Annotated in this window: 110 protein-coding genes and 1 tRNA gene (2 of these 111 cut by a window edge); 59 read left to right on the top strand and 52 right to left on the bottom strand. The window is 68.6% G+C overall.

Annotated elements, in window-relative coordinates:
• On the bottom strand, positions 1-888 hold the 5' portion of the coding sequence (gene trxB / locus G369_RS0112120) for a thioredoxin-disulfide reductase (RefSeq protein ID WP_019654269.1). It extends 72 nt beyond the left edge of the window; 888 of the gene's 960 nt are visible here — the first part of the coding sequence; its start codon is at positions 886-888; its stop codon lies off the left edge, out of view.
• Between the two features lie 183 nt (positions 889-1071).
• Here trxB and G369_RS0112115 point away from each other — a divergent pair, with 183 nt between their 5' ends.
• From G369_RS0112115 to G369_RS0112080, 8 genes are all read left to right on the top strand, one after another.
• Positions 1072-1746 (top strand): Crp/Fnr family transcriptional regulator, encoded by a 675-nt coding sequence (locus G369_RS0112115; protein ID WP_019654268.1) that lies wholly within the window; start codon positions 1072-1074, stop codon positions 1744-1746.
• A 100-nt stretch (positions 1747-1846) separates the two neighbouring features.
• Positions 1847-4297: a DNA translocase FtsK gene (locus tag G369_RS0112110; protein ID WP_019654267.1), complete on the top strand. Its 2451-nt coding sequence runs from the start codon at positions 1847-1849 to the stop codon at positions 4295-4297.
• 157 nt (positions 4298-4454) lie between these two features.
• Positions 4455-5087, top strand: a complete 633-nt coding sequence (gene lolA / locus G369_RS0112105) for an outer membrane lipoprotein periplasmic chaperone LolA (protein ID WP_019654266.1) — start codon at positions 4455-4457, stop codon at positions 5085-5087.
• A 26-nt stretch (positions 5088-5113) separates the two neighbouring features.
• The gene (locus G369_RS0112100; RefSeq protein WP_019654265.1) at positions 5114-6406 is read left to right on the top strand and encodes a replication-associated recombination protein A; all 1293 of its coding nucleotides are present in this window, start codon (positions 5114-5116) and stop codon (positions 6404-6406) included.
• Positions 6407-6657: 251 nt separating this feature from the next.
• The gene (locus G369_RS0112095) at positions 6658-7587 is read left to right on the top strand and encodes a branched-chain amino acid ABC transporter permease (RefSeq protein WP_019654264.1); all 930 of its coding nucleotides are present in this window, start codon (positions 6658-6660) and stop codon (positions 7585-7587) included.
• Positions 7588-7600: 13 nt separating this feature from the next.
• A complete protein-coding gene (locus tag G369_RS0112090) occupies positions 7601-8809 on the top strand; it encodes a branched-chain amino acid ABC transporter permease (RefSeq protein ID WP_019654263.1) in 1209 nt (402 codons plus the stop codon).
• A gap of 20 nt (positions 8810-8829) precedes the next feature.
• Positions 8830-9603, top strand: coding sequence for an ABC transporter ATP-binding protein (locus G369_RS0112085; protein ID WP_019654262.1), 774 nt, complete (start codon positions 8830-8832; stop codon positions 9601-9603).
• Position 9604: 1 nt separating this feature from the next.
• Positions 9605-10369, top strand: coding sequence for an ABC transporter ATP-binding protein (locus tag G369_RS0112080; RefSeq protein WP_240649914.1), 765 nt, complete (start codon positions 9605-9607; stop codon positions 10367-10369).
• Positions 10370-10454: 85 nt separating this feature from the next.
• Here the strand turns inward: G369_RS0112080 and G369_RS0112075 are convergent, their stop codons facing one another.
• Both G369_RS0112075 and G369_RS0112070 read right to left on the bottom strand, forming a co-directional pair.
• Positions 10455-10910: a (2Fe-2S)-binding protein gene (locus G369_RS0112075; RefSeq protein WP_019654260.1), complete on the bottom strand. Its 456-nt coding sequence runs from the start codon at positions 10908-10910 to the stop codon at positions 10455-10457.
• 11 nt (positions 10911-10921) lie between these two features.
• On the bottom strand, positions 10922-13117 hold the full coding sequence (locus tag G369_RS0112070; protein WP_019654259.1) for a xanthine dehydrogenase family protein molybdopterin-binding subunit: 2196 nt from the start codon (positions 13115-13117) through the stop codon (positions 10922-10924).
• A 144-nt stretch (positions 13118-13261) separates the two neighbouring features.
• Here G369_RS0112070 and G369_RS0112065 point away from each other — a divergent pair, with 144 nt between their 5' ends.
• The gene (locus tag G369_RS0112065) at positions 13262-14020 is read left to right on the top strand and encodes a Crp/Fnr family transcriptional regulator (RefSeq protein ID WP_019654258.1); all 759 of its coding nucleotides are present in this window, start codon (positions 13262-13264) and stop codon (positions 14018-14020) included.
• Here G369_RS0112065 and G369_RS0112060 read toward each other — a convergent pair.
• Both G369_RS0112060 and G369_RS0112055 read right to left on the bottom strand, forming a co-directional pair.
• Positions 13992-14972, bottom strand: a complete 981-nt coding sequence (locus G369_RS0112060; protein WP_019654257.1) for a Bug family tripartite tricarboxylate transporter substrate binding protein — start codon at positions 14970-14972, stop codon at positions 13992-13994. The two genes, G369_RS0112065 and G369_RS0112060, sit on opposite strands and share 29 nt — an antisense overlap.
• 48 nt (positions 14973-15020) lie before the next feature.
• The gene (locus G369_RS0112055) at positions 15021-16085 is read right to left on the bottom strand and encodes a CDP-6-deoxy-delta-3,4-glucoseen reductase (protein WP_019654256.1); all 1065 of its coding nucleotides are present in this window, start codon (positions 16083-16085) and stop codon (positions 15021-15023) included.
• 85 nt (positions 16086-16170) lie between these two features.
• Between G369_RS0112055 and G369_RS0112050 the strand changes: the two genes are divergently transcribed.
• Entirely contained in the window at positions 16171-17103 is a 933-nt protein-coding gene (locus G369_RS0112050; RefSeq protein WP_019654255.1) for an NAD-dependent epimerase/dehydratase family protein, read from the top strand.
• Between the two features lie 133 nt (positions 17104-17236).
• On the opposite strand, the gene G369_RS0112045 is transcribed toward G369_RS0112050, so the two are convergent.
• Positions 17237-17321, bottom strand: a tRNA-Leu gene (locus G369_RS0112045).
• A gap of 42 nt (positions 17322-17363) precedes the next feature.
• Between G369_RS0112045 and cysM the strand changes: the two genes are divergently transcribed.
• From cysM to G369_RS0112030, 3 genes are all read left to right on the top strand, one after another.
• The gene (gene cysM, locus G369_RS0112040) at positions 17364-18266 is read left to right on the top strand and encodes a cysteine synthase CysM (RefSeq protein ID WP_019654254.1); all 903 of its coding nucleotides are present in this window, start codon (positions 17364-17366) and stop codon (positions 18264-18266) included.
• A 140-nt stretch (positions 18267-18406) separates the two neighbouring features.
• Complete coding sequence (locus G369_RS0112035; protein WP_019654253.1) at positions 18407-18982, top strand: NUDIX domain-containing protein; 576 nt, start codon at positions 18407-18409, stop codon at positions 18980-18982.
• Positions 18972-19199: a sulfurtransferase TusA family protein gene (locus G369_RS0112030; protein WP_019654252.1), complete on the top strand. Its 228-nt coding sequence runs from the start codon at positions 18972-18974 to the stop codon at positions 19197-19199. The genes G369_RS0112035 and G369_RS0112030 overlap by 11 nt, the downstream gene beginning before the upstream one ends.
• A gap of 73 nt (positions 19200-19272) precedes the next feature.
• Here the strand turns inward: G369_RS0112030 and galU are convergent, their stop codons facing one another.
• Positions 19273-20163 carry a UTP--glucose-1-phosphate uridylyltransferase GalU gene (gene galU, locus G369_RS0112025; protein WP_019654251.1) on the bottom strand — a complete coding sequence of 297 codons (891 nt, stop codon included), beginning with the start codon at positions 20161-20163 and terminating at the stop codon, positions 19273-19275.
• Between the two features lie 99 nt (positions 20164-20262).
• Positions 20263-23142 (bottom strand): valine--tRNA ligase, encoded by a 2880-nt coding sequence (locus G369_RS0112020; RefSeq protein WP_019654250.1) that lies wholly within the window; start codon positions 23140-23142, stop codon positions 20263-20265.
• A 122-nt stretch (positions 23143-23264) separates the two neighbouring features.
• Here G369_RS0112020 and yaaA point away from each other — a divergent pair, with 122 nt between their 5' ends.
• From yaaA to G369_RS0111970, 10 genes are all read left to right on the top strand, one after another.
• The gene (gene yaaA, locus G369_RS0112015; protein WP_019654249.1) at positions 23265-24050 is read left to right on the top strand and encodes a peroxide stress protein YaaA; all 786 of its coding nucleotides are present in this window, start codon (positions 23265-23267) and stop codon (positions 24048-24050) included.
• A gap of 157 nt (positions 24051-24207) precedes the next feature.
• A complete protein-coding gene (locus G369_RS0112010) occupies positions 24208-25050 on the top strand; it encodes a 2OG-Fe(II) oxygenase (protein WP_019654248.1) in 843 nt (280 codons plus the stop codon).
• Positions 25051-25076: 26 nt separating this feature from the next.
• Complete coding sequence (locus G369_RS0112005; protein ID WP_019654247.1) at positions 25077-25982, top strand: alpha/beta fold hydrolase; 906 nt, start codon at positions 25077-25079, stop codon at positions 25980-25982.
• Complete coding sequence (gene queF / locus G369_RS0112000) at positions 25979-26845, top strand: NADPH-dependent 7-cyano-7-deazaguanine reductase QueF (RefSeq protein ID WP_019654246.1); 867 nt, start codon at positions 25979-25981, stop codon at positions 26843-26845. The genes G369_RS0112005 and queF overlap by 4 nt, the downstream gene beginning before the upstream one ends.
• Positions 26846-26963: 118 nt before the next feature.
• Entirely contained in the window at positions 26964-27869 is a 906-nt protein-coding gene (locus G369_RS0111995) for an SDR family NAD(P)-dependent oxidoreductase (RefSeq protein ID WP_019654245.1), read from the top strand.
• 79 nt (positions 27870-27948) lie between these two features.
• Positions 27949-28839 (top strand): LysR family transcriptional regulator, encoded by an 891-nt coding sequence (locus G369_RS0111990; protein WP_019654244.1) that lies wholly within the window; start codon positions 27949-27951, stop codon positions 28837-28839.
• 13 nt (positions 28840-28852) lie between these two features.
• Positions 28853-29740, top strand: coding sequence for a LysR family transcriptional regulator (locus G369_RS0111985; RefSeq protein ID WP_019654243.1), 888 nt, complete (start codon positions 28853-28855; stop codon positions 29738-29740).
• Positions 29741-29851: 111 nt separating this feature from the next.
• Positions 29852-31006 carry a mandelate racemase/muconate lactonizing enzyme family protein gene (locus tag G369_RS0111980; protein ID WP_019654242.1) on the top strand — a complete coding sequence of 385 codons (1155 nt, stop codon included), beginning with the start codon at positions 29852-29854 and terminating at the stop codon, positions 31004-31006.
• A 92-nt stretch (positions 31007-31098) separates the two neighbouring features.
• Positions 31099-32112: a Bug family tripartite tricarboxylate transporter substrate binding protein gene (locus tag G369_RS0111975; RefSeq protein ID WP_020723047.1), complete on the top strand. Its 1014-nt coding sequence runs from the start codon at positions 31099-31101 to the stop codon at positions 32110-32112.
• Positions 32113-32114: 2 nt separating this feature from the next.
• Positions 32115-32840: an arylmalonate decarboxylase gene (locus tag G369_RS0111970; RefSeq protein WP_019654240.1), complete on the top strand. Its 726-nt coding sequence runs from the start codon at positions 32115-32117 to the stop codon at positions 32838-32840.
• A gap of 6 nt (positions 32841-32846) precedes the next feature.
• Here G369_RS0111970 and G369_RS0111965 read toward each other — a convergent pair whose 3' ends face one another.
• The 3 genes from G369_RS0111965 to G369_RS0111955 all read right to left on the bottom strand — a co-directional run bounded on the left by G369_RS0111965 (position 32847) and on the right by G369_RS0111955 (position 36257).
• Complete coding sequence (locus tag G369_RS0111965) at positions 32847-34214, bottom strand: MmgE/PrpD family protein (protein ID WP_019654239.1); 1368 nt, start codon at positions 34212-34214, stop codon at positions 32847-32849.
• A gap of 74 nt (positions 34215-34288) precedes the next feature.
• The gene (locus G369_RS0111960; protein ID WP_019654238.1) at positions 34289-35452 is read right to left on the bottom strand and encodes an acyl-CoA dehydrogenase family protein; all 1164 of its coding nucleotides are present in this window, start codon (positions 35450-35452) and stop codon (positions 34289-34291) included.
• Positions 35453-35471: 19 nt separating this feature from the next.
• Complete coding sequence (locus G369_RS0111955) at positions 35472-36257, bottom strand: citryl-CoA lyase (RefSeq protein WP_019654237.1); 786 nt, start codon at positions 36255-36257, stop codon at positions 35472-35474.
• A 107-nt stretch (positions 36258-36364) separates the two neighbouring features.
• Here G369_RS0111955 and G369_RS0111950 point away from each other — a divergent pair, with 107 nt between their 5' ends.
• From G369_RS0111950 to G369_RS0111930, 5 genes are all read left to right on the top strand, one after another.
• Positions 36365-38686, top strand: coding sequence for an acyl-CoA dehydrogenase family protein (locus G369_RS0111950; protein ID WP_019654236.1), 2322 nt, complete (start codon positions 36365-36367; stop codon positions 38684-38686).
• A gap of 160 nt (positions 38687-38846) precedes the next feature.
• A complete protein-coding gene (locus tag G369_RS0111945; protein WP_019654235.1) occupies positions 38847-39833 on the top strand; it encodes a Bug family tripartite tricarboxylate transporter substrate binding protein in 987 nt (328 codons plus the stop codon).
• Positions 39834-39836: 3 nt separating this feature from the next.
• Entirely contained in the window at positions 39837-41339 is a 1503-nt protein-coding gene (locus tag G369_RS0111940; RefSeq protein WP_019654234.1) for a class I adenylate-forming enzyme family protein, read from the top strand.
• A 151-nt stretch (positions 41340-41490) separates the two neighbouring features.
• On the top strand, positions 41491-41670 hold the full coding sequence (locus tag G369_RS0111935; RefSeq protein WP_019654233.1) for a DUF3606 domain-containing protein: 180 nt from the start codon (positions 41491-41493) through the stop codon (positions 41668-41670).
• Between the two features lie 189 nt (positions 41671-41859).
• A complete protein-coding gene (locus tag G369_RS0111930) occupies positions 41860-42540 on the top strand; it encodes a hypothetical protein (RefSeq protein WP_019654232.1) in 681 nt (226 codons plus the stop codon).
• Here G369_RS0111930 and G369_RS0111925 read toward each other — a convergent pair.
• Positions 42483-43775, bottom strand: a complete 1293-nt coding sequence (locus G369_RS0111925) for a DNA topoisomerase IB (RefSeq protein ID WP_019654231.1) — start codon at positions 43773-43775, stop codon at positions 42483-42485. The genes G369_RS0111930 and G369_RS0111925 overlap by 58 nt on opposite strands.
• A 158-nt stretch (positions 43776-43933) precedes the next feature.
• Between G369_RS0111925 and G369_RS0111920 the strand changes: the two genes are divergently transcribed.
• On the top strand, positions 43934-44977 hold the full coding sequence (locus G369_RS0111920) for a purine-nucleoside phosphorylase (RefSeq protein WP_019654230.1): 1044 nt from the start codon (positions 43934-43936) through the stop codon (positions 44975-44977).
• Positions 44978-44995: 18 nt separating this feature from the next.
• Here the strand turns inward: G369_RS0111920 and G369_RS0111915 are convergent, their stop codons facing one another.
• The 6 genes from G369_RS0111915 to G369_RS35745 all read right to left on the bottom strand — a co-directional run bounded on the left by G369_RS0111915 (position 44996) and on the right by G369_RS35745 (position 49701).
• Positions 44996-45679 carry a TIGR02117 family protein gene (locus G369_RS0111915; protein ID WP_019654229.1) on the bottom strand — a complete coding sequence of 228 codons (684 nt, stop codon included), beginning with the start codon at positions 45677-45679 and terminating at the stop codon, positions 44996-44998.
• 7 nt (positions 45680-45686) lie between these two features.
• Positions 45687-46880 (bottom strand): DNA polymerase IV, encoded by a 1194-nt coding sequence (dinB, locus tag G369_RS0111910; RefSeq protein WP_418151365.1) that lies wholly within the window; start codon positions 46878-46880, stop codon positions 45687-45689.
• A gap of 115 nt (positions 46881-46995) precedes the next feature.
• Positions 46996-47613, bottom strand: a complete 618-nt coding sequence (locus G369_RS0111905) for a YiiX family permuted papain-like enzyme (RefSeq protein ID WP_019654227.1) — start codon at positions 47611-47613, stop codon at positions 46996-46998.
• Positions 47614-47644: 31 nt separating this feature from the next.
• Complete coding sequence (locus G369_RS0111900; RefSeq protein ID WP_019654226.1) at positions 47645-49129, bottom strand: TRAP transporter large permease subunit; 1485 nt, start codon at positions 49127-49129, stop codon at positions 47645-47647.
• Positions 49130-49318 carry a hypothetical protein gene (locus tag G369_RS39405; RefSeq protein WP_244164310.1) on the bottom strand — a complete coding sequence of 63 codons (189 nt, stop codon included), beginning with the start codon at positions 49316-49318 and terminating at the stop codon, positions 49130-49132. It abuts the gene before it with no gap.
• The gene (locus G369_RS35745; protein ID WP_244164309.1) at positions 49315-49701 is read right to left on the bottom strand and encodes a C4-dicarboxylate ABC transporter substrate-binding protein; all 387 of its coding nucleotides are present in this window, start codon (positions 49699-49701) and stop codon (positions 49315-49317) included. Before G369_RS35745 ends, G369_RS39405 begins: the two co-directional genes overlap by 4 nt.
• An 85-nt stretch (positions 49702-49786) precedes the next feature.
• On the opposite strand from G369_RS35745, the gene G369_RS0111890 reads away from it, so the two are divergent.
• A complete protein-coding gene (locus G369_RS0111890) occupies positions 49787-50359 on the top strand; it encodes a putative glycolipid-binding domain-containing protein (RefSeq protein WP_019654225.1) in 573 nt (190 codons plus the stop codon).
• A 17-nt stretch (positions 50360-50376) separates the two neighbouring features.
• Here G369_RS0111890 and G369_RS0111885 read toward each other — a convergent pair whose 3' ends face one another.
• Both G369_RS0111885 and G369_RS0111880 read right to left on the bottom strand, forming a co-directional pair.
• Positions 50377-51372 carry a Bug family tripartite tricarboxylate transporter substrate binding protein gene (locus G369_RS0111885; protein ID WP_019654224.1) on the bottom strand — a complete coding sequence of 332 codons (996 nt, stop codon included), beginning with the start codon at positions 51370-51372 and terminating at the stop codon, positions 50377-50379.
• Complete coding sequence (locus G369_RS0111880) at positions 51369-52289, bottom strand: LysR family transcriptional regulator (protein WP_019654223.1); 921 nt, start codon at positions 52287-52289, stop codon at positions 51369-51371. Before G369_RS0111880 ends, G369_RS0111885 begins: the two co-directional genes overlap by 4 nt.
• Positions 52290-52410: 121 nt before the next feature.
• Here G369_RS0111880 and G369_RS37110 point away from each other — a divergent pair, with 121 nt between their 5' ends.
• From G369_RS37110 to G369_RS0111865, 3 genes are read left to right on the top strand one after another with little or no spacing between them, the layout of a single operon-like run.
• Positions 52411-55143, top strand: a complete 2733-nt coding sequence (locus G369_RS37110; RefSeq protein WP_019654222.1) for a tannase/feruloyl esterase family alpha/beta hydrolase — start codon at positions 52411-52413, stop codon at positions 55141-55143.
• Positions 55140-56507 carry a hypothetical protein gene (locus G369_RS0111870; protein ID WP_019654221.1) on the top strand — a complete coding sequence of 456 codons (1368 nt, stop codon included), beginning with the start codon at positions 55140-55142 and terminating at the stop codon, positions 56505-56507. Before G369_RS37110 ends, G369_RS0111870 begins: the two co-directional genes overlap by 4 nt.
• A gap of 32 nt (positions 56508-56539) precedes the next feature.
• Positions 56540-57517, top strand: coding sequence for a tripartite tricarboxylate transporter substrate-binding protein (locus tag G369_RS0111865; protein WP_019654220.1), 978 nt, complete (start codon positions 56540-56542; stop codon positions 57515-57517).
• 7 nt (positions 57518-57524) lie between these two features.
• Here the strand turns inward: G369_RS0111865 and G369_RS0111860 are convergent, their stop codons facing one another.
• From G369_RS0111860 to G369_RS0111850, 3 genes are all read right to left on the bottom strand, one after another.
• Positions 57525-57941 carry a hypothetical protein gene (locus G369_RS0111860; protein ID WP_244164308.1) on the bottom strand — a complete coding sequence of 139 codons (417 nt, stop codon included), beginning with the start codon at positions 57939-57941 and terminating at the stop codon, positions 57525-57527.
• A gap of 69 nt (positions 57942-58010) precedes the next feature.
• The gene (locus G369_RS0111855) at positions 58011-58547 is read right to left on the bottom strand and encodes a GrpB family protein (protein ID WP_019654218.1); all 537 of its coding nucleotides are present in this window, start codon (positions 58545-58547) and stop codon (positions 58011-58013) included.
• Positions 58548-58594: 47 nt separating this feature from the next.
• On the bottom strand, positions 58595-59548 hold the full coding sequence (locus G369_RS0111850) for a GlxA family transcriptional regulator (protein WP_019654217.1): 954 nt from the start codon (positions 59546-59548) through the stop codon (positions 58595-58597).
• A gap of 108 nt (positions 59549-59656) precedes the next feature.
• Here G369_RS0111850 and G369_RS0111845 point away from each other — a divergent pair, with 108 nt between their 5' ends.
• Positions 59657-60670 (top strand): SLAC1 anion channel family protein, encoded by a 1014-nt coding sequence (locus G369_RS0111845; RefSeq protein ID WP_019654216.1) that lies wholly within the window; start codon positions 59657-59659, stop codon positions 60668-60670.
• 13 nt (positions 60671-60683) lie between these two features.
• Here the strand turns inward: G369_RS0111845 and G369_RS0111840 are convergent, their stop codons facing one another.
• Complete coding sequence (locus tag G369_RS0111840) at positions 60684-61472, bottom strand: IclR family transcriptional regulator (protein WP_019654215.1); 789 nt, start codon at positions 61470-61472, stop codon at positions 60684-60686.
• 186 nt (positions 61473-61658) lie between these two features.
• On the opposite strand from G369_RS0111840, the gene G369_RS0111835 reads away from it, so the two are divergent.
• From G369_RS0111835 to G369_RS0111800, 8 genes are all read left to right on the top strand, one after another.
• On the top strand, positions 61659-62534 hold the full coding sequence (locus tag G369_RS0111835) for an amidohydrolase family protein (RefSeq protein WP_019654214.1): 876 nt from the start codon (positions 61659-61661) through the stop codon (positions 62532-62534).
• A 6-nt stretch (positions 62535-62540) separates the two neighbouring features.
• On the top strand, positions 62541-64055 hold the full coding sequence (locus G369_RS0111830; RefSeq protein ID WP_019654213.1) for a sugar ABC transporter ATP-binding protein: 1515 nt from the start codon (positions 62541-62543) through the stop codon (positions 64053-64055).
• 19 nt (positions 64056-64074) lie between these two features.
• Positions 64075-65115: an ABC transporter permease gene (locus tag G369_RS0111825; RefSeq protein ID WP_019654212.1), complete on the top strand. Its 1041-nt coding sequence runs from the start codon at positions 64075-64077 to the stop codon at positions 65113-65115.
• Between the two features lie 64 nt (positions 65116-65179).
• A complete protein-coding gene (locus G369_RS0111820; protein WP_019654211.1) occupies positions 65180-66136 on the top strand; it encodes an ABC transporter substrate-binding protein in 957 nt (318 codons plus the stop codon).
• A 143-nt stretch (positions 66137-66279) separates the two neighbouring features.
• Complete coding sequence (locus G369_RS0111815; RefSeq protein WP_019654210.1) at positions 66280-67557, top strand: L-fuconate dehydratase; 1278 nt, start codon at positions 66280-66282, stop codon at positions 67555-67557.
• Between the two features lie 18 nt (positions 67558-67575).
• Entirely contained in the window at positions 67576-68352 is a 777-nt protein-coding gene (locus G369_RS0111810) for an SDR family oxidoreductase (RefSeq protein WP_019654209.1), read from the top strand.
• Positions 68353-68381: 29 nt separating this feature from the next.
• Complete coding sequence (locus G369_RS0111805) at positions 68382-68711, top strand: L-rhamnose mutarotase (protein WP_019654208.1); 330 nt, start codon at positions 68382-68384, stop codon at positions 68709-68711.
• Between the two features lie 71 nt (positions 68712-68782).
• Positions 68783-69226 (top strand): helix-turn-helix domain-containing protein, encoded by a 444-nt coding sequence (locus G369_RS0111800; RefSeq protein ID WP_020723045.1) that lies wholly within the window; start codon positions 68783-68785, stop codon positions 69224-69226.
• Between the two features lie 20 nt (positions 69227-69246).
• Here G369_RS0111800 and G369_RS0111795 read toward each other — a convergent pair whose 3' ends face one another.
• The 3 genes from G369_RS0111795 to G369_RS0111785 form a co-directional block, all read right to left on the bottom strand.
• On the bottom strand, positions 69247-70581 hold the full coding sequence (locus tag G369_RS0111795; protein WP_019654206.1) for an MFS family transporter: 1335 nt from the start codon (positions 70579-70581) through the stop codon (positions 69247-69249).
• Between the two features lie 134 nt (positions 70582-70715).
• Complete coding sequence (locus G369_RS0111790; protein WP_019654205.1) at positions 70716-71873, bottom strand: alpha-hydroxy acid oxidase; 1158 nt, start codon at positions 71871-71873, stop codon at positions 70716-70718.
• A gap of 129 nt (positions 71874-72002) precedes the next feature.
• Entirely contained in the window at positions 72003-72896 is an 894-nt protein-coding gene (locus G369_RS0111785; RefSeq protein ID WP_019654204.1) for a LysR substrate-binding domain-containing protein, read from the bottom strand.
• 107 nt (positions 72897-73003) lie between these two features.
• On the opposite strand from G369_RS0111785, the gene G369_RS0111780 reads away from it, so the two are divergent.
• Complete coding sequence (locus tag G369_RS0111780) at positions 73004-74665, top strand: L-lactate permease (RefSeq protein ID WP_019654203.1); 1662 nt, start codon at positions 73004-73006, stop codon at positions 74663-74665.
• Here G369_RS0111780 and G369_RS0111775 read toward each other — a convergent pair.
• On the bottom strand, positions 74643-75278 hold the full coding sequence (locus tag G369_RS0111775; RefSeq protein WP_019654202.1) for a TetR/AcrR family transcriptional regulator: 636 nt from the start codon (positions 75276-75278) through the stop codon (positions 74643-74645). The genes G369_RS0111780 and G369_RS0111775 overlap by 23 nt on opposite strands.
• A gap of 86 nt (positions 75279-75364) precedes the next feature.
• On the opposite strand from G369_RS0111775, the gene G369_RS0111770 reads away from it, so the two are divergent.
• The 7 genes from G369_RS0111770 (at position 75365) to cynS (ending at position 81526) form a co-directional block, all read left to right on the top strand.
• The gene (locus G369_RS0111770; protein ID WP_019654201.1) at positions 75365-75787 is read left to right on the top strand and encodes a nuclear transport factor 2 family protein; all 423 of its coding nucleotides are present in this window, start codon (positions 75365-75367) and stop codon (positions 75785-75787) included.
• Between the two features lie 112 nt (positions 75788-75899).
• On the top strand, positions 75900-77102 hold the full coding sequence (locus G369_RS0111765) for a sensor histidine kinase (protein ID WP_019654200.1): 1203 nt from the start codon (positions 75900-75902) through the stop codon (positions 77100-77102).
• Entirely contained in the window at positions 77099-77767 is a 669-nt protein-coding gene (locus G369_RS0111760; protein ID WP_019654199.1) for a response regulator transcription factor, read from the top strand. Before G369_RS0111765 ends, G369_RS0111760 begins: the two co-directional genes overlap by 4 nt.
• Positions 77768-77936: 169 nt before the next feature.
• The gene (locus G369_RS0111755; RefSeq protein WP_019654198.1) at positions 77937-79289 is read left to right on the top strand and encodes a CmpA/NrtA family ABC transporter substrate-binding protein; all 1353 of its coding nucleotides are present in this window, start codon (positions 77937-77939) and stop codon (positions 79287-79289) included.
• A gap of 3 nt (positions 79290-79292) precedes the next feature.
• Positions 79293-80162 (top strand): nitrate ABC transporter permease, encoded by an 870-nt coding sequence (ntrB, locus tag G369_RS0111750; protein WP_019654197.1) that lies wholly within the window; start codon positions 79293-79295, stop codon positions 80160-80162.
• 31 nt (positions 80163-80193) lie between these two features.
• Complete coding sequence (locus tag G369_RS0111745; RefSeq protein ID WP_019654196.1) at positions 80194-81033, top strand: ABC transporter ATP-binding protein; 840 nt, start codon at positions 80194-80196, stop codon at positions 81031-81033.
• Between the two features lie 49 nt (positions 81034-81082).
• Positions 81083-81526, top strand: a complete 444-nt coding sequence (gene cynS, locus G369_RS0111740) for a cyanase (RefSeq protein ID WP_019654195.1) — start codon at positions 81083-81085, stop codon at positions 81524-81526.
• Here cynS and G369_RS0111735 read toward each other — a convergent pair.
• Both G369_RS0111735 and G369_RS0111730 read right to left on the bottom strand, forming a co-directional pair.
• Complete coding sequence (locus G369_RS0111735) at positions 81520-82281, bottom strand: SDR family oxidoreductase (protein WP_019654194.1); 762 nt, start codon at positions 82279-82281, stop codon at positions 81520-81522. The genes cynS and G369_RS0111735 overlap by 7 nt on opposite strands.
• Before the next feature lie 173 nt (positions 82282-82454).
• Complete coding sequence (locus G369_RS0111730) at positions 82455-82808, bottom strand: Atu4866 domain-containing protein (protein WP_026346336.1); 354 nt, start codon at positions 82806-82808, stop codon at positions 82455-82457.
• A gap of 198 nt (positions 82809-83006) precedes the next feature.
• On the opposite strand from G369_RS0111730, the gene G369_RS0111725 reads away from it, so the two are divergent.
• Positions 83007-83555 (top strand): nucleoside 2-deoxyribosyltransferase, encoded by a 549-nt coding sequence (locus tag G369_RS0111725; RefSeq protein ID WP_019654192.1) that lies wholly within the window; start codon positions 83007-83009, stop codon positions 83553-83555.
• A gap of 8 nt (positions 83556-83563) precedes the next feature.
• Here G369_RS0111725 and G369_RS38150 read toward each other — a convergent pair whose 3' ends face one another.
• A complete protein-coding gene (locus tag G369_RS38150; RefSeq protein WP_099047477.1) occupies positions 83564-83887 on the bottom strand; it encodes a hypothetical protein in 324 nt (107 codons plus the stop codon).
• Positions 83888-84128: 241 nt separating this feature from the next.
• Between G369_RS38150 and G369_RS0111715 the strand changes: the two genes are divergently transcribed.
• Complete coding sequence (locus G369_RS0111715) at positions 84129-85007, top strand: alpha/beta hydrolase (protein ID WP_026346335.1); 879 nt, start codon at positions 84129-84131, stop codon at positions 85005-85007.
• A 73-nt stretch (positions 85008-85080) separates the two neighbouring features.
• Here the strand turns inward: G369_RS0111715 and G369_RS0111710 are convergent, their stop codons facing one another.
• The 3 genes from G369_RS0111710 to G369_RS0111700 all read right to left on the bottom strand — a co-directional run bounded on the left by G369_RS0111710 (position 85081) and on the right by G369_RS0111700 (position 88800).
• A complete protein-coding gene (locus tag G369_RS0111710) occupies positions 85081-85458 on the bottom strand; it encodes a DUF1161 domain-containing protein (protein WP_019654189.1) in 378 nt (125 codons plus the stop codon).
• Between the two features lie 32 nt (positions 85459-85490).
• Positions 85491-87722, bottom strand: coding sequence for an NADP-dependent isocitrate dehydrogenase (locus G369_RS0111705; RefSeq protein ID WP_019654188.1), 2232 nt, complete (start codon positions 87720-87722; stop codon positions 85491-85493).
• A gap of 148 nt (positions 87723-87870) precedes the next feature.
• Positions 87871-88800: a LysR family transcriptional regulator gene (locus tag G369_RS0111700; RefSeq protein WP_019654187.1), complete on the bottom strand. Its 930-nt coding sequence runs from the start codon at positions 88798-88800 to the stop codon at positions 87871-87873.
• 117 nt (positions 88801-88917) lie between these two features.
• On the opposite strand from G369_RS0111700, the gene G369_RS0111695 reads away from it, so the two are divergent.
• Complete coding sequence (locus G369_RS0111695; RefSeq protein WP_019654186.1) at positions 88918-89790, top strand: oxidoreductase; 873 nt, start codon at positions 88918-88920, stop codon at positions 89788-89790.
• 7 nt (positions 89791-89797) lie between these two features.
• On the opposite strand, the gene G369_RS0111690 is transcribed toward G369_RS0111695, so the two are convergent.
• On the bottom strand, positions 89798-90442 hold the full coding sequence (locus G369_RS0111690) for an ABC transporter ATP-binding protein (RefSeq protein ID WP_019654185.1): 645 nt from the start codon (positions 90440-90442) through the stop codon (positions 89798-89800).
• 55 nt (positions 90443-90497) lie between these two features.
• Between G369_RS0111690 and G369_RS0111685 the strand changes: the two genes are divergently transcribed.
• Positions 90498-91289: a hypothetical protein gene (locus G369_RS0111685; protein ID WP_019654184.1), complete on the top strand. Its 792-nt coding sequence runs from the start codon at positions 90498-90500 to the stop codon at positions 91287-91289.
• Between the two features lie 16 nt (positions 91290-91305).
• Here the strand turns inward: G369_RS0111685 and G369_RS0111680 are convergent, their stop codons facing one another.
• Both G369_RS0111680 and G369_RS0111675 read right to left on the bottom strand, forming a co-directional pair.
• The gene (locus G369_RS0111680) at positions 91306-92622 is read right to left on the bottom strand and encodes a CynX/NimT family MFS transporter (RefSeq protein WP_019654183.1); all 1317 of its coding nucleotides are present in this window, start codon (positions 92620-92622) and stop codon (positions 91306-91308) included.
• The gene (locus tag G369_RS0111675) at positions 92622-93299 is read right to left on the bottom strand and encodes a FadR/GntR family transcriptional regulator (protein ID WP_019654182.1); all 678 of its coding nucleotides are present in this window, start codon (positions 93297-93299) and stop codon (positions 92622-92624) included. The genes G369_RS0111680 and G369_RS0111675 overlap by 1 nt, the downstream gene beginning before the upstream one ends.
• A gap of 352 nt (positions 93300-93651) precedes the next feature.
• On the opposite strand from G369_RS0111675, the gene G369_RS0111670 reads away from it, so the two are divergent.
• Positions 93652-94545 (top strand): LysR family transcriptional regulator, encoded by an 894-nt coding sequence (locus G369_RS0111670; protein WP_019654181.1) that lies wholly within the window; start codon positions 93652-93654, stop codon positions 94543-94545.
• 1 nt (position 94546) lies between these two features.
• Here the strand turns inward: G369_RS0111670 and pbpC are convergent, their stop codons facing one another.
• Positions 94547-96823, bottom strand: a complete 2277-nt coding sequence (gene pbpC / locus G369_RS0111665) for a penicillin-binding protein 1C (RefSeq protein ID WP_019654180.1) — start codon at positions 96821-96823, stop codon at positions 94547-94549.
• A 289-nt stretch (positions 96824-97112) separates the two neighbouring features.
• Between pbpC and G369_RS0111660 the strand changes: the two genes are divergently transcribed.
• On the top strand, positions 97113-97319 hold the full coding sequence (locus G369_RS0111660; protein ID WP_019654179.1) for a hypothetical protein: 207 nt from the start codon (positions 97113-97115) through the stop codon (positions 97317-97319).
• 74 nt (positions 97320-97393) lie between these two features.
• Here G369_RS0111660 and G369_RS0111655 read toward each other — a convergent pair whose 3' ends face one another.
• From G369_RS0111655 to G369_RS0111640, 4 genes are all read right to left on the bottom strand, one after another.
• A complete protein-coding gene (locus G369_RS0111655) occupies positions 97394-98020 on the bottom strand; it encodes a LysE family translocator (protein ID WP_019654178.1) in 627 nt (208 codons plus the stop codon).
• Between the two features lie 50 nt (positions 98021-98070).
• Complete coding sequence (locus tag G369_RS0111650) at positions 98071-98472, bottom strand: GFA family protein (protein WP_019654177.1); 402 nt, start codon at positions 98470-98472, stop codon at positions 98071-98073.
• Positions 98473-98582: 110 nt separating this feature from the next.
• Positions 98583-98864: a DUF2277 domain-containing protein gene (locus G369_RS0111645; RefSeq protein WP_019654176.1), complete on the bottom strand. Its 282-nt coding sequence runs from the start codon at positions 98862-98864 to the stop codon at positions 98583-98585.
• 38 nt (positions 98865-98902) lie between these two features.
• Positions 98903-99415, bottom strand: a complete 513-nt coding sequence (locus tag G369_RS0111640) for a GNAT family N-acetyltransferase (protein WP_019654175.1) — start codon at positions 99413-99415, stop codon at positions 98903-98905.
• Between the two features lie 221 nt (positions 99416-99636).
• Between G369_RS0111640 and G369_RS35735 the strand changes: the two genes are divergently transcribed.
• The 3 genes from G369_RS35735 to G369_RS0111625 are packed head-to-tail and all read left to right on the top strand — an operon-like array spanning position 99637 to position 101884.
• Positions 99637-99933, top strand: coding sequence for a hypothetical protein (locus G369_RS35735; RefSeq protein WP_019654174.1), 297 nt, complete (start codon positions 99637-99639; stop codon positions 99931-99933).
• A gap of 24 nt (positions 99934-99957) precedes the next feature.
• Positions 99958-101124, top strand: a complete 1167-nt coding sequence (locus G369_RS0111630) for a DUF3182 family protein (protein WP_019654173.1) — start codon at positions 99958-99960, stop codon at positions 101122-101124.
• The gene (locus G369_RS0111625; protein WP_019654172.1) at positions 101108-101884 is read left to right on the top strand and encodes an alpha/beta hydrolase family protein; all 777 of its coding nucleotides are present in this window, start codon (positions 101108-101110) and stop codon (positions 101882-101884) included. Before G369_RS0111630 ends, G369_RS0111625 begins: the two co-directional genes overlap by 17 nt.
• A gap of 80 nt (positions 101885-101964) precedes the next feature.
• Here G369_RS0111625 and G369_RS0111620 read toward each other — a convergent pair whose 3' ends face one another.
• From G369_RS0111620 to G369_RS0111575, 10 genes are all read right to left on the bottom strand, one after another.
• Positions 101965-103323 carry an amidase gene (locus G369_RS0111620; RefSeq protein WP_019654171.1) on the bottom strand — a complete coding sequence of 453 codons (1359 nt, stop codon included), beginning with the start codon at positions 103321-103323 and terminating at the stop codon, positions 101965-101967.
• Complete coding sequence (locus G369_RS0111615; protein ID WP_244164307.1) at positions 103323-104042, bottom strand: DUF2848 domain-containing protein; 720 nt, start codon at positions 104040-104042, stop codon at positions 103323-103325. Before G369_RS0111615 ends, G369_RS0111620 begins: the two co-directional genes overlap by 1 nt.
• A 21-nt stretch (positions 104043-104063) precedes the next feature.
• A complete protein-coding gene (locus G369_RS0111610; RefSeq protein WP_019654169.1) occupies positions 104064-105407 on the bottom strand; it encodes an MFS transporter in 1344 nt (447 codons plus the stop codon).
• Positions 105408-105443: 36 nt separating this feature from the next.
• Complete coding sequence (locus tag G369_RS0111605) at positions 105444-106127, bottom strand: DUF4286 family protein (RefSeq protein WP_019654168.1); 684 nt, start codon at positions 106125-106127, stop codon at positions 105444-105446.
• Positions 106128-106270: 143 nt separating this feature from the next.
• Positions 106271-107188, bottom strand: a complete 918-nt coding sequence (locus G369_RS0111600; protein WP_019654167.1) for a LysR family transcriptional regulator — start codon at positions 107186-107188, stop codon at positions 106271-106273.
• Positions 107189-107283: 95 nt separating this feature from the next.
• Positions 107284-107649, bottom strand: coding sequence for a nuclear transport factor 2 family protein (locus G369_RS0111595; RefSeq protein WP_019654166.1), 366 nt, complete (start codon positions 107647-107649; stop codon positions 107284-107286).
• 158 nt (positions 107650-107807) lie between these two features.
• On the bottom strand, positions 107808-108215 hold the full coding sequence (locus tag G369_RS35730; RefSeq protein ID WP_019654165.1) for a 2OG-Fe(II) oxygenase family protein: 408 nt from the start codon (positions 108213-108215) through the stop codon (positions 107808-107810).
• 43 nt (positions 108216-108258) lie between these two features.
• Positions 108259-108945 (bottom strand): putative DNA-mimic protein, encoded by a 687-nt coding sequence (locus G369_RS0111585; protein WP_019654164.1) that lies wholly within the window; start codon positions 108943-108945, stop codon positions 108259-108261.
• Between the two features lie 149 nt (positions 108946-109094).
• On the bottom strand, positions 109095-109529 hold the full coding sequence (locus G369_RS0111580) for a hypothetical protein (protein ID WP_019654163.1): 435 nt from the start codon (positions 109527-109529) through the stop codon (positions 109095-109097).
• Positions 109530-109561: 32 nt separating this feature from the next.
• Positions 109562-109914, bottom strand: partial view of a putative DNA-mimic protein gene (locus G369_RS0111575; RefSeq protein ID WP_019654162.1) — the 3' portion only. It continues 289 nt past the right edge of the window; the window shows 353 of its 642 coding nt (coding positions 290-642); the start codon falls outside the window, past its right edge — the gene reads right to left on this strand; its stop codon occupies positions 109562-109564.

The raw sequence follows: 109914 nt of genomic DNA, 5'->3' as shown, positions 1-109914 counted from the left end.
GATGGCCTGGCGGTAGACGTTGTCCTGCACGTCGCCGGCGGCGAAGACGCCCGGAATGCTGGTCATCGTGGCGAAGCCCTGCAGGCCGGAGCGGGTCAGGATGTAGTTGTCCTTCATCTCCAGCTGGCCCTGGAAGATGTCGGTGTTCGGGTGGTGGCCGATCGCGATGAAGCAACCCTTCAGGTCGATCTGCTCCGTGGCGCCGGTCTGTGTGTTCTTGATGCGGATGCCCGTCACGCCCGAGTCGTCGCCCAGTACCTGGTCGAGCTCGTTGTGCAGCTTCAGCTCGATCTTGCCCTCGGCGACCTTCTCCATGACCTTGTCGATCAGGATCGGCTCGGCGCGGAACTTGTCGCGGCGGTGCACCAGGGTGACCTTGTTCGCGATGTTGGCGAGGTAGAGGGCTTCCTCCACAGCCGTGTTGCCGCCGCCGATCACGCACACTTCCTGCTCACGGTAGAAGAAGCCGTCGCAGGTCGCGCAGGCGGAGACGCCGCGGCCCATGAACTTCTGCTCGGAGTCGAGGCCCAGGTACTTCGCCGAAGCGCCGGTGGCGATGATCAGCGCGTCGCAGGTATAGGTGCCGCTGTCGCCGGTGAGGGTGAAGGGGCGCTTGCTCAGGTCGACCTTGTTGATGTGGTCGAAGACGATCTGCGTCTTGAAGCGCTCCGCATGCTCCAGGAAGCGCTGCATGAGGTCGGGTCCTTGCACGCCATGCACGTCGGCCGGCCAGTTGTCGACCTCGGTGGTGGTCATCAGCTGCCCGCCCTGGGCGATGCCGGTGATGAGCAGGGGCTGCAGATTTGCGCGTGCTGCATAGACGGCGGCCGTATAGCCGGCAGGGCCGGAGCCCAGAATCAAAACCTTGGCGTGTTGGGGAGCGGACATGAGTAGAAAACCTAGGATGGACGCTGCGTCAGCGTGTACATTTTCAGGGTGGTAGCGATATATATGGAGTATCACTGCCCGGTTCAACACCGGGTAAACGGTGTTTTCAATGCGCGCGATTGTAGTAATCCATCGGCTTGCTGCTTTCTGGATTGCTCCGCCCGCTATCTCAGGGATTGATAAATGTCGATGCTGTCCAACCTCGAATTGCTTCGGCGCGTTCCATTGTTCGCGTCGTTGACAGCCACGCAGTCCGCTAGCATCGCGGACGCGATCATCAAGAAGCGCTTCAAGCGCGCGGAGGTCGTCGTGGAGCAGGGCAAGAAGTCCGATGCGCTCTACATCATCCTGACCGGCCGCGCTCGCGTCACCAGCGCCGACAGCCGCGGACGAGAGGTCATCCTGGCAACGCTGCATCCTGGCGACTACCTCGGCGAGATGAGCCTGATCGACGACGAGCCCCATTCGGCCACCGTGCGCACCGAGATCCAGTGCGACGTGCTCATGCTGGGCCGCGACGCCTTCGCGCGCTGCCTGCCCGAGAACTCCTCCATGGCCTACAACATCATGCGCGGCCTGGTGCAGCGCCTGCGCCATGCCGACCGCAAGATCGAGTCGCTGGCGCTGATGGACGTCTACGGCCGCGTGGCCCGTTCGCTGCTCGAGTTCGCCATCGAGGACGGCGCCGGCAATCTCAAGGTGCGCGAGAAGATCTCCCGCCAGGATCTGGCCAAGATGGTCGGCGCCTCGCGCGAGATGGTGAGCCGGGTGATGAAGGATCTCGAGGAGCGCGGTTTCGTCCAGACGCAGGAAGACGGTTCGATGATCGTCAAGGAACGGCTCCTTTCGCTGGCCTGAGCCTCCAGGGCCGGGGCCGCCTGTAACGGCGGCCCCGGCCTTTTGTTGTAGTGTTCGTGCATCCGGCCCCAGTTTCCCGAGGCCGGGCGCCGTGTTTTTCATGACCTATTCGCTGAATACGCTTCAATCTTCTTCTGCCGCCGAGGGGCAACCCGTGCGCGTGCGCGCCATGCGCTTCGCGCACGAGATCACGCTGATCGCAGGATTCGCAGCGCTGCTGTTCTGGCTGCTCTCGATGCTGAGCTTCACGCCCTCCGACGCCGCCTGGTCCACTTCGGGCACCGGGGGCGAAATCAAGAACTGGGGCGGCCGCATCGGCGCCTGGCTGGCCGACGGCAGCTACTACGCCGCCGGCTATTCCGTCTGGTGGTGCCTTTTCGCCGGGCTGCGCGCCTGGCTGTCTTCGCTGGCCAACTGGCTGCGCGGCGGCGAACCCTCGGCCGCCGAACAGGCTGCGCCACGCGGGCGCTTCAACCGCAGCCGCCTTGCCTTCTGGCTCGGCCTCGTCCTGCTGCTCTGCGCGAGCACGGTGCTCGAATGGTCGCGCCTTTACCGGCTCGAAGCCCACCTTCCGGGCTCGGGCGGCGGCGCGCTCGGCTATCTGGTCGGTCCCGCCAGCGTGCGCTGGATGGGCTTCACCGGCTCGGCGCTGGTGGCCATCGCCGGGGGCGTGATCGGCTCCGCGCTGGTGTTCCGCTTCTCCTGGAGTCTGATCGCCGAGCGCATCGGCGCACGCTTCTATTCGCTGTTCGAGTCGCGCCGTGAAAAGCGCGAGATGGCTGCAGACATCGCCATGGGCAAGCAGGCTGCCCGCGAGCGTGCGGAAGCCGACGAGTCCGCCTACGCGCGCGACGACATCGATTCCGGCCGCTCCGAGCCCTCGCTGTCGCCATCGTCCGGTGCCTTTGCCGGCGGTGGCGGAGGCGACGACGAGATCCTCATCGAGCCGCGTCCCAAGCGCCGCCCGCCATCGCCACCGGTGCAGATCGAACCCGCGATGACCGAGGTGCCTCGCAGCGACCGCGTCGTCAAGGAGCGCCAGAAGCCTCTCTTCAAGGAACTGCCCGACAGCAAGCTGCCGCAGGTCGACCTGCTCGACCCCGCCCAGGCGCGCCAGGAGACGGTCTCGGCCGACACGCTCGAGATGACCTCGCGCATGATCGAGAAGAAGCTCAAGGACTTCGGCGTCGAGGTGCGCGTGGTGCTCGCTTCGCCGGGCCCCGTCATCACGCGATACGAGATCGAGCCGGCCACCGGCGTCAAGGGCTCGCAGATCGTCAACCTCGCGAAGGACCTGGCGCGTTCGCTCTCGCTGGTGTCGATCCGCGTGGTCGAGACCATTCCGGGCAAGAACTACATGGCGCTGGAGCTGCCGAACGCCAAGCGCCAGTCGATCAAGCTCAGCGAGATCCTGGGCTCGCAGGTCTACAACGAAGGCAAGTCGATGCTCACCATGGGCCTCGGCAAGGACATCATCGGCAACCCGGTGGTGGCCGACCTCGCGAAGATGCCGCACGTGCTGGTGGCCGGTACCACCGGCTCGGGCAAGTCGGTGGGCATCAACGCGATGATCCTTTCGCTGCTCTACAAGGCCGAGGCGCGCGACGTGCGCCTGCTCATGATCGACCCGAAGATGCTCGAAATGTCGGTCTACGAAGGCATCCCGCACCTGCTGGCGCCCGTGGTCACCGACATGCGCCAGGCCGCGCACGGCCTGAACTGGTGCGTGGCCGAGATGGAGCGCCGCTACAAGCTCATGAGCAAGCTGGGCGTGCGCAACCTGGCCGGCTACAACACCAAGATCGACGAAGCCAAGGCGCGCGAGGAGTTCATCTACAACCCCTTCAGCCTCACGCCCGACGATCCCGAGCCGCTCAAGCGCGAGCCGCACATCGTCGTGGTGATCGACGAGCTGGCCGACCTGATGATGGTGGTCGGCAAGAAGATCGAAGAGCTGATCGCCCGCCTCGCGCAGAAGGCGCGCGCCGCCGGCATCCACCTCATCCTTGCCACCCAGCGCCCCAGCGTGGACGTGATCACCGGCCTGATCAAGGCCAACATCCCGACCCGCATCGCCTTCCAGGTGTCGAGCAAGATCGACAGCCGCACCATCCTCGACCAGATGGGCGCCGAGGCACTGCTCGGCATGGGCGACATGCTCTACATGCCCAGCGGCACCGGCCTGCCGATCCGCGTGCACGGCGCCTTCGTCAGCGACGACGAAGTGCATCGCGTGGTGGCCTACCTCAAGAGCCAGGGCGAGCCCGACTACATCGAGGGCGTGCTCGAAGGCGGCACGGTCGATGGCGACGGTGACGGCGACCTGCTCGGCGGCGGTGGCGACGGCGAGAAGGACCCGATGTACGACCAGGCGGTCGAAGTGGTGCTCAAGAACCGCAAGGCCAGCATCTCGCTGGTGCAGCGCCACCTGAAGATCGGCTACAACCGCGCCGCGCGGCTCGTCGAGGACATGGAGAAGGCCGGCCTCGTGAGCGCCATGAGCGGCAGCGGCCAGCGCGAGATCCTGGTGCCCGCGCGTGCGGCCGAATGACGGGCCGCGAAACCCGGATCGCCCAGGTTACTTGCTGAAAGGCAATTTGCAAAAGCGCCTTTCGGCATTGCAAATCTTCATCAAGGCCTACACCTGCCGCAATTCGCGGCGGGTAGGGTCGAAAGCCTGGTGCCATAGCCATTCAGAGGAATCCAAATTGAAACTGCGTCACTGGCTGCTGATAGGCCTGCTGAGTTCCGTCAACGCCTGGGCAGGCGGGCTCGACAGCCTCGAAACCTTCGTGAAGACGGTGAAGTCCGGCCGCGCCGACTTCACCCAGACCGTCACCGCGCCCGCGCGTGAAGGCCAGCCGGGCCGTACCAAGACCTCGGCCGGCACCTTCGAATTCCAGCGCCCCGGCAAGTTCAAGTTCGACTACCAGAAGCCCTTCGCGCAAAGCATCGTGGCCGACGGCAGGACGCTGTGGCTCTACGACGCCGACCTGAACCAGGTCACGCAGCGTGCGCAGGCGCAGGCATTGGGCTCCACGCCCGCGGCGCTGATCGCGGCGGCGCCCGACCTCAAGGCCCTGCAGGCCGATTTCACGCTGGAGTCCGCGCCCGACCGCGACGGCCTGCAGTGGGTCAAGGCCACGCCGAAGAACAAGGACGGCCAGTTGCAGAGCGTGCAGGTCGGTTTCCAGGGCGATGCATTGGCGGCGCTCGAAATCCTCGACAGCTTCGGCCAGCGCTCGGTGCTCAAGTTCAGCAAGGTCGAGGTGAACCCGTCCCTGCCCGCCAGCGTGTTCGACTTCAAGCCGCCGGCTGGCGCGGACGTCGTCAAGCAGTAAGTAACCGCGCAAGCAAGCCCACCGGATTGGCCACCACCGCTCATCAACCCCTCGCTGAACGCCTGCGTCCCAAGACGCTGGGCGAGGTGATCGGCCAGCAGCACCTGCTCGGCCCCGGGATGCCGCTGCGCATCGCCTTCGAATCGGGCCAGCCGCATTCCTGCATCCTGTGGGGCCCGCCGGGCACGGGCAAGACCACCATCGCACGATTGATGGCCGACGCCTTCGACGCGCAGTTCCTGAGCATCAGCGCGGTGCTCGGCGGCGTGAAGGACATCCGCGAAGCGGTGGAGCGCGCCACCGCCGCGCGCGACGGGCTCACGCAGCAGCGCACCATCGTCTTCGTCGACGAGGTGCATCGCTTCAACAAGAGCCAGCAGGACGCCTTCCTGCCGCACGTGGAGTCGGGCCTGTTCACCTTCATCGGCGCGACCACCGAGAACCCCTCGTTCGAGGTCAATTCGGCGCTGCTGTCTCGTGCCGCCGTCTATGTGCTGCAGTCGCTCGATGAGAGCAATCTCAAGCAGATCGTGGCGCGGGCGCAGGCCATACAGGCCGTGCCCGCCATCGACGACGCCGCGGTCGACCGTCTCGTGGCCTATGCGGACGGCGATGCGCGCCGGCTGCTCAATACGCTCGAGACGCTCGCAGTCGCAGCGCGCGCCGAGAAGCTCGACCACATCACCGACGAGTGGCTGCTGCGCGTGCTCGGCGAGCGCATGCGGCGCTACGACAAGGGTGGCGAGCAGTTCTACGACACCATCAGCGCGCTGCACAAGTCGGTGCGCGGCAGCGACCCCGATGCCGCGCTCTACTGGTTCGTGCGCATGCTCGATGGCGGCGCCGATCCGCGCTACATGGCGCGCCGGCTGGTGCGCATGGCCAGCGAAGACATCGGCTTGGCCGACCCGCGCGCGCTGCGCCTCGCGCTCGACGCTGCCGAGGTGTATGAACGGCTGGGTACCCCCGAGGGCGAACTCGCGCTGGCCGAGTGCGTGGTCTACCTCGCGATCGCGCCCAAGTCGAATGCCGTCTACAAGGCCTACAACGCGGTACGCGCCCTCGTGAAGACCGACACCACGCGCCCGGTGCCCATGCACCTGCGCAATGCGCCGACCAAGCTCATGAAGCAGCTCGACTACGGCAAGGGCTACCGCTATGCGCACGACGAGGAGGGCGGTTTCGCCGCCGGCGAGCGCTACCTTCCCGACGGCCTGGAGGGCCAGGTCTTCTACGAACCGGTGGAGCGTGGACTCGAGATCCGCATCGCGGAAAAGCTGCGCGACCTGCGCCGGCGCAACGACGAAGCCAAGGGCTGATACGGCCGTCGATACCCTCTTGCAGCACGCGCGCAAAGCGTGCATGACCCCACGCGCATACAGCATGACGTGAGCGGGTAAACCCCGGTCCGCGCGCACCGAATCGGCGCTGGCGCGTGACTACAATCCCGCCCACAAATCCGCCGGCGACACATGTTGGCTGGTTTTTTGCTTGTCAAGCCAGGGGCGCCAAACCGGTGTCCCGGTGGGTGAATGGCACCCCAACGGTGCAACACATAGGAAATCGCGTTATGGACATTTTGCTGCAGCAGATCATCAACGGTCTGGTTCTCGGCAGCATGTATGCCTTGATAGCCCTGGGCTATACCATGGTGTACGGCATCATCAATCTGATCAACTTTGCGCACGGCGAGGTGCTGATGGTGGGGGCTCTCACGAGCTGGACCATCATCGGGCTCATGAAGGACGGCATGCCCAACACCCCGGGCTGGCTGATCCTCTTCATCGCGCTGATCATCGCCTGCGTCGTCGCGGCAACCCTCAACTTCGTGATCGAGAAGGTGGCCTACCGGCCGCTGCGCAACAGCCCCAAGCTCGCGCCGCTCATCACCGCCATCGGCATGTCGATCCTGCTGCAGACGCTGGCGATGATCATTTGGAAGCCGACCAACAAGGCCTATCCCACCCTCCTGCCTTCCGACCCCATCCACCTCGGCGGTGCGGTCATCTCCCCGACCCAGGTCATGATCCTCAGCGTCACGGCGTTCTCGCTCGTGGTGCTCATGTGGCTGGTCAACTACACCAAGCTCGGCCGCGCGATGCGCGCCACCGCCGAGAACCCGCGCGTCGCGGCGCTCATGGGCATCCGACCCGACATGGTCATCTCGGCCACCTTCATCATCGGTGCCGTGCTCGCGGCCATCGCCGGCGTCATGTACGCCTCCAACTACGGCATCGCGCAGCACGCGATGGGCTTCCTGCCCGGCCTCAAGGCCTTCACCGCGGCCGTGTTCGGCGGCATCGGCAACTTGGCAGGCGCGGTCGTCGGCGGCATCCTGCTGGGCCTCATCGAAGCGATCGGCTCGGGCTACATCGGAACGCTGACCGGCGGCGTGCTCGGCAGCAACTACAGCGACATCTTCGCGTTCATCGTGCTGATCGCCATGCTCACGCTGCGTCCTTCGGGCCTGCTGGGCGAACGCGTGGCCGACCGCGCCTGAGGAGCTTGCCATCATGAAGAACAGCAAGAACCTCGCCCTGTACGTCATCGGCGCCATCGCCGTGCTCGCGCTGCCGCTGCTGCTGCAGATGCAGGGCAATGCCTGGGTGCGCATCGCCGACATCGCACTGCTCTACGTGCTGCTGGCCCTGGGCCTGAACATCGTGGTCGGCTACGCCGGCCTGCTCGACCTGGGCTACGTGGCCTTCTTCGCGGTGGGGGCGTACCTCTTCGCGCTGATGGGCTCGTCGCACCTGTCCGAGACCTTCGAGTGGTTCAAGATCACCTTCCCGAACGGCATGCACACCTCGCTGCTGATCGTGATACCGCTGGCCTTCGTGCTCGCGGCGGTGCTCGGCGTGCTGCTGGGCGCGCCAACGCTCAAGCTGCGCGGCGACTACCTCGCCATCGTCACGCTCGGCTTCGGCGAAATCATCCGCGTGTTCCTGAACAACCTCGACCAGCCGGTGAACATCACCAACGGTCCGAAGGGCATCACCTCGATCGACTCGATCAAGTTCTGGGGGCTCGACCTCGGCAAGGCGCTGAAGTTCGACGGCTTCACCATCTCGTCGGTCACGCTCTACTACTACCTGTTCCTGGCGCTGGTGCTGGTCACCATCCTCATCTCGCACCGCCTGCAGCTCTCGCGCATCGGCCGCGCCTGGATGGCCATCCGCGAGGACGAGATCGCAGCCAAGGCCATGGGCATCAACACCCGCAACATGAAGCTGCTGGCCTTCGGCATGGGCGCGAGCTTCGGCGGCGTCTCCGGCGCGATGTTCGCGGCCTTCCAGGGCTTCGTGTCGCCCGAGTCCTTCAGCCTGATGGAGTCGGTGATGATCGTTGCGATGGTCGTGCTCGGCGGCATCGGCCACCTGCCCGGCGTGATCCTGGGCGCCATCCTGCTGGCCGCGCTGCCCGAGGTGCTGCGTTACGTGGCGGGCCCGCTGCAGTCGATGACCGACGGCCGCCTCGATGCTTCCATCCTGCGCCAGCTGTTCATCGCGCTGGCCATGATCGTCATCATGCTGGTGCGCCCGCGCGGCCTGTGGCCCTCGCCGGAGCATGGCAAGTCGCTGACCAGGAAGGGCGGAGCGCCCGTCGACCCGACCCATGCCGCAGTGGCCCCCGGCTCGCTGCAGACGCACGCACCGGGCATCGATACGCCCGCCGACGAGCTGCCTGGCGCCGCTTCCCGTCCCATGTCGATCAATCCCTGAACGCACGAGGAAGAATCAACATGACGACCGACACCATCCTCGACGTCCGGGGCATCTCCAAGCGCTTCGGCGGGCTGCAGGCCCTGTCCGACGTGGGCATCACCATCAAGCGCGGCCAGGTCTACGGCCTGATCGGCCCCAACGGCGCCGGCAAGACCACGTTCTTCAACGTGATCACCGGCCTGTATACGCCCGACAGCGGCACCTTCGAGCTCGCGGGCAAGCCCTACCAGCCGACGGCGGTGCACGAAGTGGCCAAGGCCGGCATCGCGCGCACCTTCCAGAACATCCGCCTCTTCGCCGAAATGACGGCGCTCGAGAACGTGATGGTCGGGCGCCACATCCGCACCCATTCGGGCGTGCTCGGCGCGATGTTCCGCACCGGCGGCTTCAAGGCCGAGGAGAAGGCCATCGCCGAGCGGGCGCACGAACTGCTCGACTACGTGGGCATCGGCAAGTTCGCCGACTACAAGGCGCGCACGCTGTCGTACGGCGACCAGCGCCGCCTCGAGATCGCACGCGCGTTGGCCACCGACCCGCAGCTCATCGCGCTGGACGAGCCCGCAGCCGGCATGAACTCCACCGAGAAGGTGGCGCTGCGCGAGCTGATCGACCGCATCCGCCGCGACAACCGCACCATCCTGATCATCGAGCACGACGTCAAGCTCATCATGGGCCTGTGCGACCGCGTCACCGTGCTGGACTACGGCAAGCAGATCGCCGAAGGCACCCCGGTGGACGTGCAGAAGAACGAGAAGGTGATCGAGGCCTACCTCGGCACTGGAGGACATTGAGATGAGCGCAGCAACGATGACGAGCGAACAAGACACCGCGACGAAGACGGCGGGCAAGGTGCTGCTGAAGGTCAACGGCCTGAAGGTGGGCTATGGCGGCATCCAGGCCGTCAAGGGCGTGGACTTCGAGGTGCGCGAGGGCGAGCTGGTCTCGCTGATCGGCTCCAACGGCGCCGGCAAGACCACCACCATGAAGGCCATCACCGGCACGCTGCCGGCAGGGGCTGGCAACATCGAGTTCCTGGGCCGCAGCATCAAGGGCCGCGGCGCCTGGGACCTGGTGGAAGAGGGCCTGGTGATGGTGCCGGAAGGCCGCGGCGTGTTCACGCGCATGACCATCACCGAGAACCTGCAGATCGGCGCCTACATCCGCAAGGACAAGGCCGGCATCGCGAGCGACATGGAGCGCGTGTTCGTCACCTTCCCGCGCCTGCGCGAACGCAAGGACCAGCTGGCCGGCACCATGTCGGGCGGCGAGCAGCAGATGCTGGCCATGGGTCGAGCGCTCATGGCACGCCCCAAGGTGCTGCTGCTGGACGAACCCACCATGGGCCTGTCGCCCATCATGTGCGACAAGATCTTCGAGGTGGTGCAGACCGTGGCCTCGCAGGGCGTGACCATCCTGCTGGTCGAGCAGAACGCCAATCGCGCACTGCAGCTGGCCGACCGCGGCTATGTGATGGAGTCGGGCCTCATCACCATGAGCGGCGATGCCAAGGGCCTGCTGAGCGACCCGCGCGTGCGGGCCGCGTACCTCGGCGAATAGGCGGGCGTTCCGTTCGCCACAGGCGGTGCGGGCCGCGCCCGGATGGCGCGGCGGCGCGCACCGCCTTTTTCTTTTTTCCTGCCGGCTACATCATCGCCGCGGCGGCCTTGATCGCCTCGCGGATGCGCCCGTAGGTGCCGCAGCGGCACACGTTCTCGATGGCGTCGATGTCGGCATCCGTCGGGTTGCGCGTGCGGCGCAGCAGGTCCACCGCCGCCATGATCTGCCCCGGCTGGCAGAAGCCGCATTGCGGCACGTCGAGGTTCAGCCAGGCCTGCTGCACCGGATGCAGCGTGTTGCCATTGGCCAGCCCCTCGATGGTCGTCACCTGGCGGCCGCGCACGTCGGACACGCGCACCGAGCACACCGTCACCGCCTTGCCGTCGACGTGGCAGGTGCAGGCCTTGCACACGTTGATGCCGCAGCCGTACTTCGGCCCGGTGATGCCGAGCTTGTCGCGCAGCACCCAGAGCAGGGCCATGTCGTCGGGCGCCTCGACGTCGACGTTCTGGCCGTTCACCTTGAAAGATTGCACGGGCATGGGGAGTCTCCTCAGGTCGGGATCTGGACGTTGACGGGCGTGGGCAGCTTGCCCGGCGGGATCGGCGTGAAGTCGACCGGGAAGTTCAGCGGGAAGCTGCGCGGCCTGGTGCCGGTGGCGCGCGCATAGGCGTTGGCGATGGCGCCGGAGCTGGCCGAGAGGCCGACCTCGCCCAGGCCGCCGATGGCCTCGGCGCTGGGCGGCATGATGATGATCTTCACGTCCTTCGGGTAGTTCTTCATGCGCGAGAAGTGGTACTGCGAATAGCTGCCTTCCAGCGGCAGGCCGTTCTGGATGTGCAGCCCCGCACTGAGCACCAGCGCGATCGACTCGCACAGGCCGCCCTGCAACTGCGCCTCGATGCCCGAGGGGTTGATCGGCGTGCCCACGTCGATCGCGATGGTGGCGCGAACCACCTGCGCGGCAGACGGCACCCGCGCGTCGATCTCGACGATGCAGGCCGTGAACGACTTCGTCTCCTGGTGCACGCCCACGCCCTGCGCGAAGCCCGCGGGCATCGCCTTGCCCCATTGCGCCGCCTCGGCCACGGCCTTGAGCACCGCGCGGGCGCGCGGCAGCCGCAGGTACTCGAGCCGGAAGGCGACCGGGTCCTTGCCCGCCGCCTTGGCCATCTCGTCGACCAGGATCTCCTCCACCAGCCGCGAGGGCTGGATGTGCACCGAGCGGTACGAGCAGGTGTTCATGTCGATCGGCACCGGCGTCAGCAGCTTGGTCGTGACGCCGAAGTTGTAGGGCGAGGAGACCATGGTCTTGAACATGGTCTGCTCGATCGCGAAGTTGCCCACCGTCTGCGGAAAGGCGTTAGGCAGCGCGATGGCTGCGGCCTCCAGCATGTTGCCGAAGCCGTGGCGCGTGTCGAGCCGCACGCCGGCGACGCGCTGCTCGAAGGCGATCACCTGGCCCAGCAGCATGGTGGCGCGCGCCTTGTGGAACATCGGCGGGCGCATGCGCGTGTGGCGCATGTCGTCGGTGCGGTGGTACATCAGGCGGCAGGGGCGCCCGAGCGCCTTCGATACCTGGATCGCCTGCAGCACCGGGTCCCAGAAGAGCCGCCGGCCGAAGGAGCCGCCCGAGGGCACCACGTGCACGGTCACCCTGTTCAGGGGCAGGCCGAGTTCGGCCGCGACCGCCTGCTGGGTGACGATGGGGCTTTGCAGGCCGGCCCAGATCTCGGCCCGGTCCGGACGCACGTCGGCGATCGCGCATTCCACTTCCATCGGGCAGTGCGAGACCGGTGCGAACTCGAATTCGCCCTCCACGGTCAGCGCGCCCAGCGGCGGCAGCGCGAAGGGCAGCAGCGCCGACTTCAGCTTGCGCATGATGGTGGCGTTCGACTCGCCGTCGATCGGCCCGGCGGCCCAGGTCACGTCGAGCGCGTTCACCGCGGCCCATGCCTGCCCGAAGGTCTCGGCCATCACGGCCACGCCGGGCGGCGTCGGCGTGATGCCGTTGGTCGACGGAATCGGCACCACGCCGATCACGCCCGGCATGGCCATCACCGTGTTCATGTTGTTGATGCTCACGAACTTGCCGTTGATGGTCGGCGGGCGCCGCACCATGGTCGGCATCGCGCCGGGCACAGCCTGGTCGAGCGTGAACTTCTTGCGCCCAGTGACGATGTCCAGCGCATCGAGCCGCGTGACGCGCTGCCCGACCACCGAGGGCGTGGAGCCCGAGAGCACGCCGCCCAGGCCGCCCAGAAGCGGCATCCCGGCATGCAGCGAGCGCACGCTCGACGAGCCGCCGGTGAGCTGGTTCCAGATCAGCTCGGGGCTGGCGTCGGCCGAGGTCACCTCGATGGCGCTCAGCGGCAGGCGCAGCTTGTCGGCCAGCATCATCGCGGTGGCCGTGGCGATGCCCTGGCCCACCTCCAGGCGCGGCAGCGCGAGCCGCACGCGTCCGTTCTCGCCGTTGGTCACTTTCACGAGGGGCATGGTCGGCAGCGCGGTCAGTGTCACCGCATCGCCGATGTCGAACAGGTCGGTGGTGTCCGGAGGCGTCATCGGCAGCAGCGCGGCGGCTGCCGTGGAGGGCGCCGCGAGGCCTGCAAGTCCGGCGACCCCGGCCGTGGCCGAGACCAGCGGTGCGGCCGTCGCGTAGCCCAGGACCTCGCGCCGGCGCAGGCCCGGCGCGTCACCGCCGTCCGGCCCGCGCGAGGGACGCGGGCTCTCGTTCGAACGCTTCATCGTTGTCTCCTTGTTGTGGTGGCGAACGCGAGCGACTGTGGCATCATCGCCGCGCCCGGGATGTCGTTGGAACGACATTCCTTACGGCCCGCGATGGACCGGCTCTTGCGACGAGCCGGCCGTGTCCTGGGAGGAGACCCGACGATGTCGACGAGCGCGCTGGAGAACATGCTCCGCGAGAGCCTGTGGGCACGAGCCCTCACGAGCGAGGAGCTCGATCGCGTCGTGCAGGAGTCCCACGAGCGCACCATTCCTGCTGGCGGTTTCGTCGTGCGGCGCGGCGAGCCCGCCGATCACTGGGTCGGCGTGATGGACGGCCTGCTGAAGATGTCCGTATCGCTGCCCGACGGCCGCGTTTCCACCTTCACCGGCGTCACCGCCGGCGGCTGGAGCGGCGAGGGCTCTTTGCTCACCCCCGGACCCTGGCGCTACGACGGCGTGGCGCTGCGGCCCACCCGCGTCGCATGCATCCCGAAGCACAGCTTCGAGCGCCTCCTGGCCTCGAACATCGAATTCAATCGGTTTCTGTTGTTACACATCAATGCGCGACTGAGCCTGTTCATCGGGCTCATGGAGTTCGATCGCCTGCTGGGGCCCGACGCGCGCGTGGCGCGCTGCCTCGCCAGCCTGTTCGATCCGATCCTCTATCCGCGCGCCGACCGTTTCGTGCGGCTGAGCCAGGACGAGATCGGCCTGCTGTCGGCGGTGTCGCGCCAGCGCGCGAACCGGGCGCTGCACGCCCTGCAGCGCGACGGCCTGCTGCGCGTGGAGCACGGCGGTGTCGAGGTGCTCGACCTCGCGGGGCTGCGCAGCTATTCGGGCGATGCCTCCTCGGTGGCGCTGCGCCGCGAGGAGGCCCTGCCCGAGGACCTCGTCAGTCCACCTTCGCGCCGGTGGCCTTGACGACCTTCTCGTACTTGGCGAGCTCGCTCTTCATGAAGGCGCCGAACTGCTCGGGCGAGCTGCCCACCGGCTCGGCCAGCAGCGAGGCGAAGCGGGTCTTCGTCTCCGGCGCGTTCAGCGCCGCGACGAAGGCCTGGTTGAGCTTCACGACCACGTCGTGCGGCGTGCCGGCCGGGGCGACCAGGCCCCACCAGGTGTCGATCGAGAAGCCCTTGAGCGTGTCGGCCACGGGCGGCACCTCGGGCAGCGAACTGCTGCGCTGCAGCGTCGTCACCGCCAGCGCCTTGAGCTTGCCCGAGCGGATGTTCGGCGCGGCGGTGGCGAGGTTGTCGAAGTTGAAGTCGACCTGGCCCGAGATCAGCGCCAGCTGCGCCGGATTGCCACCGTTGTACGGAATGTGCAGCGCGAAGATGCCCGCTTCCTTCTTGAAAAGCTCGCCCGCGAGGTGCCCCGCGCTGCCGTTGCCGCCGCTGCCGTAGTTGAGCTTGGCGGGGTTGGCCTTGGCGTAGCGGATCAGGTCGGCCACGCTGTTGATGTTCAGGCGCCTGGCCGTATCGGCGTTCATCACCAGCACGTTGGGCACGCGGACCATCTGCGTGATCGGCGCGAAGTCGGTTGCGGCGTTGAACGGCATCTTGCTGTAGAGCCACGGGTTCACCGCGTTGGTGGCGGTGGCCGCGATGCCGATCGTCAGGCCGTCGGCAGGCGCCTTCGCCACCGCGTCGGCGCCGATGTTGCCGCCCGCGCCGGGCTTGTTGTCGATGATGACCGTGCCCAGCGAGTCCTTCACGCGCTCTGCCAGGATGCGCGCGGTGTTGTCGATGGGGCCGCCCGCTGCGTAGGGGACGATCAGGCGGATGGGCCGCTGCGACTGCTGCGCCATGGCCTGTCCGGTGCCCAGCAGGGCGGCGGCGCTTGCGATGAGGGTGAGGAGGAAGTGTCTCGTCTTCATTTGTTCTTGGGTCTGTCGTTCTCGGGGAACCGGTGGAACCGGGGAGTCTCAGGGCAGGGCCTTGTCCGCCTCCGTGGTGAATGCGTCGGCGAAGAATTCTTCCTCGGGCAGGCCGGCCAGCGCCACGTAGTCGCGCTTGGCCGAGTCGACCACGATGGGAGCGCCGCAGGCATACACCTGGTGGCCCGACAGGTCGGCGAAGTCCTCGAGCACGGCCTTGTGGACGAAGCCGGTGCGGCCGGTCCAGTTGTCCTCGGGCGTTGCGTTGGAAACCACCGGCACGTAGCGCAGGTTTGGCATCTTCGCCATCTGCTCGCGCAGCCAGCCGTCCATGTACAGGTCTTCGGGCCGGCGGCCGCCCCAGTACAGCGTGGCGGGGCGGTCGATGCCCTTGAACTGCATGTGCTCCAGCAGCGCCTTGATGGGCGCGAAGCCGGTGCCGGAGGCCAGCAGGATCATCGGCTTGTCGGAATCCTCGCGCAGGAAGAAGCTGCCGAAGGGGCCTTCGATGCGAAGGATTTCCTTTTCCTTCATCGTGCCGAAGACGTGGTCGGTGAACTTGCCGCCGGGCAGGTGCCGCAGGTGCAGCTCGATGCCCGTGCCGGGCTGCGCCAGCGTGTGCGGCGCGTTGGCCATCGAGTAGCTGCGGCGCGAGCCGTCGCGCAGGATGAACTCGACGTACTGGCCAGCGTAGAACTGCAGTGGCTCCCCGGCCGGCAGCTGCAGGCGCACCAGCATCACGTCATGCGACTGGCGTGTGAGGGCCATCACGCGCACCGGCATCTTGCGGATCGGCAGCGCGCCGGCCTCGGTGACCTGGCGCGATTCGAGCACCACGTCGCTCGTGGGATGGGCGCAGCAGGTGAGCACGTAGCCGGCCAGCTGCTCCTCGGCGCTCAGGGCCTTGCTCTGGTGCGGGCCGAGGGTGACTTCGCCCGAGAGCTTCTTGCACTTGCACGAGCCGCAGGCGCCGTCCTTGCAGCCGTAGGGCAGGCCGATGCCCTGGCGGATGCCTGCGGCCAGGATGGTTTCGTCGCCCTGGACCACGAAATTGCGCCCGCTGGGCTCGACGGTGATGGAAAAGCCCGCTTCGTGCGGCGCTGTGGCAGTCATCGGTATTCTTCGAGGGGTAACGCTCCCTCCGGGCCGCTGGCGGCCAGGGGAGCTGGAACTGAATTGGGAAGACGGGAACAGGATTTTGCCTTCAATCAATAGCCCCTCCGGCGCGCTGCCAGCGCGGTTCCGGCGAGAACGCCTGCTGATCGTCGGTTGCGGCGACGTGGGCCAGCGCGTGGCGCGCGACCTGCGCGGGCGCATGCAGCTGGTGGCGCTCACTTCGTCGATGGGGCGGGTGGACGCCCTGCGCACTGCCGGAATACGCCCGCTGGTGGGTAATCTCGACGATCCGCGCACCCTGCGCCGGCTCGCCGGCATCGCCACCCGGGTACTGCACCTGGCCCCCCCTGCGCGCGACGGCGGCCCCGCCTGGTGGCGCGACCAGCGCACCACCACGCTGGCGCGGGCCCTGCGACTGCGTTCGATGCCCTCGGCCTTCGTCTACGGCTCGACCAGCGGCGTCTACGGCGACTGCGGCGGCGCGCGCATCGACGAAACCCGCGCCCTGCGCCCCGACACCCCGCGCTCGCACCGCCGCGTCGACGCCGAACGCGCCGTGCGCTGGCTCGGCCGCAGCGCAGGCGTGCGCGCCAGCATCCTGCGCATCCCCGGCATCTATGCTCCCGACCGCGAGAACGGCACCCCCCGCGCCCGCCTCCAGCGCGGCACGCCCGTGCTGCGGCGCGAGGACGACGTCTACACCAGCCACATCCATGCCGACGACCTCGCCCGCGCCTGCATCGCCGCGCTCTTCCGCGGCAAGCCGCAGCGCGTCGTGCACGCCGCGGACGACACCGAACTGCGCATGGGCGACTACATGGACCTCGCCGCCGACCTCTACGGCATGCCCCGCCCGCCCCGCGTGGCCCGGGGCGAGGCCGAGCGGCAGCTTCCACTGCAGCTGCTGAGCTTCATGGGGGAATCGCGCCGGCTGGACAACACGCGGCTGAAGCGCGAGCTGCGGGTGCGTCTGGCGCATCCGACGGTACACACCGGCCTGCGCGAAACGGCGTAAGAAGAAAGGGAAGGAGAAGGCCCAATTCCAGGGACACCGTGGAACCGGCTTCGCCGGGCCACCGGTGTCACCCCCGGGAAGGGGTTGGCGTAGCGACACGAAGTGCGCGAAGACTGGGGCGAGCCAGAACCTGTGGTGCCCGGGGCCGGAATCGAACCGGCACGCCTTGCGGCGGGGGATTTTGAGTCCCCTGCGTCTACCAATTTCACCACCCGGGCAGGGTTCTGAACGAAGCCCAAAATTATGGCACAGTGGCTGGCATGAACTATCCGACGATCGAAGACGCCATCGGCAAGACCCCTCTGGTCGCACTGCAACGCATCAATGCCGCAGAAAATGCCCGGCGCGGCAACGTGATTCTCGGCAAGCTCGAAGGCAACAATCCCGCCGGCTCCGTGAAGGACCGGCCCGCTCTCTCGATGATCCGGCGCGCCGAGGAGCGCGGCGAGATCAAGCCCGGCGACACCCTGATCGAAGCCACCTCCGGCAACACCGGCATCGCGCTCGCGATGGCCGCCGCCATCAAGGGCTACCGCATGCTGCTCATCATGCCGGAGGACCTCTCCGTGGAGCGTGCGCAGACCATGAAGGCCTTCGGCGCCGAGCTCGTGCTCACGCCCAAGAGCGGCGGCATGGAGTATGCCCGCGACCTCGCCGAACAGATGGTGGCCCAGGGCAAGGGCCGTGTGCTCGACCAGTTCGCCAACCCCGACAACCCGCGCATCCACTACGAGACCACCGGCCCCGAGATCTGGGCCGACACCAAGGGCAAGGTCACGCACTTCGTGAGCGCGATGGGCACGACCGGCACCATCACCGGCGTGTCGCGCTTCCTCAAGGAGAAGAACCCCGCGGTGCGCATCATCGGCGCGCAGCCGGCAGAGGGCTCGCGCATCCCAGGCATCCGCAAGTGGCCGGCCGAATACCTGCCGAAGATCTTCGATCCGAGCCGCGTCGACGAGGAGATCAGTGTGAGCCAGAGCGATGCCGAAGAGATGTGCCGCCGCCTCGCGCGCGAGGAGGGCATCTTCGGCGGCATTTCGGCCGCAGGCGCGCTGTGGGCTGCGCTCGAAGTGTCGAAGACGGTCGAGAACGCCACCATCGTCTTCGTGGTCTGCGACCGGGGCGACCGCTACCTCTCCACCGGCGTCTTCCCCGCCTGACAAGGCCCGCCCCCAGGCCATGCGAACTTCGTGTCGCTTCGCCAACCCCCTCCGGGGGCAACACCTGCAGCGCGGCAAAGCCGGCTCTGCGGTGTTCCCGGAAGGGGCCACGACTCAACAACAAGAAGGCTGAGAACCCCATGCCCCATCCCAAGTTCTGCCAGGTCTGCGCCACGCCGCTCGAGTGGATCGCATTGATGGAAGACGGCGGCCCCAAGGAGCGGCTGCGCTGCCCCAACTGCGGCCACACGCACTGGAACAACCCGACGCCCGTGCTCGCGGCCATCGTCGAGTACCGCGGCCAGGTGCTGCTGGCGCGCAATGCCGCGTGGCCGGGCAAGATGTTCGCGCTCATCACCGGCTTCATGGAGGCCGGCGAGACGCCCGAGGAGGGCATCGCACGCGAGGTGAAGGAAGAGACCAACCTCGACGTGAGCGCCACGAAGATCGTCGGCGCCTACGACTTCCAGCGAATGAACCAGGTCATCATCGCCTACCACGTGGTGGCCGACGGCGAGGTGAAGCTCTCGCCCGAGCTGGTCGACTACCGCCTCTACGACCTGCCCGATCTCAAGTGCTGGCCCGCCGGCACCGGCTATGCGCTGGCCGACTGGCTGCGCACGCGCGGGCACGAGCCCGTGTTCTTCACCGCCGCGGAAAACGAGGAGCGCCGCCGCGGCCTGAACCTGCCGCCGGAGCCGGGCAATGCAAGTTGATCGCGAACTCGACACGCGCGGGCTGAACTGCCCGCTGCCCATCCTCAAGGCGAAGAAGTCGCTCAACGACATGGCGAGCGGCCAGTTGCTGAAGGTGGTGTCGACCGACCCCGGATCGATCCGCGACTTCCAGGCCTTCGCGCGCCAGACCGGCAACGAGCTGATGGAGCAGGAAACCGTCGGTACCGACTTCATCCACGTGCTGAAGCGCCGTTGACGGAACGCAGGCATTACAAAAAAGAAAAAGGGCCGCAACAGCGGCCCTTTCTGCATGTGCTCGAAGCGAAGGATTACAGCTTCAGGCTCTTGAGGTACTCGCGGAAATCCGCGCCCACCTCGGGGTGCGCCAGCGCCAGTTCCACCGACGCCTGCAGGAAGCCTTCCTTGCTGCCGCAGTCGTAGCGGGTGCCCTTGTACGAGTACGCGTAGACCGATTCCTTCTTCATCAGCGCCGCGATGCCGTCGGTCAGCTGGATCTCGCCGCCCGCGCCCTTGGGCTGGTTGCGGATCTCGGCGAACACGCCCGGCGTGAGGATGTAGCGGCCGGCCACGCCCAGGCGCGAGGGCGCTTCTTCGGGCTTCGGCTTCTCGATCATGCGGCTGACCTTCACCAGGCCTTCCTCGACCGTGTCGCCGGCCACGATGCCGTAGCGCTTGACGTGCTCGAGCGGCACTTCCTGCACCGCGAGCAGCGAGCCGCCGAGGCGGCCGAAGGCTTCGGTCATCTGAGCCAGCACCGGCTGGCCGCCGTCGGGGCCGACCATCAGGTCGTCCGCCAGCAGCACGGCGAAGGGCTCGTTGCCGACCAGGTGCTCGGCGCACAGCACCGCGTGACCCAGGCCCAGCATGCGCGGCTGGCGCACGTAGGAGCAGGTCATGTCGTCGGGCATGACCGAGCGGGCGATGTTCAGCAGGGCGGTCTTGCCGCTGGCTTCGAGCTGGCTCTCGAGCTCGTAGGCGGTGTCGTAGTGGTCTTCGATGGCGCGCTTGTTGCGGCCGGTCACGAAGATCATGTCGCGGATGCCGGCTGCGTACGCCTCTTCGACGGCGTACTGGATCAGCGGCTTGTCGACCACGGGCAGCATTTCCTTGGGTTGCGCCTTCGTGGCCGGCAGGAAACGGGTGCCGAAGCCTGCAACGGGGAATACGGCCTTGCGGATGCGGGTCGCGGTAGTGGACATGGGCGGTTCAGCGTCTTTCGTCAAAGAGGGGGATGGCAGGATGCGAAACGGCGCGCAGCCGCTCCTGGCATCCTATACGTCTTCGAAGCCCCCGGTCTGTCAGCCGAGGCGTACAAGCTGGTCGCGCAGGCGCTCCAGCATGGCGGTGAAGTCAGTCAGACGTTTACGTTCCTGCTCGATCACGGCCGGCGGAGCCTTCGCGACGAAGGCTTCGTTGCCCAGCTTGGAGTGCACCTTGGCGATCTCGCCTTCGACGCGGGCGACTTCCTTGCCGATGCGGACCTTCTCCGCGGCCTTGTCGATCTCCATGTGCAGGCACAGGCGTGCGGCACCCACCACGGCCACGGGCGCAGCCTCGGCGGCAGCCGACCAGGAGGCCTCGTCGTCGAAGACCTTCACTTCCTTGAGCTTGGCCAGCGCCTGCAGCACCGGCGCCGATTCGCGCAGGAAGGCCGCGCCTTCTGCGTCGTCGGCCACGGCGTAGAGCGGCAGGCGCGTGGCGGGCGACACGTTCATCTCGCCGCGCAGCGTCCGGCACGCATCCACCAGCGCCTTCAGGCGCGCGACATACGCCTCGGCCGCCTCGTCGATCTTCTCCGGCTGGCTCTTCGGATAGGCGGCGATCATGATCGACTCGCCCTCACGTCCTGCAACCTTCGAAACCTTCTGCCACAGCTCTTCGGTGATGAACGGGATCACCGGGTGCGCGAGGCGCAGCAGGGTCTCGAGCACGCGGATCAGCGTGCGGCGCGTGGCGCGCTTCTGCGCGTCGTCGCCGGTCTGGATCTGCACCTTGGCGATCTCGAGGTACCAGTCGCAGAACTCGTCCCAGGCGAACTGGTAGATCGCGGTGGCCACGTTGTCGAGGCGGTATTCCTCGAAGCCCTGGGCCACCTCGGCTTCCACGCGCTGGAGCTTGGACACGATCCAGTAGTCGGCGCGGCTGAACTTCAGGTAGCCATGGGCCTTGCCGCCGACCTGGCATTCTTCCTTGGTGTGCTCCAGCAGGCCGCAGTCCTGGCCCTCGCAGTTCATCAGCACGAAGCGCGTGGCATTCCACAGCTTGTTGCAGAAGTTGCGGTAGCCCTCGCAGCGCTTGGAGTCGAAGTTGATGCTGCGGCCGAGCGACGCGAGCGAGGCGAAGGTGAAGCGCAGTGCGTCGGCGCCGAAGGCGGGGATGCCCTCCGGGAATTCCTTCTGGGTGTTCTTGCGAACGGCGGGCGCCGTCTCGGGCTTGCGCAGGCCCTGCGTGCGCTTGTCGAGCAGCGCGGGCAGCTCGATGCCGTCGATCAGGTCCACCGGGTCGAGCACGTTGCCTTCCGACTTGCTCATCTTCTTGCCCTGCGCGTCGCGCACCAGGCCGTGGATGTACACGTGCTTGAAGGGCACCTTGCCGATGAAGTGCTTGGTCATCATGATCATCCGGGCGACCCAGAAGAAGATGATGTCGTAGCCGGTCACCAGCACGGTGGAGGGCAGGTACAGGTCGAGATCCTGCGTCTTCTCGGGCCAGCCGAGCGACGAGAAGGGCACCAGCGCCGACGAATACCAGGTGTCGAGCACGTCCTCGTCGCGCGTCAGTTTCTTGCCGGGCGCCTTGGCCTGGGCGGCGGCTTCGTCCTCCGCCACGTACACGTTGCCTTCCTCGTCGTACCAGGCCGGAATCTGGTGGCCCCACCAGAGCTGTCGCGAGATGGTCCAGTCCTGGATGTTCTCCATCCAGTGGTTGTAGGTGTTGACCCAGTTCTCGGGCACGAAGCGCACCTCGCCCGACTTCACCACGTCGATGGCCTTCTGCGCGATCGACTGGCCGTCGGCGCCGGGGCGCGTCATGGCCACGTACCACTGGTCGGTGAGCATCGGCTCGACGATGGCGCCCGAGCGCGCGCAGCGCGGCACCATCAGCCTGTGCTTCTTCACCTCGACCAGCAGGCCCAGCGCGTCGAGGTCGGCCACGATGGCCTTGCGCGCCACGAAGCGGTCGAGGCCGCGGTACTTCTCGGGGGCGTTGTCGTTGATGGTGGCGTCGAGCGTGAGCACGCCGATCATCTCGAGCTTGTGGCGCTGGCCGACCGCATAGTCGTTGTAGTCGTGCGCGGGCGTGACCTTCACGACGCCGGTGCCGAATTCCTTGTCGACGTAGTCGTCGGCAATGATCGGGATCAGGCGGTCCACCAGCGGCAGCTTCACGCGCTTGCCGACGAGGTGCCTGTAGCGCTCGTCCTCGGGGTGGACCATCACGGCCGTGTCGCCGAGCATGGTCTCGGGCCGGGTGGTGGCCACGGTCAGCGTGCCGCTGCCGTCTTCGAGCGGGTAGGCGATGTGCCAGAGCGAGCCGTCTTCCTCCTCGCTCTCGACCTCGAGGTCGCTCACCGAGGTCTTGAGCACCGGGTCCCAGTTGCCCAGGCGCTTGCCGCGGTAGATCAGGCCTTCTTCGTACAGCTTCACGAAGGTGTGGGTCACGACCTTGGAGAGGTCGTCGTCCATGGTGAAGTACTCGCGGCTCCAGTCCACCGTGTCGCCCAGGCGGCGCATCTGCTGGGTGATGGTGTTGCCCGACTTCTCCTTCCATTCCCACACGCGCGCCACGAAGTTCTTGCGGCCCAGGTCGTGGCGGCTGACCTTCTGCTCCTGCAACTGGCGCTCCACCACGATCTGCGTGGCGATGCCGGCGTGGTCGGTGCCGGGCACCCACAGCGTGTTGTCGCCCTTCATGCGGTGGTAGCGCGTGAGGCTGTCCATGATCGTCTGGTTGAACGCATGGCCCATGTGCAGCGTGCCCGTGACGTTGGGCGGCGGCAGCTGGATCGCGAACGACTCGGCGCCTTCCTTGGGTTGCTGCGTGCCTCGGAAGCCGGCCTTGGCATAGCCGCGCTTCTCCCATTCGGGGCCCCAGTGCGCCTCGATGGCGGCGGGCTCGAACGATTTGGAAAGGCTGTCCAGACCAGGCTGGGCGGGAGGGGTGGTGGGTTCGCTCATGGGAAATGCAGAACGGAAATGCAGAACGGCCCTCTCGGGGCGCCGTCTGGGGGGACACAGGTGGGTAGCCGGCGATTTTACCGGGGCGGCTCCCCGTCACGGCCGCCACTGATAATTCCGGGATGCTGTTCCTGCTTTCCCCTGCCAAGTCGCTCGACTACGAAACCCCCGTCCCCGCCGAAATCCCCGCCACCCAGCCCCATTTCGAATCGCCCCGCGGCCCCTCGGTCGAGCTCATCAAGCTGCTGCGCGAGAAGTCGCCCCAGCAGATCTCCGAGCTCATGAGCCTGTCGGACAAGCTCTCGGCCCTGAACGTGGCCCGCTACGAGGCCTGGTCCAGCAAGAGCACGCCGAAGAACGCCCGTCAGGCGGCCTTCGCCTTCGACGGCGACGTCTACGGCGGCCTCGATGCCCGCAGCCTCACGAAGGCCCAACTGGCCTGGGCGCAGGAGCACGTGTGCATCCTCAGCGGCCTCTACGGCCTGCTGCGCCCGCTCGACCTGCTGCAGCCCTACCGCCTGGAGATGGGCACCCAGCTGGCCAACCGCCACGGCAAGGACCTCTACGCCTTCTGGGGGCCGCGCATCGCCGAGCACCTGAACGAGCGCCTCGCGGCCGACCGCACTCCCGTGGTGGTCAATGTGGCGTCGCAGGAATACTTCAAGTCGGTCGACCTGAAGGTGCTCAAGGCCCGCGTGGTCGAGTGCGTCTTCGAGGAGTGGAAGGGCGACCGGTACAAGATCGTGAGCTTCTTCGCCAAGCGCGCCCGCGGCCTGCTGGCGCGCTGGGCCGTGCAGCACAAGGCGGCCACGCCCAAGGCACTGGAAAAGTTCGACCTCGAAGGTTATGGTTTCGATGCATCCGTATCCAGGCCCGACAGGCTGGTGTTCAGGAGAAGGCTGGGCTGACCCCCAGTCTTCGCGCACCTCGTGTCGCTTCGCCAACCCCCTTGCAGGGGGCAACACCGGCGGCCCGGCAAAGCCGGTTCCGCGGTGTTCCTGGAATGGGGCGTGGCTGTTTTTTCATGCGTTGCGGGGCTTGCCGCAGCGTGGAGGAGTAATTGATATGTCGCAAGCGATCAGTCCGGAACTGCGCGAGTGGCTGGTAGCCCAGCTCGCCGCCGGGCATTCGGTGCCGGCGCTGCGCGCTTCCATGCGCGCGGCCGGCTGGCACGACGCCGCCGCCGACACGGCGCTGGCGCAGCTCGAAGCCGGATTTCCCAACGTGGAAGTCGCGCTGCCGGCCGTGCAGGCGAAGATGCCCGGGCCCGACCTCGACGGCGCGCCGCTGTACATCGACGCGGGCGACCGCCGCGTGCAGGTGCTGCAGACCATGCGGCATCCGCGCGTGGTGGTCTTCGGCAACCTGCTGTCGGCGGAGGAATGCGAAGGACTGATCGCCGCCGCGCGCGTGCGGCTCGCGCGCTCGCTCACGGTGGAGACGCGCACCGGCGGCGAGGTGCTCAACGTCGACCGCACCAGCGACGGCATGTTCTTCGAACGCGGCGAGAACGAGATCGTCGCCCGCGTCGAGCAGCGCATCGCCGAGCTGCTGCGCTGGCCGCTCGAGTTCGGCGAGGGCCTGCAGATCCTGCGCTACGCACCCGGCGCGCAGTACCGCCCGCACTACGACTACTTCGACCCCAACGAGCCCGGCACGCCCACCATCCTCAAGCGCGGCGGCCAGCGCGTGGCTACCCTGGTGATGTACCTGCAGGAGCCCGAGGGCGGCGGCGCCACCACCTTCCCCGACGTGGGCCTCGAAGTGGCCCCGGCGCGCGGCTGCGGCGTGTTCTTCAGCTACGACCGGCCCGACCCCGTCACCCGCACCCTGCACGGCGGCGCGCCGGTGCTCGCGGGCGAGAAGTGGGTCGCCACCAAGTGGCTGCGCGAGCGCGAGTTCAAGTAAGAAGCGCCGGCACGACGAAGCAATCGATGAAAGTCACCGCCAACGGGCTGCAGATCGAGGTCGACGACACGGGGGGCGAGGGTCGCCCCGTCATCCTGCTCATCATGGGCCTGGGCATGCAGCTCGTTGCATGGCCGACGGCCTTCGTGCAGCAGCTGGTGGACGCGGGCTTCCGCGTGGTGCGCCACGACAACCGCGACATCGGCCTGAGCCAGGGCTTCGACCACGCGGGCGTGGGCAACATCGTGTGGGAGACCATCCGCCACCGCCTCGGCCTGAAGGTGCGCTCGCCCTACACGCTGCAGGACATGGCCCTCGATTCGCTCGGCGTGCTCGACGCGCTCGGCATCGAAAGGGCCCACATCGTCGGCGCCTCCATGGGCGGCATGATCGCCCAGCGCATCGCTGCCGCCGCGCCGCAGCGCACGGCCAGCCTCGTGAGCATCATGAGCTCCAGCGGGGCGCGCGGCCTGCCCGGTCCGCGCCGCGAGGTCGCCGCCATGCTCATGCGCCGACCGATGGGCCGCGACGAGGCCGCGCTGGTCGCGCACAGCATCCGGCTGCTGCGGCTCATCCAGAGCCCGGCCTATCCGCAGACCGACGAGGAGCTCTCCGAGCGGCTCGTCTTCAGCATGCGCCGCTCCTACCACCCGGCCGGCCTGATGCGGCAGATGCTCGCCATCGGCGCCGACGACGAGCGCCCCGCGCTGCTGCCGCGCATCCAGTCGCCCACGCTGGTGCTGCACGGCGAGGCCGACGCGCTCGTGCCCATCGCCTGCGGCGAAGACACGGCCCGGCGCATCCCGGGCTCGAAGTTCGTTTCCGTTCCCGGCATGGGCCACGACCTGCCGCCCGAGGTGTGCGACATCCTCGCCAACCACATCGCGCCTTTCGCGCACGCGGCGGATGCCGCCCAGACAAGACCATCATGAGCCAAGACCCGAACCCCAACACCCCCGAGCAATCCCAGCTGGGCCGCGCGTCCGCCTACGCCGACCACTACGACCCGACGCTGCTCTTTCCCATTCCGCGCGCCACGCAGCGCGAGGCCATGGGCATCAGGACAGGCGCGCTGCCCTTCTTCGGCGCCGACCTCTGGACCGCCTTCGAGGTGAGCTGGCTCAACCTGCGCGGCAAGCCGCAGCTGGCCATCGCGCACTTCACCATCCCCTGCGAGACGCCCAACATCATCGAGAGCAAGAGCTTCAAGCTCTACCTCAACAGCTTCAACAACAGCCAGTTCGCGAGCGTCGACGCGGTGCGCGAGCGCCTGCGCGCCGACCTGTCGGAGGCAGCATGGCGCGGCAGCGACCAGCAGGCCACCATCGGCGTGACCCTGCTGGCGCCCGACATGTTCGACCGCGAGCCGGTGCACGAACTCGACGGCCTCGACCTCGACCGCCTCGACATCGAGTGCAGCCACTACCAGCCCACGCCCGAGCTGCTGAGCAGCGATGCCACGCAGGCGCCCGTCAACGAAACCCTCACCAGCCGGCTGCTCAAGAGCAACTGCCTCGTCACCGGCCAGCCCGACTGGGGCAGCGTGCAGATCCGCTACAGCGGCCCGCCCATCGACCAGGCCGGCCTGCTCGCGTACATCGTCAGTTTCCGCAACCACAACGAGTTCCACGAGCCCTGCGCCGAGCGCATGTTCACGGACATCTGGACGCGCTGCAAGCCGAACAAGCTCGCGGTGTACGCGCGCTACACGCGCCGCGGCGGTCTCGACATCAACCCCTTCCGCACGAGCTGGCCGCAGGCGCTGCCGCCGAACATCCGCACGGCGAGGCAGTAGTCGGGGGCGTTGCCGAAGCCCCTCTTCGGAAACCCGAAACCCGCTGTCGCCCTCCCTGTGGCATTCTGGATTTCGCCCGCGACCTGCGGGCGAACGGACATCTACAGCAGAGGCAAGCATGGTTGAAGGAAAAGTGGTCGTCGTCACCGGCGCGGGCGGCGGCATCGGGCGCGACATCGCGCTGGCGATGGCGGCGCATGGCGCGAAGGTGGTGGTCAACGACATCGGCGCGGCGCTCGACGGAGCAGGGGGCAGCGCCGGCCCCGCGCAGCAGGTGGTCGACGAGATCCGCGCGGCCGGCGGGCAGGCGGTGCCCAGCACCGACAGCGTGGCCGACGCCGCGAGCGCGGCGCGCATCGTGCAGTGCGCCATCGACGGCTTCGGGCGCATCGACGCGGTGGTCAACAACGCGGGCATCCTGCGCGACCGCTTCTTCCACAAGATGTCGGTCGACGAATGGGACTCGGTGCTCAAGGTGCACCTGTACGGCGCCTACTACGTGAGCCGCGCCGCCGCCACGCACTTCAAGGAGCAGGAGTCGGGCGCGCTGGTGCACATGACCTCCACGTCGGGCCTGATCGGCAACTTCGGCCAGGCCAACTATGCGGCGGCCAAGCTGGGCATCGTGGCGCTGTCGAAGTCGATCGCGCTGGACATGCAGAAATTCAACGTGCGCTCCAACTGCATCGCACCCTTCGCCTGGAGCCGCATGATCGGCGCCATTCCCACCGATACCGACGAGCAGCGCGCCCGCGTCGACAAGATCAAGCAGATGACGCCCGCCAAGGTCGCGCCGCTGGCCGTGTACCTTGCGAGCGATGCCGCGGCGGCGGTCAACGGCCAGATCTTCTCGGTGCGCAACAACGAGATCTCGCTCATCAGCCAGCCGCGGCCGGTGCGCTCCATCCACCGCTCGGAGGGCTGGACGCCGCAGAGCATCGCCGAGCACGCCATGCCCGCGATGCGCGCCAGCTTCTTCGAGCTCGACCGCTCGGCGGACGTGTTCAGCTGGGACCCGGTCTGAGGACAAACCCGCATCAGGCCGTTCGGGAGGCCATTCGCCGGACAATGCGCGTTCCGCTTCCCCTTGATTCCGGCGCCCGGTGAACCTGCACTTCGACCTGTTCGACCTGAAACTGTTCGTCTACGTGGCGGACGCGCACAGCCTCACGCGCGGCGCGGAGAAGGCCTGCATCTCGCTGGCCGCCGCCTCCACGCGCATCAAGCAGATGGAGGAGGCCGTGGGCGGCAAGCTGCTGCACCGCAGTGCGCAGGGCGTGAGCCTCACGGCGGCGGGCCAGGCAGTGCTCTACCACGCCAAGCGCGTGATGCAGCAGATGGAGCACCTGCGCTGCGACATGCAGGACTTCGGCAAGGGCATCAAGGGCCATGTGCGGGTGTTCGCCAACACCACTTCCATCACCGAATACCTGCCGCAGAAGCTGGCGGGCTTTCTCACGCAGCATCCGGCCGTGCAGGTCGACCTGCGCGAATACCTCAGCGAGGAGATCGTGCGCGCGGTGGCCGACGGCGAGGCCGACATCGGCATCCTCGCAGGCGACGTGCACACGGGCGACTTCGACTCGCGGCCCTTCGGCAGCAACCAGCTCGTGCTGGTGGTGCCGGTCACGCATCGCCTTGCCGGAGCGCCCTCGGTGGCCTTTGCCGACACGCTCGACGAACAGCACGTGGGCCTGCACCACGGCAGCGCCATCCACCGCTTCCTGCAGCGCCGGGCCGAGCTTGCAGGGCGCGGCTTCAATCCGCGCATCCAGGTCAGCAGCTTCGAGGCCATCTGCCTGATGATCGAGGCGGGCGTGGGCATCGGCGTGCTGCCGGCGTCGTCGGCGCAGCGGCTGTCGATGGCGATGCGCATCTCGACGGTGGCGCTCAGCGACACCTGGGCCGAGCGCGAGCTGAAGCTGATCGCGCGCAGCCGCGAGCAGCTGCCCGCCCTGGCGCGCGAGTTGTTCGACCACCTCGCGACGCGCTGAGGAGGCCGCAGCCATGTCGGCCGACCTGAAGTCGCTGCGCCTGTTCGTCGCCGTTGCCGACAACGGCAGCATCAGCGAAGGCGCCAAGCGCTGCCACATCGCGCTGGCTGCGGCCAGCAAGCGCATCTCCGACCTCGAGGCCCGCGCGCGGCTGCCGCTGCTGGTGCGGCATGCGCGCGGCGTCACGCTCACCTCGGCGGGCCACGGCCTGCTGCTGCATGCGCGCGCCGTGCTGTCTGCCATGGACCGTCTCGGCGCGGAACTCGACGACTTCCAGAACGGCGTGGCGGGCGTGGTGAGCATCACGGCCAACGCATCGACCATCGCGCAGTTCCTTCCGTCGCAGATCGGCTCCTTCCTGCGCCTGCATCCGGTGCTGAAGATCGACCTGCAGGAACGTGCCAGCACCGAGGTGGTGAAGGCGGTGCAGGCCGGCCTGGCCGACATCGGCGTGATCGAGGGCAACACGCCCGCCGAGGGGCTCGAATGCCTGCCGTATCGCAACGACGAACTGGCGGTGGTGGTGGCGCGCGACCATCCGCTCGCGCGGCGCCGGCGCATCGGCGTCGACGAGGTACTGAGCCACGACCACATCGTGGTGCGCGAAGGCACGGCGCTGCACCGCGTGCTGCTGTCCGCGGCGCTGGAGGCCGGCGTGCCGCTGAAGGTACGCATGCAGGTGGGCAGCTTCGACATGGTCTGCCGCATGGTGGAGCAGGGCGCGGGCATCGGCGTGCTGCCCTATGCGGCCATCCTGCCGCAGCTGCAGATACTGAAGCTGCGCTGCCTGAAGCTCGATGCGCCCTGGGCCCACAGGCGCCACCTGCTGTGCGTGCGCAGGCAGCAGGAGCTGACGGTGGCTGCGCGCTCGGTGCTGGAGCACCTGGGCCGGCCCGACTGAGCCTGCCCGCAGGCCAGCCTTCGTGGCGCGCGAAGGCTCGGACTCGCCAAAAACGAATTGTTCTCCCGCGGTTCGCACGCAAAGATGCGTGCATCAACGAAGGAGACACACTTGAAGATCGTTCGCGTCAGCGCCACGCCGCTGAACATTCCCGTCACCATCGACGTGGTCGGCATGAACAAGCAGACCTCGCTGTCGTTGTGCCTCACCGAGATCGAGACCGACACCGGCCTGGTCGGCCACGGCATGACGGCCATCACGGAAGAAGAAGTCATCGCCGCCGCCGTGCGCGAGGTGGCGGGCCCCGCGCTGGTCGGCGAGGACCCGATGGCCACCGAGCGCCTGTGGGAGAAGCTCTACTGGCTGCTCTCGCCGCGCGGCCAGACCGGCTACGCCAGCCACGCCATCGCCGCGCTCGACATCGCGCTGTGGGACATCAAGGCCCGTGCGCTGGGCCAGCCGCTGTGGCGCCTGCTCGGCGGCGCGCGCGCGAAGGTGCCGGTGTACGCCACCTTCGGCTTCGGCTTCTTCGAGCGCGACCAGCTCGCCGCCGCCGCCAAACTGTGGGTGTCGCAGGGCTTCCAGCGGCTGAAGATGACGGTCGGCAACCATGCGCTCGCGCGCCGCGACGAGCCGCGCCCGCTCGACGAGGTCATTGCGGAAGACGTGCGCCGCGTCGCCGCCGTGCGCGAGGCCGTGGGCCCCGACGTGAAGCTCTACGTCGACGCCAACTGCGGCCTCGACCTGTTCCACGCCACCGAGCTCGCGCACCGCATCGAGCCCTACGGCATCAGCTTCTTCGAGGAACCGCTCACGCAGAACGACGTGCGCCAGATGGCCCAGCTGCGCGCGCGCACCCGCATCCCGCTGGCCTGCGGGCAGAACGAGGGCCTGGCCTTCCGCTTCCGCGACCTGCTGGTGAACCAGGCGGCCGACGTGCTGCAGCCCAACGTGACCATCTCGGGCGGCTACTCGCAGGTGCTGAAGATCGCCGGCATGGCGCAGGCCTTCAACGTGCCCATCGACAACGGCGGCGCCTGGCCCTTCCACAACATGCACCTGCATGCGGGCGTGTCGAACGGCGGGCTGGTCGAGTACCACTACGTGGCGGTGCAGATGCTCAAGCAGATCTTCGACGGCCTGCCGGTGCCCGAGCAGGGCTGGCTCACGCTGCCGGAGACGCCGGGCCTGGGCTTTGCGCCGAACGCCGAGCGCGTGCGCGAGCTGGCGAAGCTGCCGACCTCGCACGGCAAGGGCAAGGCCTGAGCGGCCGGCGCCACCCCTCGCGCGACACTTTCTTCCTTCACGACCAGGCCGCGACAGACGGCCGGCGTCCGATCAAAGACAACGGAGACATGATGAAAGCCACACAAGCGATTCGACCACCCGCGCGCCGCCATGCGTTGCGCGCGATGGCCGCCCTGGGCCTCGCTGCAGCCCTCTCGGCGCCCGCGGCCTGGGCCCAGGCCCAGAAGTACCCCGACAAGCCCATCCGGCTCATCGTCGGCTACTCCGCCGGCGGCGGCGTCGATGCGGTGGCGCGGCTGCTCGGCACGCGCCTGTCGAACGTGCTGGGCCAGCAGGTGCTGGTGGAGAACCGCACCGGCGCGACCGGGCTCATCGCGGCCGACTTCGTCGCCAAGGCGCCGCCCGACGGCTACACGCTGATGATGGGCGACAGCGCCTTGCTCGCCGCCAAGCTGCTGCAGCCGAAGATCGCGATCGACCCGCTCACCAGCTTCAAGCCGGTGGCGGGGGCTTTCATCTCGCCGCTGATGATCGTCGTCGGCAACGACTTCCCCGCGAAGACTCCGGCGGAGCTGGTGAAGGAGCTCAAGGCCAACGCCTCGCGCTACTCGTACGCGACCTCGGGCGTGGGCACGGTGCAGCACCTGGGCTTCGAGATGCTCAAGCAGGCCACCGGCAGCCCGGTGGTGCACGTGCCCTATCGCGGCGCAGCGCAGATCGTTCCCGACGTGATCGGCGGCCAGATTCCGATCGGCGTGGTAAGCGCCACCGCCGGCATGGCGCAGGCCAAGGCGGGCAAGCTGCGCGCGCTCGCGATGATGAACACCGCCAAGCTCGAAGGCGCCGAGAGCGTGCCGCCGCTGGCCGATGCCCTGCCGGGCTTCGACGTGGCGCCGCGCATCTTCGTGCTGGCGCCGGCCGGCACGCCCAACGAGATCGTCGACAAGCTCTCTGCCGCCGTGAAGGCAGTGCTCGACACGCCCGAGGCCGGCACCGCCGCGGCGGCGCAGGGCACGCTGCGCGCGTACGCCGCGCCGGCCCAGCTCGGCAAGGACATGGCCGCCGAGACCGCGCGATGGAAGAAGATCATCGCGGAGCAGCACATCGTGGCCGAGGGGAGCTGAGCATGGCGCAGCCTCACCTGGGACTGATCGTGCCGCCCGCCGCGGGCGCGGTGCCGGTGGACGGCCCGCTGCTGTACGGCGAGCGCATCCGCTTCAGCGCGCGCGGCCTGGGCCTGGGGGAAATCTCCACGCGCGGCTATCTCGACGTGATCGACTCGGTGGTCGAGAAGGCGGTGGCACTGAAGAAGGAAGAGGGCGTTTCCGCTATCTCGCTCATGGGCACCTCCCTGAGCTTCTTCCGCGGCGCGGCCTTCAACCGCCAGCTCGAGGTCGAGATGGCGCATGCCACCGGCCTGCCCTGCACGACCATGAGCAACGCCATCGTCAACGGGCTGCGCCACCTGAAGGTGCGGCGCGTGGCGGTGGCCACGGCCTACATCGACGAGGTCAACGAGCAGCTGCGTGGCTACCTGGAGCAGAGCGACTTCGAGCCATTGGCGCTCGAAGGCCTGTCGATCTCCGACGTGCAGGCCGTCGGCAAGGTGCCGACCCAGGCGCTGGTGGACCTGTGCGTGAAGGTGTTCGAGGCGCAGCCGGGAGCCGACGGCATCCTGATCTCCTGCGGCGGGCTGGTCACGCTCGACGCGGTGCGCGAGGTGGAGGAGCGCCTGCAGGTGCCCGTGGTGTCCAGCTCGCCAGCCGGCTTCTGGGACCTGGTGCGCACCGCGGGGCTCGATGCGCGCTCGCCGGGCTGCGGCCGGCTCTTCGCCTGGACCGCGCCAGCCTGAACGGGCTCAAGCCAGCCAGCGTCCCACGCGCGGCGTGTCGGCCAGTTGCCAGACGCGCCGGCACAGCGCCTTCGCCTCCTCGGCCGTGGCGCCTTCGCCGTAGTGCGCGAGGCGCTGCATCTTGTCCTCGATCTCGGCGCGGCTCAGGCTGTTGCCGGGGTCGCCCTTGGGCTCGTCCACGCGGCCCTGCAGCGTGCGGCCGTCGGCGGTCTGCACGCTGACCTTGCCGATCCAGCGTGCCGGGTAGGCCGTGTCGACTTCCTCGTCGAGCTGCATCGTCACCTTCTCGCGGAAGGCCGAGACCTCGGGCGCGAGGAAGTCGCGGTCGAACTCGCCCAGGCCCGCGCGGCCGTGCACGGCGATCAGGCCCAGCACCGTGCCCATCGAGAACTTGCCCTGGTGCACCGTGGCGGGCACATCGACGCGGCCCAGCACGTCGATGGCGCCCTGGTGCACATGCGTGGTCACGCGCGACACGTCGGCCGGCTTCAGCCTGTTCTGCTGCATCACCTGCAGCAGCGCGTCCGCCGCGGGGTGGGTGTGGCGGCAGGAGGCGTGGTACTTGAAGGAGGTCTCGGCCAGCGTCCAGCGCGTGCCCAGGCCGTCGGTGAGCTTCGCCGGGTCGGCATCGCTCGACATGCCCACGCCCAGGCCCTGCGCGCCTTCGAGGATCTTCGCGGCCCCGGTGAAGCCGTCCTGCGCGAGGTAGGCCGACATCAGCCCGCTGGCGGCGGCGTGCGCACAGTGCAGCTGCTTGGAATCCGCCGCGTCGCGCAGGAACTCCCACACGCCGGCCGACTGCGTGCCTGCCGAGCCGAAGGCGTGCAGCATCTGCTGCGGCGAGAGCTCCAGCAGCCGGCCCACCGCCGCGGCCGACGCGAGGGTGCCCGCCGTCGCGGTCGTGTGGAAGGTCTTGTAGTGCGAGCGGCCGAGGAATTCACCCACGCGGATGCCGACCTCGTAGCCCGCGACGACGGCCGTGAGCAACTGCGCACCGCTCGCGCCGATGCTCTGCGCCACGGCCAGGGCAGGCGCGATGACGACAGCGGCCGGGTGGAACACCGAGCCGTTGTGCACGTCGTCCTGCTCCACGAAATGCGAGGCCGCCGCGTTGACCAGCGCGGCGAACACCGGCGAAGTGGTGCACCGCGAGGTCAGCAGTTCGCTGGGGCCTTCGGCGGGCCCCATCATCTGCGCGAAGCGCTCGATGCTGCGCACCGGCCGCGCCGTGCGCGCGGCGAGCACGGAGCCCAGCCAGTCGAGCATCAGGTCCTCGGTGCGGCGAAGCACGGGGGCGGGGATGGCGTCGAACTTCAGGTCGGCGGCGAACGTGGCGAGCACCTTGCTCGGATGGTCGACAGCGGCGGACGTCATGGATGATCCTTTCGTGGAATGCCGCGGAACCGGCCTTGCCGGGCCGCAGGCGTTGCCCCCAGCAAGGGGGTTAGTCAAAACGAACGGGGGAGGCCGAGCATGTGTTCGGCAACGTAGCTCAGGATGAGGTTGGTCGAGATCGGCGCCACCTGGTACAGCCGCGTCTCCCTGAACTTGCGCTCGATGTCGTATTCGCAGGCGAAGCCGAAGCCGCCATGGAACTGCAGGCAGGCATTGGCCGCCTCCCAGCTCGCCTTGGCCGCAAGGTACTTCGCCATGTTGGCCTGCGCACCGCAGGGCTGGTGGGCGTCGAAGAGGCGGCAGGCCTCGTAGCGCATGAGGTTGGCCGCCTCCACCTCGATGAACGACTCGGCAATGGGGAACTGCACGCCCTGGTTCTGGCCGATGGGCCTGCCGAACACCACGCGCTCCTTCGTGTACTTCGTGACCCGGTCGATGAACCAGTAGCCGTCGCCGATGCACTCGGCCGCGATCAGCGTGCGCTCTGCGTTGAGCCCGTCGAGGATGTACTTGAAGCCCTGGCCTTCCTCGCCGATGAGGTTCTCGGCCGGGATCTCCAGGTTCTCGAAGAACAGTTCGTTGGTCTCGTGGTTCACCATGTTGAGGATGGGCCGCACTTCCAGCCCCTTGCCGATGGCCTCGCGCAGGTCGACGATGAAGATCGACATGCCTTCCGACTTCTTCTTCACCTCCGAAAGCGGCGTGGTGCGCGCCAGCAGGATCATCAGGTCGGAGTGCTGGATGCGCGAGATCCACACCTTCTGGCCATTGATGACGTAGCGGTCGCCCTTCCTCACGGCGGTCGTCTTGATCTTGGTCGTGTCGGTGCCGGTGGTGGGCTCGGTCACGCCCATGGACTGCAGGCGCAGTTCGCCGTTGGCGATCTTCGGCAGGTAGGCGCGCTTCTGCGCCTCGCTGCCGTGGCGCAGCAGCGTGCCCATGTTGTACATCTGGCCGTGGCAGGCGCCCGAGTTGCCGCCGCAGCGGTTGATCTCTTCCATGATGACCGAGGCCTCGGTCAGACCCAGGCCCGAGCCGCCGTACTCCTGCGGAATCAGCGCGGCCATCCAGCCGGCCCTGGTGAGCGCGTCGACGAATTCGGCGGGGTAGCCGCGCGCCTCGTCGATCCTGCGGAAGTAGGCGTCGGGAAACTGCGCGCACAGGTCGCGCACGGCATCGCGGATGTCGGGAAAGTTCTTGTCGTTGGCGTTGTTCATCGGTTCTTGCTGCTGCTGTTCAGTCCTGGCGCGGCTCGCCCGCTTCCTTCTCCACGCGCTGCCAGATCTCGACGGCCATCGGGTCGTCGATCTCTTCCAGGATGTGGCCCACCAGCCCGATGGCCCGCGCCATCACGCCGAAGCCGCGGATGATCTTCCAGGGAAAGCCGAACTCGGCCGCGATCGCGCCGATGGCGCCGGTCGCGTTGATCGGCAGCGACTTGCCCGACACGCGCTCGGCTTCCTCCTGCACCGCCTGCATCAGCGCGACGTAGTGCGTGGAAAGCCCGTTCTCCGCCGCGATCTGGAAGAGCCGCGGCGTGCGCGGGTCGATGGGCTTGTGCAGCGGATGGCCCAGCCCCGGCACGATCAGCTTGCGCGCTCGGTGGTCGGCCACGATGTCCTTGGCCATGTCTGCCAGCGGGCGGGAGGGTGTCTCGCCGAAGGGAATCGCCTCGTAGAGCATCTTCGCGGCGCCCTCGGTGCTGCCGACGAACACCGTGCCCAGCCCGCACAGACCCGCCGCCACGGCCGCCTGCAGCGCCTCGGGTGCGCCTGCATAGGTGAGGCGCGCCGCCAGCGCGCTGGGCGTGACGCCGTGCTCCACCAGCGTGACGACGATGGCGTTGAAGGTCACCGACTCCTGCGGCGTGGGAATGCGCCCGGTCAGCTCCAGGAAAGCCATGTCGCCCAGGTTGAGGTGGCCGAGGATCTCCGAAGGCAGGTCGCGCCCGCGCACGGTGATCCGGTCGGGCGTGCTGCGGCCCAGCTCCGTGTGCAGGGATTTCTTGATCTTGGTGGTCATGGGGCCGAATCTAGCCCGCACGCGCGCGCAGCGGCTCTCTGATTGCGAAACCCTCCCTTCGGCAAATGCAAATGCCGCTTTGCGGGGCCTTCTGTCACGCTGCGGCGATGGACCTCGAATCACTTGCTGCAGTGCGCGAATCGGCACTGGACTACTTCGAACGCAGCCGTGCCCTGCAGCGCCGGCGCGAGCGCATGGAGCGCCCCGGCGGCGACGAGGCCGAGGGCTGGCAGGACATCGCCGCACTCGGCTGGACCGGCATGCTGGCACCCGAGTCGGCCGCAGGGCTGGCGCTGGGGCTCGACGGAGCTGCCGAGATCTTCCGCGCGGCGGGCGAGCATGCGGCACCCGAGCCGCTCTTGGCCGTGGCAGGCCTCGGCGCGCTGCTGCTGGCGCGGCTGGGCACGCCCGGCGCGAACGCGCTGCTCGCCGAGCTCGTCGCAGGCCGCAGCCTGCCTGCGCTCGCATGGCAGGAGAGCGCGGGCGACCTGAGCGCGGTGCCGCTGGCCTGCGGCTGCGAGGCCCGACCCGGGGGCGGCGTGCTGCTTCAGGGCGAGAAGCTGATGGTGCTGCCCGGCGCGGCCGCCAGCGGCTGGCTGGTGTCGGCGCGCGGTGACGACGACGCCGTGCTGCTGTGGGTGCCGCGCGGCACCGCAGGCGTGATCGAAACGCCGGTACCGCTGGTCGATGGCAGCCAGGCTTCGAACCTGCGCTTCGAGCAGGTCGTGCTGCCGGCCGATGCGGTGCTCGCCGATGGCCCGGCCGCGCAGGAGGCGCTGCGCCATGCGCTCGCGGCCGGCCAGATCCTGCAGTCGGCGGAACTGCTGGGCGCGGGGCAGGCGATGCTGGCGCAGACGCTGGCCTACCTGCGCACCCGCTCGCAGTTCGGCAAGCCCATCGGCAGCTTCCAGGCGCTGCAGCACCGATGCGTCGACATGTTCATCCACCTCGAAGTGGCGAAGGCCACGCTGGACGAAGTGCTGGCGCTCTCGGCGCAGGGCCTGCCGGCGCAGCGGCTCGAGGCCGAGGCCAGCCGCGTCAATGCGCGCTGCACCGCCGCCGCGCTGCAGGCCTCGCGAGCGTCCGTGCAGCTGCACGGCGCCATCGGCTACACGCAGGAGTGCGACCTGAGCCTGTTCTACAAGCGCGTGCTGTGCCTCTCGGCATGGCTGGGCAACGCGAGCGCGCATCAGCGCAGGCATGCCGTGCTGTCGGGCGATGTGGAGGCCGCGCCCGGCGTGGCCGGGTGGAACGGCGAGTTTCCGCGCACCGCCGACTGGTCCGCCATGCCCGAGGCCGACTTCCGCCGCATGGTGCGCGCCTTCCTGCAGCAGCGATATCCGCAGCAGCTGCGCTACCTCTCGCACCGTGCGCGCTGGAGCGAGATGCGCGAGTGGTACCTCACGCTCTCGGCACAGGGCTGGATCGCACCGGCATGGCCGCAGTCGCACGGCGGCATGGGGCTGCCCGCGGACAAGCTCATCGCATGGATCGAGGAGCTGGAGCAGTACGGCGTGGCGCGCGCGCCCGACCAGGGCATCGTGATGATCGGGCCTCTGCTGATCCAGCACGGCACGCCGCAGCAGCAGCAACGCTTCCTGCCGCGCATCCTCAGCGGCGAGCATGTGTGGTGCCAGGGTTATTCGGAGCCCAATGCCGGCTCCGACCTCGCGGGCCTGCGCACCGAGGCGATGCCGGCGCGCGACGCGCAGGGCGAGCACTTCATCGTCAACGGCCAGAAGATATGGACCACGCTCGCGCAGGACGCCAACCACATCTTCATGCTGGTGCGCACCGACAAGGACGCGCGCAAGCAGGAGGGCATCAGCTTCCTGCTGTGCGACCTGCGCACGCCGGGCATCACCGTCCGGCCGATCCACACGCTGGCGGGCGAGCCGGAATTCTGCGAGGTGTTCTTCGACAACGTGCGCGTGCCGGCCGAGAACCTCGTGGGCAGGCTGCACGGCGGCTGGAGCATCGCGAAGGCGCTGCTGGGCTTCGAGCGCATCTTCCTGGGCAGCCCCAAGCAGTCGCAGTACGCACTGGGCCAGCTCGCGCGGCTGGCGCAGGCGCGGCGTCTCTTCGCCGACCCGGTGTTCGCGCAGCGCTTCGCGGCATTGCGGCTCGACGTGCTCGACCTCTCGGCCGCCTACACCGGCTTCGCGAACATCGTGCGCGCGGGCAAGCCGCTGCCGGCCTCGGTGTCGCTGCTGAAGATCTGGGCGAGCGAGACCTACCACCGCATCGGCGCGCTGCTGGTCGAGGCCGGCGAGGAGCAGGGCGCCGTGGCCGGCGACCAGGTGCTCGACGGGCAGACCTTCAACGTGCTCTCGCCGCTCATCGGCTCCACCGCCGCAATGATCTACGGCGGCACCAACGAGATACAGCGCAACATCCTCGCGCGGCAGGTTCTGGACTTGCCCGCATGAGGCTCGCCCCCGGTCTTCGCGCACTTCGTGTCGCCGCGCCAACCCCCTGCCGGGGGCGACACCTGCGGCCTGGCAAAGCCGGTTCCGCGGTGTTCCACGAAAGAACGGTCCTGCCTGGCTTTCGAGCCTGACTTGTAGATCAAAAAAGGAGACAACGCTCATGACTTCCATCGACCTCTCGCGCCGCCACATCGTGTCGGCGCTGGCGGGCAGCGCGGCGCTGGCCGCTCTGCCTTCGCGCGTGTTCGCGCAGCAGCCATTGCCACCGCTCGTCAAGCTCGTGGTCGGCTATTCGGCCGGCGGTCCCGTGGACGGTGCCGCGCGCCTGCTCGCGCCCGCACTGAGCCAGGAGCTGGGCACGCAGGTGATCGTGGACAACCGGCCCGGCGCCAGCGGCTCGCTCGGCGGCGACGCAGTGGCCAAGGCCGCGCCCGACGGTGCCACGCTGTTCTTCGGTGCGAGCCCGACGATCACCATCAACCCCAACGTGCAGCGCCACATGGCCTTCGACCCGATGAAGGACCTCGCGCCCATCGCGCCGCTGGTGGACTACACCAACGTGCTGGTCGTCAACAACGAGGTGCCGGTGCGCAGCGTGGCCGAGCTGCTGGCCTATGCGAAGGCGCGGCCGGGCAAGGTGTTCTACGGATCGGCCGGCGTGGGCGCCTCCAACCACCTGAGCGGCGCGCTGCTGGAGAAGATGGCTGGCGTGCAGCTCACCCACGTACCGTACAAGGGCAGCGCGCCCGCGCTCGCCGACGTGATGGCCGGCAACGTGACCATGATGTTCGACATCATCGCCACCTCCAGGCCCTTCATCCAGACGGGCAAGGTGCGTGCGCTGGCCGTCACCTCGCGCCAGCGCAACCGCATGCTGCCCGATGTGCCCACCATGGTCGAGTCGGGCCTGCCGGGCTACGACGTGGGCGGCTGGTTCGGCCTGTACGGGCCGGCGCGCATCGACCCGGCGCTGGTCGCGCGCATCAACGCCGCCGCTCAGAAGATGCTGGCGCGCGAGGACATCGCCGGCCGGCTGCGCGAGCAGGGCTACGACGTGTGGTCGGGTGCGGCGGAGGTGCTGGCGACCAAGGGCAGGTCCGACCGGCAGCTGTGGGCGACCGCTTCCAAGGGCATCGAGGCGGAATAGGCGATGCGGCGGATCCATCACCTGCTCGAAGAGCGTGCGGCGAGCACGCCCGATGCTGTCTTTCTCTTCGAGCCATACGGCACGACGACCTACGCGCAGCTCCAGTCCATGGTCGACGTCGCCACGCAAGACCTCCTGGCCGCCGGCGTGCGGCCGACCGATCGCGTGCTGCTGGTGGCGGAGAACTGCGCCGCGCACATCGCGCTCATCATGGCCTGCAGCCGCGTGGGCGCGTGGTCTTGCGGCGTGAACGCGCGCATGTCGCCGGGCGAGATCGCGGCGATTGCCGAGCGGGCGGATGCGCGGCTGTGCTGCTACACGACGGGAGCCTCCGAAGCTGCCGCGCAGCATGCGGGCAGGGCCGGTGCCAAGCCGGTTTCGCTGGAAGGCGTGATGCGCTCGGGCACTCGCGAAGACGCACGCACCGAGCCCGACGCGGCGCTGGCCGACACGGCCGCCATCATCTTCACCTCCGGCACCTCGGGTACGCCCAAGGGCGTGATGGTGTCGCATCGCGGCCTGCTGCACTTCGGACGCGTGTCGGCGCGGATCCGCGCGCTGGGCGGGCACGACCGCGTCTATGCCTTCCTGCCGATGACGCACATCTTCGGCATCGGCACCGTGCTGATGGCCGCGCTCAGCGGAGGCGCTTCGCTGGTGCTGCGCGGCAGCTTCTCGCCGGCCGACGTGCTGCACGCGCTGGCCAACGAGCAGGTGTCGAACCTGCTCGGTCCGCCGACGATGTACGCGCGCTTGCTGGCCCACATCGAGGCCGAGCATGCGGCGCCGTGCTTTCCGCACCTGCGCTACGTCTACACCGGCTCGGCGCCGCTCGATCCGGCGCTCAAGCAGCGTGTCGAGCGGCTCTTCGGCCAGCCGCTGCACTACGGCTACGGGCTGTCGGAATACGCAGGCTCGGTGTTTCTCACGCGCACCGAGTCGCCACGCGCCGATACGTCTGCCGGACATGCGGTGGAAGGCGGCGAGGCGCGCATCGTCGACCCCGAAGGCAACGACGTGGCGCTGGGCGACACGGGCGAGATCTGGCTGCGCGGCCCCGGCCTGATGCTGGGCTACTTCCGCGACGCGGCGGCCACCGCGCAGGTGATGCGACCCGGCGGCTGGTACGCCAGCGGCGACCTGGGGCGCTTCGGCGACGACGGCGCGCTGTTCGTGGTCGGGCGGCTGAAGGAAATGATCATCCGCTCGGGCTTCAACGTGTACCCGGCGGAGATCGAGGCGGTCATCGGCCGCTTCGAGGGCGTGCATCTGTGCGCGGTGATCGGTGTGCCCGAGGCCGACGGCAACGAGCAGGTGGTTGCCTTCATCGAGCTGAAGCCGGGTGCGACGCTCGACGAGGCCGGGCTGCGCACGCACCTGGCCGGGAACCTGTCGCCCTACAAGCGCCCCGCGCGCATCGAGCTGATCGATGCGATGCCCACCACGGCCAACGGCAAGCTGCTCAAGCGCGAGCTGAAGGCGCGCTGCGTGCCGGCGGCCGGCTGAACGGGCGCGAGCGTCTTCGCCGAGGCCGCCGCGTGCCTCGGCCCTGACACCCGGCTCGTACGGACTTCTCCTGCAAGCGGGTGCGCCGCCGTCTGCCAGAAGGCTCTCGATGCGGCTCGCAAGGTAAGGCCTTCTGCAAAGGAAAAACACCATGGCCGATGACCTGAACAAGCGCGGGCCGCAGGATGGCGCCCGCATCAACGTGAACGAGGCGCACGAGGTGCGCTACTGGACCCAGACGCTCGGTGTGACCGAGGCGCAGCTGCGCTCGGCCATCGCGGCGGCGGGTGTGCAGGTGAAGGACGTGCGCGCGTACCTCGGCAAGCCCTGAATCCGGTTCCGGAGGCTTCGGAGCTCCGGCAAGGGCCGGCAGGGGCCTGGGCGGAGGCGGCATCACGGTAGGCACCCTCCTACACCTGTGGGAGGGCCTGATACTTCATACTTGTTACCAGAACGTTTCTGGAGGCAAGCTGCTCTTGACCCTGCCGATGATCAACCCGACGCCCGTGTCCGCCGCCCGATGAAATCCTCGCCGAGTGCGCGCAGCTGGATCGCGGCCGGCGTGCGTCACGAACTCCTCACGCGCGCGCTGCCCGCCCTGCGCCACGACATGGCCGCCCCGGTCTCGGTGATCCGCATGGCGCTGCTCATGCTCAAGCGGCAGATCAGCGCGCCGACCGTCGACACCACGGCCTGCGAAGAGCGGGTGGGGCTGATCGACACCCAGGTTTCCGAACTGGTGGAGGCGATCCGCTCGCTGCGCGACTGGGAGCTCGCGACCGTCGACGACGGCATCACCCGCAGCGCGCTGGTGTCCCAGTGCGTGACCCTGATGCGCGCCGCCTTCGACCTGCACGGCGTGACGCTCGAGAAGGACGAGTCCCTGAACCCGTCCGACGACGAGCAGCGCTGGCCTGCAGCGGCCGCGCTGCGCTACCTCTTCCTGGGTGCGATGGGCTACCTGCACGACGGCGCCGAAGAGGCCGGCACCATCCGCATCGAGGCCGACGGCGCGAATGCGCTGCGCCTCGTGGCGCTGCCGCGCGAAGCGGACGCTTCCGAAGCCGTGCTCGACGCACATCGCGCGCCGCGCGCCCTGGCCATCGACGCGGTTGCGCTGCAGAACCTGGCGGAAGACCTGGGCTACGCCGTGGCGCTCGATGCGACCAGCGTGCGCCTGGTGCTCGCCACCCGCAACTGAGGCTTTTGCTTTCCGGCCACGGGCCGCGCGGCGCGACGCTGCTCGCGCCGTGTCCGTCCGTTCTTCTCGCGAGCGGCCTCGCGCGTCTGCCGGGCCTGGTCGCGCCGGTGCGCCTTCAGGAACGACAGCAGCCGGCGTTCCGCCGCATGCAGCCCTCGCGAGGGCCTTGCGGTGCGGCTGCCGCCGATCTTCTCGAACAGTGCGGCGGTGGCCTCATCGCCGTCCGACAGCGCGCTGCCCAGCGCCAGCACCGCAGGGTGCACGTAGGCCTTCCTGCAGACGGCGGGTGTGTTGCCCAGCTGCTTGGCCACCGCACCGAGGATGTCCTTGGCGCTGTAGCGGCTGCCGTCGGCGGCGGTGCGGCCGGGCTCGCAGGCCAGCCGGGTGAGCTCCAGCGCCTGCACCGTGCCGTGCCAGGTGCGGAAGTCCTTCGCGGTGAAGCGTTCGCCGCCGGCGGCTTCGGCCAGGTAGTCGTTCACGTCGGTCGACGAGACGCCGCGCAGCTCGCCGGTCTTGCCGTTGCCTTCCTCATCCTCGTCGACGTACTGGAAAAGTGCCTGCCCCGGCAGCTGCTGGCATTGCCGCACCACCTTGGCGACGCGCGGATCGTCGAGCTGCGCCTCGTGCATCACGCCGCTCTTGCCGCGGAAGCGCAGCTTGAGCGCCTGGCCCTTCACCGTCGCATGCCGGTTGCGCAGCGTGGTGAGGCCGAAGGAGCCGTTGCTGCTCGCGTATTCCTCGTTGCCCACGCGCATCAGCGTGGTGTCGAGCAGCCGCACCAGCGCCGCGAGCACCTGGGCGCGGCCGGGCACCTTGCGGCCCGGGGGCAGCCGCAGGTCGCGCGCCACGCGGGCACGGATGCCCGGCAGCGCGAGCGCGAAGGCTTCGAGCCGTTCGAACTTGGTCTCGTCCTTCATCGAGCGCCAGTCGGCGTGGTAGCGGTACTGCTTGCGGCCGCGCGCGTCGATGCCGGTGGCCTGCAGGTGGCCGTTGGGCAGCGGGCAGATCCACACCTGGGTGTAGGCCGGCGGAATGGCCAGCATGCGGATGCGCGAGAGCTCGTCGGCGTCGCGCACCCACATGCCGCGGGCGTCGCGGTAGCGGAAGCGGTCGCCGTGCTTCAGGCGGCGGATGCCGGGCATGTCGGGGTTCACGTAGACCAGGCCGTTGGCGATGGGCGTCGGCCTGGACGGGGGCCTGGCGGTCGAGGAGGAAGAAGAGGAAGGTGCCGGCATGGGGCTTGCGTGGTGGCGTTACACCTTGCTTTTGCCAGCACCGACAATCCACGGGTGTAGGACGCCGCAGGCGCCGGCGGTGCGCCGGGTGCGCTTGCGGCGCCGGTGCCTCCGTTCTTCTCCGCAGTTTTTTTTTCTCTCTCTTACCGGGTTCCAGAATGAGTTCGTCCAAGTCTTCCCTTTTCGCCGTCCGCTGGCTGGCCGTGCCGGCAGCGGCGCTGCTGCTCACCGCCTGCGCCTCCACGTCCACGACCACGGCTCCTGCTGCGGCCGCGCCCGTGAAGGTCAAGGTCTTCGTCGCCGCCATGTTCGAGATCGGCAAGAACACCGGCGACCGCGCCGGCGAGTTCCAGCACTGGTACGAGCGCTACTGGAAGGACGCCCAGGCCATCACGGTGCCCGGCGCGCTGCAGCCCGTGTACTGCAACGCCGACGGCGTGTGCGGCTCGGTGCTCGGCATGGGCAAGGTGAACTCGTCGTCGTCGATGCAGGCCATCCTGCTGAACCCGCAGTTCGACTTCTCGCAGAGCTACTACGTCATCTCGGGCGTGGCCGGCACGCCGCCCTCGCGCGGCACCATCGGCGAGGTCAGCTGGGCCACATGGCTGGTCGACTACGACCTGGGCCACCGCTGGGCGCCCGAGGAGAACAAGCCCGGCGAGCCCACCTTCATGCCGCGCAAGGGCTACGAGGAATATCGCCGCTTCAAGCTCAACCCCGATCTCGTGAGCTGGGCCATGAAGCTCTCGGCCGACACGCCCCTGAAGGACTCCGAATCGGCCCGCAAGTACCGCCTGCGCTACCCCGACGCGGCCGCGCGCCGCGCACCCTTCGTCGGCACCGGCACCCACATGACCGGCGACACCTTCTTCCACGGTCCCGGCATGTCGAAGCAGGCGCAGTACATCGCCAAGCTCTACGGCGCCGACGACTACGTCATCACCGAGATGGAGGCCGCCGCCATCACCCTCGTCATCAAGCGCACCCACGGCACCGACCGCGTGATGAGCCTGCGCGGCGCCGTCAACTTCGACCAGGGCAACCCGAAGGAAACCACGCTGCAGCACCTCGACCCCGCACCGGGCGAGACGGCCGGCGGCTTCGCCCAGACGGTGGAGAACATCGAGCTGGTGGGCAGCCGCGTGGTCGATCACATCGTCGCGAACTGGTCGAAGTGGTCGGGCGGAGTGCCGAAGCCCTGAGCTCGAATGCCGGCCCGTTCAGGGCCGCACCGGCTCAAGGTGCCACGTCACCGTGAAGTCGAACGGCGTCCAGCGGCTCGCGGTGACGCCTGCCTGCCGCAGGCCGCGGCCGGTCCAGGTGTTGCAGGTCTCGAAGAGGTTGTAGCCGCCTTCGGCCTCGTAGAAGGCGTCCTGGTTGTCGTAGTGCGCGCCCGCGATGGGGGTGGCGCGGCCCGATGGCAGTGCGGCGCGCACGTAGGCTTCGAGCTGCGCGTACTGCGTCTGCGTGAGCGGCAGCGCGAAGGCGCCTTGCCCCATCTGGCCGCGCCGCAGGTAGCTCACGTGAAGCAGCGCGCGGTTGCCGCCGGCCAGGGCTGCGAGCGCGCGCGATGCGGTCAGGTCGGACCAGGTGGGTGTGTTCAGGTAGAACTCGCGGTCGCCCCAGCCGATGGCGATGAATTCGGCGTCGGGTGGTGGTGCCCTGAAGTCCTTCAGCGGAAAGAGCTGCAGCCAGTCGACGGTGGCCGAGCGGATCGGGAACACGTAGTCGGTGTGCACGCCGTTGCTCAGCACCCAGGCCTGCACTTCGGCGACCGCATTCTTCGGCGCTTCGGCGTTGGCGGGCCAGAGCACCAGTGCGCAGGCCGTGGCCACGTACAGGCCCACGAGTGCGACGAAGCCCAGCAGGGTGAAGACGATGCGCCGCAGCCAGCGTCCGGCCATCGCGCCCTCAGAAGAGCGACGCGGTGGTCGCCACCGGCTCGGCCGCCGCGCGGTGCGTGCCGGTGGCGGCGGGCGCCAGGGCCTCGGGGCTGCCGGCCTTCGCCAGCGTGCCCACGCGCACGCCCAGCAGGCGCAGGGGGCGCTCCAGCGGCACGCGCTTCAGGCACAGGCCGCCGATCTGGCGGATGGTCTTGGCGTCGTCGGTGAAGCGGTCGATGGTCTGGTCGCGCGTGGCGATCCTGAAATCGTCGTAGCGCAGCTTGATGCCGATGGTCTTGCCCACGTAGCCCTTGCGCTGCAGGTCGGCGGCCAGCTGCTCGCACAGCCTGGTGAAGATCGCGCCCAGTTCGGCGCGGTCGCGCACCGCGTGCAGGTCGCGGTCGAAGGTGGTCTCTCGGCTCATAGACACCGGCTCGCTTTCGGTCACCACGGGGCGGTCGTCGCGACCCCATGACACCTCGTGCATCCACGCGCCGGTGGCCTTGCCGAAGTTGGCGATGAGCCAGTCGCGGTCGCGCGCCGCGAGCTGGCCCACGGTCTCGATGCCGAAGCGCTTGAGCTTCTCGTCGGCCTTGGGGCCGATGCCGTTCACCTTGCGGCAGGGCAGCGGCCAGATCAGCTTTTCCAGGTCGTCCTCGTAGACGATCGAGATGCCGTTGGGCTTGTTGAACTCGCTCGCCATCTTGGCGATGAGCTTGTTGGGCGCCACGCCGATGGAGCAGGTGAGCCCGGTGGCGTCGAAGATGGCCTTCTGCAGCAGCCGGGCCAGCGAGCGCCCGCCCTCGCGCTGGCCGCCGGGCACGTCGGTGAAGTCGATGTAGACCTCGTCCACGCCCCGGTCTTCCATGAGCGGCGCGACCTCCAGGATGATCTTCTTGAAGGCGCGCGAGTAGCGGCGGTACTCGTCGAAGTCCACCGGCAGGATGATCGCCTGCGGGCACAGCTTGGCCGCCTTCATGAGCCCCATTGCCGAGCCCACGCCGAACTGCCGCGCGGGGTAGGTGGCGGTGGTGATCACGCCGCGGCCGGTGTAGTCCTTGAGCAGCGGAAAGTCTTCGACCGGAATGTCGGCCAGCGTGCCGCCTTCGGGCAGGTTGCGGATGGCCTCGTCCACGCGCCTGCGCCCGCCGCCGATCACCACCGCCTTGCCCTTGAGCTGCGGGTAGCGCAGCAGCTCGACGGACGCGTAGAAGGCGTCCATGTCGAGGTGCGCGATGCGGCGGATCTTCGGTGCCGATGGGGTCTGGGAGCTCACGGAAACAATTGTCTCGCGGCTGGGCGCTGCTTGCGCGTGCGGGGCGATTCGCCCGACCCGGTCAGCGCGTCTCCACCGTCACCAGCAGCGGCGAGTCGAACATCGCCGCGGGGGAGATCACGGGCTCGTCCATCGGCACCCTGTCGCCGTAGCGCTCGCGCATCTTGGCGCGAACGGCCGGGTCCTTCAGGTTGAATTCGCGGATCTTCTGCAGCTCGCCGATGCGCACGCCCAGCGCGCGCTGGTAGAGCTTCCACACGAGTTCGGAGCAATAGATGCGCTGGTCGGACCATTCGAAGGTCAGGTCGTAGGGGCGGCCTTCGAAGTCGGCCGTGCCGGCGCGCAGCCTTGCAACGGCACCCGGCGTGAGCAGCGTGTCGGCCTTGCGCAGCCGCTTGACCACGTAGTGCCCGCCGTTCCCGCGCGCCGTCCATTGCGCGAGCGGCGTGTAGCGCACGGTGGAGACCGCCTCGAACACGTAGGGCTTGCCGTCTCTCGTCAGCACGATGCCCATGTGGCTGTAGCGCGAGCCGGTCGCGCGCTGCACCGCGAGGCTCTGGGCCGAGCGCGAGGTGTGGAAGACGATGTCGCCGTCCTTCAGCTGCGTCGACGCGCGGGCGGCGCCGGCCAGGAGCAGAGACAGGGCGAGGGCGATGACTGCTGGGAGCCGGAAGGTCATGGACGCGCATTGTGCGGCACGCCATGCGCGGCTATTTCTCCTCTGGCGGCGGGGCGCTGTCGCCCGTATCGGGCGGCGCCATCTCGCGCATCAGGCGCTCCACCGCCTCGTCGTTCATCGGCCCGGCGGGCATGAGCGCGGTGGGCGAGGTGCGCAGCCAGCGCGTGGTCTGGGGCAGCGCCATCACCAGCGCGGTGACAGTGGCGAGCACCGCGAGATACGGCGCCAGCACCCGCGCGAGGGCGCCGGCCGGCGGTCGCGGCTTCACCTGCCCGCGCGCCAGCACCAGCGCGTAGCCGAAGGGCGGCAGCAGGAAGCCGGCCTGCAGCACCAGCAGCGTGAGCGTGGCGATCCAGGCCGCGTCGTCGAGCTGTGCGAGCACAGGCGGCATGACGATGGGCACGATGAGGAAGATCAGCTCGAAGGCGTCGAGCACGAAGGCAAAGGCGAGCAGCACCGCCAGCACCACCGCGAGCCCGATCATCGGATGCTGCTGCAGCGACAGCATCAGCCGCGCGATCAGCCCGTCGGTGCCGAAGCCGCGCAGCAGCAGCGAGAAGGTGGTGGCCGCCACCAGCAGCGCGTAGAGCGCGCCGGTGAGCGCCATCGCGTCGTCGAGCACCTGCCACAGCACCGCACGCGTGAGCTGGCGCGACAGCAGGCCCCACGCCAGCAGCAGCACGCAGGCGGCAGCCGCGCCTTCCACCGCGCGCACCCTGCCGAGCGTGACCAGCACCAGCAGCGCGCCGATCAGCAGCGGCACCAGCAGCAAGGTCCAGCCCTCGCCGCGGCTCAGCGGTTCGCGCGGCACGGCGTCCCGTGGCTTGCGGCGCGCGCCTAGCCATGCCACGGCGAGCCAGCCGACCAGCAGCGCGGCGGCCGGCACCAGCGCGGCCTGCAGGATGTCCTGCGTGTTGACGACGCGGCTGGCCGTGCTCGCCGAAGGCAGCGCCAGTTCGCGTGCCATGTTCATGCCCTCGGTGTGCGCGCGCAGCATTGCGTCGCCGAGCAGCAGAAGCACCAGCGAGGGTGGCACGATCACGCCCAGCGTGCTGGTCACGGCCACGAGTGCAGTTCGCCGCGCCGGGGGCAGTCCCTCGCGCGTCCAGCCCTGGCCGGCGGTGCGGGCGAGCGTCAGCAGGCTGGCGCCCACCGAACCGTTCATCGGCGCGAGCAGCAGCCCCAGCACCATGCCGGCGATCTCGGGGGCCGCGCGCGGCGCGACCAGGGCCAGCACCTTGCGCAGGCCGTGGTACAGGTGGCCGGCCAGCGCCAGCCGGTTGAGGAGTGCGCCCACCAGCGCATAGAGCGCGAGCGCCTGCAGCAGGTCGTGCTCCAGCAGCCCGACGATGCGCCATGGCAGGTTCTGCAGCAGCGCGAGGTCGAAGGCACCCAGTGCCAGGCCGGCGAGCGCGCCGATCGTGCATGTGCCCAGCAGCACGGCGTAGGTCGGCCAGCCGGTGGTCATCATCAGCGCCAGGGCCAGCGCGAGCAGGGCGAGTCCGAGCCAGGGCATCTACGGGCCGGGCTGTCCGGGTTGGCCGGTGTCTTCTGGCGGGTTCGCCGGGCGCAGCTCCTGCCGGAGGTCGAGCGCGCTCTGCACCGCCAGCAGCGCGGCGAGCAGCAGCAAGGCCACCTTGATCATGAAATAGCCGGGGTTGAAGGTGTCGGGAAAGAGTTCGAGCGCCTCCACCGAGCGCATCACCGGCGCAGCGCGGTGAAGACCAGGAACAGCGACCAGGGCAGCACGCACAGCGCCGCGCCGATGCGGCGCAGCCGCGCATGGCGCCCGGCGGTGTCGGCCGCCAGGTCGGGCCGGGCCACCAGGTGCGCGCCGCGCCGCCCGGCATGCCTCAGCGACACCGCCACATACAGCGCGAACAGCCACTGCGCGAGGTCGTTGGCCTGCGTCGGGCCGTTGCCGGAGCCGGCGAGGTCGCGCAGCGGCCACTGCGCGAAGAGCAGCAGCGCGATGGCGACGGCGAAGGTCATCGCGACGCGGTCGATCCAGTCGAGCCAGCGCGGCGCCGGCGGACCGGAGGGCTGCGCGGAGTCCGCGGGGGGAGGGGTGTCTGCCGGTGGCGTCATGCACGGAAATCGTCTCCCCCGAACCTGACTGGCACCTGCGGGGCGGCGGGTCATTGCTTGCGCCGCGCTGCATGCCGGTGCCATCATGCGCGCCATGCAAACGGTCGCCTCCATCCTCTGGCGCAGGCTCGACGTACCGGGCCACGATGCCTGCCGCCTCGAACGCAATGCCTCGGCCTGGCAACTCGACGGTGCAGCCGTGTTCCGGCTGGAAGACGGCCGCATCGGCCAGCTGCACTACCGCGTGCGCTGCGACCTGCTATGGCACACCCAGTGGGGCACGGTGCGCGGATGGCTCGGCGACTCGGCGGTCGACCTCTCGATCGCCCGCGACGCGCGCGGCCACTGGAAGCTCAACGACGAGCCCGTGTCCGACCTCTCGCACTGCATCGACCTCGACCTGGGCTTCACGCCCGCCACCAACCTGCTGCAGCTGCGCCGCCTGGGCCTCGCGAAGGGCGAGGGCGCCGACGCCCCCGCCGCGTGGCTCGACATCGACGGCGGCGGCGTGCTCAGCGAACTGATGCAACGCTACGAGCGGCGCAGCGAGACCGAGTACGCCTACGAGGCGAAGCGCTTCGACTACGCGGCCACGCTGAGCGTGACGGCCGACAGCTTCGTCGCCGACTACCCTCGGCTCTGGGTGGCCGAGAAGTAGTCGGCAAGCCATCGCGTTCAGTCGAACTGCGACCGATCCCCCGTCACCAGCTCCCGGTTGCGCCGCCTGTCCAGCGCGATCTCGTGCGCGAAGGCGTCACTGCCGCCGCCCGCTGGCAGGTTGTAGGCCGCGCGCAACCGGGAGCGCACCGCGTCGCTTTCAAGCACGCGGTTGATCTCGGCGTTGAGCATCTGCACCACCGCGCCCGGCGTGCGGGCCGGCGCGAAGATGCCGAAGAGCGAATCGCGGTTGGCCTTCTCGAATCCCAGTTCCGCGAGGGTCGGCACCGTGGGCAGTGCATCGATGCGTGCCGGAGCGCCCACGGCCAGCGCCTGGAAGCGGCCGCCTTCGATGTACTGCAGCTGCTGCGCGGCGACGTTGGTGGAGAGCACCTCGAACTGGCCGCTGAGCGCATCGTTGAGCTGCGGGCCGCCGCCCTGGTAGGGGATGTGCGTGATCTCGGTGCCGCTTTGCACGCGCACCTGCGCGAGCACGAGGTGGCCGATGGTGGCCACGCCCGAGGTGGCCCATCGCACCTCGCCGGGCTGCCTGCGCGCCCGCGCGATCAGCTCGCCGAAGCCGCGGCCGGTGAAGGCGGGGGTGCCCACCACCAGCACCGGCGTGCGCATCACGCTGGCCACGGGCATGAAGGCGCGCATCGGGTCGTAGGGAACGCGTGCGAGCAGCGGGTGCAGCGTGAGCGGGCTGATGGCGGAGAAGGCCAGCGTGCTGCCGTCCGGGGCCGAACGGGCGAGCGCATCCATGCCGAGGCTGCCGCCGGCCCCGGGGCGGTTCTCGATGATCACCGGCACGCCGAGCGAACGTGCGAGCGGCTCGGCCAGCACGCGCGCCATGCCGTCGCTCACGCCGCCGGGCGGGTAGACCACGATCAGGCGAACCGGCTTGTTCGGCCACTGCGCGGGTGCCGCCCGCAGCACGCCGGGCAATGCGCAGGCCGCGGCCAGCAGGGTGCCTGCGCGCTGCAGCAGGTGGCGGCGGCCCAGCCGTGTCATGAGCCGGGGTTCTCCTGCGCCAGCCTGCGCAGCAGCGCCGCGAAATTTAGCGCGGGCAGGTTGTCTTCCTCGGCGCGCGAGACCAGCGTGAGCGGCGCGTCGAGCTGCCCGCCGTCGGCCAGCCGCGCGTAGGCGATGGCGTGCGCGTGCACGCCGTGCATCGACGCAGGCACCACCGAGAGGCCGACCCCTGCGGCCACGAGATTGAGGTTGGTCATCATTCGATCGACTTCGGCCACCACGCGCGGGCGCAGCCCCTTGGCGTGGCACAGCGCGAGCAGGTCGGCATACAGGCCCGGAGCGCCCGGACGCCGCACGAGGATGATGCCTTCCTCGCAGAGCCTGGCGAGCGGCAGCGCCCGCGAGTCCTTGTCGCGGCCACGGGCAAGGCGGTGGTCGCTCGGCATGGCGACCAGCACCGGCTCGCGCAGCAGCGTCTCGAACAGCAGCCCCTCGGGCCGCGCGACCGGCACGCGCAGCAGGCTGCAGTGCAGGCGGCCGGCCGCCAGCGCCTCGGTGAGCTCGGCCGCGTTGTCCTCGCGCAGTTGCAGCTCGACGTCGGGGTAGGCGCGGCGGAACTCGCGCAGCGCGTCGGGCATGAAGCGGTGCGCCGCCGCCGAGCTGGTGAAGCCCACCGCCAGCCTGCCGGCCTGGCCCTTGGCCACCCGGGTCATGCGCTGCTTCATCGCATCCATGTCCTGCAGCATGCGCAGCGCCTCGGCCTGGAACAGCCGGCCCGCATCGGTGAGCGCCACGCCGCGCGGATGGCGGCGGAACAGCAGCACGCCCAGCTCGCGTTCGAGTGCCTTGATCTGCAGGCTCAAAGGCGGCTGCTGGATGCCCAGCTGCTCGGCCGCGCGCGTCATGTGGCCGGTCTCGGCGACGGCGGCGAAGTAGCGCAGTGCCCGTATGTCCATATGTTTTTGATATGAGAAGTGCCTTGTTATTTTATTTGACCCTAGGTCACACCGAATCTATCTTCCGGCCGCCCATTCAAGAACAAGCGGTCCAACGAGGCCGCATGCCGGAGACAAGTCCATGCGCAAAGAGCGCCCTGCATCGAAGTACCTCGCCGTCGCCAGTGCGATCGGCATCTCATTGGCCCTGGCCGCTTGCGGCGGCGGAGGCGGGGGAGGAGGCGGCGGCTTCGCCTTCCTGCCCCCGACCAGCACGCCGCCCGCCGGCGTGGGCGACAGCCCGCCGGCAGGCGACCCGCCCGACAACACGCCGCCTCCGGCCGTGCAGCCGGTCGCGTCCTGCGCCGACCTCGCAGGCCGGAGCCTGCCGGCCTCGCTGATCAGCCTGCCCACGCAGGGCGCCACCGTCACCAGTGCCACGCCCGTCGCCGCGAGCGACGCGGGCAACACGCTCGGCGACTACTGCCGCGTGCGCGGCACCATCCAGCCGGTCGACCCGAATTCGCAGTCCATCAACTTCGCGGTCAACCTGCCCGAGAAGTGGAACCAGAAGACCATCCACTTCGGCGGCGGCGGCTTCGACGGCGTGCTGATCGACGGCACCGAGGTCATCCGCTTCGGCCCCGCCGGCAAGCCCGCGCCGCTCGCGCTGGGCTACGCCACCTACGGCGACGACTCGGGTCACCAGTCGGGCAGCATCACCGACGGCAAGTTCGCGGCCAACGACGAGCAGCTCGCCAACTACGGCGGCAACTCGCTCAAGAAGACGCGCGACGTGGCGCAGGCCCTGGTGCTCGCGCGCTACGGCGTGGCGCCGAAGCACGCCTACTTCCTGGGCACCTCCACGGGCGGGCGCGATGCGCTGAGCTACATCCAGCGCTGGCCGCTGGACTACGACGGCGTGATCGCCAACGAGCCCGCGCTCAACTACACCGGCACGCGCCTGTCGAACGTGGCCGTGGGCCGCGCCCTTTACAACAACGGCGCCGCAGGCTGGATGGACCTGAGCGAGACGCTGATGGTGCAGAAGGCCGCGATGCAGGCGTGCGACAAGCTCGACGGCGCGGCCGACAACATCGTGAGCAACGTCGAGAGCTGCCGCCAGCTCAATGCACAGCTCCTGGCCTCGCTGCGCTGCCCCGGCGGTACGAAGACGGCCAAGACCTGCCTGTCGGACGCGCAGCTCGACACAGTGAAGGCCATCGAGTCGCCGCTCGATTTCACGACCTACTCGCTGGCCAACGGCGTGAAGCGCGCGGGCGGCTACAACCTGCTCGAAGGCGCGCTGGTGGCGGGCCCCTTCACCACGCGCGACCTGGGCACGCGCAAGGTGCCGGGCAACCCCGCCACGTCGGCCGACGCCAACATGTACGTCACCGGCGACCAGTGGGTGAAGTTCTTCGTCACGCGCATCGCGAACTTCGACACGCTCGGCTTCGACCCGCTGAACCCGGGCAGCTACGCGGCGCGCGTGACCGAGGTGTCGAACCTCACCGACGCGACCAACCCGAACCTCGCGCCCTTCTTCGGGCGCGGCGGCCGGCTCATCATGCTGCACGGCCTGGCCGACGAAGTGATCAGCCCGAACTCGACCATCGACTACTACAAGCAGCTCGTCGCAACGCTGGGGCAGGCGTCAGTCGACCGGAGCGTGCGCTTCTACACCGTGCCCGGCATGGGCCACGGCACCGGCAGCTTCATTCCCAACTGGGACTCGCTGGCCGCGCTCGAAGGCTGGGTGGAGAACGGCCTCGCGCCCGCCACCGGCGTCGCGGTCGACGCGGTGGCCGGCACCTACGGCCGTACGCGTCCTCTGTGCCTGTTCCCGGCCTGGCCCAAGTACCGCGGCAGCGGCAGCCTGGACGCGGCCGTCAACTACAGCTGCGTGACGGAGGTCGGCGACCCGCTGGCCTGCCCGAACCTGCCTGCGGCCGTCACCACCTACAAGGGCGGCGACAGCTTCGGCGAGGAACTGCGCGTGCAGATCGACCCGGGCACGATGGCCTATACGGTGACCATCGACGCGAGCCTGCAGCGCACGGCCGGCACGGTGCGCACCGGCACGCTGGTGTCGGAGGGGAACTGCAGCTATGCCAGCGCGGAGAGCGGGGCGGTGTTCAGCTTCGGTGCCGGCGGGGTGCTGTCGGGCGGCGTGAACGCCCCGAGCGGCGGCGGCTTCGCGCCCCTGCTGGCGTTCCAGAACACCTTCCAGAATGCGGCGACGCCGACGGTGTTCAACCCGGTGTCGAACATCTTCAATGCGGTGGGCGTGCAGCAGGGCACCGGCGGCACGACCGCGCAGGCGCTGGCGGTGCGTCTGCGCAATGCCGGCACCTTCCAATACTGCCGCGATGCCGCCAACGGCTTCATGATCTACGACACGACCTGCGCGCAGACCGAGAAGGGCTACATCACCTACAACGGCACCCGCGACGCCTTCGACCTGTTCACCACATCGCCGACCGGCAGCGCCGTGACCACCGGCGGCACGCTCACCGGCTCGATGGTCATCGGGCTCGTCAACGGCGCGGCGGTGCCGGTGCACCTGGTGCGCGAGTCGGCGGCAAACGCGGGCATGCGCCTCTTCGGCCTGCAGCAGAGCCTGGTCAGCGGCACGGCGGACGGAAGCTATGCGCTGCTCAGCGTCAAGGGCGAGAACCACGATGCCACGGTGGCCGGCAGCGGCTTCAATCTCGCAGGTGCCGCGGCCATGCTGGACTACGACACACCGGTGCTCGGCGTGGCACAGGCCGATGCAGGCCGGCCGGGCAATTTCATCTTCAACAGCGGCGTCCTCGCATTCGTTTCGACGGACGCGACAAAGGCGGCGCTCGAACTCGGAGTACGTCATTGAAAAACCCCCTGTCCCGCCTTGCGGCATCCACGGCCTTCGCACTGCTGGGTGCGGCATCCGCCATGCATGCACAGGCCGCACCCTCCGGCCCGAAGCCCGCAGCCTGCCCCTCGCCCGTGCCCGAATCGGCCCGCTGCTACACCGGTGAAGACGGCGCCGGTTCCTTCTACTGGATCGCGATTCCCCAGGGCTGGACGAGCAACGCCGGCCGTGTGCTCGTGATGCACGCCCACGGCGGCCCCGAGACCGGCCCGCCCAAGCTGGAGCGCAGCGAGGAAGACCTCAAGCGCTGGGCCGTCACCGTGAAGGCCGGCTATGCATGGGCCGCTTCCACTTACCGGCGCGGCGGCTACGGCGTCACCATGGCGGCGGAAGACACCGAGCGCCTGCGCCGGATCTTCGTGCGCCATTTCGGCCAGCCGCACCGCACGCTGCTGCACGGGCAGAGCTACGGCGCGGGGGTGGCGGCGAAGGCGGCGGAGCTCTATGCGCCGGCCGGCGGCGCCAAATCGCCTTACGACGGCCTGCTGCTCACCAGCGGCGTGCTCGGCGGCGGCAACAGCGCCTACGACTTCCGGCTCGACCTGCGCGTGGTCTACCAGTACGTCTGCCGCAACCATCCGCGCCCCGACGAGCCGCAGTACCCACTGTGGATGGGCCTGCCGCTCGATTCGAAGCTCACGCGCGCCGACCTCGCCGCGCGCGTGAAGGAGTGCACCGGCATCGGCCTGCCCGCCGCGCAGCGCACGCCCGAGCAGGCGGCGCGGCTGAAGACCATTGTTTCGGTCGTGAAGATCCAGGAGCGCTCGCTGCTGGGCCATCTCACCTGGGCGACGTGGCTCTTCCAGGATCTGGTGCAGAAGCGGCTCGAGGGCCGCAACCCCTTCGGCAACATCGGCGTGGTCTACAGCGGCTCGGCCGACGACGCGGCGCTCAATGCCGGCGTGCTGCGCTACGCGGCCGACCCGCAGGCCAAGGGTGCGCTCGCCGCCGACAGCCAGCCCACCGGCCGCACCGCGCTGCCCACGGTGGGCCTGCACGCCATCGACGACCCCACGGCCTTCGTCGAACTCGAGAACTCCTACCGCCGCATCCGCGACGCGGCAGGCACCGGCGACCTGCTGGTTCAGAGCTTCAGCAACGAGCGCGAGCACAGCTACCTGAGCGATTCGGAATACCCCGCGCTCTTCGCCGCGCTGCTCGACTGGATCGACAAGGGCGAGAAGCCCACGCCCGAAGGCCTCGCGCAACGCTGCAAGGCGCTGATGCCGCGCTACGACACCGACGGCAAGAACGGCTGCCACATCCAGCCCGCGTGGCAGCCACCCGCGCTCGAAAGCCGCGTGCCGTCACGCGCGCCCTGAATCCTTTTTCAATCCAACGTCACGGAGACATCATGAAGAAACTGTTCGCCCTCGCGGCGATCGCCGCTGCCGCAGTCGCTGCCCATGCGCAGGACTTTCCGGGCGGCAAGCCCGTCACCATCGTCGTGCCCTTCGCGGCCGGCGGCCCGACCGACCGCGTCGCGCGCGACCTCGCCGAGGCGCTGCGCAAGCCGCTGGGCGGCAGCACCGTCATCATCGACAACGTGCCCGGCGCGGGCAGCTCCATCGGCGCGACCAAGGTGGCGCGCGCCGCGCCCGACGGCTACACGCTGCTGCTCAACCACATCGCGATGGCGACCGTGCCCAGCCTGGTGCGCAACGTGCCGTTCAAGGTCGAGACCGACTTCGAGTACCTGGGCATCGTCAACGACGTGCCGATGACGCTCATCTCCAAGCCGAGCATCCCGGCCGCCAACTACAAGGAACTGAGCGGCTGGATCGCGGCCAACAAGGGCAAGATCAACCTCGGCAATGCCGGCGTGGGCTCGGCCTCGCACCTGTGCGGGCTGCTCTTCCAGAGCGCGACCAAGACCGAGATGACGCCCGTGCCGTACAAGGGCACGGCTCCCGCCATCACCGACCTGATCGGCGGCCAGATCGACCTGCTGTGCGACCAGACCACCAACACCACGCCGCAGATCCAGGCGGGCAAGGTGAAGGCCTTCGCGGTCACCACCTCGAAGCGGCTCGCGCTGCCGATGCTGAAGGACCTGCCCACGCTCGACGAGGCCGGCCTGAAGAACTTCCAGGTCACGATCTGGCACGGCCTGTATGCGCCCAAGGGCACGCCCGCGCCGGTGCTGAAGAAGCTCAACGATGCGCTCAAGGTCGCGTTGAAGGACCCCGACTTCATCCACCGCGAAGAGCAGCTCGGCGCCGTGGTGGCGACCGACAGCCGCATCGAGCCGGCGGGCCACAAGAAGTTCGTGATCGACGAGATCGCGAAGTGGACGCCGGTGATCAAGGCGGCCGGCGTCTACGCCGACTGAACGGAAGCTATGCCTGGCGGCTCATGGCGATCAGCGTCCAGACGATCGCCACGAGCTGTGCGATGTTGATCAGGATCGCGACCACGTGGGTTCTGCGGAACCCCGGGATCGCGTCCATGTAGTTCGCCTGGATCTGCGTGCCCAGCGCGTCCATCTTCGGGATGACCTTCCTGCGCAGCACCACGGCGATCGCCGCCAGTGCCGCAGCACCGGCCGCGATGCCCAGCCGGCCCGCCGACGCGAAGCTCACCGCCGTCGCGCTCGCGGTGATGAAGGCGGCGACGTAGTAGAGGTTGAAGAAGCCGCGCACGAAGCGCGCGTCCAGCGGCGTGTCGTGCTTGAGCACCAGCAGCGGGATCGAGCCCATGATGAAGTAGGCCGTCGTGACGAGCAGCGCCACCGTGAAGAACAGGGCGGCAAACATGGCAGCGGGCATCTCGGTTCACCTCCGTGCATCGGGCGGGCAGTGCGGCCCGGTGCGTCGCTGGAACTGTCACTCCCTGGGAATCTGGGCCTCGATTTCCTTGATTACAGCCTCTTTCTCGCGGTTGTATATCTGGGGATTGGCCGGATCGACGGCGTGGGCGCGGTCCTTGGCCTGCTCGTACCTGAGGCGCAGGTCGGGGCGGCGCTCGAGGATGTCGATGAAGGCCAGCGAATCCTTGTGGACCGGGTCGCCGCGGTGGCAGACGTGGATGTTGAGGTTGAAGCGCCGCCCCCCGTGCAGCACCGAGCCGCAGACATACGGCTTCTCGTCGCGATCGACCCAGACCGGGCGGCGGTGGAAGCCGATGCGCTCGAACGCCGCCTGCTCCTCGCGCAGGTTCTCGCGCGCGGTGATGGCGGCCACGTCGATCATGGGCTTGCCGCGCAGCCCGACGACGGCCGTGCTGCCGATGTGCACCAGCTCCACGCCGGGCAGCCTCGACTGCACGTACGCGCGCGCGTCGGCGAAGACTTCGGCGTAGGCCGGGTCGTAGGCGAGGATGTTGCGCTGGTCCAGTCCCTCGTCGAATGGCTCGATCTGCATGCTGCGCTCCGGTTGTCGTCGTGCCGCGGCTCTCGACTCTCTCTCACTCAGCTGGCGAAGCGCCTGCGGTACTCCACCAGGCTCACGCCCAGGCGGCGGCCGAATGCGCGCCTGAAGGCGTCCACGTTCGCATAGCCCACCGTGTCGGCCAGCCGCTTGGCCGGCAGGTCGGATTCCTCGGCCAGCCGGCGGGCGGCGTCGATCCTCGCATTCTCGACAAACTCGGCCGGCGTGGTGCCGGTCTCGCTGCGGAAGATGCGCGCGAAGTTGCGCTCGCTCATGCCGGCGCGCTGGGCGAGGGCGGGCACGGAGAGGTCGTCCTTGAGGTTCGCGAGCACGTGGTCCTGTATCTCGCGCATGGCGGAGCGCTCCGAGGTCTGCGCCGCCAGGTGGGCGCTGAACTGGCTCTGTCCGCCGGGGCGCTTGAGGAACATCACCAGCTGCCGCGCCACGCTCAACGCGAGTTCGCGGCCGTGGTCTTCCTCCACCATCGCCAGCGCGAGGTCCATGCCGGCCGTGACGCCGGCGGAAGTGAAGAGCTGGCCGTCGCGCACGTAGATGGCGTCCGACTCGACGTTGGCGAGCGGGTAGTCCGATGCGAGCTGGCCGGCGAGCTTCCAGTGCGTGGCCACGCGCTTGCCGTCGAGCAGCCCGCTGGCGGCCAACACGAAGGCGCCGCTGCACACCGAGCCGTAGCGGCGCACCGTGCGCGCCTGGCGCCGCAGCCACTCCTGCAGTTGCGTGTCGGCCGCCATGTCTTCCACGCGCGGGCTGCCCGCGACCAGCAGGGTGTCGATGGCGCCGCGATGCGTGGCGACCGTCGAATCCACGCCCAGCCGCAGCCCGCTGCTGCTCTTGAGCATGCCTTCGCCCGCGCCGATGACCTGCACGTGATAGGCGCGCCGGTCGCCCAGCTGCTGCGACGCCTCCGCGAAGACGTCGGCGGGGCCGGCCACGTCGAGCAGCTGGAAACGGGGGAAGGCGAGGATGGCGACACGCATGGCGGACAAGGCCCGGGGATTGGCGGAAAACGCCGTGAGTTGATGGAAATGGCCTGGTGAGTCTGGCGGAAAATACCAACTGATGCAAATCCAGCCAAGGAGAACAACATGCAGGAACAGGCTCTGGACCCTCTGAATCCCCTCAATCCTTCCTCCCCGGCGGCCGCGCCGCGCGTGCAGGGCTCCGTGCGCAATCTCCCGGTCAACCTCTTCGCCTCCGTGATGGGCCTGTCGGGCCTGGCCCTCGCCTGGCGGCTGGCGCACGACAGCCTGGGCGCGCCGGCCATCGTCGGCGAGGCCATCGGCGCCTTCGCGCTGGTCGTGTTCTTGCTGATCGCGGCGGGTTACCTGACGAAGCTGGCGCGGCATCCGCAGGCGGTGCGCGCGGAGTTCCATCACCCGGTGGCGGGCAACTTCTTCGGCACCATCGCGATCTCCGTCCTGCTGCTGTCGGCCATCGTCGCGCCCTACAGCGCGCCTCTCGCGCACTTCGCCTGGACGGTGGGGCTGCTCGCGACCTTTGCCTTGAGTTTCATCGGCCTGTCGCGGCTGCTGAAGGGGCAGGTGGACGCTTCGCTCGCCGTGCCGGCGTGGATCATCCCCGGCGTTGCCACGCTGGACATTCCCGTGACCGGTGCGCACATGCCGATGGCGTGGGCTCCTGAAGTCAACCTGGCCGCGAGCGCGATCGGCGTGGTGCTCGCGCTCGTGCTCTTCACGATGATCGTCGGCCGCCTCGTGCACCGCGACCCGCTCGCTCCCGCGATGGAGCCCTCGCTGATGATCCTGGTGGCGCCCTTCGCGGTGGGTTTCCTGGCCTACACCAACATCGTCGGCGAGATCGATCGCTTCGCCTCGCTGCTCTTCTACTTCGGCCTCTTCATGTTCGCGGTGGTCGCGCCGAAGGTTTTCCGCCGCGGCGCCAGCTTCGCGCCGAGCTGGTGGGCGATCGGCTTCCCGATGGCCGCGCTCGCGAATGCCGCGCTGAAGTACGCCGAGTCGCATGCGAGCGCGCCGCTGTGGGTGATCGCCATCCTGCTGCTGGTCGCGCTGAACGTGGCGCTGGCGGTTCTCACGGTGAAGACGGTGCGGATCGCGCTGAACGGAAAGCTGTTCGCCTGAGCAGGGCGCGCGCTCAGGCGTTCGCCAGCAGAGAGAGATCGCGCGCGGCCTGCAGCATCAGCTCGCGCGCGCGGTCCAGCGACGGGATCGCATGCCGGTCGATGCGGCGGATGTACGGCGTGGTCAACACCGCCAGCGCATGCCCGCGCGGGCCGAGGATGGGGCAGGAGATGTCGATCACGCCGAAGTACTGCATGCTCTCGCGCTGCCGGTAGCCGGTGGCGCGCACCGCCTCCAGCATGTGCTCCAGTTCGTCGGGCGGAATCTGCACCTCGCCGTCGAGCGCGACGTGCTCGGCCAGCATCTGCCGGCGACGCTCCTCGGACTCGCAGGCCAGCAGCACCTGGCCCGAGCCGGTGTCGAGCAGGTTCACGCGCGTGCCCGGCCGCACCGTCATGCTGCTCGCCGCGGGGCTGTTGACCTGCGCCACGATCTGCACGTTGCCCCGGTCGTACACGCCCAGGTGGCAGGACTGCTCGGCTTCCTTCACGTAGCGGTCCATCACCGGCAGCGCCTGGGTCACCAGCCTGTGGTTCGGCGGGTAGCGGTGCGCCAGGTCGAACATCTTCAGGCTCAGGCTGTAGCGGTCGCCGGCGAGCGATCGCAGCACGTATTGCCGCGCCACCAGCCTTTCGAGCATCCGGTAGATCTCGCTCGGGCCGCGGTCGAGCGCCTTCACGATCTCGCCGCGCGTCAGGCCCTCGGGCTGGTCGGCGAGCAACTCGAGGATGTCCAGCCCCTTGTCGAGCGCGGGGGCGCGGTAGCGGTCCTGCTGTTCCTGGTCGTCGGAGGGCTTGTTCAAGATGTCGTTTTGAGTTGTTTTGTTCACCAATGAATTTCAACAGCAAGAGACGCTGCTTGCAAGTTTCGTTCTACGGGTAAGCACTCATCGGATGAGGTTGACGCTGAAAGTTCGTATGTAAATACTCTGTTCACGAATGGACTAGAGAGGCAAGGCGAACGGCAGACCTGCCGTGGCGACCCGAAAATGATCCAGCGCATCGACTCGCATCAGCACTTCTGGCGGCCCGCGCGCGGCGACTACACGTGGCTGCGTGCCGACGTGCCCGCGCTGGCGCCGCTGCTGCGCGACTTCATGCCCGCAGACCTGCAGCCGCTGCTGCATTCCCACGGCGTGAGCCGGACGGTGCTGGTGCAGGCGGCCGATTCCCTGGCCGAGACCGACTTCATGCTCGACCTCGCGGGCAGCCGCGACGAGATCGGCGGCGTGGTCGGCTGGGTCGACCTGGGCCGCGCCGACGCCGCCGCTTCACTCGAGCGGATGGCCCGGCACCCCAAGTTCAAGGGCGTGCGGCCGATGCTGCAGGACCTGCCCGAAGACGACTGGATCGCGCGCCGCCCGCACCCCGATGCGGTGGACGCCATGCTGAAGCTCGGCCTGCGCTTCGACGCGCTCGTGAATCCGAGGCACCTTCCGTGGCTCCTGCAGTTCGCGAAGCGGTGGCCGCAGCTGCCGATGGTGATCGACCACGGCGCCAAGCCGCCGGTGGGCGCCCAGGACGGCGAGGACTTCGCCCGCTGGCGCGAAGACATCGCGGCCCTGGCGGCACTGCCCCAGGTCTGCTGCAAGTTCTCGGGGCTGTGGACCGAGGCGCCGTCCTCGATGCAGCGCGATGCGGAAGTGTTCACCCGCGTGCTGCGCCCGGTGTGGGACCACCTGCTGGCGTGCTTCGGCCCCTCGCGCCTCATGTGGGGCAGCGACTGGCCCGTGCTCACGCTGGCCGGCGACTACGCAGGCTGGATCGCGGTGAGCCAGGCCTGCATCGGCAGCCTTTCCGCGTGGGAGCAGGCCGAGGTGTGGCACGGCACCGCGCAACGCTTCTACGGCCTCGCGGCGGACTGAACAGCCATGCAACCCATCGTCACCATCCGCGACCTGAGCAAGTCCTTCGCCGGCGTGCGCGCGCTCGACAGGGCGCAATTCGAGCTGCTGCCCGGCGAAGTGCATGCACTCATGGGCGAGAACGGCGCGGGCAAGTCCACGCTGATGAAGGTGCTGGCGGGCGTGTACCGCAAGGATTCGGGCGAGGTGCTGCTCGACGGCCGGCCGGTCGACATCGAAAGCCCACGCGCCGCGCAGGCGCTGGGCATCGGGATCATCCATCAGGAGCTCAACCTGATGAACCACCTGAGCGCCGCGCAGAACATCTTCATCGGCCGCGAGCCGCGCGGGCGCTTCGGCGTCTTCATCGACGAGGAAGCCATGTGCTGCGAGGCGCAGCGCATCTTCGAGCGCATGAACCTGAAGCTCGACCCGCGCACGCCGGTGGGCGAGCTCACGGTGGCCCGGCAGCAGATGGTGGAGATCGCCAAGGCGCTGTCGTTCGATTCGCGCGTGCTGATCATGGACGAGCCCACCGCCGCGCTGAACAACGAGGAAGTGGCCGACCTGTTCCGCATCATCGCGCGGCTGAAGTCGCGCGGCGTTGCCGTCGTCTATATCTCACACAAGATGGATGAGCTGAAGCGCATCGCCGACCGGGTGACCGTGATGCGCGACGGCCAGTACATCGCCACCGTGCCGATGGCGAGCACGCCGATGGACACGCTCATCGCGATGATGGTCGGGCGCCAGCTCGCCGAGGCCGAGCACGAGATGCCCGACACCTCCGCCAACGAAGTGGTGCTGGAGGCCAGGGGCATCCGCAGGGGCGGCATGGTGCGCGACGCGAGCTTCGTGCTGCGGCGCGGCGAGATCCTGGGCTTTGCCGGGCTCATGGGCGCGGGCCGCACCGAGCTGGCCCGTGCCGTGTTCGGCGCCGACCGCATCGACGCGGGCGAAGTCTTCGTGAAGGGCCGGAAGGCAGCCATCGCCTCGCCGCAGGACGCAGTGGCCCACGGCATCGGATACCTCTCGGAAGACCGCAAGCACTTCGGCCTCGCCACCGGCATGGACGTCGAGACCAACATCGCGCTCGCGAGCATGAAGCGCTTCCTGTCGGCAGGCTTCTTCGTCGACCAGGCGGCGCTGGCATCGGCCGGCGAGCGCTACGTGCGGCAGCTCGGCATCAAGACGCCGTCGGTGCGCCAGCAGGTGCGGCTGCTGTCGGGCGGAAACCAGCAGAAGATCGTCATCGCCAAGTGGCTGCTGCGCGACTGCGACGTGCTCTTCTTCGACGAGCCCACGCGTGGCATCGACGTGGGCGCCAAGGCCGAGATCTACCGCCTGCTCAATGAACTGGCCGCGCAGGGCAAGGCCATCGTCATCATCTCCTCGGAGCTGCCCGAGATCCTGCGCATGAGCCACCGCGTGCTCGTGATGTGCGAGGGCCGCATCACCGGCGAACTCTCGGCGCGCGAGGCCTCGCAGGAAAAGATCATGCAGCTCGCCACCCGGCGCGAGACCGCACAAGCCGCCCCCTGAACACGACCGGAGACTGCCCTTGACGACCCCCACCGTGACCACCACCGCCGCTGCGCCGGGCTTCTCGCCGAAGTCGCTGAAGGACCGGCTCCTGCGTCCCGCCACGCGGCAGAAGCTCCTGGCCTTCGCCAGCCTCGTCGTGCTGATGGTGTTCTTCAGCTTCGCCTCGCCGCAGTTCCTGCAGGCCGACAACCTCGTGGGCATTCTGCAGTCGACCGCGGTGAACGGCGTGCTCGCCATCGCCTGCACCTTCGTCATCATCACCTCGGGCATCGATCTCTCGGTGGGCACGCTGATGACCTTCTGCGCCGTCATGACCGGCGTGGTGCTCACCTACATGGGCATGCCGCTGTGGCTGGGCATCTGCGCGGCCATCTTCTTCGGGGCGCTCAGCGGCTTCGTCTCGGGCCTGCTGATCGCCAAGCTGAAGATCCCGCCCTTCATCGCGACGCTGGGCATGATGATGCTGCTCAAGGGCCTGTCTCTGGTGATCTCGGGCACCAAGCCGATCTACTTCAACGACACGCCGGGCTTCACCGCCATCTCGCAGGACTCGCTGATCGGCGACATCGTTCCGGCGCTGCCCATTCCCAACGCGGTGCTGATCCTCTTCCTGGTGGCGGTGGCCGCGAGCATCGTGCTCAACAGGACCCTGCTCGGGCGCTACACCTTCGCGCTCGGCAGCAACGAGGAGGCGGTGCGCCTGTCGGGCGTGAACACCGACTTCTGGAAGATCGTGGTCTACACGGTCAGCGGCGGCATCTGCGGCATCGCGGGGCTGCTGATCGCCTCGCGGCTGAACTCGGCGCAGCCCGCGCTGGGGCAGGGCTACGAACTCGACGCCATCGCGGCGGTGGTCATCGGCGGCACCTCGCTCAGCGGCGGCACCGGCACCATCGTGGGCACCATCATCGGCGCCTTCATCATGAGCGTGCTCACCAATGGCCTGCGCATCCTGTCGGTCGCGCAGGAATGGCAGACGGTGGTCACGGGCGTGATCATCATCCTGGCCGTGTACGCCGACATCCTGCGCCGCCGCAGCGGCAGCAAGGTGCATTGAACTTCCTGCCTTCCTTCCTGCCTCCCCGATCCGTTCGTTCCCCCACAACCACAGGAGACATCGCATGATCCAGAGAAGAACAGTCGTCGCTTGCGCGCTGGGCGCGACCCTTGCCAGCGTGTCGGCGTTCGCGCAGGCACAGCAGGCGCAGGAGGTCTACGTCCCGCTCGTGTCCAAGGGCTTCCAGCACCAGTTCTGGCAGGCGGTGAAGCAGGGCGCCGAGCAGGCCGCCAAGGACCTGAAGGTGAAGGTGAGCTTCGAGGGCCCCGAGACCGAGGCCATGGTCGACAAGCAGATCGACATGCTCTCGGCCGCGCTCGCCAAGAAGCCGCAGGCCATCGGCTTCGCCGCGCTCGACAGCCAGGCCGCGATTCCGCTGCTGAAGAAGGCGCAGGCCGCGAAGATCCCGGTGGTGGCCTTCGACTCGGGCGTGGACAGCGACATTCCCGTCACCACGACCACCACCGACAACAAGGCCGCCGCGGCGCTGGCCGCCGACAAGATGGCCGAGCTCATCGGCAAGAGCGGCGAGGTGGCGCTGGTGGTGCACGACCAGACCAGCCGCACCGGCGTCGACCGGCGCGACGGCTTCGTCAACCGCATCAAGTCGACCTACCCCAACATCAAGATCGTGAGCGTGCAGTACGGCGGCGGCGACCAGCTGAAGTCCACCGAGATCACCAAGTCGATCCTGCAGGCGTCGCCCAACATCAAGGGCATCTTCGGCGCCAACGAGGGCTCGGCCATCGGCGTGGTCAACGGCGTGAAGGAGATGAAGCGCACCGGCAAGGTCGTGGTCATCGGCTACGACTCGGGCAAGCAGCAGAAGAACGCGATCATGGACGGCAGCATGGCCGGCGCCATCACGCAGAACCCGGTGGGCATGGGCTACAAGACCGTCGAGATGGCGGTGAAGGCCATCAAGGGCGAGAAGCTGCCGAAGATCGTCGACACCGGCTTCTTCTGGTACGACAAGACCAACATCGCCGACCCCAAGATTGCGGCGGTGCTTTACGACTAGGCGGAGCAAGCACAGCCGAACACAGAACAAAGTCGAGGTGCGCAAAGGCCTCAAAAAGACTGCAGATCATTTCTCGATTTCGTCTTTCGCGCCCCCTGCGCTCGGCTGTCCGATCTCCCTTCGATCCCTCCAGACAGATTCAAATGACCATCGTCCGCTCCATGCGCGTGCTCGACGTGCGCTTTCCCACCTCGCAGCATCTGGACGGTTCGGATGCGATGAACCCCGACCCCGACTACTCGGCGGCCTACGTCGTGCTCGAGACCGACCAGCCCGGGCTGGAGGGCCACGGCCTCACGTTCACCATCGGCCGCGGCAACGAGATCTGCTGCGCGGCCATCGAGGCCATGCGGCATCTCGTTGTGGGGCTCGACCTCGCATGGGTGGCCGAGGACATGGGCCGCTTCTGGCGGCACGTGACCTCCGACAGCCAGCTGCGCTGGATCGGCCCCGACAAGGGCGCGATCCATCTCGCGACCGGCGCGATCGTCAATGCGATGTGGGACCTGTGGGCCAAGTCCGAAGGCAAGCCCGTGTGGCAGCTGGTGGCCGACATGTCGCCCGAGGAACTGGTGCGCTGCATCGACTTCCGCTACATCACCGACTGCATCGCGCCCGACGAGGCGCTCGCGCTGCTGCGCGAGGCATCGAAGGGCAAGCAGGAACGCATCGCCACGTTGAAGGCCGAGGGCTACCCCTGCTACACCACCTCCGCCGGCTGGCTGGGCTACCCCGACGAGAAGCTGCGGCGGCTCGCGCAGGAGGCGATCGACGCGGGCTTCGGCCACATCAAGCTCAAGGTGGGGCGCGACCTGCAGGACGACATTCGCCGCCTGAAGGTGGCGCGCGAGGTGCTCGGGCCGGACCGGCACCTGATGATCGACGCCAACCAGGTCTGGGAGGTGGGCCAGGCCATCGACTGGGTGCGTCAGCTCGCCTTCGCCAGGCCGTGGTTCATCGAGGAGCCCACCAGCCCCGACGACGTGGAGGGCCACCGCAGGATCCGCGAGGGCATCTCGCCCGTGAAGGTGGCCACGGGCGAGATGTGCCAGAACCGCATCATGTTCAAGCAGTTCATCATGCGCGGCGGCATCGACGTGGTGCAGATCGACGCCTGCCGCCTCGGCGGCGTGAACGAGATCCTCGCGGTGATGCTGATGGCCGCGAAGTACAAGCTGCCCGTATGCCCCCATGCGGGCGGCGTGGGGCTGTGCGAGTACGTGCAGCATCTCTCGATGATCGACTACCTCTGCATCTCCGGCACTCGCGAGGGCCGCGTGGCCGAGTACGTCGATCACCTGCACGAGCATTTCGTGGAGCCCTGCGAAGTCCGCAATGCGGCCTACCTGCCGCCGAAGCGGCCGGGCTTCTCCATCGAGATGAAGGCGCAATCGCTGGAGCAGTACCGCTTTCGCGGATAAGGAAAGGCATCGCACGACATGGACCTGCATCTGAAGGACAAGGTGGTGATCGTCACCGGCGGCGGCAGCGGCATCGGCGCGGCCATCTCGACGACGCTGGCGCAGGAAGGCGCGGTGCCGGTGATCCTCGGCAAGAACCCGCTCGATGCGTCCTTCGAGGAAGGGCTTCGCGGGCTGCAGCCGCGCACGCGCTTCTTCCAGCTGGAGCTGATGGAAGAGGCTGCCTGCGCCAAGGCCGTTGCCGACACGGCTGCCGAGTTCGGCCGCATCGACGGGCTGGTCAACAACGCGGGCGTGAACGACAGCGTGGGGCTGGAGGCGGGGCGCGATGCATTCGTCTCCTCGCTGGAGCGCAACCTCATCCACTGCTACGTGATGGCGCACCACTGCCTGCCGCACCTGAAGGCGAGCAGGGGCGCCATCGTCAACATCTCGTCGAAGACGGCGGTCACGGGGCAGGGCAACACCAGCGGCTATACGGCGGCCAAGGGCGCGCAGCTGTCGCTCACGCGCGAATGGGCCGCCTCGTTGCTGGAGGACGGCGTGCGCGTGAACGCGGTGATCCCGGCCGAGGTGATGACGCCGCTCTACCAGCGTTGGATATCCGCCTTCGACGAGCCCGACCGCAAGCTCGCCGACATCACCGACAAGATCCCGCTGGGCCGCCGCATGACCACGCCCGAGGAGATCGCGAGCAACGTCGTGTTCCTGCTGTCGGAGCGGGCCTCGCACACGACCGGTCAATGGGTGTTCGTGGATGGCGGCTACACGCACCTGGACCGTGCGCTGACCTGATCGCTTCGCAGTCCTGACTGGAGTTGTGCATGCGCCATTTCCTTGCTCTCGATTTGAAAGACGACCCGGCACTGATCGCCGAATACGAGGCTTATCACCGCGATATCTGGCCCGAGGTGCGCGCGCATCTGGATTCGCATGGCGTGACGGCCATGGAAATCCATCGGATCGGCACGCGGATGGTGATGCTGATGGAAACCGACGACGCCCGCTACGACGCCCAGGCAATGGCGCTCGCCACGCGCACCGATCCGAAGATCAGGCAGTGGGAAGAGCTGATGTGGAAGTTCCAGGCACCCACGCCATGGACGCCGGAAGGCGAGAAATGGACCGCGATGCAGCAAATCTTCTGCTTGTAATCAAAAGATTCAAGTTTGATCGAGCTTCGGTTTTTTGCCCGGGTTTACATTTACTGGGCACAATGCCGGCCATGCCAAACATTGCATCCATTCTTAAATCCGAGATCTCGCGCGTCGCCCGCAAGGAAGTTCGCGCGGAAATGGAAACCCTCAAGAAGGCATCGGTTCACCATCGTGCGGCCATTGCGGCATTGCGCCGCCAGATCAGTTCGCTGGAAAAGGAACTGCGCAACGTCGCCAAGGGCACCTCCCGCGGCGTGCGGGCGAGCGCACCGGACGATTCCGGCGATGAAGGTCCCAAGCGCAGGTTCAGCGCCGGCCGCCTGGCTGCGCATCGCGCGAAGCTGGGCATCTCCGCCGCCGCCTACGGAAAGCTGGTCGGCGTTTCCGGCCAGACGATCTATCACTGGGAACAGGGCAAGGCCAGGCCCAGGGCCGCGCAGCTGCTGAGCCTCGCGGCCGTGCGAGGGCTAGGCAAGCAGCAGGTGGCACAGCGGCTGGAAGGGGCGGAATAGCCCCTTTTTTATTGCCCGCCTCAGTGATCGTGGTGCAGGTAGCTCGCCTGCCTCGGCAGCCTCAGGCTCACGAGGAAGGCGATGACCATCATCGCGCTCACGTACCAGAAGAAGGCCGATTCGTGCCCCATTGACTTGAGGCCCAGCGCCACGTATTCGGCCGAGCCCCCGAAGATCGCGTTTGCCACCGCGTAGGCCAGCCCCACGCCCAGGGCGCGCACTTCGGGCGGGAACATCTCGGCCTTCACGATGCCGCTGATCGAGGTGTAGAAGCTCACGATGGCCAGCGCCACGATGATGAGCACGAATGCCAGCACCGGGCTCGTGGTGTGCTGCAGCGCGGTGAGGATGGGCACCGTCGTCAACGCGCCGAGTCCGCCGAACAGCAGCATGTTGTTGCGCCTCCCGATGCGGTCCGACAGCGCGCCGAACACCGGCTGCATGCACATGTAGACGAAGAGCGCGCAGGTCATCACGTAGCTCGCCGTCTTGATCGGCAGGTGCACCGTGTTCACCAGGTACTTCTGCATGTAGGTGGTGAAGGTGTAGAAGATCAGCGAGCCGCCGGCCGTGTAGCCCAGCACCGTGAGGAACGCCGGCGTGTGGTGCCTGAAGAGGCCGCCGATGCTGCCGGCCTCCTTGTTCTTCCTGGCCTCGTCGGTCTGCGTCTCGTGCAGCGTGCGGCGCAGCAGCAGCGCCACCACCGCGGCGATGGCGCCGATCACGAAGGGAATGCGCCAGCCCCACGCCTTGAGCTCGGCCTCGGTCAGCAACTGCTCGAGCACCACGATGACGAGCACCGCGAGCAGCTGTCCGCCGATCAGCGTGACGTACTGGAACGACGAGAAGAAGCCGCGCTGCCCGCGCAGCGCCACCTCGCTCATGTAGGTGGCGGTGGTGCCGTATTCGCCGCCCACCGAGAGGCCCTGGAACAGCCGGCAGACCAGCAGCAGGAAGGGCGCCCATGCGCCGATCTGCGCATAGGTGGGCAGGAAGGCGATGACCAGCGAGCCGCCGCACATCATCGTCACCGAGATCAGCATCGAGGTCTTGCGCCCCAGCCGGTCGGCCAGCCGGCCGAAGAGCCATCCGCCGATGGGCCGCATGAGGAAGCCCGCCGCGAACACGCCCGCGGTGTTCAGCAGTTGCGCTGTGGGGTCGGACTTGGGAAAGAAGGCCGGCGCGAAGTACAGCGCCGAGAAGGCGTACACGTAGAAGTCGAACCATTCGACCAGGTTGCCGCAGGAGGCCGCCATGATCGCGAAGACGCGGTGGCGTTTTTCTTCGGCCGTGTAGTGCGGGGGAGATGAAGCAGAGGCCGCTGGGCCTCCCGAGGTAGGCGTGACTGCGCTCATGGTGCCTTCTTGTGCCGTGCAGGCAATGTGTTGTTTCCAAAACATTCTGCGCCGGCATGTGGCGCGCGCGTGTCGGCCGATGCCGCATCGGCCTCCCTCCGACATGGCTTTCCGGGGGGGGCTCGGGTGCTAGCTCAGAAGGTACCCGGCAGCAGGATGCTCGAGTCGACCTCGTCGATGTTCGTGCGGCCGCAGAAGGCCATCGTGATGTCGAGCTCCTTCTGGATGATCTGCAGCGCGCGCGTCACGCCTTCCTGCCCGAAGGCGCCCAGGCCGTAGAGGAAACTGCGGCCGATGAGCGTGCCGCGGGCGCCCAGCGCGCGGGCCTTGAGCACGTCCTGCCCGCTGCGGATGCCGCCGTCCATCCACACCTCGATCTCGCTGCCCACCGCATCGACGATGGCCGGCAGCGCCGCGATGGAGGAGGGCGCGCCATCGAGCTGGCGGCCGCCGTGGTTCGACACGATGAGCGCGTCGGCGCCGCTGGAGGCCGCGAGGCGCGCGTCCTCCACGTCCATGATGCCCTTGAGGATGAGCTTGCCGCCCCAGAGCTTCTTGATCCACTCCACGTCGGCCCAGCTCAGCGCGGGGTCGAACTGCTCGGCGGTCCACGACGACAGCGACGACAGGTCCTTCACGCCCTTGGCATGGCCCGCGATGTTGCCGAAGGTGCGGCGCTTCGTGCCCAGCATGCCCATGCACCAGCGCGGCTTGGTGGCGAGGTTGATGAGGTTCTTGAGGGTGGGCTTAGGCGGTGCGGTGAGGCCGTTCTTGATGTCCTTGTGGCGCTGGCCGAGGATCTGCAGGTCGAGCGTGAGCTGCAGGGCGGTCACGTTGGCGGCCTTGGCGCGCTCGATCAGGCGCTCGATGAAGTCGCGGTCCCTCATCACGTAGAGCTGGAACCAGAAGGGATGGCGGCCGGTGTTCTCGGCGATGTCTTCCAGCGAGCAGATGCTCATGGTGGACAGCGTGAAGGGAATGCCGAAGGCCTTGGCGGCGCGCGCGCCGAGGATCTCGCCGTCGGCGTGCTGCATGCCGGTGAGCCCGGTGGGGGCGATGGCCACGGGCATCGCGGTTTCCTGGCCGACCATGGTGGTGCGCAGCGAGCGGCCCTCCATGTTCACCGCCACGCGCTGGCGCAGCTTGATCTTCTGGAAGTCGCTCTCGTTGGCGCGGTAGGTGCCCTCGGTCCACGCGCCGGAGTCGGCGTAGTCGTAGAACATCTTCGGCACGCGCCGCTTGGCGATCACCCGCAGGTCTTCGATGTTGGTGATCTTGGAAAGGTCGGGCACGGGCGGTCTCCTGGCGGGTTCTCTTGGTGGATCGGCGGAAGCTAACCGGCCATTATCTGCAGGCAGGGCGGGGCGCCACCTGAAAAAAGCCGGCCCTGCTGCTGAAAAAAATTCAGCCCGACAGCCTGATCAGGCCGCGCGCTCGCGCAAGGCCTCGCGCAGCCATTCGACGAAGGTGGCGCACTCCCACCGCTCCATGGCGCCGGGCTTCCAGCACAGGAAGTAGGCGTTGGGCGAGGGCACGCTGCGCCGCGACAGCCGCACCAGCCGGCCGTTGTCGAGCCAGGCGCTGCCCAGGCGCAGGTGCATCAGCACCACGCCGAAGTCTTCCGCCGCGGCATCCAGCGCCAGCCCGAGGTCGTTGAACTGATGGCCCGTGGCGGGCTCGGGCAGGCCGATGCCGCAGGCCTTGAACCAGGTGCGCCACGACTCCAGCGGCGTGCGCAGCAGCTGCGCACGCGACACCTCGGCGTCGGTCTCGAAGCCTCCGAAGGGGCCGTGGCGTTCGAGGTAGGCGGGGCTGCACACCGGCGAGACGTCGTCGGCCAGCAGCTGGGCGAACTCGCGGTCATGGAAGGGACCGGTGCCGAAGCGCAGCTCGATGTCGGCCTCTTCCGCCGTGGTGTTGCGCACCGGCATGGTCACCTGCAGCATCAGCTCGATGTTCGGGTATGCGTCGCGAAAGCGCGCCAGCCGCGGCAGCAGCATCTGGCGCGAGAAGGTCGGCGTGACCGCCACGCGCAGCCGCCGCACCTGCGACTCGGGCTCGCGCCCCGGCACCTGCCGCAACGCAGCGATGGCCTCGCGCACGCGCGCCAGGTAGGCCATGCCGTCGGCGCTGAGGCTGAAGTCGCTGCCGGTGAAGAACTTGAGTCCGAGCAGCAGCTCGAGCTGGCGGATACGGTGGCTCACGGCGCTGGGCGTCACGGCGAGCTCCTCGGCCGCGAGGTTCACGCTGCGCAGCCGTGCGACGGCCTCGAAGGCCTGCAGGCCCTGTGTCGAGGGGAGACGCGGAGAAACCATCTTTTGTCGGAAGGGGTAGCGGGGTAGGATGGTATCGAACGCTTCCGGCCCTGCCCCGGCCGAAGCACCGGCTCAGAAGAATTCCCAAAACAACAGGAGACGAGCGCATGGTCTGGCAACAGGTTTACAACCCCTTCGGCAACATGATCGTATCGACGGCGCTGGCCGCGATACCGGTGGTGGTGATGCTGGTGTGCCTCGGGTTGCTTCACGTCAAGGCGCACTATGCGGCGGGGCTGGGCCTGCTGAGCGCTGTGCTCATCGCGGTGTTCGCCTTCGGCATGCCGGCCGACATGGCGGGCAAGGCCGCCTTCCTCGGCGGCATCACCGGCCTGCTGCCCATCGGCTGGATCGTGCTGAACATCATCTTCCTGCAGCAGCTCACGCAGCAGAACGGCAGCTTCCAGATACTGCAGGACTCCATCGCCGGCATCACGGAAGACAGGCGCCTGCAGCTGCTGCTCATCGCGTTCGCCTTCGGCGCCTTCTTCGAGGGCGCGGCGGGCTTCGGCACGCCGGTGGCGGTCACCGCGGCCATCCTCATCGGGCTCGGGTTCTCGCCGCTGGCGGCATCGGGGCTCTCGCTCATCGCGAACACCGCGCCGGTGGCCTTCGGCGCATTGGGCACGCCGGTCATCACGCTGGCCAAGGTGCATGGCTACGACCTGATGGCGGTCACCGCGATGATCGGGCGGCAGTTGCCGTTCTTCTCGCTGCTGGTGCCCTTCTGGCTCATCTGGGCCTTCGCGGGGCGCAAGGGAATGATGGAGGTGTGGCCGGCCATCCTGGTGACGGGCGTGTCCTTCGCGATTCCGCAGTTCCTGGTGTCGAACTACATCGGGCCGGAGCTGGTGGACATCATCGCGGCGATCGTCTCGATGGTGTGCCTGGTCGCGTTCCTGCGCGTGTGGAAGCCGAAGAAGGTCTGGACCTCGGTGTCGCTCAAGGGGCACGAGGCCGATGGCGGCGAGGCCTCCGCGGCCGTCGCGCCGACGAAGCATTCCAGCGCCGCCGTGATCCGCGCCTGGACGCCATGGCTCATCCTCACCGTGTTCGTGTTCATCTGGGGCCTGCCCTCGGTGAAGACCTGGCTCAACGGCATCTTCGCGCCGAGCTTCCCGATCGACGGGCTGCACAACATGGTCGAGAAGGTGGCGCCGGTGGTGCCCAAGCCGACGAAGGAGGGCGCCGTCTACCAGCTGCTGCTGCTCTCGGCCACGGGCACCGGCATCCTGGTGTCGGCGCTCGTGGGCGGGCTGGTGATGAAGTACAACCCGATCCAGCTCGTGGCCGCCTACGGCCGCACGCTGTGGCTGGTGAAGTTCTCGCTGCTCACCATCGTGCTGATGCTCGCGCTGGGCACGCTCACGCGCTACTCGGGGCTGGACACCACGCTCGGCCTGGCCTTCGCCAACACCGGCGTGCTGTATCCCTTCTTCGGCACGCTGATGGGCTGGCTGGGCGTGGCGCTCACGGGCTCCGACACCGCATCGAACGTGCTCTTCGGCGGCATGCAGAAGGTGGCGGCCGACCAGCTCGGCCTGAGCCCGAACCTGATGGGCGCGGCCAACAGCTCGGGCGGCGTGATGGGCAAGATGATCGATGCGCAGTCGATCGTGGTGGCTTCCACCGCCACGCGCTGGTTCAACCACGAAGGCGAGATCCTGCGCTACGTGTTCTTCCATTCCATCGCGCTGGCCTGCCTTGTGGGCTTATACGTGACGCTGCAAGCCTACGTGTGGCCGTTCACGCTGATGGTCGTGAAGTGACGGCTGCCGAGGCGGGCAGCGTCGCTGCCAGCGCCTGAAGCAGCCGGCGCAGGTCGTCGACCGCTTCGCGCGCGAGCGCGGCGCCGCCCATCTGCGCCTTGACGATGGCGCCGTCGACGCCCAGCGCGGCGGCCTGCGCAACGGCCATGCGGCGCGGGCTTTCCAGCGATTCGGGCAGCAGCCCGGCGATCACCTCGACCATCTCGCGCTTGTGCTCGCGCGAGATGTCGCTCGCGCCGCTCACGCTGCCGCCCACCTCGACCACCGAGTTGATGAAGGCGCAGCCGCGGAAGGCCGGGTCGGCGAACCATTCGGCCATGGCGTCGGCCAGCACCTCCAGCGCCTGGCCGCCGCCGATGCGCTGCTGCGCGCCGAGCCGGCCGAGCGCATCGACGAACCATGCCATCCACAGGCCGTGGCGGTGATCGAGGAAGGCCCGCACCAGGTCGTCCTTCGAGGGGTAGTGCCGGTAGAAGGTGACCTTGGTGACGCCCGATGCGGCGATGACGCGGTCGATGCCCGTGGCGCGGATGCCGTCGGCGTAGAAGAGGTCGTGCGCGGTGCGAAGGATGCGCTCGCGCGCCGGTAGTTCGGAGATGGAGGAGATGTCCATGGCGCGATTGTAGGCATGTAGACAGGTCTGTCTACATGTGGCACATTCCGGCGCATTCCCCTTCAACCTCGATCGAAAGAACCGCCATGGAATCACGCCCGCCGCTGCCGCCCTTCACCCTCGAATCCGCCACGCAGAAGGTGCAGGCCGCCGAAGACGCCTGGAACTCGCGCGACCCCGTTCGCGTGAGCCTGGCCTACACGCCCGACACCGAATGGCGCAACCGCGCCGAGTTCGTCAACGGCCGCGAGCAGGTGGTGGAGTTCCTTTCGCGCAAGTGGGCGCGCGAGCTCGACTACCGCCTGAAGAAGCAGCTCTGGGCCTTCATGGACAACCGTATCGCGGTGCGCTTCGAGTACGAGTGGCACGACGACGCGGGCCAGTGGTATCGCAGCCACGGCAACGAGAACTGGGAGTTCGCGGAGAACGGCCTGATGCAGAGGCGCTTCGCGAGCATCAACGACCAGCCCATCAAGGAATCGGACCGCAAGTTCCACTGGGCGCGCTGAGCCGCGCTGAGCCGCGCTGAGCCGCGCTGAACTGCGTTGTTCCCGCGTTGTCCCCTCTCCCCGAGGGGAGAGGGAGAAGATCCCGGGCACGGCTGTTGCTTGCTTTTGGTGCATGGAGACGCCCGTACTGAACCCCGCCGCCAGCCACCCGCTGTGGCAGCACCAGCTCGGCCTGCTGCTGGAATCGACGGGCGAGGGCATCTTCGGCATCGACCTCGACGGCCACTGCATGTTCATCAACCGGGCCGGCGCGCAGATGCTCGGCCATGAGGTGGGCGACGTGCTCGGCTCCAACATGCACGAGCTCACGCACCACTCGCACCCCGACGGCTCGCATTACGCCGATACCGACTGCCCCATCTTCAACGCCTTCCGGCGCGGCCTGCCCTGCCGCATCGACACCGAGGTGTTCTGGCGGCGCGACGGCAGCGCCTTCGCGGTCGAGTATTCGAGCCACCCGATCATGGACGGCACGCAGGTGCGCGGCGCCGTCATCACCTTCGTCGACATCACCGAACGCCGGCGCCAGGCGGAGGCGCTTCAGCAGGCCAAGGACGAACTCGGCCTGCGCGTGCAGGAGCGCACCCGCGAGCTCAGCGATGCGCTGGCGCAGCTGCGCGAGCTCTCCGCATGGCTCGACAAGGTGCGAGAGGAGGAGCGCACCCGCATCGCACGGGAGGTGCACGACGAACTCGGCAGCCTGCTGGTGGCGCTGAAGATGGACGTCAACTGGATCGGCAAGCGCCTGGGCGAACAGCAGGAGCGCACGCCCGACGCGGCGCAGGCCATGCGCGAGCAGATGCGCTGCAAGTGCACGAACATGAGCCAGCTCATCGAGCGCGCGGTCGACAACGTGGGGCGCATCATCACCGACCTGCGCCCCAGCATCCTCGACCACCAGGGCCTGTGGGCCGCGCTCGAATGGCAGGCGCACGAGTTCGTGCAGGCGGCCGAGCTGGAGCTGGACTGGCGCTTCGACGTGCCGCCCGGCGTGGAGCTGCCCGAGCCCGCGGCCATCGCGGTGTTCCGGATCTTCCAGGAGATGCTGAGCAACGTCGGGCGCCATGCCAGGGCGAGCAGCCTCGACATCCGCATCGGCGTCGAGCAGGCGCGGCTGAGCATCAGCGTGCGAGACGACGGCGTCGGCGCGCCGGCGCAGGCCTTCGAGGCCGCCACCTCCTACGGCGTGCTCGGCATGCGCGAGCGAGCGCGCCACTTCGGCGGGCGCATCGACATCGAGAGCCGCGTGGGCGAGGGCAGCACCTTTCGCCTTCAACTGCCGCTGCACGTGGATGCGCACGGAGGCGCGCAATGAGCGACATCCGCGTGCTCATCGGCGACGACCACCGCATCGTGCGCGAGGGCCTGAAGCAGATGCTGGGCGACCTCTCCAACGGACTGCCCGCGATGGTCGTGCGCGCCGAGGCGCAGACCGGCCCCGAGGTGCTGGAAGCCGTGCAGGCGCTCGGCGGACCCGAGGGCCTCGACGTGGTGCTGCTCGACATTGCCCTGCCCGGCCGCGACGGGCTCGACGTGCTGCAGGCGCTGCGCAAGCAATGGCCATCGCTTCCGGTGCTGATGCTGAGCACCTATCCGGAGAAGCAATACGCGGTGCGCTGCATCAAGCTGGGCGCATCGGGCTATCTCAACAAGAGCGCCGACGCCGACGACATGGTCGGTGCGGTGCGCAAGGTGGCGGGCGGCGGCCTCTACGTGTCCGCGGCCACGGCCGAGGCCTTGGCCACGGCCGTGGGGCGAGGCGCCGGGCAGGGCGCCGAGGTGCTCTCGCACCGCGAGCACCAGGTGTACCGGCTGCTCAGCGCGGGGCACAGCGTGAGCGAAATCGGTGCGCAGCTGGGCCTGGCGCCCAATACCGTGAGCACATATCGCGCACGCATCCTCGAGAAGACCGGCACCAAGAACGACGTGGAGCTGGCCCTGTATGCCGAACGCCACGGCAAGCAGGGCTCTCCAGGCTGAAAAGAGCCCGAACGCGCCGCCGGCGTGCACCGGCTTGTAGTGCCAGCCCTACAAGGCCTCGACATCGGCGGCACGATCTGATGCCGCGAGCTCCGCAATGGCCTGCGCAGGGACTTTCCGGCCCGGCGCTTGCAACGGCGGCTGCATCTTTCCAACGAGGTGCACCACCATGTCCGACCCGCACGAACCGACCGCCTGCGATCCCTACGATGCCGACCGGCCACTGAACATGCGCTGCGCCTGCGGGCGCGTGCATGGCGCGGAGCGCGCAGGCGTGCTGCCGCAGGACAAGCTCGAGGCCAGCCTCATGAAGGCGCTGTTCCCCGTCGACAGCGTGCGGCGCGGCTTCCTGCGCGCCGTGGGCGCGGGCACCGCGCGCGCGGCCATCGCCTCGGTGTTTCCGCTGGGCGCGCTGCAGGCCATGGCGCAGGAGAAGGCGCCGCTGGAGAAGACGAAGCTCAAGATCGGCTTCATTCCCATCACCTGCGCCACGCCGCTCATCATGGCGCACCCGCTGGGCTTCTATCAGAAGCAGGGCCTCGACGTGGAGGTGGTGAAGACGGCGGGCTGGGCGCTCATCCGCGACAAGATGCTCAACAAGGAGTACGACGCCACGCACTTCCTGTCGCCGATGCCGCTGGCCATCTCGATGGGCGCGGGCTCCAACGCGGTGCCCATGAACGTCGCGACCATCCAGAACACCAACGGCCAGGCCATCACGCTGGCCAACAAGCACAAGGACAAGCGCTACCCCAAGACCTGGAAGGGCCTGAAGTTCGCCGTGCCCTTCGAGTACAGCATGCACAACTTCCTGCTGCGCTACTACGTGGCGGAAGCGGGCCTGAACCCCGACACCGACATCCAGATCCGCGTGGTGCCGCCGCCCGAGATGGTGGCCAACCTGCGCGCCGGCAACATCGACGGCTACCTCGGCCCCGATCCGTTCAACCAGCGCGCGGTGTTCGAGGAGATCGGCTTCATCCACCTGCTGACCAAGGACCTGTGGAACGGCCACCCGTGCTGCGCCTTCGGTACGTCGAGCGAGTTCATCGAGAAGAACCCGAACACCTTCGCCGCCCTGGTGCGCTCGGTGCTCACCGCGTCGGCCATGGCGCGCGATCCGAAGAACCGCGAACTCATCGCCAAGGTGATCGCACCCGCGCAATACCTGAACCAGCCCGAGACCGTGCTCACGCAGGTGCTCACCGGCAAGTTCGCCGACGGCCTGGGCAACATCCGCACCGTGCCGGACCGCGCCGACTTCGACCCGATCCCCTGGCAGTCGATGGCCGTGTGGATGCTCACGCAGATGAAGCGCTGGGGCTACGTGAAGGGCGACATCGACTACAGGCGGATCGCCGAGAAGGTCTTCCTGCTCACCGACGCGAAGAAGCGCATGAAGGACCTGGGCCAGCCGGTGCCCGACGGGGCGTACCCGAAGTTCACCATCATGGGCAAGGTGTTCGACCCCGCGAAGCCCGACGACTACCTCAAGAGCTTCGCCATCGCGAAGATGGCCTGAGCCATGCGGAAGAAGGCTCTTTCGTTCAAGGCGGCGCTGGTGTCGCTGCTGATGTTCCTGCTGCTGGTGGGCGTGTGGCAGGTCGCCACCGCACCGGCCGGCGGCACCTCCGCCGCGGCAGGCATGACCGCCGAGCAGATCGAATACCAGAAGATGCTCGGCAAGGACCCCACGCAGGGCCAGGTGAAGAGCTCGGGCTTTCCCACGCCCGCCGAGATGGCCGCCACCGCGTGGAAGCACCTGTCGAATCCGTTCTACGACAACGGCCCCAACGACAAGGGCATCGCCATCCAGCTGGCCTGGTCGCTGGCGCGCGTGGGCCTGGGCTTCGCGCTGGCGTGCATGGTGGCGGTGCCGCTGGGCTTCGTCATCGGCATGTCGCCGCTGCTGCACAAGGCCTTCGACCCCTTCATCCAGGTGCTCAAGCCGATCTCGCCGCTGGCGTGGATGCCGCTGGCGCTCTACACCATCAAGGACTCGTCGGTCAGCGGCATCTTCGTGATCTTCATCTGCTCTGTCTGGCCGATGCTGCTGAACACCGCCTTCGGCGTGGCCTCGGTCAAGCGCGAATGGCTCAACGTGGCCAGCACGCTCGAGGTGAAGCCGCTGCGCCGCGCGTTCCGCGTCATCCTGCCGGCGGCGGCGCCCACCATCCTCACGGGCATGCGCATCAGCATGAGCATCGCGTGGCTGGTCATCGTGGCGGCCGAGATGCTGGTGGGCGGCACCGGCATCGGCTACTTCGTGTGGAACGAGTGGAACAACCTGTCGCTCACCAACGTGATCTTCGCGATCCTGCTGATCGGCGTGGTGGGCATGTTGCTCGACCAGGCCTTCGCGGCGCTGCAGCGGAAGGTGACCTATGTGGAGTGAGCGCGCCGTTCCCGCAGCCCGAGGTGAAGCCATGACCCAGCCTGTCGTTTCCGCTGCCGTGGAGGCGCCGGGCGCCCGCGGCTTCCTGCGCGTGGAGGGCCTTGCCAAGGCCTTCATGCCCGCGCGGCCCGTGTTCGCCGAAGTGTCGTTCACGCTCGATCGCGGCGAGTTCGTCTGCATCATCGGCCACTCGGGCTGCGGCAAGACCACCATCCTCAACGTGCTGGCGGGCCTCGACCAGGCGAGCGCGGGCCATGTCTTCATGGATGGGCGAGAGGTATCCGGCCCCAGCCTGGAGCGCGGCGTGGTGTTCCAGAGCCATGCGCTCATGCCGTGGCTCACGGTGCGCAGGAACATCGCCTTCGCGGTAGTCTCGCGCTGGCCCGAGTGGTCGGCCGCGCAGGTCGATGCGCAGGTGGAGCGCTTCGTCGCCATGGTCGGACTGCAGGCGGCCATCGACAAGAAGCCCTCGCAGCTCTCGGGCGGCATGAAGCAGCGCGTGGGCATCGCCCGCGCCTTCGCCATCAGCCCCAAGATGCTGCTGCTCGACGAGCCCTTCGGCGCCCTCGACGCGCTCACGCGCGGCACCATCCAGGACGAGCTGATGGCCATCGTGCGGCAGACGCAGCAGACCGTCTTCATGATCACGCACGACGTGGACGAGGCCATCCTGCTGGCCGACCGCATCCTGCTCATGAGCAACGGCACCGACCTGCCGCAGGGCGGGTACCGCGCGGGGAACATCGTCGAGACGGTGGTCAACCCGCTGCCGCGCGAGCGCACGCGCGCCTCGCTGCACCACCTCGACGGCTACTACGCGCTGCGCAACCACATCGTCGATTTCCTCGTCACGCGCGCGAAGGCGGCGTGACCTCGCCTTCACCCCTTCATCACGTTCATATCGATCAGGAGCAAACCCCATGAACCGCAACGACGTCACCGAGAAGATCATCGCCACCAAGGTCAGCAAAGGCATCCAGTGGGCCGACGTGGCCACGAAGGTCGGCCTCTCGAAGGAGTGGACCACCGCCGCCTGCCTCGGCCAGATGACGCTCGACGACAAGCAGGCGAAGATCATCGGCAAGATCTTCGGCCTCACCGCCGAGGAGCAGAAGTGGCTGAAGGTCGTGCCCTACAAGGGCTCGCTGCCCACGCCGGTGCCCACCGATCCGCTCATCTACCGCTGGTACGAGGTGGTGAGCGTGTACGGCACCACCATCAAGGAACTGATCCATGAGGAATTCGGCGACGGCATCATGAGCGCCATCGACTTCAGCATGGACATTCAGCGCGAGGCCGACCCGAAGGGCGACCGCGTCAACGTGGTGCTGTCGGGCAAGTTCCTGCCCTACAAGACCTACTGAGCGTATTCGGCCGGGCGCGGCCTCTGCTGCCTGGCAGGCGGGCGCATCGCACCGGCCGTGATGCCGTAGCCCTCGATGGCGCCCGCGATCGAGCGTGCCACCGCATCCACGGGCACCGCGATGCGCCGGTTGGTGCGCATGCGTTCGCGTGCGTAGCTGGCCGCGATGCGCTCGGCCAGCGGATCGATGGGGCCGTGCACGTCGGGGCTCACCACCGTCACGTGCAGCCGGCCGGCATGCTCCTGCCGCAGGCCCTCGGAGACTGCGTTCACCGCATACTGCGTGCCGTGGTACACCGCCGAGCCCGGCGACAGCCCATGCATTGCCACCGGCGCCACGTTCACGATGTGGCCCCAGCCCTGCTCCTGCATCGTCGGCAGCACCGCTGCGATGCCCAGCAGCACGCCGCGCAGGTTCACGTCGATCATGAGCTCCCACTCCTCGATCTTGCGGTTCCACAGCGGTGACATCGGCATCACGCCCGCGGCGTTGACGAGCACGTCGATCTGCTCGTGCGTCTCGAGCGCGAATTCGGCGAATGCTTCCATGTCGGGCCGGTGCGTCACGTCGAGGCGCTGGTAGCTCGCCGTGCCGCCCGTGGCCGTGATCTCCGCCGCCAGCGCGGCGAGCCTGTCGGTGCGGCGCGCACCGAGCACCACCTTGGCGCCGCGCCGCGCAAGCAGCCTGGCGGTCGCTTCGCCGATGCCGCTGCTCGCGCCGGTGATGAGTACGACTTTTTCCTGGATCGTGGTCATGGTGAACTCCTCGTGCTGATCTGTCTGCCGTGGGGCACACACTGGAATGAGCGTGAGCCGGGCATGCAGAGAAGTGTGCGTTTTCGCGGGCCCGAAGCGGTAGACGAATCGAACGCGGTTTTTGCCTGATCCTGCAAAACGCGATGCCGACTGCGTCCGCCGCTTCGCCCGGCTCAGCGCCGCGTAGTGCTTTCGCGGTAGAGCACCATGCCCGCGTGGTACAGCACGCCGTCGCGGAACTCGCCGTCGGCCGTGAAGCCGGTGTCGTCGACGTAGTCGATGTGGTTGCCCGTCAGTCTGTAGCTGCCCCGGTAGGCGCTCGGGCGCGTGCCGCGCGCCTCGTCGTAGCGGCCGTTGGGGAGCAGTTCGTGGCGGATGTGGCCGTCTTGTGTCACCCACATGCCCACGAAGCGGTTCGGGTCTTCGAGCAGCCTGGGGCGTTGGGGTTGTGCCTGCGAAGGGCCCGAGGCCATGGCAAGTGATAGCGAGAGCGCGGTGAGTGCGCCTGTGCGACGTGCGGTGTTCATGGTGCGCCTTGGTTAGTGGATGGAGCGTCCATTCTTGAAAAAGGCGCGGGTGGGGCGTTAGTCGCTTCGTGCGAGTTTCTTGCCTGATTCCCCGAAGCCGCATCGGCCGGTGCTGCCGGCCGATGCATCCATCGGTAATTCGCTTTGCACCATGTCGCAAGGATTGAGCAAGAGCCGGAAATCGCGGATGCTGCGCCGATGGACAACAAGCCTTCCCCGAACACGGCCCGCCCGCGCATCTACCTCGCGGGGCCCGACGTCTTTCGCCCCGACGCCAGGGCGCATTTCGTCAGGTTGTCGGCCGCCTGCGACGCAGCCGGCCTCGCGGCCCTGCTGCCGGCGGACGGCAACGAAGAGCAGACCTCCGATGCGCCCGAGAAGCAGATCTACGAAGCCAACATGCAGCGCCTACGCGGCGCCGATGGCGTGGTCGCCAATCTTGCGAGCTTCAGGGGCATGGAGCCAGATTCCGGCACCGTGTTCGAGGTCGGCGCGGCGATCGCGCTGGGCATCCCGGTCGTTGCCTACGGCGTGCCCGAAGGCAGCTACGCAGACCGCGTACGCGCCGCGCTGCCATGCGAGGTCGACGCGAACGGCGTGCTGCGCGAAGCCGGCTCCGGCATCGCGGTCGAGGACTTCGGGCAGCAGCTGAACCTGATGCTGGCGTGTTCGATCCACATCGAGGCGACGCCGGAGGCGGCTCTGCGGAAGATGGCCGCGCTGCTCGCCGGCGGCGGGCCACGATAGACGGCGAGTTACGCGGGTTTCGCGAGCGTCTCTTCGGCGATCAGCGCGTCATGCAGTTGCGATGTGCTGCTCTCGACTGCGCTGATGCAGCGCTGAAGCTCTGCGTTGGCGAGGCGAAGCAGCGCACCCAGTTCGCTGCGTGAGGTCGCCATCTCTTCGAGTTCGCTTGTACGTTCGGGAGCGATGAGCTTTTCAATGCAGGCATGGGCTTGCAGAACCTCATTCAATTGCGCTGCGTCGTCGCAAGCCTTGCGGGCGAGCGCGTCAATTGCGGAGTCGGGGGATGCGGCAGAGGTGCCGGGGTGCGTGAAAACGGAAGCGGGTCGAGCCACGAGTGATCTCCATGTGTGCGGTTGTGTCGCAGAGGTGAATCAGGCTTCCAAACCCGGTCACGCCAGCTCGGCGCGACGCGGCAGTATATCCAGGGGAAGTCTCTGAGCGCGGTCGAGCCCAAGCGGCAGAAGAGGATGCATGTCTGCTGTCCACCACGCGACAAAAGCAGGAAACCCCTGATCGAATCGCCGCGTACCAGCCCCTAGGATCGGCTCCATCAATCACTGAATGGAGCACTGCATGCCGACCACCGAGACCCACTTCGAGCTCACCGCCAACGACGGCGTCACGGTGGAGGTTCATCGGTGGCTTGGTACGGTGACGAAGCCGCGCGCCATCGTCCAGCTCGCGCACGGCATGGGCGAGCATTCGCTGCGCTACCGGCATCTGGCCGAATCGCTGGTGCAGGCGGGCTACGCGGTCTATGCGAACGAGCATCGCGGCCATGGCAAGGGCGCGCAGGCGCGCGGCGAGCTGGGCGAGTTCGGTCCGCGCGCGTTCGCCGGGCTGGTGGACGACATGGCGCTGCTGAGCCGCCATGTGCGCGGCTTGCATCCGGGCCTGCCGCTGATCCTGCTGGGCCACAGCATGGGTTCGTTCGCGCTGCAGTACTACCTGGTCGAGCACGGCTCGCTGCTCGCGGGTGCTGCGCTGTCCGGCACTTCGGCGCTCGACCTGCTGGGAACCGCGCTGCAGTCGGGCTTCAAGCTGGAAGACATGAACGCCGCGCTGCCCGACGTGCGCACGCCCTTCGACTGGCTCAGCCGCGATCCGGCGCAGGTCGATGCGTACATCGCCGATCCGCTGTGCGGCTTCACGGTCTCGCCGGAGGGGCTGGGCTCGATGTTCGCGAAGCTGGGCGACCTCACGCCGGAGGCGATGCGCAAGACCATCCGCCCCGAGCTGCCCCTGTACCTTTTCATCGGCGGCGAAGATCCGGTGAGCAACAAGGCCGAGTGGTTCTACCCGCTGGTGGAGCGCTATCGCCAGGCGGGGCTGCGCGACGTGTCGTGCCACGTCTTCGGCGGCGCGCGTCACGAGGCGCTGAACGAGACCAACCGCGACGAGGTCGAGGCGGTGCTGCTCGCGTGGATCGCGCGGGTGGTGGCAAAGGGCTGAAGAGCCGGATCGATCCGGCCACAGGAATGAATGGGGCGGGCAGGGCCGGGCGGCAGGCGCCGCCGGGTTGCCGTTACTGTCGTCTGCAGTCGCCCATGGTCACGGTGCCGTCCTTGCACTCGGTGATCATGGGTTCGTCCGCGCCCTGGGCCGGAGCCGGCTTCGGGGCGGAAGATGCAGGGATAGATGCGGGAGCAGGAGCCGGTGCAGCCCCAGCGTCCTTCAGATAGACGACTTTCTTCGTGCCGAGCTCGCAGCTGCCCACCACCTGTCCGTCGGCCGATGCGTTGGCATCGACGACGGTGACGGTGAAGCGCGCCACGCCGCTCGCGGCGATCTTCTGTTCGATGCGGGTGCGCAGGGCCTCGCAGTCCTCGGCCGCGTGTGCGCTGACCGCCGCGCCGGCCAGGGCCAGCACGGCGGGAAGCATCGCGAGCCTGAAGGGCTTCATGGCTGCCGCCCGCACGAGGTCGATCGACCTTCTTACGCCGAGGCCAGCGCCGCGTTCAGCGTGGCGCTCGGGCGCATGATGGCCGAGAACTTGACCGGGTCGGCCAGGTAGTAGCCGCCGATGTCCACCGGCTTGCCCTGCACGGCCGCGAGCTCGTCGACGATCTTCTGCTCGTTGGCTGCGAGCGTCTCGGCCAGCTTGGCGAAGGCGGCCTGGAGCTCCAGGTCTTCGGTCTGCGCGGCCAGTTCCTGCGCCCAGTACATCGCCAGGTAGAACTGGCTGCCGCGGTTGTCGAGCTGGCCGGTCTTGGGCGAGGGGTTCTTGTTGTTGTCGAGCAGCTTGCCGGTGGCCGTGTCCAGCGTCTTCGCCAGGATGGCCGCCTTCTTGTTGTTCGTCTTCAGGCCCAGGTCTTCCAGGCTCACGGCGAGCGCGAGGAATTCGCCCAGCGAGTCCCAGCGCAGGTGGTTCTCTTCCACCAGCTGCTGCACGTGCTTGGGAGCGGAGCCGCCCGCGCCGGTCTCGTACATGCCGCCGCCGGCCATCAGCGGAACGATCGACAGCATCTTGGCGGAGGTGCCCAGTTCCATGATGGGGAACAGGTCGGTCAGGTAGTCGCGCAGGATGTTGCCGGTGGCGCTGATGGTGTCCAGGCCGCGGACCACGCGCTCCAGCGTGTAGCGCATGGCGCGCACCTGGCTCATGATCTGGATGTCCAGGCCCGCGGTGTTGTGCTCGTGCAGGTACATCTTGACCTTGGTGATCAGCTGCGCCTCGTGCGGACGGTAGGCGTCGAGCCAGAACACCACCGGCATGCCGGAGTTGCGCGCGCGGTTGACTGCCAGCTTGACCCAGTCGCGGATCGCGGCGTCCTTGACCTGGCACATGCGCCAGATGTCGCCCTGTTCCACTTCTTGGCTCATCAGCACTTCGCCGGTGTCCAGGTCGGTGATGTTGGCGACGCCGTCCTCGGCGATCTCGAAGGTCTTGTCGTGCGAGCCGTATTCCTCGGCCTTCTGGGCCATCAGGCCCACGTTGGGCACGGTGCCCATGGTCCTGGGGTCGAAGGCGCCGTGCCACTTGCAGAAGTTGATGATCTCCTGGTAGATGCGGGCGAAGGTCGATTCGGGCATCACGGCCTTCACGTCCTTCAGGCGGCCGTCGGCGCCCCACATCTTGCCGCCGTTGCGGATCATCGCGGGCATGGATGCGTCCACGATGATGTCGTTGGGCGAGTGGAAGTTGGTGATGCCCTTGGCCGAGTCGACCATCGCCAGCTCGGGGCGGTGCTCGTGGCAGGCGTGCAGGTCGCGCTTGATCTCGTCCTGCGTGCTCTGCGGCAGCGTGGCGATCTTGTTGTAGAGGTCGACCATGCCGTTGTTGACGTTGATGCCCAGCTCGTCGAACAGCTTGCCGTGCTTCTCGAAGGCTTCCTTGTAGAAGATCTTCACGCAGTGGCCGAACACGATGGGGTGCGAGACCTTCATCATGGTGGCCTTCACGTGCAGCGAGAACATCACGCCGGTCTTGTGCGCGTCCTCGATCTCCTTTTCATAGAAGGCCAGCAGCGCCTTCTTGCTCATGAACATGGAGTCGATGATCTCGCGGTCGAGCAGGGCGACTTTGGGCTTGAGCACGATGGTCTTGCCGCTCTTGGTGATCAGCTCCATCTTGACGTTGCGCGCGCGGTCGAGCGTCATGGACTTCTCGCCGTGGTAGAAGTCGCCGCCGTGCATGTGCGAGACGTGCGAGCGCGAGGCCTGGCTCCAGTCGGCCATGCTGTGCGGGTTCTTGCGCGCGTATTCCTTCACGGCCTTCGGTGCGCGGCGGTCGGAGTTGCCTTCGCGCAGCACGGGGTTCACGGCGCTGCCGGTGCACTTGTTGTAGCGCGCGCGGATGTCCTTGTCCTCGTCCGTGGTCGGGTTCTCGGGGTAGTCGGGGATCTTGTAGCCCTTGCCCTGCAGTTCCTTGATGGCGGCCTTCAGCTGCGCGACCGAGGCGCTGATGTTGGGCAGCTTGATGATGTTGGCTTCGGGCTTGAGCGTGAGCTTGCCCAGCTCGGCGAGGTTGTCGGGCACCTTCTGCTCGTCGCTCAGGTAGTCGGGGAATTCGCCCAGGATGCGGGCCGCCACGGAGATGTCGCTGGTCTCGACGTTGATCCCGGCCGGATTCGTGAAGGCGCGAATGATGGGCAGAAACGCGTAGGTCGCCAGCAGGGGCGCCTCGTCGGTGAGGGTGTAGACGATGGTGGGTTGCTTCGAGCTCATGCGCTTGCTTCCGTAGATCCTGGTTGTCGGGTTGGCTGGAACTTCCGGCTGTCCGGGGGGTGGCCCGTTTTTGCCGGAGCCCCCGATTGTCGCCCGCCGGGACCGTGTTTCGCCATGCGGGTTACCAAGCCCCGGCCGGAAGCGAGTCTTAAAGGGCCTCCGGCTGGCCGGAAACGGACTTTTCGAGCATTTCCCGGGCCAGGTCGACGAAGGCGCGCAGCTTGGGCGCCTGGGCCGCCCGGCGCGGAAAGTACAAGAAGAGCCCTGGCTCCCCGAAGGCCGAGCGCGGCAGCAGCTGGCGCAGCCGGCCTTCGCGCAGCTCGGCGCGCACCAGCGGCTCGAAGATGTAGGCGATGCCCACGTCGGCCAGCGCCAGGTCGCGGGCGTAGAGCGCGTCGGTGACCCGCACGGTGCCCGGCACCTCGACCGAGACATGGGCGCCGCCCTCGTCGCGCAGGTCCCAGGCGTAGACGCCGCCCGAAGTCACGAAGCGGAAGCCGATGCAGTTGTGCTGCTGCAGCGCCTCGATGCTGCGCGGCTCGCCGGCCATGGCCAGGTAGCGCGGCGTGGCCACCAGGATGGCCTCGAAGGGCGGGGTGAGGCGCACCGCCACCATGTCCTGCGCGACGGTGTGCCCAAGCCGCACGCCGGCGTCGTGGCCGCTCGCCACGATGTCGGCCAGCCCGTCGTCGCAGGTGATCTCGATCACCAGCCCCGGGTGGCGGCGCGCCATTTCGGCCACCAGCGGGGTCATGGCCAGCGGCAGCGCCACGTGAGGGGCGTTGACGCGCAGCACGCCGCCCACCCGCCCGAGCGACTCGCCGAAGCGGTCCACCGCGTCGGCGATCTCGCCCATGGCCGGGGCCAGCATGTCGATGAAGCCCGCGCCGGCCTCGGTCAGCCGCACGCTGCGGGTGGTGCGGGCAAAGATCGGCTGGCCCAGGTGGTCCTCGACGGCGCGCACCGCGTGGCTCACGGCCGAGGCGCTCATGCCCAGTTCGGCCGCCGCCGCGGCGAATCCGCCGCGCCGGTGCACCGCCAGCACGATCGCGAGATGCGGAAGCAGGTTGCGGTCCATTCATGCACTGTATCGCACAGTGCTTTCGATTTGAACTGGCTAGTCGTTGAGTGGGTTTGCTGGAACAGTCACGCCATGCCTTCACGGCAACCCTCAACCCCTCAAGGAGCCAGCCTCATGTCCAACGCCTCCAACATCGCCAGCACCTCCTCGCAAGCCCGCCAGACCTGGTTCATCACCGGTGCAGCCTCCGGTTTCGGCCACGCCTTCGCCGAGCACGCCCTGGCCCTGGGCCACAACGTGGTCGCCACCGCCCGCGACGCAAACCGCCTGGTCGACCTCGTGGCGCTGGCGCCCGACCGCGTGCTGGCCACCCCGCTCGACGTGGACGCGGCCGGTGCCGCCGAGGCCGCCGTGCAGGCCGCAGTCGCGCGCTTCGGCCGCATCGACGTGCTCGTCAACAACGCGGGCTACGGCGTGGTCGGCGCCCTCGAGGAAACGTCCGACGCAGAGCTGCGCGCGCTGATGAACACCAACTTCTTCGGCGCGATGGCCGTTACCCGTGCCGCGCTTCCGGTGCTGCGCGCGCAGAGGTCGGGCGCCATCGTCAACATCTCCAGCCTGGGCGGGCAGCTGTCGTTCGCGGGCTTCAGCGCCTATTCGGCTTCCAAGTTCGCACTGGAGGGCGCCTCGGAAGCGCTGGCGCAGGAGGTGGCGCCCTTCGGCATCAAGGTGCTGATCGTGGAGCCGGGCCAGTTCCGCACGCAGCTCGCGGGCAGCGGCATGCGCCACATGCCGGTGATCGAGGCCTACCAGCCGGTGGTGGGCGCCACCCGCGAGTTCGCGCACAGCATGCACAACACGCAGGCCGGCGATCCGCGCAAGGCGGCCGTGGCCATCGCGAAGGCGCTGCAAGCAGAGAACACGCCGCTGCGCCTGCCGCTGGGCGGCGACTCGGTCGACGCGGTGCGCGCCCATGCGCAGGCGATGCTCAAGGACATGGAGGCCTGGGAAGCCCTGAGCCGCAGCACCGACTTCGACCCGGCCTGAAGACGGGTCAGCCTTCGCGCAGCGGCAGTTCGATGGTGGCCGCGAGCGGCACGGTGTCGATGCGCGCCGCGCTGGCCACGATCACCGCCTGCTTCGACTGCGCCGCCAGTTCCGAGAGCGTGGCCCACAGGCAGCGCGTGGAGGGCATGTCGAGCCCGGCGGTCGGTTCGTCGAGCAGGACGAGCGGCCGGCCCGACGCGAGCCCGGCGGCCATCCACACCTTGCGCTTCGAACCGGTCGAGAGCATGAACATCTTCTTGTCGAGGTGCGGCGCCAGCGAGAAGCCGTCGGCGATGGCCTGCCACTTCGCGTGGTCGAAGCCGGCGTCGCCCTCGGCGAGGGAGGCCGTGCATTCGCGGGCCGTGAGCTGGTCGAAGCGGTCGGTCGTCGGGTCGACGAAGAACACCTGGCGGCGATAGGCCTCGGGCGCGCTGTCGAGGCTCGCGCCCGCCACCGTCAGCCGGCCCGAGGAGGCGGCCAGCGTGCCGGCGATCACCTGCAGCAGCGCCGACTTGCCCGTGCCGGTGTCGCCGTACAGCAGCGTGACGCCCGGGCCGACGGACGCGTTCCAGCCGGACACCAGCGCGGGTTGGTCGGGGTAGGCGAAACGCAGGGCGTCGATCCGGAGGAGGGCGGGAGAAGAAGGATTCATGGTCGCGTGCGACTTTATCAACCAGAAGCGCCGTCGCTGGCTACCATCCGGCTCCATGAGAAAGCTGCCGCTCCTGCTCGCCCTGCTGCCGTTCGCCGCTGCGGTGTCTGCCGCTCCCGATCTTTCCGCGCCGTCGGCGCAGGTGTTCGATGCGGTGAAGAAGCCCGATTCGATCGATGCGCAGTGGCGCACGCGGCTGTGCGCACTGCTGCCGCAGCCCTGCAACGCGCAGCAGCTGGGCCTCTACCGCCCGCGCGGCGCCGCGGCCGGCGACTACGTGGTGCTGTCCGCCGAGCCGCTCGCCATGGCGCGCATCAGGCGGGATGCAGGCGACGCGAAGGGCTGGCAGCTCGCTCGTCTCCATGATTTCTCCGACTACGCGCAGGCCCTGAAGAAAGACAGCGACGCCAGCCGTTCCGAGGCGCGCCTCTCGCTCGCGCCGGCGCTCTACCCGGTGGCCGAGGGCCGATGGGCCGTGGCCGTGCTGCAGACGGTGTCGGAAGGCTATTCGGGCGGCGGCGCGTCGTTCGACACCGCCGATTTCGTGCCGCTCGAAGGCGGCAAGGCGGTGCAGGAGGGCATTCCCTTCTCGTGCTCCAAGATGATCCGCGCCTGCTTCAGCGAGAAGGAATACAAGACCTCGAAGCACTGCCACGACGAGAGCTTCGGCAGCCTGCGCATCGCCTATGGCGAGACATTCAAGCCCGGCGCGCCCTACGACTGGCAATACACCTGGGTGCAGACCGAGTGGCCGCAGAACGAGCCGCGCAGCGCGGCGACCACCACGCGCGTGCTGTTCACCGCGAAGACCACCGAGCGCGCCGGCTTCTGCGGCGGGCCGCAGTAGGCAGCGGGCCCGCGCCTCAGTGGCGCGGCACGGTCGTCGTGCCCACGTGCATCGTGCGGCCTGCCCCCAGCCCCGCGATCACGAGCGCGATGCCCAGGCCGATGAAGAGCCACGACGAGGCGCGGAAGCTCCCCGTCCAGCCGTGCAGCAGCCCGGCCACCAGCGGCCCGAAGGCCGCCACCATGTAGCCCACGCCCTGCGCCATGCCCGAAAGATGCGCGGCCACGTGCGAGTCGGGCGAGCGCAGCACGATCATCGTGAGCGCCAGAGCGAAGGTGCCGCCTTGTGCGATGCCCAGCAGCACCGCCCAGGCCCACACGCCGAACACGCCGCCCAGCGGCGCGAACAGCATCGCCAGCATCGCGCCGACCGTCAGCAGCGCCAGCACGACCGCGAGGCCGCGCTGGTTGGGCAGCTTCACCGCCAGCGCCGGTATCACGAGGCAGGTCACCACCTGAGTCATGACCGACAGCGAAACCACGTAGCCGGCCGTCTCGCTGCCCAGCCCGCGCTCGCGCAGGATCGGCGCGAGCCAGCCCATCACGATGTAGGCGAGGGCGGACTGCAGGCCCATGAAGAAGGTGACCTGCCAGGCGAGCCGGTCGCTCCAGAGCCCGCGCACGGTGAAGCCCGATTCGCTCGCCACCGGCTTCACCGGCAGCGCCTGCGGCGCCCAGATCAGCGTGACCAGCGCAGCCGGGAGCGCCCACATCGCGAGCGCCATGGTCCAGCCGCCGCCCAGCGCGTGCTCGATCGGCACCGTGAGGCCGGCCGCGCTGGCCGCGCCACCGCAGACGGCCATGGTGTAGAGGCCCATCATCAGCGCCGCCTGCGAGGCGAAGTCGCGCTTGACCAGGCCCGACAGCAGCACGTTCGACACCGCGATGCCGCTGCCCGCGATGGCCGAGGCCAGGAACAGCAGCGGGATGTTGCCGGTGCCGCGCAGCACCGTGCCGACCAGGATCAGCACCATGCAGCCGAGCAGCGTGCGCTCGGTGCCGAAGCGCTGGCCCAGGCCGGGCGCGAGCGGCGCGAAGACGCCGAGGCAGACGATCGGCAGCGTGGTCAGCAAGCTGGCGGCGGTGGCCGAGAGGCCGGTGGCCTTGATGATTTCGGGCAGCACCACCGAGAGGCTGGCGAACACCGGGCGCAGGTTGAAGGCGATCAGCACCACGCTGGCGCCCAGCAGGATGCGGCGCGCGAGCGTCGGTGCCGGCGTGGGGCGCGGCGCGGGCAGGCTGTCGGCCTCCGCGTCGATCAGCAGTTCGTCGCTGGAGTGGCGCGGCGAAGCGGGAGCGGCGGCGTTGCTGCGTGCGAGGGTGGCCGAGTTCATCACGAGCCCAGCGCCAGCGCGTTGATCATCGGCGACATGAAGGTGCGCACCGCGGCGGCGGCCACGTCGGGGTCGCGGCTGGCGATGCCTTCGATGACGGCGCGGTGCGCCGCCTCGTCGGGCTCGGGCAGGGCGGTCCCCAGCGAGCTCGCGATGGTCTCCTTGATGTAGCCGGTGATGAAGCGGCACGTCTCGGCCAGCGCGAGGTTGCCCGAGATGTCGACGATGGCGAGGTGGAACGCGAGGTCGCGCTCGATGAAGGCCGCGCCGTTGTCGGCAGGGTCGAAGCTGCCTCGCTTGTCCAGCAGAGTGTGCAGGCGGCGCAGGTCGCGCGCCGTGTGGCGAACCGCGGCGAGCCGGGCGGCTTCCACTTCGAGCGCGCGGCGCACCTCGAACTGGTCGCGCAGGCTGGCGAGCCGCATCTTCTGCAGGCTGGACGACGGATCGAAACCCGAGCGCACATAGGTGCCCGAGCCCTGGCGCACTTCGAGCAGGCCGCGCGACACCAGCGTCTTGACCGCCTCGCGCACCGTGCCGCGGCTCACCCCCAGCAACTGGGCGAGCTGCGGCTCGATCGGAATGCGGGAGCCGACGGGCCAGCGGCCGGCGGAGATCTCGGCGCGGATGCTGTCGGCGGCGGTGTCTGCGAGCGAAGTACGGGGAGCTTGGACAAGCATCGGGAGTAGGCCTGGTCGTTCAATGATTGGATGAATTTTGCCCCCAAACAGAGACCGGACTATCCACGCGGCGATTGACCCGGAACGCCCCATTTCCAGAAACCGAAGCGCCTTCTAAGGACCACGCAAGCCGTTTTCGCGGATTTGTCCTCAATAAGTGAATTTTTCCCGACCTTCAGCGACTGATGTCGAAAGTGTTGCTCCGCCAGACCTGACTGTCAGAAAATGAAACTAAAGGTAGCTTGTGAATCCGCAGGTTGCCTCCGCCACGCAATCGGCCTTCTTCCGGCCGCTGGCACGGATTTGAGGGAGCGCAACAAGCAATGGGACCGCCTCGAGCGATGGAAGCGTCATGAAGGACTTCTCTTTGTCGGACGTGCGGCTGTTCGCCAAGGCCGCGCAGCTCGGGGGGCTGACCCCCGCAGCCGAAGTGCTCAAGGTGCCCAAGGCTTCGGCGTCGCGCCAGCTCCAGCGGCTGGAGGCCACCGTGGGGCACCTGCTGCTGCATCGCGGCGCCACCCGCTTCGCGCTGACCGAGGAAGGGCGGGAGTTCCTGGCGGCGGCCCAGCACGCGCTGACGATCCTCGACGACGTCATGCTGAACCTGTCGTCCGACGGCGGCGCGGTCTCCGGGCGGCTTCGCGTGGCCGTGCCGCACTACTACGGCCGCGAACTGCTGATGAAGCACCTGCCCGCCTTCATGACCGCCTACCCGCGCCTGGAGGTCGCGATCGAGACCGGGACGAACCGTGCCGACCTGCAGCGCTACACGGCCGACGTGGCCATCCGCTGCGGACGCGACGACGGCGACGCGCTGGTGCTGCGCTCCCTGGCGCTGGAGCCGCTGATGCTGTGCGCCGCGCCGTCGTATCTCGCGCGCCATGCCCCGGTCGCGGACCTGCACGACCTCGCGGCCCACCGGTTCCTGACCACCGACGCCGACGGCCGCAAGCGCGAGATCGGCCTCGCGACCGCCGAGAAGACGCACCGCGTGCGCGTGGAAAGCGTGTTCCAGTCGGACGACCCAGAAATGGTCCTGCGCCTCGCGCTCTCGGGCCGCGGCATCGCGCTGCTGCCGCAGTCGCTCGCGCGCCCGCAGGTCGACGGCGCCGCCCTGGTGCAGGTGCTGCCCTCGCTCGCGCTGAAGCCGCACGACATTTATCTGAGCTACCTGCCCGCGCGCCGCAACACACCGAAGATCCGGACCTTCGTCGACTACTTCCTCGAAGTGTTCCGCGCCGCCTGAATCAGCGGCGCGCGCCGCCGTTGTTCTTCGCCACCACGCCCGCGCCGCGCACCTCGATCCTGCGCTGGTCGGCCACCTTGCCGCCTGCGTCCACCAGCTCGATCACGTGGCGGCCCGGCCATGGGAACCACTGCACGGTGTTGCCGCGCGCCAGCGGCTTGCCGTCGACGCGCCACTGCACGCCGCGGCCTTCCGAATCGAAGCGCACGCGCTGGCGCTGCGGCGGGATGTCGGGGTCCAGCGCGATGATGGTGCCGTCGGCCGGCGCAGTGATGCGCGCGGAGCCGGAAGCATCGGTCGCCATGCCGGTGTCGAGCGCGAAGAGCGGCTGTTCCGTGCCCTGCAGGAACCACTCGCTGCGCGATGCCTCCAGCGCATTGCCGTCGCCGCCGGGGCCGAAGCTCACCTGCATCTCGACCAGCCCTGCCGGCGGCGATGGCGCGTGGCTGGGCTCGCGCGCGTGCAGGAAGCGCATCACCTCGGCCCACACCGGCGCGGCGCCGCTGGTGCCGCTCACGTCCCACATCGACTCGCCGCTGGCGTTGCCCACCCACACGCCCACGGTGTAGCGCTGCGACCAGCCCACGGCCCAGTTGTCGCGCATGTCCTTGCTGGTGCCGGTCTTCACGGCCGTCCAGAAGCGGGTGGAAAGAATGCTGTCGAGGCCGAAGGTGCGCGTGCGCGCATTGGGGTCGGACAGGATGTCGCCCACGATGAAGGCCGCGCGCGGATCGATCAGCGGCGCGGGCGCGGCGGAAGCGGCCTTGGGTTTCTCCGCAGGCTTCGGCGTCAGCGTCGTCGTCGCGTAGCGCCCGCCGTTGGCCAGCATGCGGTAGGCATTGGTGAGCGACAGCAGCGACACCTCGGCGCTGCCGAGCGCGAGGCTGTAGCCGTAGTAGTCGCCGCTCTCGCGCAGCGGCAGGCCGGCAGCGCGCAGCTCGCGCGCGAAGGCCTCGGGCGACACCATCACCAGCGTGCGCACGGCGGGCACGTTGAGCGATGCGGCCAGCGCGGTGCGCGCCGACACAGGGCCCTTGAAGCGGCGGTCGTAGTTCTGCGGGATGTACAGGCCACTGGCGGTGCTGATCTGCGCCGAAGAGTCCTCGATCAGCGAGGCCGCCGTGATGCGCTTCTCGGCGATCGCCTGGGCGTAGAGCAGCGGCTTGAGCGTGGAGCCGGGCTGGCGCAGCGCGGTGACGCCGTCGACCTCTGCGGCCTGGCTCAGCGGACCGGAGGAGCCGACCCAGGCGAGCACCTCGCCGGTCGCGTTGTCGAGCACGACGAGGGCGCCGTCTTCCACGTGCCGGTCGCGCAGCTCGCGCAGGTGGCGCTGCAGCGTGTCGAGCGCGAAGCGCTGCAGCGGCGCGCGCAGGGTGGTGCGCACGCCGGTCTCCTTGTCCTTCTCCTTGCCCTTCGGCGCGGGCGCTGCGCTGGCGGCAGCGGGCGCGGCCGCCGCGTTCGCGTCGCGAATCTCGCGCAGCACGCGCCGCGCGGCATGCGGCGCGATTCCTTCGTTGGGCTCGAAGGCGCGCCGCTGAACCGCGGCGCTGGTGAACATGTCGAGCGCCTCGCAGTCGGTCTTCTGCTGCGGCTCCATGGTGCGCAGCACCTCGCAGGCGCGCTGTGCCACCGCGGCGGGCTTGGCGTTGGGGGCGCGCACCAGCGCCGCCGCCACGCTGGCCTCGCGTGCGTCGAGGCCGCTGGGCGCCTTGCCGAAGAGCGTGCGCGAGAGCGCGTCGATGCCCACGATCTCGCCGCGGAACGGCACGGTGTTGAGGTACGCCTCCAGGATCTGGTCCTTGCGCCAGTTGCGCTCCAGCTGCGCGGCCGCCACCGTCTGCCCGATCTTCTGGGTGAAGCTGCGTCCGCCCGAACTGCGGCGCAGGTCGTCGTCGAGCAGGCCCGACAGCTGCATCGTGATGGTCGAGGCGCCGCGGGTGCGCGTGTTCCAGAGGTTGCCCCAGGCAGCGGCCGAGACCGCGCGCCAGTCGATGCCGCTGTGTTCGTAGAAACGCTTGTCCTCGCTGAGCACCATGGCCGTGCGCAGCGCGGGCGACACGTCGGCCAGCGCGGTCCACTGGCCGCGGCGCACGGTGGGGTCGGTGCGCACGCGCTGCAGCAGTTCTCCGTTGCGGTCGAGCACGGCGGTGTCTGACGAGCGGAAATCGCGCTTCACCTCCTCGAAGCTCACCACCGCCCCGGCCGTGTGGGCCCATGCCGCGGCGATCAGCAGGGCTGCGAGGGACTTGCGGGAAAGAGCGAAGGGGGCTGGCTTCATCGGAGGAAAGGAACCGGTATCCAAAGGCAGGACTTGGCGCAAAGGCATGGGCGCCGTCATTCTCTCTCGGTGCGGGCCACGGGAACCGCGCCTACCGTGCGACGGGCTGCGCGCCGCCTTTCAGCGCCCGGGCCGCGAGGCAGATTGCAGATCGGGCGCCACATCCGGTAACGAACTTCACGCGAGGGCTTCAAAGCGGAAACCCGGCGCGTACCGGCGTGGTCTTCAATGCACTACCGGCTCGCAGGAGGCGAAGCCCGGTTCCACAAACATTCCAAGGAGAACTCGCATGACGAAGACATTGGCGATCCTGCTGGCCGCATCGGCCATCCTCGCAGGCTGCGTGGTCGCACCCTACGACCGTCCGCCGCCGCCGCGTCCGCACTACGGCGACCGCGACCGCGACGGCGTGCCCAACCGCTACGACCGTGACCGCGACGGCGATGGCGTTCCGAACCGCTACGACCGCAACCCCAACAATCCGTACCGCAACTGATCCGTGGCGTGACGAACAAAAGGCCGCGAAGCTCTACGCTTCGCGGCCTTTCTCTTGTTGGAGCAGGCGATCGCTCAGCCCGGTCGGCGCGCCATCAACGCCCAGATGCCTGCGGCGCTCAGCAGCGAGCCGCCTGCCAGGTTGAAGCGCCGCTGCGCGCGCGGCGAAGACAGCAGCCTGCGCGCCGATCCCGCGAACACCGCGTAGAGCGTGGCGTTGGTCGCGGCCAGCACCACGAAGGTGACGGCCAGCACCCACAGCTGGCGCGTCACGTCGGCGGCCGGGCTGATGAACTGCGGCAGGAAGGCCACGAAGAACACGATGCCCTTGGGGTTGAGCGCAGTCACCAGGTAGGTGTTGGCGAACAGGCGCAGCCGCGACGCGGGCGCTGCAGGCGTGGCGATCTCGGTGGACGAGATGCCTGCGCGCAGCAGCCTGACGCCGAGGTACAGCAGGTACAGCCCGCCGGCCCACTTCACCACGGTGAACCAGAAGGCGGAAGCCGCGAGCAGCGCGCCCAGCCCCAGCAGCGACACCACCAGCGCGGTGGAGTCGCCGAGCGCCACGGCCGCCACCAGCGGCAGCTTGGCGCGGCGGCCGTGAGACATCGAATAGCTGATCACCGTGAGGATGGTCGGCCCGGGAATGACGAGCATCAGGGCGGAGGCCGCGACGAAGGCGAGCCAGAGTTCGATGGGCATGGGCTTTTTTCTCCGGAGTGTGGTTGTCGTGGGAATGGATCTTGTCGTCGTCAGATGCCGATGGCCGTGCGTGCGACGTGCCAGGTGCCGCGGTGGCCGTCCACGTAGCTGATCGGCGAGCTCGCAAGGTCGTCGAGGTCCACGTCGTCCAGGCAGGTCACGTTCACGCCGTAGGCGCTCTCGCCGGTCTGGGGCGAATGGCCCACGCCGAAGGCGCGCACGCCGCAGTGCCTGCAGACGATGTAGTGGCTGTTGCGGGTGTCGAGCATCTGCTCGCTGAGTTCCGACTCTCCTTCGATCAGCCGGAAGGCGTCGGTCGCGACGATGGCGGGCCAGAAGCGGGTCTGGGTGCAGATGGAGCAATTGCAGCGCAGCGTGCCCAGGCTGAGGTCGATGTCGGCCTCGAATCTCACGGCGCCGCAGTGGCAGCCTCCTGTGTAGGTCTTTTTCATGTGCTCGGGCTTCGCATGATGGTGCTGGAAAGCACCATATCAAAGGCCGCGCAACGGCGCTGCGCTGTGGGCATGCGCATGGCCCGCCGTGCGCGCGGCGCCGGGCGCGCTCAGGCGGAGGGGCCGCTGCCGAAGCGCAGCGCCGAGCGGGCGCGGGCGCGCTCGGCTTCCACCGCACGGTCGCGCGGCTCGGCCGTGGTGACCAGCGAGTCGATCAGCCGCGCCGCGGTGGCGGCCACCTCGTCGACGGCCCGGTTGAACGTCTCCTCGTTGGCCCTGGAGGGCACGTTGAAGCCGCTGAGCTTGCGCACGAACTGCAGCGCGGCGGCGCGGATCTCCTGCTCGGTGGCGGGCGGCTCGAAGTTGTAGAGGGTCTTGATGCTGCGGCACATGGGAGCACTCCATTCGGCGACGGTCGACGCCGTTCAGTTCAGTCTAGGGCCTGTTCGGGCTGTCGAAGCAGCGCCATCGCGTGGCAGTCGAGGTAGGCGCCGTCGATGCGCACCGCGCGGCGCAGGAGGCCTTCATGCTCGAAGCCCAGGCGCTCGTAGAGCATCCTGGCTGGGGCGTTGTCGGCGCGCACCGAAAGCTCGATGCGCGTCAGCCCGCGCTCCCACGACTTGCCGATGGCCGCCTGCAGCAGCCGCGTGCCCAGCCCGAGCCCGCGTGCCTCGGGCACCAGGGCGATGCCCAGGACGCCGACGTGCTGGCGCGAATGCCCGAACACCGGCGACACGTCGCACCAGCCGACCACGCGGTCGCCGTCGAGCGCCACGAAGTGCGGGAAATCGCTCGAGATCACGCCGCGATAGAAGTCGATCGACTTCGCCAGCGGCGGCGCCTGCGTCAGCGCGAGGTATTTCTTCTCACGCGCGACGATGTCCAGCGCCCGGTGCAGGCTTTCGAAGTGGGGCTCGGCCGTCGGCTCGACGGTGCAGTTCATTCCTCGGACTCCTTGGCTGTTGCGCCATGCGCTGCAACGGGCCTGCGGGGCCGTCGGGGCCGGCCGGCGATGGCTGCGTGAATGGCAGGGCGTTGCACGATAGCCGATGCACGGCCCCGCCTCGCCGGACAGGTCCCACACGCAAGGGCAGCGCCTTCCCACCGAGCGCGGCGCGCGCCCGCCCAACATGCGGGGTGAACAGCCTGGAGGTTCATACCATCATGACCACGAAACATCAGCAAGGGCAGCCCCAAGACAGAGAAGACAGGAAGCCCCCGACGGCGGAAACCCCGGAATCGCCGGGGAAGTTTCCCTTTCCCACCTCCGGCAATCCCGAGCAGGGGCGGGCCGAATCCGCCAAGCCGCTGCCGCAGCCTTCGAGCGAGGAGGCGCTGGACAGCGGCGTGGAGGAATCCTTTCCCGCCAGCGACCCGGTATCCGTCACCGTGACCAAGGTGAAGCTGCCTTCCTCCGAGCAGAAGAAGGACGCCGAAGAGAAGCAGGCCGGCAAGGGCTGAGGCCCGGCGGAACGAGCCATCGCCGTGGAAGCGCTTTCCCTGGCCGAGCCCCGGCCGGCCGATGCGGCCGCCGGCCCCTGCGGCGTCGTCACCCTCGACGTGGATTCGCGCGGCTACTGCAGCGAGCATGAGCACGCCACCCGCGCGCACTACGGGCAGCGGCTGGCGGCGCTGATCGGCTGCGCCTTCGAGGGCGAGTACGCCGCCGCCGCGCCGCCCGGCTCACGGCACTACTTCGTGCCCAGCGACACGCTTTCCGACCCGGCCCGCGTGCGCGCCCTGGGCATCCTCGGCGTGGACGACCTCTTCGGCGGCGTGGTGCCGTATGGCTTCGTCGCCACCAAGGTCATCAGCCATCCGCTGATCGGCGGGGGCGATGCGGCCCGGCCGCAAGGCTGGTCGACCCGCTTCGCCGGCGAGGTCGGCGACGCCACGCTGCCGGGCTTCTCCTGCTTCGGCGCCGATGAGGCGATGAGGGCGGGGCGCGCGATGCTCGGTGCAGGCGCCGTGCGCCTGAAGCGGGTGACCGCGACCGGCGGGCGAGGGCAGATCGTCGTCGACAGCGCGCAGGAGCTCGACAACTGCATCGGCGCGATGGACCAGGCCGACATCGGGCGGCACGGCCTCGTGCTCGAGGCGAACCTGCAGGATCCCATCACCTGGAGCGTCGGCCAGGTGCTGGTGGCGGGCATGGTCGTGAGCTACTACGGCGTGCAGCGCACCACCAGCGACAACGCCGGCGAGGAGGTCTATGGCGGCTCCGACCTCGTGATGCGGCGCGGCGGCTTCGACGCGCTGATCGCCGGCATCGTCTCGCCCTCGCTTCGCCGGGCGGTCGAGCAGGCGCGGCGCTATCACTGCGCGGTGAGCGACTGCTACCCCGGCTTCTTCGCCTCGCGCGTGAACTACGACGTCGCGCAGGGCGCCGACCGCAGCGGCCAGTGGCGCTCGGGCGTCCTGGAGCAGTCGTGGCGCGTGGGCGGCGCGACCGGTGCGGAGATCGCGGGGCTGGAGGTGTTTCGCGCCGACCCCGGGCGGCACGAGGTGCGCGCCTCGTGCTTCGAGGTCTATGGCGCTTCGGCGCCGGTGCCCGCCGGCGCCATCGTGGCCTATCAGGGGACGGACAGCCGCGTCGGGCCGCTCGTCAAGTACACGACCCTGCCCGGAGAGCACCATGCCGACGCGCCGTAGCACCATCGACATACCGGTCGACGGCCAGCACATCGAAGGCACCTTGTTCGCCGCCTCGACCACCGTGCCCGGCGTGCTGCTGGTGCACGGCTGGGACGGCAGCCAGGAGCAGTACGCCAAGCGCGCGAACGAACTCGCCGCCCTGGGCTGCGTGTGCCTGACCTTCGACCTGCGCGGCCATGCTCGCCATGCCGCGCGGCGCATGGAGGTGACCCGCGAGGACAACCTGCGCGACGTGCTCGCGGCCTACGACGCGCTGGTCAGCCACCCGACGGTCGATCCGGCGGCGATCGCCATCGTCGGCAGCAGCTACGGCGGCTACCTGGCGGCGCTGGTCAGCGCGATGCGGCCGGTGCGCTGGCTGGCGCTGCGAGCGCCCGCGCTCTACCGCGACGGCGAGTGGGACACGCCCAAGGGCGCGCTCAGCCGCTCCGACCTGGTCGCCTACCGCCGCTCGCTGGTCGGCCCCAAGGACAACCGCGCGCTCGCGGCCTGCGCGGCCTTCGCGGGCGACGTGCTCATCGTGGAATCGGAGCACGACCAGATCGTGCCGCACCCGGTGGTCGAGAACTACCTCGGCGCCTTCAAGCGCGTGAAGTCGGTGACCTACCGAGTGCTCTCCGGCGCGGACCACGCGCTCTCGAAGCAGGAGTGGCGCCAGGCCTACGGTTCGCTGCTGGTGTCGTGGCTCACGGAGATGACCCTGGGCGCCCAGGCGACGGCCACATTGACCAAGCCGGTGGCCAGCGCGACCGCCTGAGAGGCGGAGTCGCCTGGCGGGGAACGGGCGCGGCAGGACACCCCATGCGAATGCTGCGCGTGGCTTGAGCGGGCTGGCCGTCAGCCCGTCGTGCGTTGCTGCAGCGCTGCTTCGGCGGCCAGCGCCACCGCAGCCAGCCGCGCATCGTCGCCGCGCACCGACGCCAGCATCAGCCCCACCGGCAGGTCGCCCTGCGCGTGGCACGGCAGGCTGAAGGCGCAGCCGTCGAGCAGGTTGATCGCGAAGGTGTTGCGCAGCAGCAGGCCGTTGGCCTTGAAGAAGGCGGCGTCTTCCGCCAGCGCCGCGATCGGCGGAGCGACGATGGGCACGGTCGGACACAGGAGGGCATCGAAGCCTTCGACGGCGCGCTCGACGCGGACGATCCAGTCGCGCCGGCGGTCCTGCATGGCGATGTAGTCGGCCGCGCGCACCTCGGTGCCGAGTGCGATGCGGGCGGCCACGCGCGAGTCGAAGCCGTCGCGCCTGGCCGCGAAGCGCTCGCGGTGCACGGCTGCCGCCTCCACCGGCGAGAAGCCGCCGGGGGCGTTGACGGTGGCGATCTCGGCGAACTCGGCCAGGGTGATGTCCACGATCTGCGCGCCCGCGGCAGACAGCGTCTGCAGCGCACCGTCGAAGGCGCGTGCCACGGCGGGTTCGATGTCGTCGAACATCAGCGTGCGAGGCACGGCCAGGCGCATGCCCTGCAGCGGACGGCGGCGCACCGCGAGCGGCGCGTCGGCGATGGCGGCATCGGCGGTGAGGCAGTCTTCCACGCTGCGCGCCATGGCGCACACCGTGTCGAGTGAGCGCGCGAGTTCGAAGGCGCCCGTGCGCGGCACGCGCGACTGCGTGCTCTTGAAGCCGACCAGCCCGCACAGCGCGGCGGGAATGCGGATCGAGCCGCCCGTGTCCGAGCCCAGCCCCGCCACCGCGAGGCCCAGCGCCACCGACACAGCCGCACCGGACGACGAGCCGCCCGGAATGCGTGCCGTCTGCGCGTCGGCCGGATTGCGCGGCGTGCCGTGGTGCGGATTGATGCCCACGCCCGAGAACGCGAACTCCGTCATGTTGGTCTTGCCGACGATGGCCGCGCCCTGCGCGCGCAGCCGCGCCACGGCAGTCGCGTCGTGCGCGGCCGGCGGCTCGCCCGCGCAGACCGCGGAGCCGGCCATGGTGGTCTCGCCGGCCACGTCGTAGAGATCCTTGACCGAGACGGGCAGGCCGGCGAGCGGGCCGAGTTCGAGGCCGGCCTTGCGCGCCGCATCAGCATGGCGTGCGGCGGCGCGGGCGGCGTCGGCGTAGAGCCGCGTGAAGACATGCACCGCGGCAGGCTGCGCCGCGGCGTCGAGCACCTGCTCGACCAGCGCCTCGTGCGACAGCTCTCCACGCGCGATGCGTTCGCGCAGGGCCGAAATGGTGAAGCCGTTCTTCGTCGTCATCACGCCACCACCGGCAGTGCTTCCACCGCATAGCGATGCACGATGCGGCGCCGAAGCTTCGGGTCGTGCAGTTCGATTTCCATCTGCGCGGCGGGCCGGATGCCTTCGCCCCTGGCGTTGGGCAGCGCGCCCAGCGTGCCGCAGGTCATGAAGAGGCCTTCGGGCGCGGAGCCTGCGCCCGGCATGCCGTCGCGCAGGCCGGCCAGCGGGCGGATCGAGGCGAGCGTGCCGCGCTGGTAGTCGATCCAGCGGCCGTCCTCCAGGATGCGCGAGCGCAGCTCCAGCGTGTCCTGGTGCGCCTGCACGTCGCGCCAGCGCCAGGCGGCCTCGGCCACGGGCTTGGCGCACATCTGCTTGGACACCGCCACCGAGTAGCTCTCGACGTGGCGGTCGGTGTGGTCCGAGGCCACGCTCAGCCACCACTCGCCCTGCGAGAAGAACAGCACCGGCTCGGCCTCGCCGGAGCTCTGGTCGCCCAGCGCCTCGATGGCGGGCGATTGCGTCAGCAGCTGGGCCGCCACGCGGTAGTACAGCGGCACGCTCGAAGGGCGCGGCACGCCGAGCGCGGCCAGCTCCTCGATGTGGTGCTCGATGGCGGCGATGTCGCGGCCGGTCCAGCCGGCGACCACCAGCGCGCGGGGCGCGACGAGGTGGATGGCCGCGCAGCGCGTGCCGTCGTCGGCGATGCTCTCGCAGGCGAAGCGCAACAGTGAATTCATGTTGTTCGTGCTTGCCATCGATCAGCTCTCCAGCGGGCGCTTGGCGGTCTCGCGCGCCACCACCAGGGCGATCAGCGTCACGCCCAGCGCGGCCACCACGTAGAAAGACACGGCCACCGTGCTGCCCCAGGACTTGAACAGGCTCGCGATGATCAGCGGCGCGAAGCCGCCGCCCACGATGCCCGCCAGCGTGTAGGCCAGCGAGGCGCCGGCGTAACGCACGCGGCCGGGGAACTGCTCGGTGACGAAGGCGGCCTGCGGGCCGTACATCATCGCGTGGATCAGGAGACCCACCACCACGGCCGCGCAGATCGCGACCGGGTGCGCGCTGTCCATCAGCACGAAGAACACGAAGGCCCACACCATGCCCAGCAGCGCGCCGGTGATGTACACCGGCCTGCGGCCGATGCGGTCGGACAGGCTGCCGAACCACGGCACCGCGATCGCGTTGCAGGCCGCGCCGATCATCGTGGCGGTGAGCGCCAGCGGCCGCGACAGGTGCAGCACCGTCGTCACGTAGGTCAGCGTGAACACCACCACCAGCGCATACAGCACGTCGGAGCCGATGCGCGAGCCGCCGGCCACCAGCAGGCGGCGCCAGTGCTGGGTGAGCACTTCCTTGATGGGCGTCTTGGCGGTGGCCTTCTTCTCTTCCATCTCGCGGAAGACGGGCGTCTCGTCCACGCCGCGGCGCAGCCACAGGCCGAACAGGACCAGCGCGACGCTGGAGATGAAGGGAATGCGCCAGCCCCAGCTCTGGAAGTCTGCCGGGCTCAGCCATGCCGACACCGCGGCGATGAAGCCGGTGCCGATCAGCGTGCCGCACGAGGGGCCCACCTGCGTGAACGAGGCATTGCGGCCGCGCTCGTCGGGCTTGCCGTGTTCCATCGACAGCAGCACCGCGCCGGCCCATTCGCCGCCGAGGGCCACGCCCTGCACGAAGCGCAGCGCCACCAGCGCAACGGGCGCCCAGATGCCCCAGCTCGCATAGGTCGGCAGCAGGCCCATCAGGCCGGTCGATACGCCCATGATGACCAGCGTGGCCACCAGCACGAAGCGCCGGCCCAGCCGGTCGCCGAGGTGGCCGAACACCACGCCGCCCAGCGGACGCGAGATGTAGCCGACCGCGTAGGTCGAGAACGCGAGGATGGTGCCGGTGAGCGGGTCGAACGAGGGGAAGAACACCGCGTTGAAGACCAGCGCGGCCATGATGTTGTAGACGGTGAAGTCGTACCACTCCAGCGTGGTGCCGATGGAGCTGGCCATGGCCAGCCGGCCCATCCTGGCGGACTCGGGGGCGGGCTGGGCGCCCGTCCTGGCCGCGGCGCTTGCCGTGCCTGCGGTGGGGAGAACATGTTCGGTCATGGAAGTACCTTCGTTCGGTGAAGACATGGAAGTCGGTCAGGCCAGCTCGCCCGCGCCCAGCTTCCAGCCGAGCGAGAGCAGCCAGCCGGTGGCGGGATCGGCGTCGAGGGCGGAGGCGGCCGCGGCGCGCGCGGCGCGTGCCGCGTCGGCGCTGCTGGTCTCGATCACCAGCATCGGCTGCAGCACGCGGCCTTCGGTGGATTCGCGCGGCAGCGGCGTGCTGAGCGCGGCGTCGGGCACGAGCAGGTACGACTGCACGAAGCCTGCCTGCTCCTTCTTGAGCTGCTGGCCGATGCGTTCGGCGCCTTGCACCAGCGCATCGGCATCGGCGGCTGCGGCCAGCGGCAGCACGACCACGTGGCTGCCGCTGCCGAAGCCGGTCACGGCGCGCACGGCGCATACGCGGCGCACCGGCTGGCGCATGCGGTCGAGGTTGGCGAGCGACCATGGCGTCTGCTTCTCGAACGCCGCGCGGTAGCCGGGCGAGCCGAACACCGCGAGCGATTCGGTGCGGTAGAGGCCCAGGTACTTGCGCCCGCCCTCGAGCGAGAAGTAGCGCGCACCCGAGAGGAAGCCGGGAATGCGCACGCGCTCTTCCACGTGCTCCTGGTCGTACCAGCGGTTGAAGTCGGCTTCGTCGGCCGGCTCCACGTCGGAGGCGACGAACAGCATGCCGTTTGCCGTCGCTGCTGCGGAAGAAGAGGAGTCAGTGGTGTTCATGGCGGCGGAAGAGAGTCGGGCCTTCGAAAAAATGAAGGCGCGATCTTCCGTCGCAGGGGCGGACTGTCACAAACGAGTTTTTCTGGGCGACAGCCACAAGAATTACTGGCCCCTTTTCGGGGCCGGATGCGCCATTCCGAGGGTTAACCCTCTGTGGACGCGCTCCATGTTGGTGCGACGGCCGAGGTCGTGAACTGGTCGGAGGCGCGGCAGGCCAGTTCGGCCACGAGCCGGATGGCGTCGGAGTCGGCGGCTTCGAGGTGGCTCACCACGATGCGCTGGGGCGAGATGAGCGCATCGCACTCGATGATCTTCACGTCGCCGGTGGCCACGTATTCGTAGCAGGGCGGCAGCGGCACCAGCGCGTTGCCGAAGCCGGCCTTCACCAGCCGCGCGAGCGCCGAGATCGAGCTCACGCAGTGCACCTTGCCCAGCGGAATGCCCGCCGCGCGGAACAGGTTCTTCAGCGCCTCGTGCGGCTGCGAGCCGGGGCTCATCGTGAGCACGGGCTGGCGCAGCAGCTGCTCGACGGTCTGCGTGCCCTCGGCGCCGGGTGGCCCGACCCAGCCCATGGGCATCGGCAGGCAGGGCGTGCTCACGATGCCCGCACCGGCGATGTGGTCGGTCTGCAGCGCGATGTCGAGCGCGCCCTCGCGCAGTCCGCGGTGCAGCGCCAGCGTGGTCTCGGAGGTCAGCTGCACCTCGATGCCCGGATAGGTGGAGCGCAGGTTGGTGAGAAAGCCCAGCAGCCAGGTGTGGACCACGGTCTCGATGGCGCCGATGCGCACCAGCCCGAGGATGTCGCCGCGCGGGCGGCCGAGCGAGACGATCTCGCGGCGCAGCTCCAGCAGCCGCTCGCCGTAGTCCATCAGCCGCACGCCGACGGGCGTGAGCCGCAGCTCGCGCGCGTCGCGCTCGAACAGGCGCGCGCCGATGTCTTCTTCGAGGGAGGCGACGCGGTTGGACACCGCCGCCTGCGTGATGTGGAGCCGGTCGCTCGCGGCGCGGAAGCTGCCCAGCCGCGCGGCCCAGAGGAAGGCTTCTACAAATCTTGTGTTCATGAGGGCACCTGCGGACCATTCTGCCCGCATCGCGCCTGCACGAGAACCTGCTGCCTGCCGGACCCGTACCGGTGCCGGCGCGCGGCAGCCCTTCGCTAGCCTGCGTCGTAGAAGAACTCTTCGCGCACGATCTTTCCGTCCTTGACGGTGTAGAGCGCCATTTCCTCCATGGTGAAGCGGTGGCCGTTGGCCTTCATCGTCACGTCGAAGCGGAAGCCGACGATGAAGCGGTCGTCGTGCGGCCACGGGCCGGCGACCTGCATCGAATGCACTTCATGGTTGGCGGTCCACCACTCGCCCTTGGCCCTGATGGCCGCGAGACCGACCGCCTCGCGCGCCTGGCCGGGCGGGGCGCTGGCCTCGACGCTCACTGCCTCGGGTGCATAGAGCACCTGTGCGCCTTCGAAATTTCCGTCCTTGCAAAGCGCCACGAGCCTGTCGGCGATTTCCTTGGTGTTCATGAGTTTCTCCTGTGAACGTTGGGAGGGAACGAGCGAGCGAATGAACGAATGAACGAATGAACGAGCGAACGAAGACCGGGGCGCAGTTTAGGCCTGACGGAAGGCGTCGAGGCTGCAGGGCTGGAGCCGGTAGGTTCGGATCTCGAGCAACAGCTGCTTCATCGCGGCGGCATTTCTCCGGCGTCGGACCTGCGCGGCCGAAGCACCCAGCCGAGCGAGAACACATAGCGGCTGCCGCCCACCACCTGTGTCACGCTGTGCTCGCAGGCATCGGGACGGAACAGCTTGATGCGCCGCGTCGCGAAGATCGGCGTGGCGCAGACGAACTCGCCGCCCGAGCGCGGCGACTTCAGCACGATGTTCAGCCGGTAGTGCCGTCCGGCCTGAACCGGGTCGGTGTGCGGCGGAATCTCCGAGCCTTCGGGGTAGCGGATGAGGTAGCTGTCGAACGGCAGCGGCCAGCGCGCCGTGAGCAGCAGCATCTTGTCGTAGCCCGTGCCCTGGCGGCCGCGCTGCCAGCGGAAGGCCAGGGAGAAATAGTTGCGCAGTTCGGTGGCGAAACTCATGCGGGATGTATGGGAGCCTCCAGGCCGCGCATTTTGAGCCGATTCAGCAAAAGACGATCGCGGTCCTGTGCTCGATGCTCAGGCGAGCCGATTCGTACAGCAGCAGCCAGGAGACGTATTCGCGATACAGGCCGTCGTCCTCGTCGATGAGCGCATCGATGCGTTCGGCTTCCTCGTCGGAGAGCCTGCCGTCGTCGAGGCGGATGCCCAGCGCGGGAGCGACGAACACCAGCTCCTCGAGCAGCCGCTGGGAGGAGCCCAGCATGCCGCCGGGAAGGCCGGCCGGTTCCTCGATGTCCGCATCGCCTTCGGCTTCTTCCTCGTCGCCGCCGTCCCCGTCGAACAGCACCTCGTCGAAGTCGACGGGAACGTAGAAGCCCTCGGCGTCGGAGTGGCACAGCAGGTGGCTCTCGCAGCCGTCGAGCAGCGCCTGGATCTTCGGGTCGGCCGTGGGGTCGACATCGTCCGCCAGCGGCGTGGCCACCCAGTCGGGCGACAGCACGCGGTGCGCATAGGCGCGGCGCAGGTAATGGATGAAGGAGTACGGAAAGCCGTCGATCGAGGCGCGCGAGTCGAGTTCGAGCGGACCGCGCGGCTCGGTGTGCGGGGGAAGCCCCGCGGCGGCGAGCACGCGATTGACTTCGGCCAGTTCTTCCTCGAAGCCCTCGGCGCTTTCGGGATCGTCCTCGAGCAGTTCGGCGAGCATGCCGACGCAGACAGCCAGGCCCATGGTGTTGTCCTCCAGGTTGTGGGTTCGCCGCGATGGTGAGGGCGGCCGGTGAAGGAGCGATGACCGGTCGATGCTCCTTCGCCGTTCCCCCTGTCAGGCACTCGCCGCAGCCGCGAAAGGCCTGGATGCGACGGGCCCGGGCGTTACCGCTACCAGCTGCACTTCTTGCCGTCGTCGGAGGCGATGTCCTGCGAGAACGAATACTGCTTGCCGTTGCGCAGGTTCTTGTAGTCGAAGCCGTAGATGTTCGCGCCCTGGGTCGTCACGACGTACTGGCCCGCGATGCGGCCGTCGACGATCTCGGCCCAGGTGGTGGTGTATTCCCACGGACGGCCCTCGGGCTTGTCACCGACTTCGGTCTTCACCGGCACGATGGTGATCACGCGCGACGCCCCCTTGTACCTGACGTATCCGCCTGACCAGTTGCTGTTCGGGTCGGAAAACACGCGCCATTCCAGGCGGATCGATTGCGCGGAGGATTCGGTCAGGCAGCGGTAGTCGACCGAGACCGGCGCATCGCCCGATGCGGCCAGTGCCGACAAGGGCAGCAGGAGTGCTGCGAGCGCGAGGCGGATGTGGTTCATGGCGGGCAGCCGAAGCCGGTGAACTGAACAGCTCAGTTGAAAACGATCGCCGTCTTGTGCGCAATGCTCAGCCGGGCCGATTCGTAGAGCCGCAGCCAAGAAACGTACTCCCGATGGAGGCCCTGGTCGGCGTCGATGAGCCTGCCGATCCGTTCGGCTTCCTGGTCAGACAGCTCGCCGTCGGCGAGTTCGATGCCCAGTGCGGGGGCCACCAGCACCAGTTCGTCGAGCAGGCGGTAGGACGAGCCGAGGATGCCGCCGGGCAGTTTCTGGTCGGGCTCGGCGTACAGCACTTCGTCGAAATCGACGGGCACGTAGAGCCCTTCCGCATCGGAGTGGCAGATCAGGTGGCTCTGCATGTCGCTCAGCGCGTCCTCGACCGCCG

Source organism: Variovorax atrisoli 110B, assembly GCF_000382045.1.
GTDB classification, from domain to species: Bacteria; Pseudomonadota; Gammaproteobacteria; order Burkholderiales; family Burkholderiaceae_C; genus Variovorax; species Variovorax atrisoli.
The sequence above is the reverse complement of the archived record's forward strand: the minus strand, read 5'-3'. Positions and strand labels throughout refer to the sequence as shown.

Excerpts from the sequence above, each read along its gene's own strand:
- G369_RS0111785 (WP_019654204.1), bottom strand. The coding sequence starts at position 72,896 with ATGGTTTCTCCGCGTCTCCCCTCGACACAGGGCCTGCAGGCCTTCGAG.
- G369_RS0111995 (WP_019654245.1), top strand. The coding sequence starts at position 26,964 with ATGGTTGAAGGAAAAGTGGTCGTCGTCACCGGCGCGGGCGGCGGCATC.
- G369_RS0112085 (WP_019654262.1), top strand. The coding sequence starts at position 8,830 with ATGACGACCGACACCATCCTCGACGTCCGGGGCATCTCCAAGCGCTTC.
- G369_RS0111700 (WP_019654187.1), bottom strand. The coding sequence starts at position 88,800 with ATGGACCGCAACCTGCTTCCGCATCTCGCGATCGTGCTGGCGGTGCAC.
- G369_RS0111955 (WP_019654237.1), bottom strand. The coding sequence starts at position 36,257 with ATGACCACCAAGATCAAGAAATCCCTGCACACGGAGCTGGGCCGCAGC.
- G369_RS0112115 (WP_019654268.1), top strand. The coding sequence starts at position 1,072 with ATGTCGATGCTGTCCAACCTCGAATTGCTTCGGCGCGTTCCATTGTTC.
- G369_RS0111615 (WP_244164307.1), bottom strand. The coding sequence starts at position 104,042 with ATGAATTCACTGTTGCGCTTCGCCTGCGAGAGCATCGCCGACGACGGC.
- G369_RS0111795 (WP_019654206.1), bottom strand. The coding sequence starts at position 70,581 with ATGAGCGCAGTCACGCCTACCTCGGGAGGCCCAGCGGCCTCTGCTTCA.
- dinB (WP_418151365.1), bottom strand. The coding sequence starts at position 46,880 with ATGGACGCCTTCTACGCGTCCGTCGAGCTGCTGCGCTACCCGCAGCTC.
- G369_RS0111920 (WP_019654230.1), top strand. The coding sequence starts at position 43,934 with ATGAGTTCGTCCAAGTCTTCCCTTTTCGCCGTCCGCTGGCTGGCCGTG.
- G369_RS0111950 (WP_019654236.1), top strand. The coding sequence starts at position 36,365 with ATGGACCTCGAATCACTTGCTGCAGTGCGCGAATCGGCACTGGACTAC.
- G369_RS0111970 (WP_019654240.1), top strand. The coding sequence starts at position 32,115 with ATGGCGCAGCCTCACCTGGGACTGATCGTGCCGCCCGCCGCGGGCGCG.
- G369_RS0112095 (WP_019654264.1), top strand. The coding sequence starts at position 6,658 with ATGGACATTTTGCTGCAGCAGATCATCAACGGTCTGGTTCTCGGCAGC.
- G369_RS0111755 (WP_019654198.1), top strand. The coding sequence starts at position 77,937 with ATGTCCGACCCGCACGAACCGACCGCCTGCGATCCCTACGATGCCGAC.
- G369_RS0111800 (WP_020723045.1), top strand. The coding sequence starts at position 68,783 with ATGCCAAACATTGCATCCATTCTTAAATCCGAGATCTCGCGCGTCGCC.
- G369_RS0111620 (WP_019654171.1), bottom strand. The coding sequence starts at position 103,323 with ATGACGACGAAGAACGGCTTCACCATTTCGGCCCTGCGCGAACGCATC.
- G369_RS0111760 (WP_019654199.1), top strand. The coding sequence starts at position 77,099 with ATGAGCGACATCCGCGTGCTCATCGGCGACGACCACCGCATCGTGCGC.
- G369_RS0111625 (WP_019654172.1), top strand. The coding sequence starts at position 101,108 with ATGCCGACGCGCCGTAGCACCATCGACATACCGGTCGACGGCCAGCAC.
- G369_RS0111735 (WP_019654194.1), bottom strand. The coding sequence starts at position 82,281 with ATGACCACGATCCAGGAAAAAGTCGTACTCATCACCGGCGCGAGCAGC.
- G369_RS0111650 (WP_019654177.1), bottom strand. The coding sequence starts at position 98,472 with ATGAAAAAGACCTACACAGGAGGCTGCCACTGCGGCGCCGTGAGATTC.
- G369_RS0112030 (WP_019654252.1), top strand. The coding sequence starts at position 18,972 with ATGCAAGTTGATCGCGAACTCGACACGCGCGGGCTGAACTGCCCGCTG.
- G369_RS0111595 (WP_019654166.1), bottom strand. The coding sequence starts at position 107,649 with ATGAACACCAAGGAAATCGCCGACAGGCTCGTGGCGCTTTGCAAGGAC.
- G369_RS0112090 (WP_019654263.1), top strand. The coding sequence starts at position 7,601 with ATGAAGAACAGCAAGAACCTCGCCCTGTACGTCATCGGCGCCATCGCC.
- queF (WP_019654246.1), top strand. The coding sequence starts at position 25,979 with ATGAGCCAAGACCCGAACCCCAACACCCCCGAGCAATCCCAGCTGGGC.
- G369_RS0111610 (WP_019654169.1), bottom strand. The coding sequence starts at position 105,407 with ATGACCGAACATGTTCTCCCCACCGCAGGCACGGCAAGCGCCGCGGCC.
- G369_RS0111690 (WP_019654185.1), bottom strand. The coding sequence starts at position 90,442 with ATGAATCCTTCTTCTCCCGCCCTCCTCCGGATCGACGCCCTGCGTTTC.
- G369_RS0111965 (WP_019654239.1), bottom strand. The coding sequence starts at position 34,214 with ATGACGTCCGCCGCTGTCGACCATCCGAGCAAGGTGCTCGCCACGTTC.
- G369_RS0111885 (WP_019654224.1), bottom strand. The coding sequence starts at position 51,372 with ATGACACGGCTGGGCCGCCGCCACCTGCTGCAGCGCGCAGGCACCCTG.
- G369_RS0111605 (WP_019654168.1), bottom strand. The coding sequence starts at position 106,127 with ATGAACACCACTGACTCCTCTTCTTCCGCAGCAGCGACGGCAAACGGC.
- G369_RS0111710 (WP_019654189.1), bottom strand. The coding sequence starts at position 85,458 with ATGAAGCCCTTCAGGCTCGCGATGCTTCCCGCCGTGCTGGCCCTGGCC.
- G369_RS0111985 (WP_019654243.1), top strand. The coding sequence starts at position 28,853 with ATGTCGGCCGACCTGAAGTCGCTGCGCCTGTTCGTCGCCGTTGCCGAC.
- G369_RS0111685 (WP_019654184.1), top strand. The coding sequence starts at position 90,498 with ATGAGAAAGCTGCCGCTCCTGCTCGCCCTGCTGCCGTTCGCCGCTGCG.
- G369_RS0112065 (WP_019654258.1), top strand. The coding sequence starts at position 13,262 with ATGTCGACGAGCGCGCTGGAGAACATGCTCCGCGAGAGCCTGTGGGCA.
- G369_RS0111935 (WP_019654233.1), top strand. The coding sequence starts at position 41,491 with ATGGCCGATGACCTGAACAAGCGCGGGCCGCAGGATGGCGCCCGCATC.
- G369_RS0111845 (WP_019654216.1), top strand. The coding sequence starts at position 59,657 with ATGCAGGAACAGGCTCTGGACCCTCTGAATCCCCTCAATCCTTCCTCC.
- yaaA (WP_019654249.1), top strand. The coding sequence starts at position 23,265 with ATGCTGTTCCTGCTTTCCCCTGCCAAGTCGCTCGACTACGAAACCCCC.
- G369_RS0111975 (WP_020723047.1), top strand. The coding sequence starts at position 31,099 with ATGAAAGCCACACAAGCGATTCGACCACCCGCGCGCCGCCATGCGTTG.
- G369_RS0111915 (WP_019654229.1), bottom strand. The coding sequence starts at position 45,679 with ATGGCCGGACGCTGGCTGCGGCGCATCGTCTTCACCCTGCTGGGCTTC.
- G369_RS0111775 (WP_019654202.1), bottom strand. The coding sequence starts at position 75,278 with ATGGACATCTCCTCCATCTCCGAACTACCGGCGCGCGAGCGCATCCTT.
- G369_RS0111675 (WP_019654182.1), bottom strand. The coding sequence starts at position 93,299 with ATGCTTGTCCAAGCTCCCCGTACTTCGCTCGCAGACACCGCCGCCGAC.
- G369_RS0111835 (WP_019654214.1), top strand. The coding sequence starts at position 61,659 with ATGATCCAGCGCATCGACTCGCATCAGCACTTCTGGCGGCCCGCGCGC.
- G369_RS0111585 (WP_019654164.1), bottom strand. The coding sequence starts at position 108,945 with ATGGGCCTGGCTGTCTGCGTCGGCATGCTCGCCGAACTGCTCGAGGAC.
- G369_RS0111940 (WP_019654234.1), top strand. The coding sequence starts at position 39,837 with ATGCGGCGGATCCATCACCTGCTCGAAGAGCGTGCGGCGAGCACGCCC.
- G369_RS0111860 (WP_244164308.1), bottom strand. The coding sequence starts at position 57,941 with ATGTTTGCCGCCCTGTTCTTCACGGTGGCGCTGCTCGTCACGACGGCC.
- G369_RS0111780 (WP_019654203.1), top strand. The coding sequence starts at position 73,004 with ATGGTCTGGCAACAGGTTTACAACCCCTTCGGCAACATGATCGTATCG.
- G369_RS0112110 (WP_019654267.1), top strand. The coding sequence starts at position 1,847 with ATGACCTATTCGCTGAATACGCTTCAATCTTCTTCTGCCGCCGAGGGG.
- G369_RS0111680 (WP_019654183.1), bottom strand. The coding sequence starts at position 92,622 with ATGAACTCGGCCACCCTCGCACGCAGCAACGCCGCCGCTCCCGCTTCG.
- G369_RS0112060 (WP_019654257.1), bottom strand. The coding sequence starts at position 14,972 with ATGAAGACGAGACACTTCCTCCTCACCCTCATCGCAAGCGCCGCCGCC.
- G369_RS0111930 (WP_019654232.1), top strand. The coding sequence starts at position 41,860 with ATGAAATCCTCGCCGAGTGCGCGCAGCTGGATCGCGGCCGGCGTGCGT.
- G369_RS0111890 (WP_019654225.1), top strand. The coding sequence starts at position 49,787 with ATGCGCGCCATGCAAACGGTCGCCTCCATCCTCTGGCGCAGGCTCGAC.
- cynS (WP_019654195.1), top strand. The coding sequence starts at position 81,083 with ATGAACCGCAACGACGTCACCGAGAAGATCATCGCCACCAAGGTCAGC.
- G369_RS0111900 (WP_019654226.1), bottom strand. The coding sequence starts at position 49,129 with ATGCCCTGGCTCGGACTCGCCCTGCTCGCGCTGGCCCTGGCGCTGATG.
- G369_RS0111725 (WP_019654192.1), top strand. The coding sequence starts at position 83,007 with ATGGACAACAAGCCTTCCCCGAACACGGCCCGCCCGCGCATCTACCTC.
- G369_RS0112005 (WP_019654247.1), top strand. The coding sequence starts at position 25,077 with ATGAAAGTCACCGCCAACGGGCTGCAGATCGAGGTCGACGACACGGGG.
- G369_RS0111855 (WP_019654218.1), bottom strand. The coding sequence starts at position 58,547 with ATGCAGATCGAGCCATTCGACGAGGGACTGGACCAGCGCAACATCCTC.
- G369_RS0111815 (WP_019654210.1), top strand. The coding sequence starts at position 66,280 with ATGACCATCGTCCGCTCCATGCGCGTGCTCGACGTGCGCTTTCCCACC.
- G369_RS0111670 (WP_019654181.1), top strand. The coding sequence starts at position 93,652 with ATGAAGGACTTCTCTTTGTCGGACGTGCGGCTGTTCGCCAAGGCCGCG.
- G369_RS35735 (WP_019654174.1), top strand. The coding sequence starts at position 99,637 with ATGACCACGAAACATCAGCAAGGGCAGCCCCAAGACAGAGAAGACAGG.
- G369_RS0111600 (WP_019654167.1), bottom strand. The coding sequence starts at position 107,188 with ATGAACACAAGATTTGTAGAAGCCTTCCTCTGGGCCGCGCGGCTGGGC.
- G369_RS35730 (WP_019654165.1), bottom strand. The coding sequence starts at position 108,215 with ATGAGTTTCGCCACCGAACTGCGCAACTATTTCTCCCTGGCCTTCCGC.
- G369_RS0111865 (WP_019654220.1), top strand. The coding sequence starts at position 56,540 with ATGAAGAAACTGTTCGCCCTCGCGGCGATCGCCGCTGCCGCAGTCGCT.
- G369_RS0111830 (WP_019654213.1), top strand. The coding sequence starts at position 62,541 with ATGCAACCCATCGTCACCATCCGCGACCTGAGCAAGTCCTTCGCCGGC.
- G369_RS0111645 (WP_019654176.1), bottom strand. The coding sequence starts at position 98,864 with ATGTGCCGCAGCATCAAGACCCTCTACAACTTCGAGCCGCCCGCCACC.
- G369_RS0111655 (WP_019654178.1), bottom strand. The coding sequence starts at position 98,020 with ATGCCCATCGAACTCTGGCTCGCCTTCGTCGCGGCCTCCGCCCTGATG.
- cysM (WP_019654254.1), top strand. The coding sequence starts at position 17,364 with ATGAACTATCCGACGATCGAAGACGCCATCGGCAAGACCCCTCTGGTC.
- G369_RS0111660 (WP_019654179.1), top strand. The coding sequence starts at position 97,113 with ATGACGAAGACATTGGCGATCCTGCTGGCCGCATCGGCCATCCTCGCA.
- G369_RS0111745 (WP_019654196.1), top strand. The coding sequence starts at position 80,194 with ATGACCCAGCCTGTCGTTTCCGCTGCCGTGGAGGCGCCGGGCGCCCGC.
- ntrB (WP_019654197.1), top strand. The coding sequence starts at position 79,293 with ATGCGGAAGAAGGCTCTTTCGTTCAAGGCGGCGCTGGTGTCGCTGCTG.
- G369_RS0112010 (WP_019654248.1), top strand. The coding sequence starts at position 24,208 with ATGTCGCAAGCGATCAGTCCGGAACTGCGCGAGTGGCTGGTAGCCCAG.
- G369_RS0111810 (WP_019654209.1), top strand. The coding sequence starts at position 67,576 with ATGGACCTGCATCTGAAGGACAAGGTGGTGATCGTCACCGGCGGCGGC.
- G369_RS0112080 (WP_240649914.1), top strand. The coding sequence starts at position 9,605 with ATGAGCGCAGCAACGATGACGAGCGAACAAGACACCGCGACGAAGACG.
- G369_RS0111880 (WP_019654223.1), bottom strand. The coding sequence starts at position 52,289 with ATGGACATACGGGCACTGCGCTACTTCGCCGCCGTCGCCGAGACCGGC.
- G369_RS0111850 (WP_019654217.1), bottom strand. The coding sequence starts at position 59,548 with ATGCGTGTCGCCATCCTCGCCTTCCCCCGTTTCCAGCTGCTCGACGTG.
- G369_RS0111715 (WP_026346335.1), top strand. The coding sequence starts at position 84,129 with ATGCCGACCACCGAGACCCACTTCGAGCTCACCGCCAACGACGGCGTC.
- G369_RS0111770 (WP_019654201.1), top strand. The coding sequence starts at position 75,365 with ATGGAATCACGCCCGCCGCTGCCGCCCTTCACCCTCGAATCCGCCACG.
- G369_RS0111945 (WP_019654235.1), top strand. The coding sequence starts at position 38,847 with ATGACTTCCATCGACCTCTCGCGCCGCCACATCGTGTCGGCGCTGGCG.
- G369_RS0111805 (WP_019654208.1), top strand. The coding sequence starts at position 68,382 with ATGCGCCATTTCCTTGCTCTCGATTTGAAAGACGACCCGGCACTGATC.
- G369_RS0111695 (WP_019654186.1), top strand. The coding sequence starts at position 88,918 with ATGTCCAACGCCTCCAACATCGCCAGCACCTCCTCGCAAGCCCGCCAG.
- G369_RS0111925 (WP_019654231.1), bottom strand. The coding sequence starts at position 43,775 with ATGCCGGCACCTTCCTCTTCTTCCTCCTCGACCGCCAGGCCCCCGTCC.
- G369_RS0112070 (WP_019654259.1), bottom strand. The coding sequence starts at position 13,117 with ATGAAGCGTTCGAACGAGAGCCCGCGTCCCTCGCGCGGGCCGGACGGC.
- G369_RS0111820 (WP_019654211.1), top strand. The coding sequence starts at position 65,180 with ATGATCCAGAGAAGAACAGTCGTCGCTTGCGCGCTGGGCGCGACCCTT.
- G369_RS0111580 (WP_019654163.1), bottom strand. The coding sequence starts at position 109,529 with ATGAACCACATCCGCCTCGCGCTCGCAGCACTCCTGCTGCCCTTGTCG.
- G369_RS0112020 (WP_019654250.1), bottom strand. The coding sequence starts at position 23,142 with ATGAGCGAACCCACCACCCCTCCCGCCCAGCCTGGTCTGGACAGCCTT.
- G369_RS0112075 (WP_019654260.1), bottom strand. The coding sequence starts at position 10,910 with ATGCCCGTGCAATCTTTCAAGGTGAACGGCCAGAACGTCGACGTCGAG.
- G369_RS35745 (WP_244164309.1), bottom strand. The coding sequence starts at position 49,701 with ATGACGCCACCGGCAGACACCCCTCCCCCCGCGGACTCCGCGCAGCCC.
- G369_RS0111705 (WP_019654188.1), bottom strand. The coding sequence starts at position 87,722 with ATGAGCTCGAAGCAACCCACCATCGTCTACACCCTCACCGACGAGGCG.
- G369_RS0111730 (WP_026346336.1), bottom strand. The coding sequence starts at position 82,808 with ATGAACACCGCACGTCGCACAGGCGCACTCACCGCGCTCTCGCTATCA.
- G369_RS0111640 (WP_019654175.1), bottom strand. The coding sequence starts at position 99,415 with ATGAACTGCACCGTCGAGCCGACGGCCGAGCCCCACTTCGAAAGCCTG.
- galU (WP_019654251.1), bottom strand. The coding sequence starts at position 20,163 with ATGTCCACTACCGCGACCCGCATCCGCAAGGCCGTATTCCCCGTTGCA.
- G369_RS37110 (WP_019654222.1), top strand. The coding sequence starts at position 52,411 with ATGCGCAAAGAGCGCCCTGCATCGAAGTACCTCGCCGTCGCCAGTGCG.
- G369_RS0112035 (WP_019654253.1), top strand. The coding sequence starts at position 18,407 with ATGCCCCATCCCAAGTTCTGCCAGGTCTGCGCCACGCCGCTCGAGTGG.
- pbpC (WP_019654180.1), bottom strand. The coding sequence starts at position 96,823 with ATGAAGCCAGCCCCCTTCGCTCTTTCCCGCAAGTCCCTCGCAGCCCTG.
- G369_RS0111905 (WP_019654227.1), bottom strand. The coding sequence starts at position 47,613 with ATGACCTTCCGGCTCCCAGCAGTCATCGCCCTCGCCCTGTCTCTGCTC.
- G369_RS0112055 (WP_019654256.1), bottom strand. The coding sequence starts at position 16,085 with ATGACTGCCACAGCGCCGCACGAAGCGGGCTTTTCCATCACCGTCGAG.
- G369_RS0111765 (WP_019654200.1), top strand. The coding sequence starts at position 75,900 with ATGGAGACGCCCGTACTGAACCCCGCCGCCAGCCACCCGCTGTGGCAG.
- G369_RS0111960 (WP_019654238.1), bottom strand. The coding sequence starts at position 35,452 with ATGAACAACGCCAACGACAAGAACTTTCCCGACATCCGCGATGCCGTG.